Source organism: Mesorhizobium sp. M7A.F.Ca.US.008.03.1.1 (genome assembly GCF_003997495.1).
Taxonomy (GTDB): domain Bacteria; phylum Pseudomonadota; class Alphaproteobacteria; order Rhizobiales; family Rhizobiaceae; genus Mesorhizobium.
In genome coordinates, this window is the sequence record NZ_RZRU01000016.1 from 57,672 (window position 1) to 151,125 (window position 93,454).

At 63.7% G+C, this 93,454-nt stretch carries 105 protein-coding genes (1 of these 105 running past the window's edge); 41 read left to right on the forward strand and 64 right to left on the reverse strand.

Translation table 11 applies throughout. The annotated features are described in order from the left end of the window. The 8 genes from EOA16_RS21375 to EOA16_RS21410 all read right to left on the reverse strand — a co-directional run. Positions 1-216 carry the 5' portion of an ABC transporter permease gene (locus tag EOA16_RS21375; protein WP_127260041.1) on the reverse strand. The gene continues 732 nt to the left of window position 1, outside the view, so the window shows 216 of its 948 coding nt (coding positions 1-216); the start codon lies at positions 214-216; its stop codon lies beyond the left edge, outside the window. A gap of 3 nt (positions 217-219) precedes the next feature. Continuing rightward, a complete protein-coding gene (locus EOA16_RS21380; RefSeq protein ID WP_164754347.1) occupies positions 220-1,200 on the reverse strand; it encodes an ABC transporter permease in 981 nt (326 codons plus the stop codon). A 1-nt stretch (position 1,201) separates the two neighbouring features. Further along, the gene (locus EOA16_RS21385; protein WP_127260043.1) at positions 1,202-2,671 is read right to left on the reverse strand and encodes a sugar ABC transporter ATP-binding protein; all 1,470 of its coding nucleotides are present in this window, start codon (positions 2,669-2,671) and stop codon (positions 1,202-1,204) included. A gap of 49 nt (positions 2,672-2,720) precedes the next feature. After that, complete coding sequence (locus EOA16_RS21390) at positions 2,721-3,734, reverse strand: ABC transporter substrate-binding protein (protein ID WP_127260044.1); 1,014 nt, start codon at positions 3,732-3,734, stop codon at positions 2,721-2,723. 95 nt (positions 3,735-3,829) lie between these two features. After that, the gene (locus EOA16_RS21395; protein ID WP_127260045.1) at positions 3,830-4,723 is read right to left on the reverse strand and encodes an SMP-30/gluconolactonase/LRE family protein; all 894 of its coding nucleotides are present in this window, start codon (positions 4,721-4,723) and stop codon (positions 3,830-3,832) included. Positions 4,724-4,909: 186 nt separating this feature from the next. Then, complete coding sequence (locus tag EOA16_RS21400) at positions 4,910-5,911, reverse strand: YihY/virulence factor BrkB family protein (protein ID WP_127260046.1); 1,002 nt, start codon at positions 5,909-5,911, stop codon at positions 4,910-4,912. 78 nt (positions 5,912-5,989) lie between these two features. Further along, positions 5,990-6,712: a response regulator transcription factor gene (locus EOA16_RS21405; RefSeq protein WP_127260047.1), complete on the reverse strand. Its 723-nt coding sequence runs from the start codon at positions 6,710-6,712 to the stop codon at positions 5,990-5,992. Further along, entirely contained in the window at positions 6,712-7,992 is a 1,281-nt protein-coding gene (locus tag EOA16_RS21410; RefSeq protein ID WP_127260048.1) for a histidine kinase, read from the reverse strand. The genes EOA16_RS21405 and EOA16_RS21410 overlap by 1 nt, the downstream gene beginning before the upstream one ends. Positions 7,993-8,386: 394 nt before the next feature. Between EOA16_RS21410 and EOA16_RS21415 the strand changes: the two genes are divergently transcribed. The 8 genes from EOA16_RS21415 to EOA16_RS21450 all read left to right on the forward strand — a co-directional run bounded on the left by EOA16_RS21415 (position 8,387) and on the right by EOA16_RS21450 (position 17,658). Then, positions 8,387-10,801, forward strand: coding sequence for a glucan 1,4-alpha-glucosidase (locus tag EOA16_RS21415; protein ID WP_127260049.1), 2,415 nt, complete (start codon positions 8,387-8,389; stop codon positions 10,799-10,801). A gap of 53 nt (positions 10,802-10,854) precedes the next feature. Then, a complete protein-coding gene (gene gnd / locus EOA16_RS21420; RefSeq protein ID WP_127260050.1) occupies positions 10,855-11,868 on the forward strand; it encodes a phosphogluconate dehydrogenase (NAD(+)-dependent, decarboxylating) in 1,014 nt (337 codons plus the stop codon). A gap of 22 nt (positions 11,869-11,890) precedes the next feature. Then, entirely contained in the window at positions 11,891-13,267 is a 1,377-nt protein-coding gene (gene zwf / locus EOA16_RS21425) for a glucose-6-phosphate dehydrogenase (protein ID WP_127260051.1), read from the forward strand. Between the two features lie 12 nt (positions 13,268-13,279). Then, a complete protein-coding gene (locus EOA16_RS21430; RefSeq protein WP_127260052.1) occupies positions 13,280-13,999 on the forward strand; it encodes an ROK family protein in 720 nt (239 codons plus the stop codon). 215 nt (positions 14,000-14,214) lie between these two features. Beyond that, a complete protein-coding gene (locus EOA16_RS21435) occupies positions 14,215-14,676 on the forward strand; it encodes a MucR family transcriptional regulator (RefSeq protein WP_027037383.1) in 462 nt (153 codons plus the stop codon). Positions 14,677-14,798: 122 nt separating this feature from the next. Continuing rightward, positions 14,799-15,899 carry a pyridoxal phosphate-dependent aminotransferase gene (locus tag EOA16_RS21440; RefSeq protein ID WP_127260053.1) on the forward strand — a complete coding sequence of 367 codons (1,101 nt, stop codon included), beginning with the start codon at positions 14,799-14,801 and terminating at the stop codon, positions 15,897-15,899. Between the two features lie 160 nt (positions 15,900-16,059). Next, positions 16,060-17,298 (forward strand): MFS transporter, encoded by a 1,239-nt coding sequence (locus tag EOA16_RS21445; RefSeq protein WP_127260054.1) that lies wholly within the window; start codon positions 16,060-16,062, stop codon positions 17,296-17,298. Positions 17,299-17,349: 51 nt separating this feature from the next. Beyond that, a complete protein-coding gene (locus EOA16_RS21450; protein ID WP_127260055.1) occupies positions 17,350-17,658 on the forward strand; it encodes an NIPSNAP family protein in 309 nt (102 codons plus the stop codon). Here the strand turns inward: EOA16_RS21450 and EOA16_RS21455 are convergent. The 6 genes from EOA16_RS21455 to hemC all read right to left on the reverse strand — a co-directional run bounded on the left by EOA16_RS21455 (position 17,655) and on the right by hemC (position 23,817). Beyond that, positions 17,655-18,371 carry a glutamine amidotransferase gene (locus EOA16_RS21455; RefSeq protein WP_127260056.1) on the reverse strand — a complete coding sequence of 239 codons (717 nt, stop codon included), beginning with the start codon at positions 18,369-18,371 and terminating at the stop codon, positions 17,655-17,657. The genes EOA16_RS21450 and EOA16_RS21455 overlap by 4 nt on opposite strands. A gap of 15 nt (positions 18,372-18,386) precedes the next feature. Continuing rightward, a complete protein-coding gene (locus EOA16_RS21460) occupies positions 18,387-18,866 on the reverse strand; it encodes a TerB family tellurite resistance protein (protein WP_127260057.1) in 480 nt (159 codons plus the stop codon). Positions 18,867-18,902: 36 nt separating this feature from the next. Then, the gene (locus EOA16_RS21465; protein WP_127260058.1) at positions 18,903-20,504 is read right to left on the reverse strand and encodes a heme biosynthesis protein HemY; all 1,602 of its coding nucleotides are present in this window, start codon (positions 20,502-20,504) and stop codon (positions 18,903-18,905) included. A 10-nt stretch (positions 20,505-20,514) separates the two neighbouring features. Next, entirely contained in the window at positions 20,515-22,065 is a 1,551-nt protein-coding gene (locus tag EOA16_RS21470) for a COG4223 family protein (RefSeq protein ID WP_127260059.1), read from the reverse strand. 110 nt (positions 22,066-22,175) lie between these two features. Beyond that, complete coding sequence (locus EOA16_RS21475; RefSeq protein WP_127260060.1) at positions 22,176-22,889, reverse strand: uroporphyrinogen-III synthase; 714 nt, start codon at positions 22,887-22,889, stop codon at positions 22,176-22,178. Between the two features lies 1 nt (position 22,890). After that, on the reverse strand, positions 22,891-23,817 hold the full coding sequence (hemC, locus tag EOA16_RS21480; protein ID WP_127260061.1) for a hydroxymethylbilane synthase: 927 nt from the start codon (positions 23,815-23,817) through the stop codon (positions 22,891-22,893). Between the two features lie 101 nt (positions 23,818-23,918). Here hemC and tsaD point away from each other — a divergent pair, with 101 nt between their 5' ends. The 6 genes from tsaD to EOA16_RS21510 all read left to right on the forward strand — a co-directional run bounded on the left by tsaD (position 23,919) and on the right by EOA16_RS21510 (position 28,131). Beyond that, a complete protein-coding gene (tsaD, locus tag EOA16_RS21485) occupies positions 23,919-25,004 on the forward strand; it encodes a tRNA (adenosine(37)-N6)-threonylcarbamoyltransferase complex transferase subunit TsaD (RefSeq protein WP_206517359.1) in 1,086 nt (361 codons plus the stop codon). Further along, positions 25,001-26,023, forward strand: a complete 1,023-nt coding sequence (locus EOA16_RS21490; RefSeq protein ID WP_127260063.1) for an NAD(P)H-dependent glycerol-3-phosphate dehydrogenase — start codon at positions 25,001-25,003, stop codon at positions 26,021-26,023. The genes tsaD and EOA16_RS21490 overlap by 4 nt, the downstream gene beginning before the upstream one ends. A gap of 37 nt (positions 26,024-26,060) precedes the next feature. Continuing rightward, a complete protein-coding gene (locus EOA16_RS21495; RefSeq protein WP_127260064.1) occupies positions 26,061-26,357 on the forward strand; it encodes a YciI-like protein in 297 nt (98 codons plus the stop codon). 104 nt (positions 26,358-26,461) lie between these two features. After that, complete coding sequence (locus EOA16_RS21500) at positions 26,462-26,887, forward strand: EVE domain-containing protein (RefSeq protein ID WP_127260065.1); 426 nt, start codon at positions 26,462-26,464, stop codon at positions 26,885-26,887. Next, positions 26,842-27,540 carry a methyltransferase gene (locus tag EOA16_RS21505; protein ID WP_206517357.1) on the forward strand — a complete coding sequence of 233 codons (699 nt, stop codon included), beginning with the start codon at positions 26,842-26,844 and terminating at the stop codon, positions 27,538-27,540. The genes EOA16_RS21500 and EOA16_RS21505 overlap by 46 nt, the downstream gene beginning before the upstream one ends. A 174-nt stretch (positions 27,541-27,714) precedes the next feature. After that, positions 27,715-28,131, forward strand: a complete 417-nt coding sequence (locus EOA16_RS21510) for a DUF1761 domain-containing protein (protein ID WP_127260066.1) — start codon at positions 27,715-27,717, stop codon at positions 28,129-28,131. A gap of 121 nt (positions 28,132-28,252) precedes the next feature. On the opposite strand, the gene gcvA is transcribed toward EOA16_RS21510, so the two are convergent. Beyond that, the gene (gene gcvA / locus EOA16_RS21515; protein WP_127260067.1) at positions 28,253-29,188 is read right to left on the reverse strand and encodes a transcriptional regulator GcvA; all 936 of its coding nucleotides are present in this window, start codon (positions 29,186-29,188) and stop codon (positions 28,253-28,255) included. A gap of 130 nt (positions 29,189-29,318) precedes the next feature. On the opposite strand from gcvA, the gene EOA16_RS21520 reads away from it, so the two are divergent. Beyond that, the gene (locus tag EOA16_RS21520) at positions 29,319-29,564 is read left to right on the forward strand and encodes a hypothetical protein (protein ID WP_127260068.1); all 246 of its coding nucleotides are present in this window, start codon (positions 29,319-29,321) and stop codon (positions 29,562-29,564) included. 60 nt (positions 29,565-29,624) lie between these two features. Here EOA16_RS21520 and EOA16_RS21525 read toward each other — a convergent pair whose 3' ends face one another. Beyond that, positions 29,625-30,161, reverse strand: a complete 537-nt coding sequence (locus EOA16_RS21525; protein WP_206517360.1) for a L,D-transpeptidase — start codon at positions 30,159-30,161, stop codon at positions 29,625-29,627. A gap of 144 nt (positions 30,162-30,305) precedes the next feature. Here EOA16_RS21525 and EOA16_RS21530 point away from each other — a divergent pair, with 144 nt between their 5' ends. The 4 genes from EOA16_RS21530 (at position 30,306) to EOA16_RS21545 (ending at position 33,811) form a co-directional block, all read left to right on the forward strand. Next, a complete protein-coding gene (locus EOA16_RS21530; protein WP_127260070.1) occupies positions 30,306-30,989 on the forward strand; it encodes a response regulator transcription factor in 684 nt (227 codons plus the stop codon). A 119-nt stretch (positions 30,990-31,108) separates the two neighbouring features. Beyond that, positions 31,109-31,564 (forward strand): Crp/Fnr family transcriptional regulator, encoded by a 456-nt coding sequence (locus EOA16_RS21535; protein WP_013528897.1) that lies wholly within the window; start codon positions 31,109-31,111, stop codon positions 31,562-31,564. A gap of 256 nt (positions 31,565-31,820) precedes the next feature. Then, on the forward strand, positions 31,821-32,888 hold the full coding sequence (locus EOA16_RS21540; protein WP_164754348.1) for a glycosyltransferase family 9 protein: 1,068 nt from the start codon (positions 31,821-31,823) through the stop codon (positions 32,886-32,888). A gap of 248 nt (positions 32,889-33,136) precedes the next feature. Continuing rightward, entirely contained in the window at positions 33,137-33,811 is a 675-nt protein-coding gene (locus tag EOA16_RS21545; RefSeq protein WP_127260071.1) for a hypothetical protein, read from the forward strand. A 29-nt stretch (positions 33,812-33,840) separates the two neighbouring features. On the opposite strand, the gene EOA16_RS21550 is transcribed toward EOA16_RS21545, so the two are convergent. The 3 genes from EOA16_RS21550 to EOA16_RS21560 form a co-directional block, all read right to left on the reverse strand. Beyond that, positions 33,841-34,647, reverse strand: a complete 807-nt coding sequence (locus EOA16_RS21550; RefSeq protein ID WP_127260072.1) for an exodeoxyribonuclease III — start codon at positions 34,645-34,647, stop codon at positions 33,841-33,843. Positions 34,648-34,815: 168 nt separating this feature from the next. After that, a complete protein-coding gene (locus EOA16_RS21555; RefSeq protein WP_127260135.1) occupies positions 34,816-35,499 on the reverse strand; it encodes an outer membrane lipoprotein carrier protein LolA in 684 nt (227 codons plus the stop codon). 151 nt (positions 35,500-35,650) lie between these two features. Beyond that, the gene (locus EOA16_RS21560; protein WP_127260073.1) at positions 35,651-38,320 is read right to left on the reverse strand and encodes a DNA translocase FtsK; all 2,670 of its coding nucleotides are present in this window, start codon (positions 38,318-38,320) and stop codon (positions 35,651-35,653) included. Positions 38,321-38,520: 200 nt separating this feature from the next. On the opposite strand from EOA16_RS21560, the gene EOA16_RS21565 reads away from it, so the two are divergent. Next, positions 38,521-38,892 carry a hypothetical protein gene (locus EOA16_RS21565; protein WP_127260074.1) on the forward strand — a complete coding sequence of 124 codons (372 nt, stop codon included), beginning with the start codon at positions 38,521-38,523 and terminating at the stop codon, positions 38,890-38,892. An 88-nt stretch (positions 38,893-38,980) separates the two neighbouring features. Here EOA16_RS21565 and EOA16_RS21570 read toward each other — a convergent pair whose 3' ends face one another. From EOA16_RS21570 to tesB, 4 genes are all read right to left on the reverse strand, one after another. Next, positions 38,981-39,256 carry a hypothetical protein gene (locus EOA16_RS21570; protein WP_127260075.1) on the reverse strand — a complete coding sequence of 92 codons (276 nt, stop codon included), beginning with the start codon at positions 39,254-39,256 and terminating at the stop codon, positions 38,981-38,983. A gap of 327 nt (positions 39,257-39,583) precedes the next feature. Then, the gene (locus EOA16_RS21575; RefSeq protein ID WP_127260076.1) at positions 39,584-40,939 is read right to left on the reverse strand and encodes an ammonium transporter; all 1,356 of its coding nucleotides are present in this window, start codon (positions 40,937-40,939) and stop codon (positions 39,584-39,586) included. Between the two features lie 32 nt (positions 40,940-40,971). Further along, positions 40,972-41,310 carry a P-II family nitrogen regulator gene (locus EOA16_RS21580; RefSeq protein WP_013528889.1) on the reverse strand — a complete coding sequence of 113 codons (339 nt, stop codon included), beginning with the start codon at positions 41,308-41,310 and terminating at the stop codon, positions 40,972-40,974. Between the two features lie 217 nt (positions 41,311-41,527). After that, a complete protein-coding gene (gene tesB / locus EOA16_RS21585; protein ID WP_127260077.1) occupies positions 41,528-42,403 on the reverse strand; it encodes an acyl-CoA thioesterase II in 876 nt (291 codons plus the stop codon). A gap of 98 nt (positions 42,404-42,501) precedes the next feature. Between tesB and EOA16_RS21590 the strand changes: the two genes are divergently transcribed. Next, positions 42,502-43,779 carry a ubiquinone biosynthesis hydroxylase gene (locus tag EOA16_RS21590; RefSeq protein WP_164754349.1) on the forward strand — a complete coding sequence of 426 codons (1,278 nt, stop codon included), beginning with the start codon at positions 42,502-42,504 and terminating at the stop codon, positions 43,777-43,779. A 10-nt stretch (positions 43,780-43,789) separates the two neighbouring features. On the opposite strand, the gene EOA16_RS21595 is transcribed toward EOA16_RS21590, so the two are convergent. The 3 genes from EOA16_RS21595 to EOA16_RS21605 all read right to left on the reverse strand — a co-directional run bounded on the left by EOA16_RS21595 (position 43,790) and on the right by EOA16_RS21605 (position 45,030). Then, on the reverse strand, positions 43,790-44,317 hold the full coding sequence (locus tag EOA16_RS21595) for a hypothetical protein (RefSeq protein WP_127260079.1): 528 nt from the start codon (positions 44,315-44,317) through the stop codon (positions 43,790-43,792). Positions 44,318-44,458: 141 nt separating this feature from the next. After that, complete coding sequence (locus EOA16_RS21600; protein WP_127260080.1) at positions 44,459-44,815, reverse strand: YciI family protein; 357 nt, start codon at positions 44,813-44,815, stop codon at positions 44,459-44,461. Further along, positions 44,812-45,030, reverse strand: coding sequence for a hypothetical protein (locus EOA16_RS21605; protein ID WP_127260081.1), 219 nt, complete (start codon positions 45,028-45,030; stop codon positions 44,812-44,814). Before EOA16_RS21605 ends, EOA16_RS21600 begins: the two co-directional genes overlap by 4 nt. Before the next feature lie 220 nt (positions 45,031-45,250). Between EOA16_RS21605 and EOA16_RS21610 the strand changes: the two genes are divergently transcribed. Continuing rightward, a complete protein-coding gene (locus EOA16_RS21610) occupies positions 45,251-45,676 on the forward strand; it encodes an OsmC family protein (RefSeq protein WP_127260082.1) in 426 nt (141 codons plus the stop codon). Between the two features lie 53 nt (positions 45,677-45,729). On the opposite strand, the gene EOA16_RS21615 is transcribed toward EOA16_RS21610, so the two are convergent. After that, positions 45,730-46,695, reverse strand: coding sequence for an AraC family transcriptional regulator (locus tag EOA16_RS21615; protein WP_164754350.1), 966 nt, complete (start codon positions 46,693-46,695; stop codon positions 45,730-45,732). A gap of 175 nt (positions 46,696-46,870) precedes the next feature. Here EOA16_RS21615 and EOA16_RS21620 point away from each other — a divergent pair, with 175 nt between their 5' ends. Genes EOA16_RS21620 through EOA16_RS21630 form a run of 3 tightly spaced genes read left to right on the forward strand, consistent with a single transcriptional unit; the run spans position 46,871 to position 47,906 of the window. Then, positions 46,871-47,023, forward strand: coding sequence for a hypothetical protein (locus EOA16_RS21620; protein WP_127260084.1), 153 nt, complete (start codon positions 46,871-46,873; stop codon positions 47,021-47,023). After that, positions 47,020-47,373, forward strand: a complete 354-nt coding sequence (locus tag EOA16_RS21625; protein ID WP_127260085.1) for a hypothetical protein — start codon at positions 47,020-47,022, stop codon at positions 47,371-47,373. Before EOA16_RS21620 ends, EOA16_RS21625 begins: the two co-directional genes overlap by 4 nt. Continuing rightward, positions 47,367-47,906, forward strand: coding sequence for a hypothetical protein (locus tag EOA16_RS21630; protein ID WP_127260086.1), 540 nt, complete (start codon positions 47,367-47,369; stop codon positions 47,904-47,906). Before EOA16_RS21625 ends, EOA16_RS21630 begins: the two co-directional genes overlap by 7 nt. Positions 47,907-47,908: 2 nt before the next feature. On the opposite strand, the gene EOA16_RS21635 is transcribed toward EOA16_RS21630, so the two are convergent. The 6 genes from EOA16_RS21635 to EOA16_RS21660 all read right to left on the reverse strand — a co-directional run bounded on the left by EOA16_RS21635 (position 47,909) and on the right by EOA16_RS21660 (position 52,743). Beyond that, positions 47,909-48,550: a DUF480 domain-containing protein gene (locus tag EOA16_RS21635; RefSeq protein WP_127260087.1), complete on the reverse strand. Its 642-nt coding sequence runs from the start codon at positions 48,548-48,550 to the stop codon at positions 47,909-47,911. Between the two features lie 73 nt (positions 48,551-48,623). After that, on the reverse strand, positions 48,624-49,403 hold the full coding sequence (locus tag EOA16_RS21640) for a succinate dehydrogenase iron-sulfur subunit (protein WP_127260088.1): 780 nt from the start codon (positions 49,401-49,403) through the stop codon (positions 48,624-48,626). A 9-nt stretch (positions 49,404-49,412) separates the two neighbouring features. After that, a complete protein-coding gene (gene sdhA, locus EOA16_RS21645; RefSeq protein ID WP_127260089.1) occupies positions 49,413-51,248 on the reverse strand; it encodes a succinate dehydrogenase flavoprotein subunit in 1,836 nt (611 codons plus the stop codon). Position 51,249: 1 nt separating this feature from the next. Further along, positions 51,250-51,645 carry a succinate dehydrogenase, hydrophobic membrane anchor protein gene (gene sdhD / locus EOA16_RS21650; RefSeq protein WP_127260090.1) on the reverse strand — a complete coding sequence of 132 codons (396 nt, stop codon included), beginning with the start codon at positions 51,643-51,645 and terminating at the stop codon, positions 51,250-51,252. Between the two features lie 2 nt (positions 51,646-51,647). Further along, positions 51,648-52,067 (reverse strand): succinate dehydrogenase, cytochrome b556 subunit, encoded by a 420-nt coding sequence (gene sdhC, locus EOA16_RS21655; RefSeq protein WP_127260091.1) that lies wholly within the window; start codon positions 52,065-52,067, stop codon positions 51,648-51,650. A gap of 247 nt (positions 52,068-52,314) precedes the next feature. Further along, a complete protein-coding gene (locus EOA16_RS21660) occupies positions 52,315-52,743 on the reverse strand; it encodes a hypothetical protein (protein WP_127260092.1) in 429 nt (142 codons plus the stop codon). A gap of 252 nt (positions 52,744-52,995) precedes the next feature. On the opposite strand from EOA16_RS21660, the gene EOA16_RS21665 reads away from it, so the two are divergent. Continuing rightward, positions 52,996-53,358, forward strand: coding sequence for a hypothetical protein (locus EOA16_RS21665; RefSeq protein WP_127260093.1), 363 nt, complete (start codon positions 52,996-52,998; stop codon positions 53,356-53,358). Here EOA16_RS21665 and EOA16_RS21670 read toward each other — a convergent pair. Together EOA16_RS21670 and EOA16_RS21675 are read right to left on the reverse strand one after the other, a co-directional pair. Next, complete coding sequence (locus EOA16_RS21670) at positions 53,342-54,550, reverse strand: GGDEF domain-containing protein (protein ID WP_127260094.1); 1,209 nt, start codon at positions 54,548-54,550, stop codon at positions 53,342-53,344. The two genes, EOA16_RS21665 and EOA16_RS21670, sit on opposite strands and share 17 nt — an antisense overlap. Before the next feature lie 76 nt (positions 54,551-54,626). Then, positions 54,627-55,823: a GGDEF domain-containing protein gene (locus EOA16_RS21675; protein WP_127260095.1), complete on the reverse strand. Its 1,197-nt coding sequence runs from the start codon at positions 55,821-55,823 to the stop codon at positions 54,627-54,629. A gap of 158 nt (positions 55,824-55,981) precedes the next feature. On the opposite strand from EOA16_RS21675, the gene EOA16_RS21680 reads away from it, so the two are divergent. Continuing rightward, a complete protein-coding gene (locus tag EOA16_RS21680; RefSeq protein WP_127260096.1) occupies positions 55,982-56,299 on the forward strand; it encodes a hypothetical protein in 318 nt (105 codons plus the stop codon). Between the two features lie 39 nt (positions 56,300-56,338). Here EOA16_RS21680 and leuC read toward each other — a convergent pair whose 3' ends face one another. From leuC to rplS, 8 genes are all read right to left on the reverse strand, one after another. Continuing rightward, positions 56,339-57,748 (reverse strand): 3-isopropylmalate dehydratase large subunit, encoded by a 1,410-nt coding sequence (gene leuC / locus EOA16_RS21685; RefSeq protein ID WP_127260097.1) that lies wholly within the window; start codon positions 57,746-57,748, stop codon positions 56,339-56,341. A 69-nt stretch (positions 57,749-57,817) separates the two neighbouring features. Further along, the gene (locus EOA16_RS32925) at positions 57,818-58,102 is read right to left on the reverse strand and encodes a hypothetical protein (RefSeq protein ID WP_206517361.1); all 285 of its coding nucleotides are present in this window, start codon (positions 58,100-58,102) and stop codon (positions 57,818-57,820) included. 176 nt (positions 58,103-58,278) lie between these two features. After that, complete coding sequence (locus tag EOA16_RS21705) at positions 58,279-58,914, reverse strand: class I SAM-dependent methyltransferase (protein WP_127260098.1); 636 nt, start codon at positions 58,912-58,914, stop codon at positions 58,279-58,281. Between the two features lie 54 nt (positions 58,915-58,968). Then, positions 58,969-59,778: an amino acid ABC transporter permease gene (locus tag EOA16_RS21710; RefSeq protein WP_127260099.1), complete on the reverse strand. Its 810-nt coding sequence runs from the start codon at positions 59,776-59,778 to the stop codon at positions 58,969-58,971. A gap of 260 nt (positions 59,779-60,038) precedes the next feature. Next, positions 60,039-60,836, reverse strand: a complete 798-nt coding sequence (locus EOA16_RS21715; RefSeq protein WP_027037423.1) for a transporter substrate-binding domain-containing protein — start codon at positions 60,834-60,836, stop codon at positions 60,039-60,041. A gap of 179 nt (positions 60,837-61,015) precedes the next feature. Then, entirely contained in the window at positions 61,016-61,516 is a 501-nt protein-coding gene (locus EOA16_RS21720) for a MarR family transcriptional regulator (RefSeq protein ID WP_127260100.1), read from the reverse strand. Beyond that, positions 61,513-61,947 carry an organic hydroperoxide resistance protein gene (locus EOA16_RS21725; protein ID WP_127260101.1) on the reverse strand — a complete coding sequence of 145 codons (435 nt, stop codon included), beginning with the start codon at positions 61,945-61,947 and terminating at the stop codon, positions 61,513-61,515. Before EOA16_RS21725 ends, EOA16_RS21720 begins: the two co-directional genes overlap by 4 nt. A 138-nt stretch (positions 61,948-62,085) precedes the next feature. After that, a complete protein-coding gene (gene rplS, locus EOA16_RS21730) occupies positions 62,086-62,634 on the reverse strand; it encodes a 50S ribosomal protein L19 (RefSeq protein WP_127260102.1) in 549 nt (182 codons plus the stop codon). Between the two features lie 329 nt (positions 62,635-62,963). On the opposite strand from rplS, the gene EOA16_RS21740 reads away from it, so the two are divergent. Then, on the forward strand, positions 62,964-63,716 hold the full coding sequence (locus EOA16_RS21740; protein WP_127260103.1) for a sulfite exporter TauE/SafE family protein: 753 nt from the start codon (positions 62,964-62,966) through the stop codon (positions 63,714-63,716). On the opposite strand, the gene trmD is transcribed toward EOA16_RS21740, so the two are convergent. After that, positions 63,698-64,399 carry a tRNA (guanosine(37)-N1)-methyltransferase TrmD gene (gene trmD, locus EOA16_RS21745; RefSeq protein ID WP_127260104.1) on the reverse strand — a complete coding sequence of 234 codons (702 nt, stop codon included), beginning with the start codon at positions 64,397-64,399 and terminating at the stop codon, positions 63,698-63,700. The genes EOA16_RS21740 and trmD overlap by 19 nt on opposite strands. Continuing rightward, positions 64,396-64,995: a ribosome maturation factor RimM gene (gene rimM, locus EOA16_RS21750; protein ID WP_127260105.1), complete on the reverse strand. Its 600-nt coding sequence runs from the start codon at positions 64,993-64,995 to the stop codon at positions 64,396-64,398. The genes trmD and rimM overlap by 4 nt, the downstream gene beginning before the upstream one ends. A gap of 97 nt (positions 64,996-65,092) precedes the next feature. Between rimM and EOA16_RS21755 the strand changes: the two genes are divergently transcribed. Further along, positions 65,093-66,031 (forward strand): tyrosine recombinase XerC, encoded by a 939-nt coding sequence (locus EOA16_RS21755; RefSeq protein ID WP_127260106.1) that lies wholly within the window; start codon positions 65,093-65,095, stop codon positions 66,029-66,031. Between the two features lie 61 nt (positions 66,032-66,092). Next, on the forward strand, positions 66,093-67,163 hold the full coding sequence (locus EOA16_RS21760; RefSeq protein WP_127260107.1) for a TraB/GumN family protein: 1,071 nt from the start codon (positions 66,093-66,095) through the stop codon (positions 67,161-67,163). Positions 67,164-67,175: 12 nt separating this feature from the next. Here EOA16_RS21760 and EOA16_RS21765 read toward each other — a convergent pair whose 3' ends face one another. Then, positions 67,176-67,655 carry a DUF2867 domain-containing protein gene (locus EOA16_RS21765; protein ID WP_164754351.1) on the reverse strand — a complete coding sequence of 160 codons (480 nt, stop codon included), beginning with the start codon at positions 67,653-67,655 and terminating at the stop codon, positions 67,176-67,178. Between the two features lie 192 nt (positions 67,656-67,847). Between EOA16_RS21765 and EOA16_RS32930 the strand changes: the two genes are divergently transcribed. Continuing rightward, entirely contained in the window at positions 67,848-68,201 is a 354-nt protein-coding gene (locus tag EOA16_RS32930; RefSeq protein WP_206517358.1) for a hypothetical protein, read from the forward strand. Positions 68,202-68,301: 100 nt separating this feature from the next. Here the strand turns inward: EOA16_RS32930 and lpdA are convergent, their stop codons facing one another. The 12 genes from lpdA to mdh all read right to left on the reverse strand — a co-directional run bounded on the left by lpdA (position 68,302) and on the right by mdh (position 80,460). Next, positions 68,302-69,741, reverse strand: a complete 1,440-nt coding sequence (gene lpdA, locus EOA16_RS21775) for a dihydrolipoyl dehydrogenase (RefSeq protein WP_281035914.1) — start codon at positions 69,739-69,741, stop codon at positions 68,302-68,304. A 52-nt stretch (positions 69,742-69,793) separates the two neighbouring features. Then, positions 69,794-70,549 carry an SDR family oxidoreductase gene (locus EOA16_RS21780; RefSeq protein ID WP_127260110.1) on the reverse strand — a complete coding sequence of 252 codons (756 nt, stop codon included), beginning with the start codon at positions 70,547-70,549 and terminating at the stop codon, positions 69,794-69,796. Next, the gene (locus EOA16_RS21785; protein WP_127260136.1) at positions 70,546-71,022 is read right to left on the reverse strand and encodes a hypothetical protein; all 477 of its coding nucleotides are present in this window, start codon (positions 71,020-71,022) and stop codon (positions 70,546-70,548) included. The genes EOA16_RS21780 and EOA16_RS21785 overlap by 4 nt, the downstream gene beginning before the upstream one ends. 32 nt (positions 71,023-71,054) lie before the next feature. Next, positions 71,055-71,777 carry a DUF4241 domain-containing protein gene (locus EOA16_RS21790; protein ID WP_245455995.1) on the reverse strand — a complete coding sequence of 241 codons (723 nt, stop codon included), beginning with the start codon at positions 71,775-71,777 and terminating at the stop codon, positions 71,055-71,057. A gap of 16 nt (positions 71,778-71,793) precedes the next feature. Next, on the reverse strand, positions 71,794-73,080 hold the full coding sequence (gene odhB / locus EOA16_RS21795; RefSeq protein WP_127260111.1) for a 2-oxoglutarate dehydrogenase complex dihydrolipoyllysine-residue succinyltransferase: 1,287 nt from the start codon (positions 73,078-73,080) through the stop codon (positions 71,794-71,796). 47 nt (positions 73,081-73,127) lie between these two features. Then, complete coding sequence (locus EOA16_RS21800) at positions 73,128-76,115, reverse strand: 2-oxoglutarate dehydrogenase E1 component (protein ID WP_127260112.1); 2,988 nt, start codon at positions 76,113-76,115, stop codon at positions 73,128-73,130. A 150-nt stretch (positions 76,116-76,265) separates the two neighbouring features. After that, the gene (gene sucD / locus EOA16_RS21805) at positions 76,266-77,168 is read right to left on the reverse strand and encodes a succinate--CoA ligase subunit alpha (RefSeq protein ID WP_127260113.1); all 903 of its coding nucleotides are present in this window, start codon (positions 77,166-77,168) and stop codon (positions 76,266-76,268) included. A gap of 13 nt (positions 77,169-77,181) precedes the next feature. Continuing rightward, the gene (locus tag EOA16_RS21810) at positions 77,182-77,601 is read right to left on the reverse strand and encodes a PIN domain-containing protein (protein ID WP_127260114.1); all 420 of its coding nucleotides are present in this window, start codon (positions 77,599-77,601) and stop codon (positions 77,182-77,184) included. Next, on the reverse strand, positions 77,591-77,821 hold the full coding sequence (locus tag EOA16_RS21815) for a hypothetical protein (protein WP_127260115.1): 231 nt from the start codon (positions 77,819-77,821) through the stop codon (positions 77,591-77,593). Before EOA16_RS21815 ends, EOA16_RS21810 begins: the two co-directional genes overlap by 11 nt. A gap of 57 nt (positions 77,822-77,878) precedes the next feature. Beyond that, positions 77,879-78,250, reverse strand: coding sequence for a cupin domain-containing protein (locus EOA16_RS21820; RefSeq protein ID WP_127260116.1), 372 nt, complete (start codon positions 78,248-78,250; stop codon positions 77,879-77,881). Positions 78,251-78,254: 4 nt separating this feature from the next. Further along, complete coding sequence (gene sucC, locus EOA16_RS21825; RefSeq protein ID WP_127260117.1) at positions 78,255-79,448, reverse strand: ADP-forming succinate--CoA ligase subunit beta; 1,194 nt, start codon at positions 79,446-79,448, stop codon at positions 78,255-78,257. 43 nt (positions 79,449-79,491) lie between these two features. Beyond that, positions 79,492-80,460, reverse strand: coding sequence for a malate dehydrogenase (gene mdh / locus EOA16_RS21830; protein WP_013528846.1), 969 nt, complete (start codon positions 80,458-80,460; stop codon positions 79,492-79,494). Between the two features lie 235 nt (positions 80,461-80,695). On the opposite strand from mdh, the gene EOA16_RS21835 reads away from it, so the two are divergent. Then, on the forward strand, positions 80,696-81,124 hold the full coding sequence (locus tag EOA16_RS21835; RefSeq protein WP_127260118.1) for a GNAT family N-acetyltransferase: 429 nt from the start codon (positions 80,696-80,698) through the stop codon (positions 81,122-81,124). Between the two features lie 21 nt (positions 81,125-81,145). Here EOA16_RS21835 and zapE read toward each other — a convergent pair whose 3' ends face one another. Then, positions 81,146-82,345, reverse strand: coding sequence for a cell division protein ZapE (gene zapE, locus EOA16_RS21840; protein WP_127260119.1), 1,200 nt, complete (start codon positions 82,343-82,345; stop codon positions 81,146-81,148). Between the two features lie 187 nt (positions 82,346-82,532). Continuing rightward, positions 82,533-83,072, reverse strand: coding sequence for a protease inhibitor Inh/omp19 family protein (locus tag EOA16_RS21845; protein ID WP_127260120.1), 540 nt, complete (start codon positions 83,070-83,072; stop codon positions 82,533-82,535). A 274-nt stretch (positions 83,073-83,346) separates the two neighbouring features. Here EOA16_RS21845 and EOA16_RS21850 point away from each other — a divergent pair, with 274 nt between their 5' ends. From EOA16_RS21850 to EOA16_RS21885, 8 genes are all read left to right on the forward strand, one after another. After that, a complete protein-coding gene (locus tag EOA16_RS21850) occupies positions 83,347-84,366 on the forward strand; it encodes an MBL fold metallo-hydrolase (protein WP_127260121.1) in 1,020 nt (339 codons plus the stop codon). Between the two features lie 81 nt (positions 84,367-84,447). Next, positions 84,448-84,609: a DUF1328 family protein gene (locus tag EOA16_RS21855; RefSeq protein ID WP_013528842.1), complete on the forward strand. Its 162-nt coding sequence runs from the start codon at positions 84,448-84,450 to the stop codon at positions 84,607-84,609. A 95-nt stretch (positions 84,610-84,704) separates the two neighbouring features. After that, positions 84,705-85,589: a diaminopimelate epimerase gene (gene dapF / locus EOA16_RS21860; RefSeq protein ID WP_127260122.1), complete on the forward strand. Its 885-nt coding sequence runs from the start codon at positions 84,705-84,707 to the stop codon at positions 85,587-85,589. Further along, a complete protein-coding gene (gene mtaB, locus EOA16_RS21865) occupies positions 85,589-86,902 on the forward strand; it encodes a tRNA (N(6)-L-threonylcarbamoyladenosine(37)-C(2))-methylthiotransferase MtaB (protein ID WP_127260123.1) in 1,314 nt (437 codons plus the stop codon). Before dapF ends, mtaB begins: the two co-directional genes overlap by 1 nt. Positions 86,903-86,914: 12 nt before the next feature. After that, a complete protein-coding gene (ftsY, locus tag EOA16_RS21870) occupies positions 86,915-88,720 on the forward strand; it encodes a signal recognition particle-docking protein FtsY (RefSeq protein WP_127260124.1) in 1,806 nt (601 codons plus the stop codon). A gap of 62 nt (positions 88,721-88,782) precedes the next feature. Further along, a complete protein-coding gene (locus tag EOA16_RS21875; protein WP_027037447.1) occupies positions 88,783-89,457 on the forward strand; it encodes a septation protein A in 675 nt (224 codons plus the stop codon). Positions 89,458-89,552: 95 nt separating this feature from the next. Further along, positions 89,553-90,173 carry a pyridoxamine 5'-phosphate oxidase family protein gene (locus EOA16_RS21880; protein ID WP_127260125.1) on the forward strand — a complete coding sequence of 207 codons (621 nt, stop codon included), beginning with the start codon at positions 89,553-89,555 and terminating at the stop codon, positions 90,171-90,173. A 39-nt stretch (positions 90,174-90,212) separates the two neighbouring features. Then, positions 90,213-90,743: an NADPH-dependent FMN reductase gene (locus tag EOA16_RS21885; protein ID WP_127260126.1), complete on the forward strand. Its 531-nt coding sequence runs from the start codon at positions 90,213-90,215 to the stop codon at positions 90,741-90,743. Between the two features lie 25 nt (positions 90,744-90,768). On the opposite strand, the gene EOA16_RS21890 is transcribed toward EOA16_RS21885, so the two are convergent. Together EOA16_RS21890 and EOA16_RS21895 are read right to left on the reverse strand one after the other, a co-directional pair. Continuing rightward, positions 90,769-90,975, reverse strand: coding sequence for a 4-oxalocrotonate tautomerase family protein (locus EOA16_RS21890; RefSeq protein ID WP_023811297.1), 207 nt, complete (start codon positions 90,973-90,975; stop codon positions 90,769-90,771). Between the two features lie 74 nt (positions 90,976-91,049). Beyond that, a complete protein-coding gene (locus tag EOA16_RS21895; RefSeq protein WP_013528834.1) occupies positions 91,050-91,970 on the reverse strand; it encodes an SMP-30/gluconolactonase/LRE family protein in 921 nt (306 codons plus the stop codon). Positions 91,971-92,240: 270 nt separating this feature from the next. On the opposite strand from EOA16_RS21895, the gene EOA16_RS21900 reads away from it, so the two are divergent. Further along, positions 92,241-92,408, forward strand: coding sequence for a hypothetical protein (locus EOA16_RS21900; protein ID WP_081738754.1), 168 nt, complete (start codon positions 92,241-92,243; stop codon positions 92,406-92,408). Positions 92,409-92,590: 182 nt separating this feature from the next. Here EOA16_RS21900 and EOA16_RS21905 read toward each other — a convergent pair whose 3' ends face one another. Continuing rightward, the gene (locus tag EOA16_RS21905; protein ID WP_127260127.1) at positions 92,591-93,169 is read right to left on the reverse strand and encodes a DsbE family thiol:disulfide interchange protein; all 579 of its coding nucleotides are present in this window, start codon (positions 93,167-93,169) and stop codon (positions 92,591-92,593) included. Then, positions 93,166-93,333: a heme exporter protein CcmD gene (gene ccmD / locus EOA16_RS21910; protein ID WP_127260128.1), complete on the reverse strand. Its 168-nt coding sequence runs from the start codon at positions 93,331-93,333 to the stop codon at positions 93,166-93,168. Before ccmD ends, EOA16_RS21905 begins: the two co-directional genes overlap by 4 nt. Positions 93,334-93,454 lie beyond the last annotated feature (121 nt).

A 93,454-nucleotide genomic window follows, 5' to 3' on the forward strand; every position in this document is an offset into this window, starting at 1 on the left:
CGGCAGCGACAGGTCGACATTGCCGGGGCCGAGCGTGATGACGAACATCTGGCCGACGCCGACAATGACCGTGAACACCGCCAGCGACAGGGCCGCGGTCACCATGCCCCCTGCGCCATAGCCGCCGGTGAAGGCGATCGTCGCCAGCCACACCAGAAGCGCGCCAATGAACGACCAGATCCAGGGTTTGGTGAGCAGCGATTTCACCGATGTCATCGCTCACCTCTCCCTGCGGCTGATCAACACCCGCGCCGCCAGCACGATGATCAGGATGGCGCCGTTGGCGGCCACCTGCCAGTCGGGCGGGATGTGCATGAAGGTGAGCAGCGGCGAGGCGGCCAGCGCCAGCGTCAGCGCGCCGATCACAGCACCTATCGGCGACACCCGTCCGCCGACGAATTCGCCGCCGCCCAGGATGACGCCGGCGATCGCCAGCAGCGTGTAGCCATTGCCGATATTGGCATCGGCCGAGGTGGTGATGCCGATCAGCGCCATGCCCGACAGCACGCCGAACAGGCCGGCGAGCGCAAACAGCACGATCTTGGTCTTGAGCAGCGACCAGCCGGCGCGGCCGAGTGCCGCCGGATTGCCGCCCGAGCCGCGCAGGATCACGCCATAGGAGGTGCGCATCAGGCCGAAATGGACAATGAGGCCGATCACCAGTGCCGCAATGATCGGGAACGGCACGAAAGGCGGCTTGAACGCCATCAGCCCGAGCAGCCAGTCCGGCGCCTTGCCGCCCGGTTTGGGCAAGACGAGAATGGCGAGCCCCTGCCAGACGAAGCTCATGCCGAGCGTCACCACGATGGAAGGCAGGTTGCGCAGATGGATCAGCGCGCCGAGCAGCGCATAGACGCCGATCGATCCGAGCAGGATGGCGGCACCGATGAGCGGCGCGTCCTTCAGCCAGGTCGCAGTGACGCAGCCGACGAAGCCGACGAAGGTGCCGATCGACAGGTCGAGCTCGTTTCCGGCAATGACGAACATCTGCGCGATCGTCGCCAACGCGATCGGGATTGCCAGATTCAGCATCAGGCTGAAGCCGAAATAGCTGATGGCGCGCGGGTTGAGCCAGGCGATGGCGAGCAGCACCAGCGCCAGCGACAGCGCCGGCAGCAGTCCGCGCAACAGGCGGGCACGGGCCAGCGCGCCACGTTCGGCGGAAGTCCTGGCGGCGGTGTCGAGGCTGGCGGTCGTCATCTCAGGCCGCATCGCCGAAGGAGGACTGGATGATCTTCTCTTCGGTCAACTCGTCGCGACCCAGATTGGCGACAATGCGGCCGTTCTTGAAGACATAGATGTGGTCGCAATTGTCGAGCTCTTCGGTTTCCGTGGTGTACCAGAGGAAGGTGCGGCCTCGGGCGGCCTCCTCGCGCACGAGGTCGTAGACCTCCAGTTTGGTGCCGATGTCGACGCCGCGCATCGGGTCGTCCATCAGCACGATCTGTGCATCCGAGCCGAGCGCACGCGCAAACAGCGCCTTCTGCTGGTTGCCGCCCGACAGCGAGAAAATGTTGTTGTTCATATCAGGCGTGCGGATGCCGATCTTCTTCTGCCAGAATGCAGCAAGCTCGGCCTCGCGCTGCGGCGAGATCAGCAGCCCGCTGCGCAGCCGCGCCAGCGAGCGGATGCCGATGTTCTCAGCAATCGACCATTGCGGAAAGATGCCGTCCGACTGGCGGTCGCCGGCGACCAACGCCACCGGCGCGGTCACCTCGATACCGGCCCGGGCGCGCGATGCAGCAGTGAAGATCGCCAGCAGCAAATCGGTCTGGCCGTGGCCAGCCAACCCGGCAAGGCCGATGATCTCACCGGCGCAGGCGACGAGGTCGGTGCCGTCCTTCTGCGCGGCGGGCCGCGCCCGGACCCGCAGCGGACTGGCGGCGGGCTTGGCGGCAGCGATTTGCGCAGCGATCTTCTGGCGCGCTTCCGCGCCGCCCATCGCCGTCACCAGCCGGTCGCGGTCGAAGGCACTGGCGGCGTCAGCGACAACCACCTTACCGTCGCGCATCACCACGATGCGGTCGGCGTTGCGCAGCACCTCGCCCAGCACATGCGAGATCAGGATGCAGCTTTTGCCGCCGGCAACGAAGCGACGCACGAAGGCCAGCAATTGGCCTGCCGTATGCGCGTCGAGCGACGATGTCGGCTCGTCGAGGATGACGAGGTCGAGACGATCCTGGGTGACCGTGAAGGCGCGCGCCACCTCCACCATCTGGCGTCGGCCGATCGACAGGTCGCCGACAATGTCCGACGCCGAGATGCTATGACCCGGAAAAATCTCGTCGAGCTTGGCGGCGATCAGCTCCGCCGCCTTGCGCCGCCAGCCAAACCCGCGCAGCGAAGCATGGTTGATGCGCGTGTTCTCGGCGACGCTGAGATTGGGACAAAGCGACAGTTCCTGGAACACGCAGCGTATGCCGAGCTGCTGCGCCCGCGACACCGAGTAATTGTCCTCGGTGTCGCCATGCACGCCGATCTGCCCGCTGTCGGGCACCAGCGTGCCCGCCACCATGTGCATCAGCGTCGACTTACCGGCGCCATTGTGGCCAACGAGGCCGACGCATTCGCCGGGTCCGACGTGAAAATCCACGCCACCCAGCGCGCGAACGGCGCCGAAATGTTTTTCGGCGCCGTTCAGTCTGATGATGTCAGCGTTCCCTTCAGGCATGCTCAACGATACTCGCTTGGCTATACGGACGGCAACGCTTGGCCGACATTCACTTGATGTTGGCTTTGATAGCTGCGATGGCATCTTCCTGCGTGTATTCGTGGCTGGCGACGCCGCCCTTGGGGATCTTCGGCAGCTCGGCCTCGAAATCGTCCTGGGTGAAGGCCAGATACGGCACCAGCAGATCGTGCGGGATGTCGGTGCGGCCATCGAGCACCTGCTGTGCCACCCAGAAGGCGAGCGACGACACGCCGGGCGCGATCGAGGCCGACCAGGTCTGGTAGCCGTCCTTTTCCTTCTGTTCCTTCCACCACTGCAGCTCGTCCTGGCGGTTGCCCATGATGATGGTCGGGCGCGGCTTGCCGGCGGCGGCGAAGGCCTGTGCCGCGCCGTAACCGTCACCGCCCTGGTCGACGACGCCGACGATGTCGGGCAGCGACGGCAGGATGGTTGCCACTGCCTTCTGCGCCGTGGTCTGGTCCCAGTCGCCGGTCACCGAACCGACGATCTTGAACTCGGGATGAGCGGCGACACCTTCGAGGATGCCGGCATGGATGGCATCGTCGATCGAGGTGCCGGCAAGGCCGCGGATTTCCAGCAGATTGCCGCCTTTGGGCTGGAACTTGGCCATCTGCTCGACTTCCTGCTTGCCCATGTCCTTGAAGTCGACGACGACGCGGTAGGCGCAAGGCTCGGTCACGGTGCCATCGAAGGAGACGACGACAATGCCGGCATCGCAGGCCTGCTTGATGGCGCCGTTGAGCGCATCCGGCGAGGCAGCGTTGATGACGATCGCGTCATAGCCCTGCAGGATCAGGTTCTGCACCTGCGCCGCTTGCGTCGGCACTTCCTTGTCGGCGGTGGTGAAGATGTCGGCCGCGCCGACGACCTTGTCGGCGACCGCCTTCTTGGTGACGATGCCATAGCTGTCGAGCATCGCCTGCCGCCAGGAATTGCCGGCATAATTGTTGGAAAAAGCAATCTTCTTGCCACTGGTGTCGGCCAGTGCCGTGCCCGAGGCGAGCATTGCCGCCAGAGCGCCCAGAACGAACAGTTTCTTCATGTCGTTATCCTCCCAGATGTGTTGACTGCTGCATTCCCACCGGCTTTGACCCCGGCCTCACTCCCAATCTGATTTGAGCACGGATTGTCGCGAGCTCAAAACAGTCTCAATCCCGGCACGCGCACCCTGAGCCGGTACAGCGACGTCGATGCGGTAATGTAGAGGCTTTGCAAATCGTCGTCGCCGAAGGTGAAATTCGCGCAATCCTCGGGCGTCCGGATGACGCCAAGAATGGCGCCCGACGCATCGAAAATGTGGATGCCGCCCGGGCCGGTGCAGTAAAGATTGCCGCGGCTGTCGATCTTCATGCCGTCGGGCGCTCCCGGCCCCTCGCCCTCGGTTACTGCTGCCCACACCGCGCCGCCATTGAGGTCGCCATTGGCTTCGACGCCGAACACCCTGATGTGCCCGCGTTCGGTGTCGTTGATGAACAGCCGCGACTCGTCCAGCGAAAAGCACAGCCCGTTCGGCTGCCCGAAATCGTCGGCCAGCAATGTCAGCCGGGCGCCGTCGCCATCGATGCGGTAGACGCCCTGGAATGGCAGGTCCTGAGAGCGTGGCACGCCATAGAATTCCCTCCGGCCATAGCCCGGATCGGTGAAGTAGATCGATCCGCCGGTGGCGACGACAATGTCGTTCGGGCTGTTGAGCTGCTTGCCCTGATGGTGTGTGGCAAGCACGGTCACGCTGCCGTTGGGCTCGGCGCGGGTCACACGGCTCGTCGCATGCTCGCAGGTGACCAGCCGCCCCTGCCGGTCCAGCGTGTTGCCATTGGCCTTGTGGCTCGGCTCGCGAAACAGTTCGATCTCGCCTTCGGCATTGCGGCGATACATCCGGCTTTCCGGAATGTCGGAGAAGACGAGCCATTTTTCGTAAGGGTGCCAGACCGGGCCCTCGAGGAAGCCGAAGCCGCTCGCCAGCGTCTCGATGGTCGCGTCGCCGACAACGTCGTCCAGGCCGGAATGGCGGGTGCGCGCCGGCACCGACATCACAGGCTCCCGGCGGCGCGAATCCGCATGGTGGCGAATGGCATGAACGCTTCCCCGATATGTCTTCTTGTTGGGGTCGAGCGTAGTTGCGGCGCCGCCGAGGCGATACGGGTCAAAGCGCACGGCCGACTGTGCGTTTGCACAGTCGGCCGTGCCTATCGAGCATAGGATAGCGGCGACGTCAGATCAGGACCGGCGAACACTCCGCAAAAGCGCGGTCAAGGTTGCGCTCGCGCACGCCACCGCCACGAGCACGACCACGCCGGCAGAGTTGGACTTTTGCCCTGCGCGAAATGAGTCGTGCTGCGTGGGCAGAGGGCTATGAACCACGGTTTTCAGATCGGACCGGCTGCCGTGCCGAACGGAATAGGCGCGCGTGAACTCGGCACCGAGAAGGAAAATTTCCGACGAGTAGTAAACCCAGAGCAATATGACGAGCAGGCCGCCGGCGGCGCCATACGAAGACGCAATCGCGCTAGTGCCGATATACCAGCCGATAAGCGATTTTCCCAATGTGAACAGGGCCGCGGTCCCGACAGCGCCAATCCCCACATCGCGCCATTCCAGGGTTCGATCGGGCAAAATTTTGTAAATGGCGGCAAACATCACGGAGATAAGCGCAAACGAAACGACGCCATTGATCCCGCTGAGTATGATCGTTCCGAACGGCAGATGGGCGTTGATGAAAGCGCCCAGTGCCGAAATCGCAGCGCTTGCGATGAGAGAGACCAGCAACAGGAACCCGAGTGCGGCCACCAATCCCAGACTGGCGGCCCGTGCCCGCACCAGACGCGACAGGGAATTGCCTTGCGGTTCGATCTTCCAGATTGTGTTCAACGACTGCTGCATCTCGCCGAAGACGCCAGACGCGGCCACCAGCAAGGTGATCAGCCCTATGATTGCGGCCCAGGTGCCGTACAGCCTGCCGGATGCACTTTCCAGGGCCGTCTTGAGGAGATCGGCGCTTTCCGGTCCCATCAGCCCTGATAACTGCGCGGACAAGGCCAATTGTGCGGCATCGTGGCCGAAGACGAGGCCAGCAATCGCAACCACGATCAGCAGGATCGGCGCCAGCGAGGTGGCGGCATAAAAGGCCATCGCCGCACCATGACTAAGAGCATTGTCGTCGATGAAGCCGACGACGCTTTCACGCACCAGGTGCCATGAATCTGCAAATGAGGGTCGCACTTCGAGTCCGCAGGCATTGAGTTGGCGTTCACTAGCAATGCGCCGGACCTTCCGATGTTCCGGGTTGTGGCCGCTGTTTCAGTGCTCGGCCAGCCAGGCGTCGAGCCGGTCCTGTTCGCGGCGCAGTGCGTCGATGTTGATCAGGCCACGCGCCATGGCGAGATAGATCGCCCGCGTCCGTGAGTTGAACACCGAAGCATCGCTGGCGCCGTCCTCCGCCGGCACGATGCCGAGCTTGTCGTAGCAATGCTTGATGCGGCTCTGCGCGCCACGGATCGACAGGCCGCGCCGCGCCGCGATCGCCCGGTCGGTCAGGCCGAGCGCGATGTCGATCAGGCTCTCATATTCGCCGTCGGTGATGCCCTCGAACTTGTCCTGCACGCGGTGCTGGATGCCGCGGATCTCGCGGTCGATGATGCAGTGACCTTCGCGGAAAACGCCGCGCAGGGCGGACCGCATGCCTTCCTCCGTCGCCGATTTGAGCACGTAGCCGTAGACAGAGCCGGGCGGCACGATGCGCGCCACGCCGCGCACATAGGCTTCGTCGGCGAAATTCGACCAGAACAGGATGTGCGTGCCGGCGCGACGGTTCCAGATCGCCTTGGCAACTTCGATTCCCGTCGCCTTCGGCATCTGCAAATCGAGCACGACATGCAGTGGCTCGCGTTCGGCCGCCAGGTGGATGGCGTCCTCGCCGTCGCTCGCTTCGATCACCTCGACGTCGCCGGGCCACAACTGCTCCACCGTTCGCCGCGCGAAGCTACGGTGCAGCCCGTCATTCTCGGCGATCATCACAAGCATCACATGGCCTCCGATACGGCGAGTTCGCCAGGCACCGCTGCAGCCGCCGCCAATTCTCGCGACGGCTGGCGGTCGATCTCGACGACGACACGGGTGCCGCCGTTCTTGCGGCCGGCCTGGCCGATACGCAGCCGAGCCCCGATAAGAGCTGCCCGCGTGTGCATATGGCCGATGCCGCCATACGCGGCCGGGTCGACGGCGCCGCAGCCCTGGCCGTCATCCGTCACGATCACCCGCAGCACGCTCGCGGTCGACGCCAGCAGCACATCGATGCGGTGCGGCGCGGCATGGCGAACGGCATTGTTGATCGCTTCCTGCACGATCCGGTAGAGTGCGGTGCGGACAGGCTCGGACAGGCTGTCGGCGCCGCCGTCGCTGGTGTCGGCGATGCGCACGGCGATCGGCGGCTTGGCCCTGGCGACGCTGCGGTTGAGATGCGCCTCGACCGCGTCGCGCAGCCCGAACAGTTCGAGCACGCTCGGCCGCATGTCGTCGACGATGTGGCGCAGTTCCGTCAGGCAGGCGGCGACCTCCTTTTCGAGATCGGCAAGCTGCGCCGCCCGCGCCACGCCCTGGCCGCGAAGGGCCGAAAGCTGGCGGGCTATGCGGGCGAGATCGGCAAGCGTCTGGTCGTGCAGGTCCATGGCCATGCGCCGGCGTTCGCGCTCCATGCCTTCCGTCAGTTGCGAGGCGCCGACGCGCAGCAGCTCGACGCGGTTGCGCGCCTCGCTCTCGGCCAGCATGGCGCGGCGCGCCTCCTCGGTCTGGATCAGCGCGAAGATGTAGGGCGCGATCAGGTCGGCGCATTGCTGGGCGACCGCGACATCGGCAAGCGTGTAGCAGTCGACCTCGTGCCGGCTGATGTTGAGCGCGCCGATGATGCCGCCGCGCGCCCTGAGCGCCACGACGATGCGGCTGCGCAACCTGGCGGCGAAGATCGGCCCGTCGATGGCGGTGGCGAAATGGAACCGCTCGTCGCTCAACGCATCGTCGGCGAGCAGATAGGGGACTTCGCCCCACAGCACCGAGCGGATCGGGCTGACTTCGGTCGGCAGCGGATGCTGGGCAAGCTCGCTCCAGCTGGTGTGGAAGCCGGCTTCGTAACAGGCGTGCCGGCGGCCATCATGCGACAGTACCGCCAGATCCATGTGGTCGTGCGGAATGAGCGAGCCGATCTCGATGGCTGTCGCGCGGAACGCCGTGCCGGGATCGATATGGCCGGCAAGCGCCCGCGATATCGCCAGCAGCCGGTCGATCAGGACCAGGGACACTTCCGCCATTGCTTTCACGATCCTCCCGTGCCGGGAAATAGTGGACGCATGCCGCCGCCGCTGTCAACGACGGCGCCGTTGGCCATAGGGCTGCGCGCCCAGCTTGACAAAAGACCTGACGACAGCCCGGCGATGTCGGCAGCTTTTGTGCAGCAATAGGAATTTTTTCTTGACTCCGTGCCCTCAGCTATGGTACATATTCCTCCATGGTGCTGATTTGCGCCGGTGACCCGCCGCACAGGCGGGTTTTTCGTTTGATGCTCCGTCAGCGCAGGCGGAGGCTCCGAAGGAACCCGTCAGGCCGAATTCGTTGCCCTGCCGCCCCGCCCGATCAACTTGCGGTGCAATGATTGTAAAGGGTTCGTGTCCTGGTCTAGGGAGGAGGCCAGGAGACCGAAACAGAATGGCAGTGACGCAAAACGTTGCTCCGGGCGCCCCGGGAATCCCGGCGCGCTGGACATCAAGCGCCAAGAGTGGCGTCGGAACGTCGCTTTCGCCGGCCGGCCGGATCTGGTTCACGATCAGCCACGGCATCCTCAACGAAATCTACTATCCGCGCGTCGACAGCGCCTGCACCCGCGACCTCGGCTTGATCGTCACCGGCCCCGGCGGCTATTTCTCGGAAGAGAAACGCGATGCCGTGCATACGATCGAACCGTTCGAGGACGGCGTGCCCGCCTACCGGCTGGTCAACACGGCGAGCGACGGCGCCTGGCGGATAGAAAAGCGCATCCTCGCCGACCCGGCGCGCCCGGCGCTGCTGCAGGAAATCACCTTCACGGCGCTGAAAGGGGTGCCCGGTGACTACCGCGTCTACGCGCTTCTGGCGCCGCATCTGGTCAATGCCGGCATGGGCAACACCGCCTGGGTCGGCGAGCACGAGGGAAAGCCCGTGCTGTTCGCCTCGGGGCGCGGCTCTTGCCTGGCGCTGGCCTCGTCGCTGCCCTGGCGAACCGGTTCGGCCGGCTATGTCGGCTTTTCCGACGGCTGGCAGCAACTCCACAACACAGGCGAGCTCGATGCTGCATACCAGCGGGCCGAGGACGGCAATGTCGCGCTGACGGGCGAGATCGGCTTTTCCGCGACCGAGACCAAGGCTTTGCTGGCGCTGGGATTTGGCTCAACGCCCGACGAGGCCGCGGAACACGCTTTCGCCAGCCTGAAGCAGGGTTTTGAACCCGCGGCGAAATCCTACCTCCAGAACTGGCGCAATTGGCAAAAAGGCTTGCTGCCGCTGGACCGGCACGCGGTGCCCGGAATCAACTTCTATCGCGTCTCGACGGCGGTACTGGCGACGCACCGGTCGATCGCCACACCGGGCGCCGTGGTCGCCAGCCTGTCGATCCCGTGGGGGTTCAACAAGGGTGACGACGACCTCGGCGGCTACCATCTGGTCTGGCCGCGCGATCTGGCCGAGACGGCCGGCGGCTTTCTTGCTACCGGCGATGCTGCCTCGGCCCTGCAAATCCTCGATTACCTCAGGTCCATCCAGCAGCCGGACGGCCACTGGCCGCAGAACGCCTGGCTCGACGGATCGGCCTATTGGCCAGGCATCCAGATGGACGAATGCGCCTTTCCGCTGCTGCTGGCCGATGCTTTGCACCGCGCCGGCCATTTGCCGCGCGCCAGGCTCATGACCTTCCTGCCGATGATCGAGAACGCCGCCGGCTATGTCGTGCGCAATGGGCCGGTCACGGGCGAAGACCGCTGGGAAGAAGATGCCGGTTACAGCCCGTTCACGCTCGCGGTCGAAATCGCCGCACTGCTTGCCGCGGCAGACCTGCTCGCCGCTTGCGGCAAGCAGGACGCCGCGGCCTATCTGCGCGAGACATCAGACGTCTGGAACGACCAGGTCGAGCACTGGACCTACGTCACCGGCACGGCGATCTGCAGTCAAGTCGGCGTCGAAGGCTACTATGTCCGCATCGCGCCGCCCGACAGCGCCGAGGCCGGTTCGCCGAAGGACGGCTACGTCCCGATCAAGAACCGGCCTCCCGGCGACACCGACCGGCCGGCCGAGGAAATCGTCAGCCCGGATGCGCTGGCACTTGTCCGCTTCGGTCTGCGGGCAGCCGACGACCCGCGCATCGTCGGCACAGTCAAGGTCATCGACGCGCAATTGCGCTGCGAGTTACCGCAAGGGCCGCTCTGGTATCGCTACAACAGCGACGGCTATGGCGAGCACGAAGACGGCGCACCTTTCGATGGCACCGGCCAGGGTCGCCCCTGGCCGCTGCTGGCCGGCGAACGCGCCCACTATGAGCTGGCAGCGGGGCGCAAGGAAAGCGCGGCCAGCCTGCTGGCGACGCTTGAAAGGTCCGCAGGCCCAGGCGGCCTGTTGCCCGAGCAGGTCTGGGACGGCGCCGATCTGCCGGAACGCGAACTGCTGCAGGGCCGCCCCTCGGGCAGCGCCATGCCGCTGGTCTGGGCGCATTCGGAGCATATCAAGCTGCTGCGCTCGCTGCGCGACGGCGCGGTCTTCGACATGCCGCCGCAAGGCGTCAAGCGCTATATCGAGGACAAGACCGTATCGCCGTTCAGAACCTGGCGGTTCAACAACAAGATCCGCACCATGCCGGCGGGCAAGACGCTGCGTGTCGAATTGTTGGACCGGGCTACAGTCCATTGGAGCACCGACAACTGGGCAACCGTCCATGACAGCCAGACGGCAGAGAATGCTTTCGGCATCCATCTTGCCGATCTGCCCGCAGCAAGCCTCCCCGAGGGAAGCATGCTGACCTTCACTTTTTTCTGGCCGGGGACCGGCGATTGGGAGAATGTCGACTTCTCCGTCATATCAGGCGACCAGGACAGCTAGTAGACCTTCCCTCGATAAACCCCGCAAATCTATTAGGAAACAGGGACGAAACCATGCAGATCGGAATGATGGGACTGGGCCGGATGGGCGCCAACATGGTCCGGCGCCTGATGCGCGACGGCCATGAATGCATCGTCTATGACATCAACCCGGCCAGCGTCGCGGCCCTGGTGACCGACGGCGCGCTAGGGGCGGCTTCACTGGAGGAATTCGTCGGCAAGCTGGCCAAGCCGCGTTGTGTGTGGCTGATGCTGCCGGCGGCCATCACCGGCAGGATCATCGACCAGGTGGCGGCCCTGATGGAGCCCGGCGACATCGTCATCGACGGCGGCAATTCCTATTACCACGACGCCGTCGACCAGGCCGCGAAACTGGCTGGCAAGGGCATCCATCTTGTCGACGTCGGCACCAGTGGCGGCGTCTGGGGCCTGGAGCGTGGCTACTGCCTGATGATCGGCGGTCCCGACGTGGCGGTGCAGCACCTCGATTCGGTCTTCGCCACGCTGGCGCCGGGCGCCGATGCCGGCTCCAATCCGCCCAGGGATGCCGGGACCGCGCCCTTCGGCTATCTGCATTGCGGACCGAGCGGCGCCGGCCACTTCGTCAAGATGGTGCACAACGGCATCGAATATGGCGTCATGGCCGCCTATGCCGAAGGCATGAACATCCTGAAGTCGGCCAATGCCGGCAAGCGGCAACGGACGGCGGACGCCGAGACCAGTCCGCTGGAAAACCCGCAATACTACCAGTTCGATATCGACCTTCCCCAGGTGGCCGAGGTCTGGCGGCATGGCAGCGTCATCGGCTCCTGGCTGCTCGACCTGACTGCCGGCGCCTTGAAAAGCGATCCGGGCCTGGTGAATTTCGGCGGCCGCGTCTCGGATTCCGGCGAAGGCCGCTGGACGCTGAAGGCGGCGATCGACACCGGCGTGCCGGCCCCGGTTCTGTCCTCGGCTCTGTTCGACCGCTTCTCCTCGCAAGGCGAATCCGAATTCGCCGACAAGCTGCTGTCCGCCATGCGCTATGCCTTCGGCGGCCATGTCGAAAAGCCGAAGGCAGGCAAGTGACGGCGACAGGGGAGACACGCTGATGAGCCCGGAACGGTCCGACACGCTGGTGCTCTTCGGGGCGACCGGCGACCTCGCCCACAAGAAGATATTTCCAGCCCTTTACCAGATGGTCGCCAAGGGCACGCTCACCGAACCGGTGATCGGCGTCGCCTTCGACGCCTGGGACCTCAAGCAATTGCAGGCGCGCGCCCGCGCCGGCATCGTCAATGCGCTGGGCAGGATCGACGAAAAAGCGTTCGCCAAATTCGCCTCGCTGCTGCGCTACGTCAGCGGCGACTACCGCGATGGAGCGACGTTCGAGAAACTGAAAAGCGCGCTCGGCACCGCGCAGCGGCCGCTGCACTACATGGCGGTGCCGCCGACCATGTTCGAGACCGTCGTCCAGGGGCTGGAGCAGTCAGGCACCGCGCATGGCGCGCGGCTGATGGTGGAAAAGCCCTTCGGCCACGACCTGCAATCGGCGCGCTGGCTGAACCGGGTCCTGCATCTGGTGTTCGACGAACAGTCGATCTTCCGCATCGACCATTATCTGGGCAAGGAAGCGATCCAGAACCTGCTCTATTTCCGCTTCGCCAACTCCTTCCTCGAGCCGATCTGGAACCGCAATTTCGTCGAGAGCGTGCAGATCACCATGGCCGAGGATTTCGGCGTCGAGGGACGTGGCCGCTTCTATGACGATGTCGGCTGCATCAGGGACGTCATCGAGAACCATCTGCTCAACATCCTGTTGCTGCTTGCCATGGAGCCGCCTGTCGGCCGTTCCGCCGACGATCTGATCGATGAGAAGGTGCAGGTGCTGCGCGCGATCAGGACGCTGACCAAAGACGATGTCGTGCGCGGCCAGTTCAACGGCTATCTCGCCGAGCCGGGCGTGGCGCCGAACTCGCCGGTCGAGACCTTCGCGGCGGTGCGTTTCTTCGTCGACACCTGGCGCTGGCAGGACGTGCCGTTCTTCATCCGCGCCGGCAAGAACATGCCGGTGCATGTCACCGAAGTGGTGGTGCGGCTGAAGCGGCCGCCGCTCGATGTCTTCGATCCGATCAAGCCCGCCGACCAGAACTACGTCCGCTTCCGCATCGATCCGCAAGTGGTGATCGCGATCGGAGCCCAGCGCAAGGCGCCGGGCGACGACATGATCGGCGAGCAGGTCGAACTGACGGCGCTCGACGACTCAAAGGGCGACATGCCGCCCTATGAGCGCTTGATAGGTGACGCCATGAACGGCAACGGCCAGCTGTTCACCCGCCAGGACGCCAGCGAACTGGCCTGGCGCATCGTCGGCCCGGTGCTTGGCGACACCACGCCGCCGCACCTCTACGAGCCGCTCACATGGGGACCCGCGGAAATCATGGCCGGGTTCGGGCCGCCCAATGGCTGGATCGATCCGGTGAAGTGAGAGGAACACACGATGGCCAAGGCAGTGAAGCAGCCGGCATCGGGCACCGAGCAGCCGGATACTGAAAAGATCGTGCTCACGATCGACATTGGCGGCTCGCACGTCAAGATCCTGACCAGCGCCGGCGGCGCGGAGCGCCGCGCCGATTCCGGACCGGGTCTGACGCCGCAGCAGATGATCGATACGGTCAACAAGCTCGCCGAAGGCCTGTCCTACGACGTCGTCTCGATGGGCTATCCCGGCCCGGTCAATCATAACAGGCCGCTCGCCGACCCCGCCAATCTCGGCAAGGGCTGGGCTGGATTCGACTTCGCGGCTGCGTTCGGCAAACCGGTGAAAGTGGTCAATGACGCGCTGATGCAGGCCATCGGCAGCTACGAGGGCGGGCGCATGCTGTTCCTCGGGCTCGGCACCGGGCTCGGTGCGGCGATGATTGCCGACAACGTCCCCCAACCGATGGAACTCGCGCATCTGCCCTACAAGAAGGGCAAGAGTTTCGAGGATTATGTCGGCGAACGCGGCCTGGAAAAGCGCGGCAAGAAGAAATGGCGCAAATACGTCTTCGACGTCGTCGACCGGCTCCGTGCCGCCATGCAGCCGGACTATGTCGTGATTGGCGGCGGCAACGTCGACAAGCTCGATGAATTGCCCGCCGACTCCAGGCGCGGCGACAACACACGCGCCTTCGAAGGCGGGTTTCGTTTGTGGCGCGACAAGGCGCTGATAGTCTGATACTGTTATTGTTTAATATAGTTGTTCAAAATAACGTGTGACCTGCCATCAAGTCGTTGCAATACGCAGATTTGCCGACTAGGAATTCCGCGCTACAACAACGCCATTCGTTCCGTGGACGCACGAAGGACGCCATAGCATTTTGATTTCGCGCATGATCCTTTCCGGAAGTCGAATCCGATTTTCAGGTCATTCGCTGTAGACGGAGAAATAGAGTGACCGACGATAGCAACAGTGCCCGTAAAGACATCGATCTGCTCGAACTGACCGCCCACATCGTGTCCGCTTACGTCGAGAAGAACCGCCTGCCCGTCTCCGGTCTGGCCGACCTCATCGCCAGCGTCAGCGCCTCGATAAGCGGGCTCGGCAAGCCTGCGGTCCCGGTGGCTGCCCCTCTGGTACCGGCGGTCAACCCCAAGAAGTCGGTGACGCCCGATTTCATCATCTGCCTCGAAGACGGCAAGAAGTTCAAATCGCTGAAGCGTCACCTGGGCGTGCATTTCGGCCTGACGCCGGACGCCTATCGCGCCAAATGGGGCTTGCCGTCGGACTATCCGATGGTCGCTCCCAACTACGCGGCCTCGCGTTCGCTGCTGGCGAAGTCGATCGGCCTTGGCCGCAAGGCCGCCCCCGTGAAGGCGCCCGCCAAGGGCAGGAAGGCGAAGGCCTCGGCCTGAACATTCAGTCCTGAGCCAACAGTCAGGACGACTGGAATAGAAGCCTGCCGGCGAATTCGCCTTGGCAGGCTTCATGTTTTTATGGCTTGGATAGGCTGGACGGGTTCCTTGGGGAGTGAGCCATGAACTACACCAGGATGGTGATCGAGAAAGAGGCGCCGGAAGAATACGGCTACGACCGTATCCGCTACAATCTTTCGGAAAGTTCGATCGCCGACCAGAAGCTCTCCGACATCGGCCTGTCACTGCCTGATCTCACGCTCTTCTATGGCGAGCATCGCGGCGACAAGCAGTTGCGTGCACTGATATCGGCGCAGGATGCAGGCATTTCACCGGATGATGTCCTGGTCACCGCCGGTGCCGCCGGCGCGCTGTTCATTATCTCGACCTCGCTTTTGTCGGCCAATGACCATCTCGTCGTCATCAGGCCCAACTACGCCACCAACATCGAAACCCCAAGGGCGATCGGCTGTGCCATCAGCTTTGTCGACCTGGCCTTCGAGGAAGGCTTCGCCATCGATGTCGAACGCGTCAGGGCGGCGATGCGGCCCGACACGAAGCTGATCAGCGTCACCTGCCCGCACAACCCGACCGGCACGATGATGAGCCGAGCCGAACTCGATGCCCTGGTGGCGCTTGCCGAAAGCAGCAACTGCCATCTGCTCGTCGACGAAACCTATCGCGACCTCTCCTACGGCCGTCGCCTGCCGTCGGCGGCATCGCTGAGCCCGAAGGCGGTCAGCGTCTCGTCATTGTCCAAGGCCTTCGGCATTCCCGGCATCCGCATCGGCTGGCTGATCACCAGCGACGCGGTGCTTCAGGAGAAATTCCTCGCCGCCAAGGAACAGATCGGCATTTGCGGCAGCGTCATCGACGAAGGCATTGCGCGGGGTATGCTCGAGCGCCGGGACGCCTTCCTGGCGACGCTGCTGCCCGAAATGGCCAAGCGTCGCGACATCGTCCAGACCTGGATCGACCGCGAACCGCTGGTCGACTGGGTGCGGCCCGAAGGCGGCGTCGTCGGTTTCCCGCGCCTCAATGTCGATCCCGGCTTCGACCTCGACCGGTTCTATGCGAACCTGCTGGAAAACCATGGCACCTATGTCGGACCCGGCCACTGGTTCGAGATGGAGAAGCGCTTCTTCCGCGTCGGCTTTGGCTGGCCGACGGAAGCCGAGTTGAGCGGCGGCCTCGACGCCATCTCGGCCGCGCTGCGGCAGTAACTTCCCCGTGCGATCGATAGAGCAGGCTGAAAATTCCTTGATCCAGCACCGATTTTGACGCATATCCGCGGCGAACTTTACTAGAAGTTCCATTGGCCGGAACAGCGCCCATCCGGGAAGTGCCCCGCCGACCGATGACATTGCAACGGGGCCTCACTCCATGACATCAGCACAAACCTCGCCGGACCAGCGCTATGCCGCGTTCCGCCATCGCTCCTTCCTGAGCTATTGGGCGGCACGTTTCCTCACCACATTCGCCACCATGATCGTGTCTGTCGCGGTCGGTTGGCAGATCTATGATTTGACGCGCGATCCCTTCGATCTCGGCATTGTCGGCATCGTCCAGTTCCTGCCGTCGCTGCTCCTGGTGCTGGTCACCGGCGTCGTCGCCGATCGCTTCGGCCGCCGGCTGATCATGGCACTGGCGACGGTAGTCGAGGCCGGCTGTGCCCTTGTTCTCCTGTACTTCACGCTGCGTGGCCTCGTCAGTCCGCTGCCAATCTTCGTCGTGCTGGCGCTGTTCGGCATGGCGCGCGCCTTTTACGGGCCGGCCTCGTCGTCGCTATTCGCGAATCTGGTACCGCCGGAGGATTTCGGCAACGCGATTGCCTGGAACTCATCCGCCTGGCAGACGGCGACCATCGTCGGCCCGGTTGCCGGCGGCCTTCTCTACGGAGTCTCGGCCGAGATCGCATATGCCGTCGCCGCTGTGTTGATGCTTGTGGCCGGCCTGCTGATCTTCACCATTCCCAAGCCCGCGCAGCAGGGCACCACCGACAAGCCGACGATGGAAACGCTGTTTGCCGGCTTTCGCTACATCTGGAGCGAGAAGATCGTGCTCGGCGCCATCTCACTCGACCTCTTTGCCGTGCTTTTGTCTGGCGCCTCGGCGCTGCTGCCGGTTTACGCGCGCGACATTCTGGAACTCGGTCCCTGGGGCCTCGGCCTGCTGCGCTCGGCACCCGGCATCGGCGCCATCTGCGTCGCGGTCTGGCTTGCCGGTCACCCGCTGCGTGACAATGCCGGCAAGATCATGCTCGGTTTCGTTGCCGCGTTTGGCGCCTTCACGGTGCTGTTCGGCGTTTCGACCATCACCTGGCTGTCGATCGTAGCCCTTGCCGGTCTCGGCGCCACCGACATGTTCAGCGTCTATATCAGGGAAACGCTAATCCAGCTGTGGACACCCGACGAGGTGCGCGGCCGCGTCAACGCCGTCAACCAGGTCTTTGTCGGCGCCTCCAACGAGGTCGGCGAATTCCGCGCCGGCACGATGGCCGCGCTGATCGGCACGGTGCCGGCCGTGGTGATCGGCGGCATCGGCGCCATCGCCGTCGCGGGCCTGTGGATGGTGCTGTTCCCGCAACTGCGCAAGGTCCGCCACCTCAACGGACGCAACTGATCTTCCCACGGTTGACAGCCGACAGGCCTCGCCCATGCCACAGGAGCTCTCATGATCACTTGCTACTTGAAATATGTCATTGACCCCTACAAGCTTGCCGAGTTCGAAGACTATGGCCGCCGCTGGATAGCTCTGGTCAACCGCTTCGGCGGAAACCATCACGGCTATTTCCTTCCGAGCGAGGGGGCGAGCAATATCGCCTATGCCATGTTCAGCTTTCCGAGCCTTGCCGACTACGAGGATTATCGCAAACGGATGGCTGCCGACCCGGAATGCCAGGAAGTGTTTGAAATGGAAAAGCGCAATCGCAGCATTCTCAGCTATGAGCGCAGCTTCCTGCGGCCGGTGCTCGAACCTTAGCTATTGCTGGGCTTGCCGAAAATCATCCGCAGGAACTCGTCCAGCCAGCGCTTGAGATGCATGTCCCAGATCAGCCGGCCGCCGAGATGATCGCGGCCGGGCTGGGCACCGGGCAATTCGAAGCGATGCGCGCCGCGCACCACCCAGCGCTGCATCATCACCCTGGTCAGTTCGCCATGGAACTGGATGCCCCAGGCATTGTCGCCGTAGCGGAAGGCCTGGTTGGGATAGGTCTCGGCCGTCGCCAGCAGCGTCGCGTCCCTAGGCAGCGAAAAACCCTCGCGGTGGAACTGATAGACCATCTCCGGCCAGTGCATCAGCTGCTTGCCGGCTTCGGTCGCTTTCAGGGGATACCAGCCAACCTCGACCAGCCCTTCACCGTGACCCTCGACCTTGCCGCCCAGATAGTTGACCAGCATCTGCGCGCCGAGACAGATGCCGAGACATGGCCGGTTCTCCCTCAGCGGTATTTCCAGCCAGTTGGTCTCGCGGCGCACGAACTCGTCCTCGTCATTGGCGCTCATCGGGCCGCCGAACACCACCGTGCCGGCGTGGTCGTCAAGCGTTTCAGGCAAGGCGTCGCCAAGCGGCGGCCGGCGGATATCGAGATCGAAACCTTCTTCCAGCAACATGTGTCCGACACGTCCCGGGCTCGAACTCTCCTGATGCAGCACGATCAGGATCTTTGGCTTCGAACTCGTTTGGCGTGGCATGGGAAGGCGAAGATCCTATTCGTCGCTCGATGTTCCGGTGGCGCCGGGCGCGTGCGCCGCTGCCTTGCGGCGTGCCTCGACGCGATCATGGCGTTCGACGCCGATCAGCTCGGCGACGCGCCAGACGGTGTTGTCCTCCAGCTCGTGCAACTCGCCGTCGGCATAGACGATTTCCCACATCAGGCCGATGAAGGCCTTGCGCGCATCGGCATCGAGATGGCGCTTCAGGACGCTGGTGAAGGCATAGAGATCGATCGCCTCATTGTCGGCCCGCTCGCCGGCGGCGGCTAGCGCTTCGAGTTCGGCGCCGCTGATCGAATAGCTCTCCGCCAGCACCGCCTTGAACCGCTCCCACTCGACATCCTGGCGCACGCCATCGGCGTTCATCACATGGTAGAGCAGCGCCGAGGCAGCGATGCGCGGATCGTCGGTGCTGGCATGCGTGCTTGCACCGGCCGGCAAATCCCTGAGAAACGACAGAACGCGTTCAAACATAGATCCATACCCCAACGGCCTGACGGCCTGCCCAACTCAAAACAGCCGAAACCGGCGCGGCGACTTCTCCGCTTCCTCGTCCGGATCGACGCCCGGATCGTCCGGCAGCCGCGCAAGCTCCTCGGCCGGCTCGACGCCCTCGGCATCGCTCGGCACTGCGGCGAAGGCCGCTGCCGTGATTGGCCTGACATGATCTTCTTCGCGACTTTCAGCTTGCTTGCCCGCCGACGTCTCGCCAACGGCGTCATCGATCACCTCGACCGGCCTTTCGCTGGCCGGCTTTGCCAGCACTTCGATGGCGGGCACCGCACCCGTCGGCACGTCATCATGGCTGTCGATCAACTGGCCAAGACGCTCCACCGGCGCGCGCCACTCGAAGGCGTCGAGCCGGCCGGTGATCGGCGATACCGGCGCCCAGCGTTCCGACACCACGCCGTCTGCGACCCAGGCCGGATCACGCGGCGCCCGCACCGCCCTGGACAGCAGCTGCCGCACCTTGCCCTGATCGCCGGTCTCGGCCTCCTCGATGTCGGCGAGCAGCAGGTAGGCGCCCTCGCGGCGGTCCATCCGGATCGCCGCCTCGGCCTCGCGGCGGGCAGTCGAATAATCCTGCGCGTCGAGCGCCGCGCGCGCCACCGTCATCGACGACTCGGCGTGGTTCTTCTTCATTTCCTGCAGCTTCTTCGCCCGGTTGAGGCGGTCGAGCACGGCGTCGCCCGGCCTTGCATGGGTATAGAGCTCGGCAACTTCCGGGTGCGGCTCCGCCTTCCACGCCGCCTCGAGTATCTTCGAGCCCTTGCGCACATCGTTCTGCTTGAACAATGCGGCCGCGGCGGCAACGGCGGCGGGTGCGAAATCGGGCCTAAGCTTGTTGGCCTCGATCGCCGCCGTCCTGGCGGCAGCGGGATCGCTCTCGGCAAGCGCCTGCGCCTTGGCGGTCAGCAGCACGGCGCGGCGGCGGTTGGCGGCATCGCGTTCGATCTGCCGTGTCGATTTCTGCGCATCGACCAGTTTCAGGGCGCCGTCCCAGTCGCCGCGCGCGGTCAGCTCTTCCAGCGTCGATTCCGCCGCCCAGGCCAGCTGCGGCGCCATCACCGCGGCGCGGCCGGCATAATGCCGGGCGGCGTTGCGGTCGCCGAGCCGTTCGGCTTCCAGATAAAGCCCGCGCAAACCCAGCAGCCGCATTTCGGGATCGTCGAGCATGCTTTCGAATTTCTGCCGCGCGCCTTCATGATCGCCTTCGAGCAGCGACGCCTGCGCTTCGAGCAGATGGATCAGCGGCTCCTGGTCGGAACGGATCAGCTTGGCGGCTTCCTTGGTCTTCTTGCGGGCCAGTGCGCCATCACCGGCGCCGGCGGCAATCATGCCGGTCGACAGCGCCTGATAGCCACGATCGCGTCGGCGAACACGGAAATAGCGCGAGATGGTGTAGGGACTGTTCCACAGCGACTTGAGCAGCCACCACAGGATCATCACCGCGGCGACCACGGCAACGACAGCCACCGCCGCCACCATCAGGCTGACCTGGTATTGATAGCCGTTGAAAGTGACGACCATGTCGCCCGGCCGGTCGGCCAGCCAGGCAAAGCCCAGCCCGAGCGCGAAAACGACGATGAGGAAGGCGAGCAGGCGGATCATTGTGTTGCCCTCATGCCTTCATCGCGCCCGAGATCAGCGCATCGACCTGGGTTTCGACCTCGATGCGCGCCTTCAGCTTGCCGGCAAAGTCGGCGCCGGCAGCCTTGGCGGCCTCGGGCAGCGTTTCATACTCGCTGAGTGCCTTGGCGTAGTCGCCCTGGTTGACCGCCGCCTCCATGCGCGCGACGGTTTCCGGTGCGCCGGCGCCTTCGACGGCGCCGATCGGCCTGACCTTGACCAGCGATTCGGCGCTCGACAGAAGGCTCTGAACGAAGCCGGCATTCTCATCGACAGGCGTCGCAGCAGTGACCATGGCATTGGCGGCGGCATCAGCCTGCGACGCGATCTCGGCGCGGGTTGGAACGCCCTTTTCAGCATAGGGGCGCAGTGCCGCAAGCTGCGGCGCATCAGGCGAAATCGCGGCGAGGGTTTCGAGTTCGGCCGAAAACGGCCCGCCACGCTCCAGCGCCGCCTTCAAGGCCGACGCCGCGATGGCAAGCGCGATCTTCGGCTGCCCAGCCGCCGCCTCGACCTTGCCGGACAGCTGCGACACAGACTGCTCCAGCGCTGTCAGCCGGCCATCCTGCGCCGTCGCCGCCTCGCCGGCCGACTTCACCAGCGCGTCGAGGCCGGCCAGTTTTTCGTTGAGCGGGCCGAGATCGACCGGCGCCGAGCTGCCGGCCTTGCCGAGGGCGGCGACCGCCGTCTCGATCTGCGCGACCTTGTCGCCCAGTGCGGCGACGCCGGCGGCGTCGCCTGCTCCACCTTTCTCGACAGCCGATTTCAGCGCCGCCACATCGGCTTTGACCTGCTCCAGGCCCGAGGACAGCCCGACCGTCTTCGCCGCTGCATCGCCGTTGCCGCCGGCGTCCTTCAAGCCGGCGATTTCGGTCTTCAGCGAGGCGATGTCGCCATTGACACCATCGAGCGAGACGCTGGCACCGGAACCGGGCGCGCCGAGCAGGCCGGCAAATTGCAGCCCGCCGGCACCGACCAGCGCGATGACGCCGCCGATGATGCCGGCGGCGATGCCGTTGAGGCCGCCACGCTTTTCAGGGGCTGGCGCCATCTTCTCGTCCCGTGTCTCGGTTTTGGCCTTGCTGCTGTCGGTCTGGGCGCGCTTCGTCGATGCGTCGTCGAAATTGTAATCGTAGGCTTTGGGTTTTCCGGCCGGCGCGGCGGACGCTCCGGGCTCGCCGGACGACCCGGAACCGGCGGACGCGCCGGGATCGCCGGACGCTCCGGGACCGCGAGACGATCCGGGATAGGGGAGCTCAGCCTCGCTGCCGGTCCTTGTTGCTGCTGCCGGTGGCTGATCCGGTTCGGCCCGGGCGTCGGCATGCTCCCAGGGCTCGAGATCGGTCTGGTCGGCATGAACCGGCTCATCGGGAACCTCGGGCTGCGAAGCATTCGCTGCTTCCTCGGCCTTCGCCTCGTCTGTCTGAGCCTCCTGCCTGGCGGCGTCCTCGTCGGCGATGCGTGAGACGGCGCCCGGCTCGAGATCGATGGTCACCGGCTCACGGCGGCTTTTCGAGTGTCGCATCTTCGGCGTCTTGACCATGCCTGGGCTCCGCACAATTCGCTTCGTCTCAACGCCTGGCGGCGCATGATGGTTCAGAAAGGGTCTAGCACATCACCAAGCGGTGAAAAGGGGCGGTGTGATGACGCGGCTCAGCGCGGCGCCTGCAAAAGCGCCAGCAGTGCGTCCTCGTCAGGCTGCGCGGCGATGCGGATCCTTTCGCTGGCGACATCGTCGAAGGCTGCGGCGATGCGAGTGGAAAGCGCAAAAACCCATGTTTTATCGAAGAGACCGCGCAGAGCGGGCCGTCTTGCCAAGGTCTGCATCGCCACCGCCGCCTTGGCTGAATAAAGCAATATCGCGTCGGCAGGTCGCCCGGACAGGCGTTCGAGGATGACTTCGTCCGAATAGCCCACTGTCAGCGTGTCATAGGTCTCGACGGCGTGGACCCGAACGCCCGCCGACCCGAGCCTCTGTTCGAACGCCGGAAAACGCACGCGCCCGCAGAGGTAGACAATCGTCTTTCCAGAGAAATCGGCGGCGAGACTGTCGGCCAGCGCCTCCGCATCGCCCGGGCCTTCACTGACCGACAAAAAACCCGCTTCACGCGCCGCTTGCGCCGTCCTTTTGCCGACCGCAAGACAAGGCAAGGCGGCAAGCGTCGCGATGATTTCTTCCGGCGCATGGCGCATGGCATTGGCGCTTGTGACGGCCACCGCGACGGCATCGTCCGGGATCAGTCCGGCGGCGGGCAACGCCTTTGTTTCGGTCAGGGGCAAAAGAACCGGCTGAAAGCCCGTCTCCTCAAGCCGATGCGCGGTGCGCGACGCACCCGGTTCCGGCCTGGTCACCAGGACGCGAAGCATTTCAGAGCCAGCCGTCGAAGAACTTTTCGCCGGCCCTGGCCCGCACTGTCCTGGCTGCTTCGGTGCCGATACGGGCGGCGTCTTGTGCCGGTCCCTGCAGCTCGACCGTGTGCGACTGCGTGCCGTCGGGCGAGATGATCAGCCCGGCGAAAGACAGTTTTCCGGCCTCGATCGCCGCATAGCCGGCAATCGGCGTGCGGCAGGAGCCATCGAGCGCCGCCAGGAAGGCACGCTCGCAGGCGAGCGCCTGGCCGGTCGGCACATCATGGACGGCTGTCAGCATCTTTTCGGCATCGCGGTCGCCGATACGGGTTTCGATGCCGATCGCGCCTTGCCCCGGCGCCGGCGGGAAAACATCGAGCGGTATCAGGTCGGTGACGACATGCTCGAGCCCAAGCCGCTTCAGCCCGGCATAGGCCAGGATCGTGCCCGCGGCGACGCCTTCTTCAAGCTTGCGCAGCCGCGTCTGCACATTGCCGCGGAACATCACCACTTCGAGATCCGGCCGCATCCGGCGGATCAGCGCTTGCCGCCGCAGCGACGACGAGCCGACTTTCGCCCCGCGCGGCAGTTCGGCGATCGTCTTCGCCGCCTTGCCGACAAAGGCGTCGCGTGCATCCTCGCGTGGCAGGAAGGCCGAGAGTTCGAGACCGTCGGGCAGTTGCGTCGGCATGTCCTTCGACGAATGCACGGCGATGTCGATCCGGCCCGCCAGCAGCGCCTCCTCGATCTCCTTGGTGAACAGGCCTTTGCCGCCGGCTTCCGACAGCGGCCGGTCCTGGATGCGGTCGCCGCTGGTCGAGATGACGACGACCTCGAACGCCTCCGCCGGCATCCCATGCGCGGCCATCAGCCGCGCCTGTGTTTCATGCGCCTGCGCCAACGCCAACGGGCTGCCGCGTGTTCCGATTCTCAAGATTGTTTGCATGGCGCGCAGTCCGTGATAACCCCCCGGCAAGCGAGGCTTTTCCGGGGTTCTCCTAGCGGGGAAAGCCCCATGATACAATCTTTAGGGACAGCGACGAATTGATCCGCGTGCTGGGCATAGAGACGAGTTGTGACGAGACCGCCGCCAGCGTGGTGGCCATCGACGGCGACGCCGCGCCGAAAATCCTGTCCAACATCGTGCTCAGCCAGATCGAGGAGCATGCCGCATTCGGCGGTGTCGTGCCGGAAATCGCCGCGCGCGCCCATGTCGAGGCGCTGGACGGCATCATCGAGGCGGCGCTTGCCGATTCGGGCACAGCGCTCGCCGATATCGACGCGATTGCCGCCACCGCCGGCCCCGGCCTGGTCGGCGGGCTGATCGTCGGGCTGATGACCGCCAAGGCAATCGCCGCGGCGGCGAACAAGCCGCTGATCGCCATCAATCACCTCGAAGGCCATGCGCTGACCGCAAGGCTGACCGATGGGCTCGATTTTCCCTATCTCTTGCTGCTGGTCTCCGGAGGCCATACGCAAATCGTCGCCGTGCGGGGCGTCGGCGACTACCAGCGCTGGGCAACGACCATCGACGACGCGCTCGGCGAAGCCTTCGACAAGACGGCCAAGATGCTCGGCCTGCCCTATCCCGGCGGACCGAATGTCGAAAAGGCGGCACAGGCCGGCAGTGCCTCGCGCTTTGCCTTTCCGCGTCCGATGAAGGGCTCGGCGCAGCCCGACTTCTCCTTCTCCGGCCTCAAGACCGCCGTACGCCAGGCGGCGAGCGCCATTGCGCCGCTGAGCGACCAGGACGTCGCCGACATCTGCGCTTCGTTCCAGGCAGCGGTAGCCGATGCTCTGGCCGACCGCGTTTCTCGCGCGCTGACGCGCTTTCGCGAGACATTTCCCGGCACGAAAAACCCGGCTCTCGTCGTTGCCGGTGGTGTCGCCGCCAACCGCACGATCAAGATCATGCTGGAGCGGCTCTGTGCCGAGACCGGCTTCGCCTTCATTGCGCCGCCGCTGGAGCTTTGCACCGACAATGCGGCGATGATCGCCTGGGCAGGCATCGAGCGGCTGCGCGAAGGCATGGCGCAGGAGAACGGCTTCGATTTCGTGCCGCGCTCGCGCTGGCCGCTGGACAGCATCTCGGCGCCGATGGTCGGCTCCGGCCGGCGCGGAGCCAAGGCATGAACGAGCGGGCAATGAGCGGCAACGAAACCGCGCCAAGCGGCTGGCGCGTTGCCGTGCTCGGTGGCGGGGCCTGGGGCACTGCCTTGGCCTTGGCAATGCTGCGCGCCGGGCATTTCGTCCGTCTTTACGCGCGCGACCCGGAGACCGTCGCCGCGATCGACCGCGGCGAAAACCCACGCTATCTGCCGGGCATTACGCTCGAGGCCGGCATCGTGGCGACGAGCAACATCCAAGCCGCGCTCGACGGTGCCGATTGCGTGCTGGCGGTGACGCCGGCGCAGTCGCTGCGGGCTACGTTGGCGGCAGCGAAGGATCATATGCCGGCCGGTATCCCGCTGGTTCTGTGTGCCAAAGGCATCGAAAGCGAGACCGGCGCCTTGCTGTCGGCGATTGTCGAAGAAATCCTGCCGCTAAATCCGGTGGCCGCTTTGTCGGGTCCGAGCTTCGCCGCCGACGTCGCCCGCGGCCTGCCGACGGCCGTTGTGGTCGCCGCCCGCGACGAGGCATTGGCCGCCGATCTCGCCGCCCGCTTTTCCGCCGAAAACCTGCGCTGCTATTCGAATGACGACCTGATCGGCGTCGAGATCGGCGGCGCCTTGAAGAACGTTTTCGCCATTGCCGCGGGTGCTGTCGCTGGCGCGGGTCTCGGCGCCAGCGCCCAGGCCGCCATGGTGACGCGCGGCTTTGTCGAACTGCGCCGCATCGGCGCCGCCTTCGGCGCCAGGCCCGAAACGCTGATGGGGCTTTCCGGTCTTGGCGACCTGCTGCTGACCTGCTCGTCCACCCAGTCGCGCAATTTCGCCTATGGCCTGGCGCTCGGGCAAGGCAAGCCACTTGCCGGATTGCTGCTGGCCGAAGGTGTGCCGACGGCGGCGATCGCTGCCCGCATCGCCACCGAGCGCAACATCGACGCGCCGATCATTGCCGCCGTCGCCGCCATACTGGACGGTGCCATCACCGTCCGGCAGGCTGTGACCGCCTTGATGACCCGGCCGCTGAAGACCGAAACCAACGATTGATCCCCCGACCTTGAACCCGAGACCAGGAGAAAGAACCATGCTGTTTGCTGTGATTTGCAAGGACAAGCCCGGAAGCCTGCAGGTGCGCCTCGACACGCGGCCCGAGCATATTGTCTTTCTCGAGGGGTTGAACGGCGACAAGAAGCTGGCATTCGCCGGTCCGTTCCTTGACACCGAAGGCAAGCCCAATGGCAGCCTCGTGGTCGTCGAGGCACCCGACATGGCAGGGGCGCAGGCTCTGTCGGCCGCCGACCCCTACGCCAAGGCCGGGCTGTTCGAAAGCGTCGAAATCCGCCCGTGGAACTGGACGTTCAACAAGCCGGCGGCTAGTTAATCCCGGTCGCCCGCGAGCGCACGCAAGAAGCAATTCCAGGAAAAGTGTGAAACGGTTTTCCCTCCGGAATTGCGTCAAAACAATGAGTCTAGAAGGAGAAAGACATGAACTACTGGCTGTTCAAATCGGAGCCATTCAAGTTCTCCTTCGAGATGCTGAAGGCCAAGGGCAAGGCCGGCACGCAATGGGACGGCGTGCGCAACTACGCCGCGCGCAACAACATGAAGGCAATGCAGGTCGGCGATCTCGGCTTCTTCTACCATTCCAACGAGGGGCTGAACGTCGTCGGCATCGCTGAAGTCTGCGCGCTTGCCCATCCCGACACCACCTCGGACGATCCGCGCTGGGAATGCGTCGACATCCGCGCCGTAAGGGACGTGCCGAACCCGCCGACGCTGGAACAAGTGAAGGCCAATCCGAAGCTTGCCGACATGGCGCTGGTGCGGCTCGGACGGCTTTCCGTGCAGCCGGTGACGCCGGCCGAATGGAAGGAAGTCTGCCGCATGGGCGGCTTGACGCCGGCTCCGTGACGGCGCTCACGCCCAACAGCGCCAAACAATTCATTCTCGACAACACGGCGCTGATGGCGCCGCCGCACGTGCCGGAAATCCTGCTTCATCTTGCCGACGAAGCGCATGATCTGTGGCAGCGGACCGAGGATGAGCTGGTCGAGATCGGCCTGCCGCCGCCCTTCTGGGCTTTCGCCTGGGCCGGCGGCCAGGGCCTTGCCCGCTATGTCCTGGACAATCCCGGCACGGTGCGGGGCAAGCGCGTGCTCGACTTCGCTTCCGGCTCCGGCCTTGTCGCCATCGCTGCCGCCAAGGCAGGTGCCGCCAAGGTGATCGCCACCGACATCGATCCGTTTTGTGCCATCGCGATCCGGCTCAACAGCGAAATCAACGGTGTCGGGACCGAATTCCTCGGCACGGATTGCATCGGCACCGATGCAGGTTGGGACGTGGTCCTGGCCGGTGATGTTTTCTACGACAAATCTTTCGCTGACCGGCTGATGCCATGGTTCGCAACCCTGAAGGCGCGCGGCGCCGAAATCCTCGTCGGCGATCCCGGCAGGTCATATATGCCGAAGGCAGGGCTGGAGCCGCTTGCCGTCTATGAAGTGGCCGTTACGCGGGCGCTGGAGGATGCGCTGGTCAAACGCACGACCGTCTGGCGGTTCGCTTGACGCGATCACCGAACAGGCGTTCCATCACATCCGGACCAAAGCAAGTCCAGGAAAAGTGTGACACGGTTTTCCCGGGAAAAGCGCATAGCGCTTTCCCTTGGGAATTGCGTCGAAACAAGAGAGAGGGCGGTTCTGCGTTTCCGTGAAGCGATGAACCGCACTGAGGGGGATCTCATGGATTTTTCAGCAGTGAACTGGCTGGCGGTGGCTGTCGCCGCAATCGTCGCATGGCTGTTCGGCGCCGCCTGGTACATGGGCCTGAGCAAGCCTTGGCTGAAGGCCGCCAAGCTCGATCCGGCGACGATAAAGAAGTCACCGCTGCCCTTCGTCATCAGCTTCATCGCCGAACTGGTCATGGCCACCATAATGGCCCTGGTCGTCGGCGCGATGACCGGCGGCGAGCCGACATTGCTCGCCGGACTTGTCTTCGGCTTCGTGCTCTGGCTGGGTTTCGTCGCCACGACGCTCTCGGTCAACCATCGCTACGAGAATTTCGGCTGGGACCTGACCCTCATCGACGGCGGCCACTGGCTCGGCGTGCTGCTGATCATCGGCGCCGTGATCGGCTGGTTCGGCGCGGCGGCAAGCTGATCAAGAAGGCAGTAGGGGAACAGGGGCACCGACGCCTATCCCTACTGCCCTACTGCCCTACTGCCCTACTGCCCTACTGCCCTACTGCCCTACTGCCCTACTGCCCTACTGCCCTACTGCCCTACTGCCCTTTCTCCGTGGTCCGCGTCTTGGCGACTTCCTCGAGCATCCATTCGCGAAAGGCGACGATGCGCGGATCGTCGGCGGTATTTTCGGGATAGACCAGGAAATAGGCGAATTCGGGCGCCACCCGCAGGCCGAGTTCGAAAGGCTGCACCAGCCTGCCCTGGGAAAGGTCGTTCGCCACCATGGCGAAATCGGCGAGCGCGACGGCATTGCCGTCGAGCGCTGCCTGGACGGCATCCGTGGAATTTCCGAACACGACGGTCCGGCTGTCGTCGAAATCATTGATGCCGGCCGCCGCCATCCACATCCGCCAGTTCGGCCACGTCACGCCTTGCCGCGACCATTCGATATGCGCAAGCGTGTGATTGAAGAGGTCGCGCGGCTCGCGCAGCGGCGGACCGGACGTCAAGAGGCTTGGGCTGCACACCGGAATGAGGATGTTGTCGAACAGCCGGTGGGTGCGAAGGCCCGGATATTTGCCGGCGCCAAAACGGATGCCGACATCGATGTCATCGAGTTCGAAATCCCGCACTTCATAGGCAATGTCGAATCGCAATTCGATATCGGGGTGATGCTTGCGAAAATCGTCGACGCGCCGCATTAGCCATTTTGATGCGAACTGCGCGTCGAGCGTTACCTTCAAAAGAGCGGTGCCACGCGTCAGCTTTTGCGCCCGCGAAACGGCCCGGCCAAGCAAGTCGAGCGCGTCCGCCGAGGCGTCGAACAGCACCGTTCCCGCCTCGGTGAGCCGGATGGTGCGGCTGGTGCGCGTGAACAGCACCAGCCCGAGCTGATCCTCGATTTCCTTGATCTGATGGCTGACGGCGGCCGGTGTCAGGCCAAGCTCGTCGGCGGCACGGGTGAAATTGAGGTGCCGCGCCGCTGCTTCCAGTGTCCTCAAGGCCCGAGTCCCGGGTAGAAGGCGAGCCATCCTATCCTCAAATAAAACTTGATGATCCAGAGAAAACTACTCGTTTCTCGCAGAGATTTCAATCTGGCATGATCCAATCATCGAAACATCATCAAGCCGGATTTGCTATCCGGAGAGAACGGATCACACCATGTCCATCATCGTTTTGAATTCATCGACACCCCGTCCGAACTGGCTGGCCGAGACCCTCGAATGGTTGCGTCACGCCCGGGTCGCGATCAATCTCCCGCACCAGAACGTCGAAGACCTGTCGGAACGGCAACTGCGCGACGTTGGCGCCAAGCGCAAGGACATCGCACGCGCCATGGACCGCGAAATGGGCCGCCTCGGCCTTCTCGACATCGGCTGGCAGAGGAATAAGGGAAATAGGCAGTAGTGGAACAGGGGAGTAAAGCCGCGCCGACGCGCATCCCTACTCCCTACTCCCTACTCCCTACTATCTCACCACCCTCACCACCGTCCGGTCCGACAACAACGGCAGCAGCCGCGCCATGGTTTGCGCCGTCACAGCCACACAGCCTTGCGTCGGCGTGAAGCCGGGGCGCGCCAGATGGAAGAAGATGGCGCTGCCGCGCCCGCGCCGGCGCGGCGACAGGTTCCAGTCGAGCACAAGACAGGCGTCGTAGAGCCGGTCGTCGCGCCGCATGCGTTCGTGGCTGGCGCCATAGGGAATCCTGACCGGCCTGTTGTAGTTGCGGTCGTCAGGCACTTCGCACCAGCCGAGATCGGGCCCGATCGGCGTCATCGCCAGACGGGTCCTGCGGCCGCTGGAGAACTGATCCCCCCGGAAATATCCCGACAGGATCCGCATCGCGGCCAGCGGTGTGGCGCCATCGCCTTCGCGCTTGCCGGCGGAGATACCGCCGCGCCCCAGCGCACAGGCAAACACCGTTTTCCCGGCCTGCAGCAGGCCCTGGCTTGGATGGCCGGGCCTGGCCCGCACGGTCAGCACACGCAGCCCTTTTCGCAAAATTGCGCCGGCTGCATTGCGATCGTGTTTTTTCTTGTATGATCGTGCCACGGAACAAATCACTGTGAACGGCTGTTGCGCCGGTCAGCTTCCGCATAAACAGGCAGCGGTCAACTGAATTTTCTTTTCAAAACAACGGATTGATCCATGACTTCACGCACCATACTGATCGTCGACGACGATGACGACCTGCGCGGCACGCTGGTCGAGCAATTATCCCTTTACGAGGAATTCGACGTGCAGCAGGAATCGACTGCGGCAAAAGGTGTCGCCGCAGCGCGCGGCGGCCTCGTCGATCTGCTCATCATGGATGTCGGGCTGCCCGACATGGATGGCCGCGAAGCGGTGAAGATCCTGCGCAAGGGCGGCTACAAGGCGCCCATCATCATGCTGACCGGCCACGACACCGATTCGGATACGATTCTTGGTCTCGAGGCCGGCGCCAACGACTATGTGACGAAGCCGTTCCGCTTCGCCGTGCTGTTGGCGCGCATTCGGGCGCAGCTGCGCCAGCATGAGCAGAGCGAGGACGCCACCTTCTCGGTCGGGCCCTATACTTTCAAGCCCAGCCAGAAACTGCTGCTCGACCCGCGCGGCGGCAAGGTGCGGCTGACGGAGAAAGAGGCCTCGATCATCAAATATCTCTATCGCGCCGACCAGAAGGTGGTGACGCGCGACGTGCTGCTCGAGGAGGTGTGGGGCTACAATTCCGGCGTCACCACGCACACGCTGGAAACCCATGTCTACCGGCTGCGCCAGAAGATCGAGCGCGATCCTTCCAATGCGGAAATTCTTGTGACAGAAAGCGGCGGCTACAAGCTGGTTCCTTAAACATTTCATTATCCATGAGCGGTCGGGCGGGGCCGCTTTCGGGTACGATCCAGTTGGAGGGTGGTTTGGATCGAACTCGCAGAGGAGGAGGCGGACTGTCGGTTCGGGGACATAGCTAGATGGCGCTGGATGACGACATCCGCGTCCTGTCCGCCGTGAGGCTCTTCGAGGGCTTCACGCAGGAACAACTGCGCCTGCTCGCCTTTGGCGCCGAGAACACCAGGCTGATTGCCAACCACAAGCTTTATCGCGAGGACGACGAGGCCGATTCCGCCTATATCGTTGTCAGTGGGCGCATCGTGCTCTACCGGGAGCAGAATGGTGAACGCATCCCGATTGGCACGGCAGACCCCGGCACGATCCTGAGCGAACTGGCATTGATCGCCGACACCAACCGGTTGACCAGCGCCTCGGCCGAGATCGATTCGGAAGTGATGCGGCTCAGCCGCAAGATGTTCCGCCGCATCCTGGAGGAATATCCCGAGATCGCGGTCAAGCTCCACCAGCGCATCTCGGAGGAATTTCAGGCGATGATCCGCCGCATCGAGGAACTGGCGCCGCGCTTCTCCGGCTGAGGCAGCCCGCCTACGAAGCTGTTGGCTTCGCGACCGAAGGCAAAAGCGCGGCGGCGTTTTTCAACGACATTCGCCGCGATAACCTGATCGTGGCGCACTGCGGCCGGAGTGGGGAATCGCCAATGGGTCGTTCATCCGGATGCCCGGATCCAGGGGCAAGGTTCCGTTGACAGGCAAGAGGTGAAATCCTAAAGCACCTCGAAGGCGGCCGGCGCAGCAGGCGCCACCACCACCAGGCTCCTGGGGGGAGCGAGCCATGCCATCAGGGCGGTACGAGACGATTATCTTGTATTCCCGCAATGACGCGTTCGGCGACGGACTGATCCGGCTTCCAGCTTTGCGCGCCGCCAGAACGGCATTCCCCGATAGTTTCATCGTCTACGGAACCACCCGGTCGTCGTCCCTTGAACACAGCCTCAATCGCCATGCCGGCCATTTGGTCGATGCGATCAACGTGCGGACGCCGCTCGCGCGGCTGATCGCCGGTCACCGCAAGGGCAAGGAGCGATTGGCCGTTGTCGATTTCCGCATCTCGGCGCGCTGGCTGCTTCAAGCCTCGGCATCACTGCTCGGCCGCGGCATCGCCTATGAGGCAAACTTTCCGGCTTTCGCCCTTTCCTGGCGCCTGGGCCAAAGGCCTGAAGCACGACCCGAGCACAATGCCTGGCGCTATCACCGCCTCATCGAACGCCTTGCCGGCAAGCGGCTGCCTTTCGATCATCGGCTGGAGCCTGGCCCGGCCGCACGAGCGGCGGCCAGGAGCCTTGCGGACGGCAAGCATGCTCCGTTGATCATTATCGCGGCGCATGGCAGCGCCAGCAAGCGCATGTCGGCGGATCAGGTTGCCGCGATCGCCGACAGCCTGATCGCCAACGGGGCGGACCTGCTCTATGTGAAAACCCCCGGCGATGGTCCCGATATGGCTGAGCTGGCTCAGCGCGTGCCGAAGGTGCGGCTTGTCGATTCCGCCGCGATCGAGGGGGTCGATATCGGTGACATTTTGCTGGCGCTCGGCGAGTTTGCCGATCTTTACATCGGCGCCGAAGGCGGTACCGCACATCTCATGGCAACCGTGATGACGCCGATGGTTATCGTCAATGGCGGCGCCAACATGGCCCGTTGGAGGCCGCTTTCGAACTGCGTGGACGTGATCGATGCCCGCCATGCCAGCCCGACCGGCCTGGTCGCCGATGTCCCTGCGTCGACAATCATCGAAGCGGTGCAACGGATGCTGGCGACGCGCCGCCGCGACCATCCCCATCTGCCGGATCTCGCGGCCTGTCAGCGCAGCAATTTCGCGACAACGATATGCATGAAGACTTGAAGCGCGCCATTTGAATTTGAGTTAATCTGGTCGCGCTTCGAAACGTGTTGGGGTTCAGGTCGGCGATTTGCAGGCCGGCCTCACCTGAACATCGACGCCATGGTACAATGGGTTCGGTGGGGCGAAGCGCTGCAACCGTTCCGTGGTGACCACCGGCACAATGCAGGCGGAGTTCTCGGCGGCAGATCTGGCGCATATCGTACTTTGGTTCCAATGGAGTTCCTCTCAGTCCTCAATGAGAATAGAAAATGCCAGAGAACAACGCGCTGAACACAAAGCATGGCGGCGAATGGAAAATAGCCTGGCGCCTGGTCATACTGGCGGCGGCGGCGATTAACGTTGCGATGCTCTTAGCCGCGCTGTTCGTCGCGCAAATTCGTGGTCTTGACGCCTGGATCTTTTATCGAGATCCATCTGCAGCCGCCGAAGTCGGCTTCTATACGGGGTGGATTTCGTCCCTGGGTGCTTCGCTATGGATCGGCTCCGGCGCCGCGACCCTGTTTGCTGGCCTGCTCACGCGCCGATGGGATTGCACGTTTCTCGGCGGCCTGACCCTGGTCTTGGGCCTCGACGACCTCTTGTTGATCCATGAGGACGTGCTGCCCATTGTAGGGATACCGGAGATCGTTCCGATGATTGCCTACGCCGCCGCCGGGTTGTTCTGGTTCTTTCGGCTGCGACGAAAGACATTCGACGGCACGATCGTCTTTGTGGCCGCAGGCTTCCTGCTCGCGATGTCAGCATCGATCGACCAACTCGGAGAGCTGTTTCCCACCCCTGGTTCTGCGGCCGCCATCGCCGAGGACGTCGTCAAAGAGCTTGGCATCTTCCTTTGGGCGGCAGGTGCCGTGGGGTACGCGGCGATGGTGACTCGATTGGGCCGTCCGTGGGTGGATCCAGCCGATCCCAATTCTGCCGACTGAACGCCGCACGCGCCGCATCTTCGACCAGATTAGTCCAGATCGAACCGCGCGATGACAGGCACATGGTCCGACGGGCGCTCCCAGCCGCGCGCCAGGCGCAGGATCTCGTAGCCGGAAAAGCTGGGCACCAGGTTTGGCGACGACCAGACGTGGTCGAGGCGGCGGCCGCGATTGGACAGCTCCCAATCCTGCGCGCGATAGCTCCACCAGGTGTAGAGCTTCTGCTCATCCGGAACGTTGAGCCGCATCAGGTCGACCCAGTTGCCGGCGCGACGCATCGCCTCGAAATTTTCCGTCTCGACCGGTGTGTGGCTGACCACGTTGAGCAATTGCTTGTGCGACCAGACGTCATGTTCGAGCGGGGCGATGTTGAGGTCGCCGACCAGCACCGAGCCGGACACCTCGTCATGTTCTGCCCGGATGGCATTCATCTCGGCAACGAAATCAAGCTTGTGCTTGAACTTCCTGTTGATGAGGGGATCCGGTTCGTCGCCGCCCGCCGGGACGTAGAAATTGTGCAGCAGGATCGCCTTGCCGCCGGCCCGCACCGTCACCGAGAGGTGCCGGCTGTCCTCGATCTCGCAAAAGCGTCGCTTTTCGACCACCTCGATCGGCCGCCGGGCCACCGTCGCGACGCCGTGGTAGCCCTTCTGGCCATGGAAGGCGATGTGCTCGTAGCCGAGCTTGCGGAAAGCCTTTTCGGGAAACAGTTCGTCGGGAACCTTGGTTTCCTGCAGGCACAGCACGTCGGGCGCATGCTCCACCAGCAGGCGCTCGACGATCGGCATGCGCAGGCGAACGGAATTGATGTTCCAGGTGGCGATGGAGAAGGGCATTTGGCAATCCAGGACAGCGTGCAACCGGCCAGAACCGATGGGTCCCGGCGGGGAAGACGCCTTTTGACGGAGTCGGTCCGGGAAACTGCCAGCCGCAAGCCGCAAAGACAAGCCGGGCAACGCCCGACGAGGCGCGGCCAGGTGCTTTCCACAGCTATAACGACAGGGTTAGCGCGCCTTGTTGGTGTTGAGCTCGCGATTCGCCGTGTAATCGATGGCGAAAGTATCCGGCGCGAAGCTGACGCCTTCCTTGGTGTTGAAGATCATCACCGTCGTATCCTTGCCCTGCGCGTCGGTGATCGTCCACTGCCGCAAATCGAAGGTTTTCGGATCGAACATCATGGTGATCTTCGAATTGCCGAACACCGATTTGTCGGCGAGCTGGATGGTGGTGAGGTCATCCTCCTGCTTGACGCTTTTGACGCGGTCGCCGGAGAGGTCGATCCTGGTGTCGAGCAGCAGCTTCAGAGGCGTCTTCGACAGCGGATAGAGATCGGACGTATTGAGCCTCTTGTTCAGGATGACCACCGACTTGCCGTCTGAAATCACCCGGAAATTCGAAGAGCCGTCATAGTTGAAGCGGATCTTGCCCGGCCGTTCAAGGAAGAACTTGCCGCCCGTCTGCTCGCCCTTGGGGCCGAACTGCACGAATTCGCCGCTCATCGATTTGACCGAGGAAAAGTGGTCGGCGATCTTCTGTGCGGCGGCGGGCACAGCCGCCTGCGCCGAGGCCAGCACCTGGAAGCCGGGCACCGCGTTGAAGGCTGCCGCCCCTGCAAACGCCAGGCCGAGGCCCAGCAACTGACGCCGGGAGGGAGCAAATGTGCTGAGCGCTGAAAGATCGTTTTTCATGTCGGTCACTCTCATCCAATTCCTGAGTTGTTCTGTGCTTGGACCCCCAGTTAGGCTGAAATTTGGCGGGTCGGGCGTCCCTCCGTCGCTTCAACGCCTTGAAAGGTTCAAGGTTGCCGGACCGGAATGTCACAAGGGTCAGGCTTTCTGGTCAGAACTTGTCGTCTTCGGTCGGCACCAGGATCTCGCGCTTGCCGGCATGGTTGGCCGGGCCGACGATACCTTCCTTCTCCATCTTCTCGATGATCGAGGCGGCGCGGTTGTAGCCGATGCCCAGCCGGCGCTGGATATAGCTGGTCGAGGCCTTGCCGTCGCGCAGCACCACGGAAACCGCCTGGTCGTAAGGATCGTCGGAATCCTCGAAATTGCTGTTGCCGCCACCGGACCCACCCTTGCCCGACGGCTCGTCGTCGTCCTCGCCGTCGTCCTCGGTGATGGCGTCGAGATATTCCGGCACGCCCTGCAGCTTCAGATGCGCGACGATCTTCTCGACCTCTTCATCGGCGACGAACGGGCCGTGCACGCGCTGGATGCGGCCGCCGCCGGCCATGTAGAGCATGTCGCCCATGCCGAGCAGCTGCTCGGCGCCCTGCTCGCCCAGAATGGTGCGGCTGTCGATCTTGGACGTCACCTGGAAGGAGATGCGGGTCGGGAAATTGGCCTTGATGGTGCCGGTGATGACGTCGACCGACGGCCGCTGCGTTGCCATGATGACATGGATGCCGGCGGCGCGCGCCATCTGCGCCAGGCGCTGCACGGCACCTTCGATGTCCTTGCCGGCGACCATCATCAGGTCGGCCATCTCGTCGATGATGACGACAATATAGGGCATCGGCTCGAGATCGAGGTTCTCGGTCTCGTAGATCGCCTCGCCGGTCTGGCGGTCGAAGCCGGTCTGCACGGTGCGCGAGATCTTCTCGCCCTTCTTGTCCGCCTGGCTGACGCGGGCGTTGAAGCCGTCGATGTTGCGCACGCCGACCTTGGACATCTTGCGGTAGCGGTCCTCCATCTCGCGCACGGTCCATTTCAGCGCTACCACAGCCTTCTTCGGATCGGTGACGACGGGCGTGAGCAGATGCGGGATGCCGTCATAGACCGAGAGTTCCAGCATTTTCGGATCGATCATGATCAGCCGGCAGTCCTGCGGCGTCAGCCGGTAGAGCAGCGACAGGATCATGGTGTTGATGGCGACCGACTTGCCCGAGCCGGTGGTGCCGGCGACCAGCACGTGCGGCATCTTGGCGATGTCGACGATGACCGCCTCGCCATTGATGGTCTTGCCCAGCGCCAGCGCCAGCTTGGCCTTCGTCGTCTCGAAATCGCGGCTGGCCAGGATCTCCCTGAGATAGACGGTTTCGCGCTTGGCGTTCGGCAGTTCGATGCCGATGGCGTTGCGGCCTGGCACCACCGCGACGCGGCAGGCGATGGCACTCATCGAGCGGGCGATGTCGTCGGACAGGCCGATGACCCTTGACGATTTGATGCCGGGCGCCGGCTCGAGCTCATAGAGCGTGACCACCGGACCGGGACGGACGGCGATGATCTCGCCCTTGACGCCGAAATCCTCCAGCACGCCTTCGAGCAGGCGGGCGTTCTGTTCCAGCGCATCCTTGGACAGGCTGGCGTCGCGCACCACGTTCTTCGGTTCGGAGAGGAAGTGCAGCGACGGCATTTCGAATTTTTCGGAACCGATCAGCGATGTCTGGGCCTCGCGCTGCACGCGGGCGCCGGGCACGGGGCGCGCCGCCGGCGCCTCGACGCGGGTGGCTGCGTCGGAACGGAACGGCTGCACCTTGGCGGTCGGCGCGCCGCGGCGTTGCACGACAGGTTCATCGTCGAAATCGGCATCCTCGCCCGCATTGTCGAAGCGATCGTCGAAGATGTCGGCATCGTCGGGGTCGAGCGAGGCGCTGCGGTCATTGACCATGGCGGCGAAGAATTCGGGCTCGACGCGGGCGCGGCCATCCTGGCTCATCCGCTGCTCGGCGAATTCGGCCGATTCGACCCGTTCAACGGCGCGGCGCCAAGCGGTGGAGCGCTGCTCCATCTCCGGCTCGTATTCGTCCCGCTCCTGCCTGCGGCGCGCGGCGCGGCGGTGCATCCACGCGCGCAGCGACAGCCACCAATGGGTGATGGCGCCGAGCGCCAGGATGCCCTCGTCGCCTTCGTCCTCGTCATTGTCGAACAACAGGTCGTCCTCGCGCGGATCGGCGGCGGGCTCGTCCTCCATCACGGCGAAGCCGTTCTTGCGTCCGATCAGCGCCGAGCCATGGGCGAAGAGCCACAGTGCGGGCGCCGACAGCAGGATGGCGATGATGCTGGCGATCAGCCCGGTCGGATAGCCGCCGATGACGACGCCGGGGATCTTCAGCACCATGTCGCCGAACACGCCGCCGAGGCCGGTGGGCAGCGGCCAGGTCTTGGGCGGCACCACGCAGCCGACCATCGCCGCGGCCAGCAGCGCGAAGCCGAACCAGGACAGCCCGCGTTTGGGCAGCCTGTCGACGCCGCGCGCGGAAAACAGCAGGAATCCCCAGATGACCGTCGGAACCAGGGCGGCGACGGCGGCGAGGCCGAAGAACTGCATGGCCAGGTCGGAGAACACGGCACCCGCATAGCCCATGGCGTTGGTGACGGTGTTGTTCGTCGCGTGGGAAAAACTCGGATCGGCGACATTCCAGGTGGCAAGGCTGGCAACGCCAAAGGCGGCCAGCGCGAACAGGCCGACGCCAACCAGCCGCCCGACCTGACGCCGCGCGAACGCCTGGATGCCGTGCCCCGTATCGGCCAGCGCGAGCGGTGCTGAAGCCCCTGAACGCATGCTCTTCCCCGTCTGTCATGGTCTCGCCGGGTGCGTGGCGCACTCCGGCAGATTCGGGTCTCAGACTATCGGTGGGAAGGTTAAGGGCGCATTAACTATAAGAGGTTGAGATGATCAAACCTCGTTACCGCCGGTTGAGCCGCTTGCTGCCCGAGGGATAGCCCGAGTGGGCAGCAGGGATCACCGATTTGGGTCGATGCATGCAATCCGTCTTCCTTCGCGTGGCGGCTCTGGCCTGGGCAGGGCTCAGTCTCCTGCTCGCTTTGCACTGGTTTGTCGAACTCGGCATGGTGGGCTTCCCGGACGGCTACGTGACGCCCTTTGCCAGGGCGACCGGCCCGCTGCTGCACATCCTCGCCACAGCCTGCCTGGGACAAGGCCTGTATTTTCTATTCAGAGGTCTTTTCGGCGAGGGATTTGGAGTGCCGGGTCTCGGCCTCCGGATTCTGATCGCGGCCGTCGTGACGGTGGCGCCCGTGCTGATTGTCCGGAATTGCCCCCAGTCCCGGACGTGCAGCAGCGCGTATGAGGCGCTGACAGGCACCATGATGGACGACGGCACCGGCGGATAGAGCTGCCGCCTGCCGAAACGATGGCGGGCCTGCAGCCCGCCATCGGTCGTCTGGAACAAAGATCGGGCCTCGGCCCGATCGCGGCAAATCAGTTGGCGCCGCCGAGCGCCTGCACATTGGTGCAAAATTCCGCATGCGGCTTGCTCATCGCCGCATCCTGGCATTCCTTCTTCATCGCTTCCTGCTTTTCCATCGGCATGGCCATGAAAGCTGCCTTGAAGTCAGCCATCGGCTTCATGGTTTTCATGCCGGAATCCGTGAAGAACGGCGCCATGTTGTCGGGCTCATCCAGAGCACCGGCAAATGCCACGCCGCCGAGCATGGAAAGAGCAAGCGCTCCGAGACAGATGTTCTTGAGGTTCATGAGATGGTTTCCTTCCCTGTTGTTTGGTACGAGCGTCAGAACGACGGTCGTCTCCACGGTTCGGAACCAGAGCGGTTGTTGTTTCCTCAAAAAGCTTGATCACACGAACGTGATTGCGCGAAGACGGGCATTGCCGGAACGGCTTGCCAAAAAAAGAGGCCCAGATGCGATCCGGGCCTCAATGCGTGAACTCCTTTCGGGAGCGTCACGACGGGATCTTTTCAAAGCAATTCCAGGAAAACTGTGCAGCGCTTTCCGTTCGGAATTGCGTGGCAGATAAGGGGCCGGCGGGAGGAGGGTTCCGCCGGCCCCTTGGCCAAGCTGGCCTTACGGCACCACTTCGCCATGCTGGGAGATGTCGAGGCCTTCGACCTCTTCCTGGGTCGTCGGACGCAGGCCGACCAGCGCCTTGACGATGTAGAGGAGCACGAAGGTGGCAATGCCCGTCCACACGATGGTGACGGCAACGCCGTAGATCTGCTTGCCGAGCGAAGCACCTGCGCCGAGGCTGTTGATCGCCGGGTCGGCGAGCACACCGGTGAGCAGAGCGCCGATGATGCCGCCGACGCCATGCACGCCGAAGGCATCGAGCGAGTCGTCATAGCCGAACATGTGCTTGACCTTGACCGCCGAGAGGTAGCAGACGACGCCGGCAACGATGCCGACGATGAAGGCGCCGGTCGGGTTGACGAAGCCGGAAGCCGGCGTCACCGCGACCAGGCCGGCAACCGCACCCGAGATGATGCCGAGCACGGAAGGCTTCTTGGCGACGATCCATTCGGCGAACATCCAGGCCAGTGCCGCCGCGGCGGTGGCAACTTGGGTGTTGAGCATGGCAGCGCCCGCAAGACCGTCGGCTGCCAGTTCCGAACCGGCGTTGAAGCCGAACCAGCCAACCCACAGCAGCGAAGCGCCTATTACCGAATAGACCAGGTTGTGCGGCGCCATATTGGTGGTGCCGTAGCCTTCGCGCTTGCCGAGAACCAGCGCGCAGACCAGACCGGCGACACCGGCGTTGATGTGAACGACCGTACCGCCGGCGAAGTCGAGCACGCCCGCCGACCCGAGGAAGCCGCCACCCCAGACCCAATGCGCGACCGGCACGTAGACGACCAGCAGCCACAATGCCGTGAAGATCAGCAGCGCCGAGAACTTCATGCGTTCGGCGAAGGCGCCGGCAATAAGCGCCGGCGTGATGATGGCGAATGTCATCTGGAACATCGAGAACACGAATTCAGGAATGTTGGCGACGCCCGGCAGCCACAGCGAGGCCGTGGTGATGCCGTGATGGAAGAACTTGGAGGTGCCGCCGAGATAGGCGTTCATGCCGCCGCCATCGGAGAAGGCCAGCGAATAGCCGAACATGAACCACAGCACCGTCACCAGACAGGTGATGGCGAAGCTCTGCATGACGGTGGCGAGCACGTTCTTCTTGCGCACCATGCCGCCGTAGAACAGCGCCAGGCCCGGAATGGTCATCATCAGGACCAGGGCCGTCGAGGTCAACATCCAGGCGGTGTTGCCGGTGTCGAGCACCGGGGTCGGGGCAGCAGCCGGCGCCGCGGCGGCCGCAGCAGGAGCCGCTTCCTGCGCAAAGGCGGCGACCGTGCCCAATGCTGCGAGAACAAGCGAACCCAAAAGGGCGGCTCGTCCCGTCGTCTTCAAGGTGGAAGGAATATTCATTGAACTCTCCATTGGGAATACGTGATCGCCGCTCAGAGCGCGTCGGTGTCTGTTTCGCCGGTGCGGATGCGCACCGCCTGATCGATGCCGAAAACGAAGATTTTGCCGTCGCCGATCTGGCCGGTCTTGGCGGCGGCGGTGATGGCTTCGACGGCCTTGTCGACCATGTCGGCACTGACCGCGACTTCGATCTTGATCTTCGGCAGGAAGCTGACCGCGTATTCCGCCCCGCGATAGATCTCTGTATGCCCTTTCTGACGCCCGTAGCCTTTGACTTCGGTGACGGTCAGGCCCTGGATGCCGACGGCGGTAAGCGCTTCGCGTACCTCGTCGAGCTTGAACGGCTTGATGATTGCCATCACGATTTTCATAAGGTTTCACCCTTTGCTGTTGCGGTCCCCCGCGTTTGCACACCTTCACCGATCCCAAAGAGCCGGAGAGTGCCCGCAAGGATTCAAGCTCCGTGCCAAGTGCCGAAGCAGGGTGTTAACCCGTTGTAAACAAAGAGGTTAGAGAGCTCACCGACGCAACCTGCCCACAGCTGCGGCGATGCATCTGCTTAAAATTTGGGCAAATTTTGAAAAATGCCTACTCTGCAGGCGATCGCTTGAGCCGGATCAGCCCTTCCTGCGCAACCGAGGCGATCAGCGTGCCGTCGCGGGCAAACAGCGAGCCGCGCGTGAAGCCGCGCGATCCCTGTGTCGACGGGCTGTCCTGCGTGTAGAGCATCCAGTCGTCGAGCGCATGGCTGCGATGGAACCACATGGCGTGGTCGAGGCTCGCCGCCTGGATATCGCGGTCGAAAATGGCGCGGCCATGCGCGAAGGTCGATGTGTCGAGCAGCGTCATGTCGGAGAGATAGGCGAGCACCGCCGCCTGAATGGCGCGGTCCGCCGGCACCGGACCGGTGGTGCGGATCCAGATATTCTGCTTTGGCTCCAGCTTTTCGCGGCTGGTGTAATGCTTCAGCATCACCGGCTTCATCTCAATCGGCCGGTCGCGCTCCCAGTAGCGTTTGATGCCATCGGGCACCGCCTCGCCGAATTTGCCCAGCAACTCGCGTTGCGACAGCAATGTGTCCGGCCCCGGAACGTCCTGCGGCATCGGCACCTGGTGCTCCAGTCCGACCTCGTCCTGCTGGAACGAGGCTTCGAGCGAAAAGATCGCCTGGCCGTGCTGGATCGCCACCACGCGCCGCGTGGTGAAGGAGCCGCCGTCGCGAATACGGTCGACCTCGTAGACGATCGGCACCTTGGTGTCGCCGGGCCGCATGAAATAGCCGTGCAGCGAATGCACGTACCGATCGGGATCCACTGTCCGCTGCGCCGCCACCAGCGCCTGGGCGATGGTCTGGCCGCCGAACACGCGTTGCCAGTCGAGCAAGGGGCTGCGACCACGATACAGATTGTGTTCCAGCTTCTCGAGGTCGAGAATGCCGAGAAGCTCGTCCATGGCTGCCGTCATATTTCGCGCCCTCGCCGCAGAAGTGTTATGGCGGTTTCCGACAGGACGGACAGGCAGTCAAGGGCGCAAGACCCGGCCGGCGCGCAGGAGCGAAGATGATGGAACGCAAGGCGGACACGAAAACCGGGGCTGACGCGAAAACAAGATCCGGGCTCGATGTCCTGGTCGCCGGCGCCGGCTATGTCGGCCTGGCCGCCGCCGTGTCGCTGAAGCAGGCGCGACCGGGCCTCGCCATCGCTCTCGTCGATGCCGCGCCTGCCGGCGCCTGGCAAAGGGATGGCCGCGCCTCGGCCATTGCCGCCGCCGCCTGCCGCATGCTCGAACAGCTCGGCGTGTGGGCCGAGATCGCACCCCAGGCGCAGGCGATCACCGAGATGATCATCACCGATTCGCGCACCGCCGATCCGGTGCGTCCGGTCTTCCTCACCTTCGACGGCGAAGTGGCCCCGGGTGAGCCTTTTGCGCATATGGTCGCCAACAAGGTGCTGAACGGCGCCTTGCGGGCCAGCACCGAAAAGCTCGGCATCGACATCATCGAAGGCGTCGCCGTGCAGGGGTTCGAGACCAATGGCGCCGGCATCACAGTGCATCTCGCCGACGGCGCGACGCTGAAGGCCCGGCTGCTGGTCGCCGCCGACGGCGTCAACTCGAAGCTGCGCGACATGGCCGGCATCAAGACGGTGAAGTGGGAATATGGCCAGTCCGGCATCGTCTGCACCGTGGCGCATGAACGCCCGCACAACGGTCGCGCCGAAGAGCATTTCCTGCCGGCCGGGCCTTTCGCCACACTGCCGCTCAAACCCGGCGAAGACGGCACCAACCGCTCGTCGATCGTCTGGGTCGAGCGTACGCCCGATGCCGAGAAGCTGGTGGCCGGTGACGATCTCCTCTTCGAACACGAACTCGAACAGCGTTTTGGCCTGAAGCTTGGCGAGATCCGCGTCACTGATGCGCCGCGCGCCTGGCCACTCGGCCTGACCATTGCGCGCGCCTTCGTCGCACCCCGCATCGCGCTCGCCGGCGATGCCGCCCATGGCATCCACCCGATCGCCGGCCAGGGCCTCAATCTCGGCTTCAAGGATGTCGCAGCCCTTGCCGAGGTGATCGTCGAGGCCGACCGGCTCGGCCAGGACATCGGCGCGCTCGACGTGCTCGAGCGCTACCAGCAGTGGCGCCGCTTCGACACGGTGCAGATGGGCATCACCACGGACGCGCTGAACCGGCTGTTTTCCAACGATCTCGGACCGCTGCGCACCGTCCGCGACATCGGCCTCGGCCTCGTCGAACGCATGCCGCGCCTGAAGGAATTTTTTATCCGGCAGGCATCAGGACTGTCCGCAGGAACACCAAGGCTGCTGAAAGGCGAGGCGATCTGAGCGCTATCGCTCAGTTCACTTCGAAGCCCAGCTTCTGCCGCAGCCGCAGCATGCGCTGGTCGGCTATATCAAGACGTTTCTCCCCGCCTTGGGCGGCGCGGTTGACCATCTGCAGCAGATCGTTTCGCTCGGCGACATCGAGACGTTCGCGCAGAAACGGCGCCAGCTTGTCGATGACGACGGTGGTGTCGTCGACCTGCGCCGCCGCCCATTTGGCATAGATCACCGCCTCGTCGGTCTTCTTCTTGTCGGCGATCTCGGAAATCACCGCGCGGATGACAGCCTCGCGCTGCGGCAGGATGGGCCCATCCTCGGAGACGATTGATGTGATCAGCGTAGCCGCCGCTACGACCGGATCATCGATCGCCGTCAGCGGTGACAGCGCCGCCTGCTTGCGCAGCTTCTTGCGGCGGATGTTGCCCTGCACGCGCCCGACAACGTCCGCAACCTCGCGAGCCGCGTCGTTCATCGCCTTCATCCGGTACCACCAGAACGCCGCCGCGCCCATCACGCCAAGGATAGCAATCAGGAAAGGCATGTCGAAATCCCCAAGAACCCCGGCAACGATAGGAGAACTCTCGCCTTGCTTCAACACGCAAAAGTTGCGCACGTAATGAACCAGGACGATCGTTCAGTTCGAATGTCTTGGTTTCCGCGGGGCTGCAGCACATGGTGGGGGCTATGATCCCGGCACATCGTAGATCGCCCGCACCTCGATGGTGCCGATTTCGGCCAGCGGGATCTCGCCGGCGATCTCCAGCGCCTGGTCGAGATCGTCGGCCTCGATCATGACGAAGCCGAGCAACTGCTCCTTGGTTTCGGCGAACGGGCCGTCGGTGATCAGCCGCTTGCCCTGGCGTCGCCGCACCGTCTTCGACGTCTTCACCGATTGCAGCGCCTGTGCGACGATCAGCATCCCACGCTGATCCAATGACCGGTCATGAGCCATCGAATCGGCATCGAGCTTGGCCAGACGCTCCGGCGTCATGGCATGGAGGTCTTTCTCCTCGCCATAGACCAGGCAGACATATCTCATTTCCAGCTCCCTTGCTGTGAGGAACCATAGATCACGGTATCGGTTGAGTCCTTGCCGGCGGCGACATGGTCGAGAAGGCTGATCGCAATGCCGATGATGGCAATTGCCGCAAGCAGCCGGCCGAAGCCGGACGGCGGCACATGCAGCGGGTCGCTCTCCCCCGGATCAGCCCTTCGGCCGGTGCTTGTCCAATGGGCAGAAAATAGATTGTTCATCCGAACCTCCATCCGCCACGAGAATCCGTGGTCGCCCGCAGGACGGTCGGGGCCGATGCAAGTCGACATTTCTGCACGCACATTCTTTCAAAAAAGATTCGGTGCGGCTCGCCGGCGGTGCATGCGCGCGCAAACAGCGCGGTGGCCTTCCCTCGCGCCCGCGCTATAGTTGGGAGGAACGCCGCCTGGCCGGCGCCACCGCTGTAATAAGGAGGAATTCATGGACCGCACCGCAAACGCCGTCTGGAAAGGCAATCTGAAGGAGGGCACGGGCACGCTCGACACCCAGAGCGGAACCCTGAAGGGCACGCCCTATTCGTTCAAGGCGCGCTTCGAGGACGAGAGCGGCAAATCCGGCACCAACCCGGAAGAGCTGATCGCCGCCGCGCATGCCGGCTGCTTTGCCATGCAGTTCTCGCATTTCCTGGCCGAGAACGGCACGCCTGCCACCGAACTCGATGCCAAAGCGGTGGTGACGCTGGTTCCCGGCACCGGCATCACCGGCAGCGCCCTCACCGTGGTCGGCAAGGTGCCGGGCATCGATGCCGCGAAATTTGGGGAACTGGCCGAAAAGGCCAAGGCTGGATGTCCGGTCTCGAAGGCGCTCGGCGCCATAAACGTGTCGCTCGACGCCCGGCTCGGCTGACAGAACCGCTCGATGGCAAGCGCCGGCCTCGGGGCCGGCGTTTCCGGTACGGATCAGGTCTTCAAAGCGGCCGCCCGCACATCGGACGGCGTCGCATCATAACGCCGGCGGAACGCCCGGTTGAAGTAGGACAGGTCATTGAAGCCGGCCTCGAAGGCGATCGCCGTGATGCTGCGGCCGGCTTGGCGCGGATCGCCAAGCATGCGGTGCGCGCGCAGCAGGCGCTGGCACAGCATGAAGTCCGACAGCGACGTGCCTTCGCGCTCGAACAGCTTCCTGATGTAGCGGGCGGAAAGGCGGTGACGGCGGGTGATGTCTTCGGCCGATAGGTCGCCGCCATGGGCTGCTATATCGGCCTTGATGGCCCGCAGCCGCGCCACGCGCACGCCTCGGCCCCGGGCGATTTCCGCCGCGTCTCGGGTGGCACCCATGGCAAGGGCGACGAGATCGAAAATATGCGTCGTCGCCAGATGCCAGGCCTCCGGCGTCAGCACGTCGCCGGCATCCTGGATCGATTGCACATAGTCGAGCAGCAGCCGCATCGCCCCGCCGCTGGTCGGCAGCGGCTGCATCAGCGTCGGGGCCGGGTCGCCGATCAGCGGTGAAAGCGCTCTGAGCGAGAAGCTCATATTGACGAAGCGAAGACCGCCGGGCTGGATGACATTGAGGCCGACCTCTTCGCCGCTCATCATCAATGCCTGGCCATTGCCGACCTGCTCCTCGCGGCCGCGGTGCTTCATCACGCTGGCGCCATCGAGGGCGGCCAGAAGGACGAGATCGTCGCTGTCGATCAGCGGCGTCGAATGATGGACGCGGAATTCGGAGCAGGTGCCCGTGGCTATGCCGAGGCCGGGCAAGGCGCGCACCCGCATATCGACCTGCGTCGGCCCAAGCGGATCGAGGTCGACCTTGAGCACCGTGCGGCCATAGACCTCACGCATGACCTCGACGCGATCCCGTTCCGGAAGCGCATCCGTCATCAGCCTGAACGAGGCGGTTGGCCCCATCGTCGCAGTCATTGGCACCCCTGCCTAGAGAGCGCGCTGATATGCGCCGAGGTTCTCAAAACGTCAATACAGGGCCGTTTGGGCCGTTTTTAGGGCCGCTCCGTCCAAGCTGCCCCCTTTCGTCGGACCTAGTTTGCGGCGCGCTTCCGATTGGAAGGCGCATCGCAAACAACCACAAGGGGGTTCGATGTATCATCTGCAATTGTTCAAGACGCTGTCGGGTCTGTCCTCGGCGGGCTTCAATCCGCGCGTCTGTCTGCTGTCCATCGCTCTGGGCGGAACGGTCGCCGACCATCGCGACCTGAAGCAGCCGCTGCGTGCCGGGGAGCGTCGCCCATGAGCACGAGATGCACATTGCTGGCAGCTCCGCTGCTGTGCCTTGGCCTGTCCGGCTGCGTCGGCCTCAACCCGGTATCCGCGGTCGTCAGCATGGCCGGCATGGCCGCGGCCAACTCCATCGGCATGGCGCAATCGGGCACCATCAGCCCACAGGAACAGGCGAAATATGCCTCGATGTCCTGCACCGAATTGCGGCAAACGATGGCCAACTACGAGGAGGCCAAGAATCACGGACCGACGCCGAAGAAATATGGCGGCATGGCGCCTCCCGGAAAGATGGCGATCGTCAACAACGTCATCGCCACGCGGCTTGTCTATCTCCGGCAGCTTGTCGCGAGCAAGGGATGTTGAGGGCCTCTTCACACCACGCCTGCCGGGCAGCACTTGTCGGCCTCGCCGGCTGGCTGGCCTTCAGCGCCGGCGGCGCCTATGGCCAGGGCAAGGGGCCGACGACACGCTCCCGCCTCGGCGCGATGCCGGCGGCACTTATCGGCAAATGGGGTTTTGCTGTCGCCAGTGGCAATTACTGCGACACGTTCAGCCATTGCGACCCAGGCAGTGGCGGCAGCATCTCCTTCACCTTCGGCGCTGACGGGCGCACCTACTACGCGCTGTTTCAGTCGTCGCTGGTCGACGGCTGCGGCCAGGTCCGGTCCCTGACGCTGAAAACCGGCAAGGCCGCGGTGCGCGGCTCGACCCTGATCTTCACACCGACGGCTGGAACCTACAAATCCGTCAATGGCTGCCGGCCCGACCTGACGGGCCTGTGGAAATTCAAACCCGGCGACCTGAAGCCGATCTCCTTGCGCTGGCAACTGGACGGCAGTCAGTTGCGGCTGATCGACCCCGCCGGCGAAGCGAGCGGTGTTTACAGCAGAAGATAAGCCTAGCGCTCTTCGCCGGTCAGCGCCTCTATGCGGGCGCGCAGCCTCGCAACCTCCTCCTCGAGGGCGCTGATGCGCTCTTCGAGGCCGGAGGTCGATGAGGCGGCCGACGGGGCCTGATGCATGGCGATGGACGTGGCCTGCGGTGTCCCGCTCAGCAGATGGACGTAGCGCTCCTCGCGCTGGCCGGGTCCGCGCTCGATCAGCATGACCAGCGGCGGCCTGCGGCCGATCAGCAGGTCCAGATCGGTGCGCAGCGCGTCGATCGACGGAAACCGCGCCATGCGTTCGGCGCGCGCCAGCAATTCATGCGCCGTCTGCGCGCCGCGCAGAAGCATCAGACCGACCAGCGCGATCTGCGCCGAGGTGAGCGAGAAACGCTGCGCCGCCAGATGTTCGTAGCGCTCGACGCGCGAAGCAAAGACCTGCCGGACCAGGCCCTTCTGCTCCAGCTGGCTCAGCGCCCGCCTGACCTCGACAAGCTCGACCGCCATCACCGGCTCGCGCGCCGTCTTCTGGTTGGCCGCGGCATGCGCGCCATTGAGCGTCAGCGGATAGACATCCGGCGTCAGCTCCTTCTTCTCGATCAGGCAGCCGAGTATGCGCGCTTCGATAGGAGAGAGGATGGGAAGGTCATCGCTCATTGATGGCTATCCTTCTGAGGCTGGTGGGGAGGATTGCTACAGACGACAATCTCGCCGGTAACCAACCTGCCGCCTAAACCCTTCTCTCCACCATCATCTTCTTGATCTCGGCGATCGCCTTGGCCGGGTTGAGGCCCTTGGGGCAGGTCTGGGCGCAGTTCATGATGGTGTGACAGCGATAGAGCCGGAACGGGTCTTCGAGATTGTCGAGCCGCTCACCGGTGGCCTCGTCGCGGCTGTCGATCAGCCAGCGATAGGCCTGCAGAAGCGTTGCCGGGCCGAGATAGCGGTCGCCGTTCCACCAATAGCTCGGGCACGAGGTCGAGCAGCAGGCGCACAATATGCATTCGTAGAGCCCGTCGAGCTTCTCGCGGTCCTCATGGCTCTGCAGCCACTCCTTGGCCGGCTCCGGCGACACCGTCTTCAGCCAGGGTTGGATCGACGCATGCTGGGCGTAGAAATTGGTGAGGTCGGGCACCAGGTCCTTGACCACCTGCATGTGCGGCAGCGGGTAGACTTTTACCGCGCCGGAAATGTCGTCGCAGCCCTTGGTGCAGGCGAGCGTGTTGGAACCGTCGATGTTCATGGCGCAGGAGCCGCAAATGCCTTCGCGGCAGGAACGCCGCAAGGCCAGCGTCGGGTCGATCTTGTTCTTGATCCACAGCAGCGCGTCGAGCACCATCGGCCCGCAATCGTCCATGTCGACGAAATAGGTGTCGATGCGCGGGTTCTCGTCATCGTCCGGCGACCAGCGGTAGATGCGGTATTCCCGCAGATTGGTGGAGCCCTCCGGCTTCGGCCAGGTCTTCCCCGGCTTGATCTGCGAATTCTTGGGGAGCGTGAGTTCAACCATGTTCGATCCTCAATACACTCTGGCCTTGGGCGCGATCTTGGCGAGGCTGATGCCGCCGTCCTTTTCAGCCAGCTGCGGCTCGGTGTGCACCGGCCGGTAGGAGAGGGCCACCTTGCCGTCTTCGCTCAGCCTGGCCAGCGTATGCTTGCGCCAGACCGCGTCGTCGCGCGCCGAAAAGTCCTCGCGTGCGTGCGCGCCACGGCTCTCCTTGCGCGCCTCGGCGCTGTAGACCGTGGTGATGGCGTTGGCCATCAGGTTTTCCAGTTCCAGCGTCTCGACCAGATCGGAGTTCCAGATCATCGAGCGGTCGGACACTTTGATGTCCTTCAACTCGCCCCAGATCTGCGAAATGCGCTTGCAGCCGTTTTCGAGGGACTCCTGCGTGCGGAATACGGCTGCGTCTTCCTGCATCGCCTTCTGCATCTTTTCACGCAGCACCGCCGTCGGCGTCGAGCCATTGGCGTGGCGCAGCCGGTCGAAGCGGTCCATGATCTTTTCGACCGAGGCTTCGTTGGGCGAAGGGATCGCCGACTTGCGGTCGATGACCTGGCCGGCGCGGATCGCGGCCGCGCGGCCGAACACCACAAGATCGATCAGCGAATTCGAACCGAGCCTATTGGCGCCATGCACGGAGGCGCAGCCGGCTTCGCCGACAGCCATCAATCCGGGCGACACCTGATCTGGATTGAGCGCCGTCGGATTGAGCACCTCGCCCCAGTAATTGGTCGGCACGCCGCCCATATTGTAGTGGACCGTGGGCAGCACCGGGATCGGCTCCTTGGTCAGGTCGACACCGGCAAAGATCTTGGCCGATTCCGAAATGCCCGGCAGCCGCTCATGCAGGACGGCGGGATCAAGATGGTCGAGATGCAGGAAGATGTGGTCTTTGTTCTTGCCAACGCCGCGACCCTCGCGGATTTCCAGCGTCATGCAGCGCGAGACGACGTCGCGCGAGGCAAGGTCCTTGGCTGACGGCGCATAGCGCTCCATGAAGCGCTCGCCCTCGGAGTTGACGAGATAGCCGCCCTCGCCGCGCGCACCCTCGGTGATCAGGCAGCCGGCGCCATAGATGCCGGTCGGGTGGAACTGCACGAATTCCATATCCTGCAGCGGGAACCCCGCCCGCGCGGCCATGCCGCCGCCGTCGCCGGTACAGGTGTGCGCGGAGGTGGCCGAGAAATAGGTGCGGCCATAGCCGCCGGTCGCCAGCACCACCATCTTGGCCGAGAAGCGGTGGATGGTGCCGTCATCGAGGTTCCAGGCGACGACGCCGGTACAGGTGCCGTCCGGCTCCATGATCAGGTCGAGCGCGAAATACTCGATGAAGAACTGCGCGTTGTTCTTCAGCGACTGGCCATAGAGCGTGTGCAGGATGGCGTGCCCGGTGCGGTCGGCGGCGGCACAGGTGCGCTGCACCGGCGGGCCTTCGCCGTAATTCATCATGTGGCCGCCGAACGGCCGCTGGTAGATCTTGCCCTCTTCGGTGCGCGAGAACGGCACGCCGTAATGTTCGAGCTCGTAGACCGCGGCCGGCGCTTCGCGCACCAGATATTCCATGGCATCGACATCGCCCAGCCAGTCCGAGCCCTTGACGGTGTCGTACATGTGCCACTGCCAGGAATCGGGACCCATGTTGGACAGCGAGGCGGCAATGCCGCCTTGCGCCGCCACCGTGTGCGAGCGGGTCGGGAACACCTTGCTGATGCAGGCGGTGCGCAGGCCCTGTTCGGCCATGCCGAGCGTGGCGCGCAGGCCGGCGCCGCCGGCGCCGACGACCACAACGTCGAACTTGTGGTCGACAAAGGTATAGCCTGCCGTGTTGGCTTGTTTTGCGTCCTTGGCCAACTCAGCCTCCGAATGCCAGCTTGAGCAGGGCGAAGATCGAGGCGACGCCGACCGCTATGGTGAAAAATGTATTGAGCGCGATCAGCGCCAGCTTCATGCCTTCGCCATGCACGTAATCCTCGATGATCACTTGCATGCCGAGCCGCATATGGATGAGCCCGGAGATGAGCACCAGGGCCATCACCAGCGCCACGAACGGGTTGGCGAGGGCTGCCCGCACATGCGCGTGGTCGGCGCCGTTGAGCGCGATCAGGAAACCGACGAAGAACAGGATCAGCGGGATGTTGGCGATCGCGGTCAGGCGCTGGCGCCAGAAATGCCCGGTTCCCTCGCGGGCGGAGCCGAGGCCGCGGACCTTCGCCAGCGGCGTGCGCATATCGGTGTTTTTGCCGCTCATGATCAGGCTCCCCGCGCCATGTAGCCGGCGATCCAGATCAGCAGCGTGAGCAGGATTGAGCCGGCCAGCGTCGCCCAGGCGATCTTCGAGGCGGTATGCTTCTCCAGGCCCGCGCCGGTGTCCCAGACCAGATGGCGCACGCCACCCAGCATATGGTGCATCAGCGCCCAGGTGTAGCCTAACAGGATGAGCCGGCCGAGCCAGGTGCCGAAGGCCCAATTGGCCCAATCGAAGGTCGCCTGCGAGCTTGCCGTCGCCATCAGCCACAGGGCGACCAGCAGCGTGCCGAAATACAGCGCGCCACCGGTGATGCGATGAATGATCGACATCGTCATGGTGATCGGCGGCCGGTACACGGTGAGGTGCGGCGAAATCGGCCGTTCACGTCTGGCAAATTCGCGGGTGGCTGGTGATTTGCTCATGGCTCCCCCAGTTCGGCGTCTCTCTGGAGCCTCAGGTGGAAATGCGGCATTGCCGCTTCCGGTTGCGACTTCGGACAGCCGGTTTCTAATGCTCTTTTTGCACCGCGTCAAAGCCAGAAAACCGTTTCATGAACGTCATTTAGTCTGACTAAAAGGCAGGCTTGGGCTTCAATCGATTAGGCCGTGAGGCCCGAGGCCGGCTCATTATCGCTGCAGTGCAACATGTCTGGCCCGGGACCCAGCGGCATTAGCGTTTGCAGGTCTGCGGCGTCGACCCCTTCTTCATCACCAGCGCTTCGCGTCCGTCGATCACGATTGCGTCATGTGTGGCCGCCTGGTAGCGGCTGCTCTGGTTGGCGGGCGACGCCGCAAACTCTTCGGTTGCGCCGTCGGACCCGACCACATGCAACGACGTGCCGAGATTTTGGATCGTAATCATACCGTTGTTGCCGCATCTGTAGGTGACGGTGCCTATTCCGGATCGCGGCGCAGTAAGGTCGGTGATGATCTTGGTTGCAGCTGCCGGAGGCGCCGCGGCTGCGACGGACTGCTGAGCCGGTGCAGGTGAGACGACGACGGTGTTGGCCGCCTTCGGCGCGCTGTCCTGTGGCACACAGGCAGCGACGGCACCGAGCAACGGGAAAACGGACACCCAAATCGGCCGGCGTAGCGCCATATGCTGTCCTCCCGCGGGGCAAACCAGCCGCGATGCTTTTTCAAGATCAAGGTCATCCCGACGCCGAGACGGACACCAGCCCGATGGTGCGGCCAAGCATGGCCGAATGATGGCCACCGCGTTTTCCATCCAGTCGGATATTAACCATGTTTACCGAGACATCGCCGCCAAACACGCCGGCCTCTTAACAAAGGTTAAGAAAACGTTAATTTCTGATTCGAGGAGGCTTTCCCTCAAGACACGGAGGACGCCATGCGTTCAAATTCGGGCAGATCGCGCCTTGCGGCGCTCATCGTGGCGGCCTCGGTCGTCGGCCTTGCAGCGCCAGCGCTTGCCGGCGCGCGGCATCAGGATCGCGTCTACGCCGATTCCTTCGGCAACCTCGTCGTCGACAGCGCCGCCGGCTACAAGCGCATCATCGTCGGCCAAGGCAGGCTGGCCAAGCAGCTCTCCGACTACACCAGCGCCGGCCAGCCCAAGGTGATCTACGAGAACGAAGCCGACGAAATCAGCGGTTATGGCGATTGCTACCGGCCGCCGGTGCTGGTGAAGGGCCGCTCCTATATGTACGGTCTCTCCGACGGCGAGATGCCCGAGCTCAGCCCCTGCCGCTAGCTTCCATTCCGGCCGACGACCAGTTGCCGGCAGGCCCGGCCGAAACGCGCACGCAATCGCGCCCGGCATTCTTCGCCTGATAGAGCGCCTGGTCGGCGCGCCGCATCAGATCGGCAAAGTCTTCGCTCGGATGAAGTTCGGCGACGCCGAAGCTTGCGGTGCAGCGGTTGTCAGCCGGCAGTCCGTCGATGGGCAGCGCGCCGAAGGCGCTGCGCGTGCCCTCGGCGAACAGGCGGGCCGCGGCAAGGTTGGTTCCCGGCAGGATGATGGCGAACTCCTCGCCGCCAATGCGCCCGGCAACGTGATGCGCGGCGGCGGCCTCGCGCAGGAAGCCCGCAAAAGTCTCGATCACCCGGTCGCCTGACGCATGGCCGAAACTGTCGTTGACGCTCTTGAAATGGTCGAGATCGGCGATGACCAGCGCGACCGGCACGCCTTGCCGCATCGCGCCAAGCACCGCCAACTCGGCATGGCGGGTGAAGCCGCCGCGGTTGAGCAGGCGCGAAAGCGTGTCCGTCTCCGACTTCGACGTCACTTCGGCAAGCACGTCGCGAACCAGGATGGCCAGCATCAGCAGCGCCAGCGCCAGCGCAAACACAGTGCCGAGCGATTGCGACACCAGCGCGTAGTTGCTTTGCAGATAGGCCTGCGGCTTGGCGCCCCAGCCGCCAAGCCCGTGCGCGATGAACGGCTTCGAGGCAAACTGCAGGCCGCTCGCCGCCAGCACGGCCATCAGGATGCGATCGAGACGGGCAAGCTTTTGCCTCGACGACCAGACGATGGCCAGCCCGATGAACTGCATGACCGCATAGGGAAGCTGGTAGGCCATCATGCGGACCAGCGACTGGCGCGGCAGGTCCTGCACGAAATACACAGCTATGGTGGTGGCGACCAGGAACAACAGCATCGGCTTCCAGGGCGGCGCCACGCCGTATTTGCGGGCAAGCCCGCCATTGAACGCAATGGTGGCGGCAAGGAAGACCGCGAAGGCGGCAACGACCGGGAGCCGCGCGTCGGCAAAAGCGGGAATGGAGAATTCGATGGCCGAATAGGCCATGCCCAGCAGATAGCCAGATGCCAGCCAGCGCGCCGGCGCACGGCCGACATCATGGAAGGCGACCGCCATGAAGGATGCCGCCAGCAGGCCGGCAACCGACAAATTGATCAACAGGATGAAGTTGGCGCCGCTCATGTTCTCCCGCACCCGCGCCGACAGCTAAGCATCGACGGGCGAAGAAGACGTTAACGCCATCCCGCCCGGGCAGGATTCAGCCGGTCTTGAGCGGCTCCGGCAGGAACGCCGTTTCCGGCCGCTCATAGGACAGGCGTACACTGTCGCGGCCGTTCTTCTTGGCTTTGTAGAGCGCATCGTCGGCACGGCGCATCAGCGGCTCCAGCGCCTCGCCACCGCTGCGGGCCGCCACGCCGAAGCTTGCGGTCACCTTCGTTCCAACGGGAAGCCCATCGACATGGCCGGCCGAATAGACGGTGCGCACCGCCTCGGCGAACAGCCGCGCCGCGGCAAGATCGCTGAGTGGCAGCAGCACCGCGAATTCCTCGCCGCCGATACGCCCGGCAACACCGCGCGCGCCGGCCGCCGACCGAAGCTTGGCGGCGAAGTCGGCGATCACGCGATCCCCCGCCCCATGCCCATGCACATCGTTGAGCGCCTTGAAATGATCGAGGTCGGCCAGCACCAGCGCGACCGGAAACCGGGCCGAGGCACAGTGCTGCAAGAGCAGCATGCCTCGCTCCTCAAAGCCACGCCGGTTGAGCAGGCCCGACAGGGGGTCGGTATAGGTTTCGGTCTTCAACGCCTTCAACACGTCGAGTGCCGCGGCGGAAAACAGGCACAGCGCGATGAGCAGCGAGAGCAGCGCGTGCGACAGCAGTGCCGTCGTCCAATAGGACGAGCCGTAGAACCCGTCATAGCTGGCGAAGGGCCCATGCGCGATGACGACGGCAAGGGTGCGCACAACGAAATTGGCGCCCGACAGCAGCGACAGCACGAACAGGATTTTTTCGGTCGGGCCGTTGTTGCGCACCGGGCGCAGTTCGGCGGCAACCAGAAGGCTGATACCGCCGAAAGCGAAATTCATCGCCAGGATGCGCCAGGTGAGATCCGGCGCGACGAACAGGAACCAGCAGAACGACGCCAGGCCGCCGCCGGTCAGCACGCCGATCCCCACAGAGGGCACCTTGCGGCCATAGCGGTGGATGACGGCGCCGGCCAGGCAGCAGCCGGCGATACTGAAGCAGACGTTCGACACCAGCTTGGTCAGCGGCATGCCGATCGGCAAGGTGAAATACTGGAGCAGGAAGCCGACCGCAGAGAGGCTGTAGCTGACCGCCAGCACGGCCAGATAGGGCCGGTGGCGCTGATAGGACCACAGCACGAGGAATGCGGCGCCGAGCGCCAGCGCGATCGTCGGGTTGAGCAGCGCTATGAGCAGACCCGTGTCCAAACGACTGGTATTTCCCCGCTTACGTCAGGGAAGAGCTTAGAGGGCAAGCGCAAACAAGCGGTTAAGCGAAAGCGGCAAGCAGGACCGCCGTCTCAAAATAATGCCAGGGAACCGCAGTCTCCGGTCAGCGTTCCTCCGTTCACAATCTGGAGCTACCCATGGCCGACACGATCACACTGACCGACCACGATGCGATCCGCTCCTGGGCTGCCGGGCGCGCCGGCTTTCCCGCAATCGTCGACATATCGCCCGAGGCGGGGACGCAGCCCATGTTGAGGCTGGTTTTCGGCCAGCACGCCTATCAGGATCAGGACCAGCCTGAACGGCCGCTCAACGCGGGAGGCTATGAGCTCGTCGAATGGGACGAATGGTTCAAGCTCTTCGAGGAACAACAGCTTGCGCTTGTGGTCGCGGCCGAACAGCCGGGGCGCCGCGAGGAGTTCCACGAACTCATCCGCCGCGACGGAAAGCGTTGACCCGAGCCGGGCTCGGCTCGGGTTCTGTTCAAGTCCGGGTTACTTCCACTCGCGGATGTCGACGAAGTGGCCGGCGATCGCCGCCGCCGCCGCCATCGCCGGCGACACCAGATGGGTGCGGCCCTTGAAACCCTGCCGGCCCTCGAAATTACGGTTCGAGGTGGAGGCGCAGCGTTCATGCGGCTTCAGCCGGTCGTCGTTCATGGCCAGGCACATCGAACAGCCCGGCTCGCGCCAGTCGAAGCCGGCGGCGATAAAGATCTTGTCGAGCCCTTCGGCTTCCGCCTGTTCCTTGACCAGGCCGGAGCCCGGCACAATCATCGCATCGACATGCGCGCTGACCGTCTTGCCTTCGACCACCTTGGCGACGGCGCGCAGATCCTCGATCCGGCCATTGGTGCAGGAACCGATGAAGACGCGGTCGAGCGTGATGTCGGTGATCTTGGTGCCCGGGGTCAGCCCCATATAGTCAAGCGCGCGCTGCTTGGAGGTGCGCTTGTTCTCATCGGTGATGTCTTCCGGGTTCGGCACGATGCCTTGCACCGACACGACATCCTCGGGCGAGGAGCCCCAGGAGACGATCGGCGGCAGCTTGGCCGCGTCGAGCACGATCACCTTGTCGAAATGCGCGCCCTCGTCGGACTGCAGCGTCTTCCAGTATTCGAGTGCCGCATCCCAGGACGCGCCCTTCGGGGCGCGCGGCTTGTCCTTGACATAGGCGAAGGTCGTCTCGTCGGCGGCGATCAGGCCGGCGCGCGCGCCGCCTTCGATCGACATGTTGCAGATCGTCATGCGGCCTTCCATCGACAGCGCACGGATCGCTTCGCCGGCATATTCGATGACATAGCCGGTGCCGCCGGCAGTGCCGATCTCGCCGATGATGGCCAGGATGATGTCCTTGGCGGTGACGCCTTGCGGCAATTGGCCGTCGACGCGCACCAGCATGTTCTTGGCCTTGCGCTGGATCAGCGTCTGGGTCGCCAGCACATGCTCGACCTCGGATGTGCCGATGCCATGCGCCAGCGCGCCGAAGGCGCCGTGCGTCGAGGTGTGGCTGTCGCCGCAGACGATGGTCATGCCGGGCAGTGTAAAGCCCTGCTCAGGACCGATGATGTGGACGATGCCCTGGCGAATATCGTTCTCGGAATAATATTCGACGCCGAAATCCCTGGCGTTCTTGGCCAGCGCCTCGACCTGAATACGGCTTTCCTCGTTCTTGATGCCGAACTTGCGCTCGGGCGAGGTCGAGACATTGTGATCGACCACGGCCAGCGTCTTTTCCGGATGCCGGACTTTACGGCCGGTCATGCGCAGGCCTTCGAAGGCCTGCGGGCTGGTCACTTCATGGACCAGGTGGCGGTCGATGTAGAGCAGGCAGGTGCCGTCGTCCTGGCGATCGACGACATGGTCGTCGAAAATCTTGTCGTAGAGTGTGCGCGGTGCGCTCATGTGCGTAAATCCGTCGATTTTGAATGGGGAAGGAGCAGATGCCGCAGGCCTGCGGCCGACCGGCAGGGATCAGCGAAGTCGGCTGGTCAGTGCGCCGCTGACGCGCGCGGAGAAGCGCGACGGCAGGCGTTTTCTGTCCTGCAGCACGAACCCCTTGTAGGCCGGATCGCCAAAAAGCTCTTCCATGGGGTGGCTCATACCAATGTTTTGGGTTTTCGGCAATTGCGGCGTGTCTTCGCAGAACTTGGGTTCGTTAGGGGCACCAAGGTCGGCGAACTCGCGCCTTTCCTCTCCCCCGTCGATCGGGGGAGAGGTGTCGAGCGAAGCTCGACGGAGTGGGGGTCGACCTTTCATCGAAGCAATGCTTCCCCTGATTACCGCTTGCCTGAGTTTTCTTGCCCGCCTGGTTGTGCTTGTCATACGGCGCTGCGTTTGGCGGACGCCTTCCCCCACTCCGTCGCTGCTTCGCAGCGCCACCTCTCCCCCCTCCGGAGGGAGAGGAAAGGTGCCAAGGCCGGCGAACTCGCCGCTCAGAGCACCTCAAACACAAAGGTCTTCACCAGCGCATCGGGCTCGGCGATCGCATAGCAGCGGAACCACGGGCTTTCCTCGACATGCCGCCATTTGCCGGCCTGCTCCAGCTCGTCGAACACGGCCTGAAAGCTGCCGCTTTCGAACACCTGGTCGCGCACGGTGAAGATGGCGTGGCCGCCTTTGCGGGTGATGCGCACCAGCTCGTGCAGGCCTGACGCCGGCGCATGGCTGATGGTGAACACGCCGGTCGAGAAGAAGGCGCGGAAATACCCGTCCGGCCACGGTAGCGTCGCGCCCAGCATCGCCTGTTTCAGCTCGCTGTAGGCATTGCGGCCACCGGCGATCTTCAGCATATCGTCCGAGAGGTCGAGCCCGGCAATGTCGCTGTAGCCGACCGCCTTCAGCGACGGTCCCGACAGGCCGGTGCCGCAGCCAGCGTCGAGCAAGGGGCCCTCGCCCGCCGGCACATGGCGCGCCACCCAGGCGGTGATCAGGAAAGGCAGGAGGTAGCCGAGCGAGGCGGTCTCGCTGTCATAGGTCGCAGCCCATGCGGCATAGGCCCCTTCAAGCGCTTCCGGCGTGTCGGCCGTATAGACGGAATCCAGTGCCGCATTGGCTTTGTCGACGATCATGGGACCTCCTCAACGGGAATGCTCGGGGATCGTAGCGCTGCCTTGGCCGAAAGACTATTCCTCGTGCTGGCGGCGCAGCCGCCGCTCCAGCGCCCTGAGCGCCAGCGACAGGCCGACGGTCAGGATGAGATAGATATAGGCTGTTATCGAATAGGTCTCGAAGAAGCGAAAGGAGCCGGCGGCGTAGACCTTGCCCATCTGCGTGATGTCGGCCACGCCGAGCACCGAGACCAGCGAGGAATCCTTGACCAGCGCGACGAAATCATTGCCGAGCGGCGGCAGGATGGTGCGGATCGCCTGTGGGAACACGATCAGCCGGAAACGCTGCGCGCGGGTCAGCCCAAGCGCCTTCGCTGCCTCGATCTGGCCTTTCTCCACCGACTGGATGCCGGCCCGGAAAACCTCCGAGATGAAAGCCGAATAGCCGATGGTCAGCGCCATGATGGCGCGCCAGAGCAGCGACACGTCGCGCACCAAAAGCTCGCCGAACAGGCCGGCGCTTTGCAGCGGCGCGGTCAGTGCGTTCCAGGCCGCGACGAAGGCCGGCGCGCCGGCAAAGGCGATCCAGAACAGAAGCACCAGGATCGGCACGCCGCGGATGATCTCGACGTAGAAGCGCGCGATCTGGCGCAGCCAGCGCGAACCGGACATTCCCATCAACGCGATGCCGAGACCAATGGCTGAGGCCAGCACGAAGGCGATCACGGTGACGAAGATGGTGACGCCGATGCCCTTGGCGACCGTGGCGAAGACCTGGGCGTAGAGGTTGCTGGTGGCAATGTAGAGCGCGGCGACGATGGCAAGCACGATCGCAACGGCCAACCACCAGGGGAAATCGGATTTGGGCGAGGCGGGCGCGGCCATCAGGGAACGTCAACGAGACTGACATCTGTCTGGCACGGCGCCAAGGCACCCCCCTCTGCCTTGCCAGGCATCTCCCCCTCAAGGGGGGAGATTGGATGTCGCTTCGGCTTTCGCCAATCACCAACGTTCAATGAAGGACGCTGTCGGCCTAGCTGCCAATCTCGCCCCTTGAGGGGGAGATGTCCGGCAGGACAGAGGGGGGCACCCTGGCGCAAGGTCGGAACGAATTCGTGCGAACGCACCCCTCTGAACAAGATGGCCTACTGCCCCATCTTGTAATCAAGAAACCACTTCTTGTTCAGCGCATCGAGCGTCCCATCCGCCTTCAACGCGGCGATTGCCGCGTTGACCGGCTTCACCAGGTCTGAACCCTTCGGGAAAATGAAACCGAAATCCTCGGTGCCGAGCGGCCCGCCGATCAGTTTCAGCTTGCCTTCGGAGGCGTCGACATAGCCTTTGCCGGCGGTGCCATCGGTCAAAACAACATCGACATCGCCTGATTTCAGCGCCTGCACCGTCGCGCCGAACGTCTCGAACAGCTTGATGCGCGGGTTCTGCTCGTTGCCGTCGAGCACGCTGTAGACGGCGGTGTAGAAGGGCGTGGTGCCGGCCTGCGCGCCGATCAGCCCGTCCTTGAAGGCGCCGAAGGTCTTGGCGTCGGTGAAGCGGCTCTCATCGCCGCGCACCAGCATGAACTGTTCCGAGCGCATATAGGGGTCGGAGAAATCCACCTTTTCCTTGCGGTCATCCTTGATGGTGATGCCGGTCATGCCGATGTTGTACTGGTTGTCGGAAACCGCCTGGATCATCGCGTCCCAGGACGTGTTCTGGTATTCGACGGCGAAATTCAGCCGCTTGGCGATCTCGTTCATAGCGTCATATTCCCAGCCGATCTGCTTGCCGGTCTTGGCATCGATGAACTGCAGCGGCGGATAGGCGTTTTCGGTCACAACCACCACCTTTTTGCCGCCGAGATCGGGCAGCGCCTGCGCAAAGGCGGCAACGGGCACCAGGACGAGGGCAAGCAGGCCTGCCAGCAGCAGTTTCGATTTGGTCATGACACACTCCCCGGAAATTGAAAGCGCCCGGGCATGGCCGGGCTTGCAGGAAAATCCGACGCCGACTTTAGCTTTCCGCAAGCGCCATGCAAGACGGTCCGCTGTGTCGCCGGGAGCGAAATCGGATTCCAATGCTCTCAATCAGAAGATTCCGGGAACGATCCGTGCCTTGACCGTGGTCAGTCCGCCGGTGCCTCTACGTCCGTCTCGCGCAGCCCGGCGATGAGCTTGGCCAGGATGTGGTGCAGGCCATCCAACTCGGCCGCGCTGAGGCGGGGAAATTGGCAGAGTATCTGGACAGCAACGCCTTTGGCGGGCTCGCGCAGCGCCTGTCCCTTGGCTGTCAGTTCCAGAAGCACCCGGCGCTCGTCGGCCGCGTCGCGCCGGCGGGTAAGGAAGCCGCCCGCCTCCAGCCGTTTGAGCAGCGGCGTCAGTGTCGCCGAATCGAGACCCAGCGCTTCGCCGAGCCCCCCCACCGTACGCGGCGCTTGCTCCCACAGCGCCATCATCGCCAGATATTGCGGATAGGTGAGGCCGAGCGGTTCGAGCAAGGGCCGGTAGAGCTTTGTCATCAGCCCGCTTGCCGAATAGAGCGCGAAGCAGATCTGGTCGTCGAGCTTCGGTATCCCGGCGAAATCCGCCGGGACGTCGATGACATCGCTTGTCTGCTTCGTCGTCATGCTGCCTTTGCCGGAAGCGCCTTGGCCGAAAGTGCCACCTCGATGTTGCCCTTGATGGCGTTGGAATAGGGGCAAACCTGGTGCGCTGCCGATACAAGCGCTTCTGCCGCCGCCTGATCAAGACCTTTTGTTTCCGCCGCGAGCGAAACGTCGAGCACAAATCCGCCCTGTGCATTGCTGTGCAGGCTGACATTGGCCGTCACCGAGGCATCCTGCAGCGACAGTTTCTGCTTGCCGGCGATGAAGCGCATGGCGCTTTCGAAGCAGGCGGCATAGCCGGCGGCGAAAAGCTGCTCGGGATTGGTGGCGCCACCCTTGCCGCCAAGCTCCTTGGGCATGGCAAGGTCGAGGCTGAGCAAGCCATCGTCGCTCTGGACATGGCCGGCGCGGCCGCCGACGGCGCGGGCTTGGGTAGAATACAATGCAGGCATTTCATTTCTCCATTTAAATCGTGCACGATTATTTAGTACACGATATAAATCGAGTCAACCGCCGACTTTCCGCCAGCCAGCTTCCGGAAACGAAAAAAGGCGGCCGAAGCCGCCTTTTCAAACTTGCTCGCCGAAAATTTATTCGGCGGTGGCTGCTTCGGTTGCCTTTGCGGCTTCAGCTGCCTCGGCAGCGGCCTTCTTCTCGGCGGCGTCCTGAGCGGCCTTCTCGACGGCCAGGGCCTCGGCTGCTGCCACCTTCTCGGCCTCGATGCGGGCCTTCTCGGCGTTCAGCGCATCGCGCTCCTCATCGTTCAGCTTGCGGGCGCGCACGCCGGTGTTTTCCGAAATACGGGCCGATTTGCCGCGACGATCGCGCAGGTAGTAGAGCTTGGCGCGACGCACCTTGCCGCGGCGAACGATTTCGACGCCTTCAACCATCGGTGAGTAGACCGGGAACACGCGCTCGACGCCTTCACCGTAGGAAATCTTGCGAACCGTGAAGTTCTCCTGGAAGCCGGCGCCGGCGCGGGCGATAACGACGCCCTCATAGGCCTGAACGCGGGTGCGGGTGCCCTCGGTCACGCGGACCTGGACGCGCACGGTGTCGCCGGGCTGGAATTCGGGAAGCTTGCGCTTGGCTTCGATCTTGGCGGCCTGTTCGGCCTCGAGCTGACGGAGAATATCCATCTCAAAAGTCCACTTCTTGTTCTTCCGACAGTCAGAGCGTCCGACACTCGCCTTGCAGTTCCATTGACCGCTTGGCTATGCCTTTTGTCTCCAAGACATTTGTCTTCGAAACATCAGGCAGGGGCGACTACACCGTCATTGTTGACGGGTCCGGCAGATTCTTTCTGGCCGGTACGGGCGGGCACATACAGCTATTTCGCTCACTTGTCACGCCTTGGCAGCGCAATTTCTGCTCGCATGGCACCATCGTAATCCTGCCGTGCCGGGTTGCGCCGGTCGTTCAGGCTTTCTAAGCCTGGAAATAACACAGTTTTGAGCGGCCGCATTCCATGTCTGTCTTCGATGCCATCCTGCTGTTTCTGGCAGGCTTTCTGTCAGGCGCCGCCAATGCGGTCGCCGGTGGCGGCACCTTCATCACCTTCGGCGCCATGACCCTTGTCGGCCTGCCGCCGATCGTCGCCAACGCCACCTCCTCGGTGACGCAGTTTCCAGGCTACATCACTTCGACCCTCGCCTACTCGGCCGATATCAGGCATTTCTGGCGCGGCGCGCTGCTGCTGTGCCTGATCTCGGCGGTCGGCGCGCTGGCCGGTGCGCTGATCCTGCTGGCGCTCGACAATCCGTCGTTTCGCGCCCTGGTGCCGTGGCTGTTGCTGGCCGCGACGGCCCTGTTTGCCGCCGGCCCCTGGCTGAAGCCGGCGCCAAAGCCGGGACGGGAAGTGGCGGTGGGCTCGCTGGCCGGTTCCCTGGCGCAGTTCGTCACCGCCATCTATGGCGGCTTCTTTGGTGCCGGCATGGGCGTGATGATGCTGGCGACGCTCGGCCTGACCCAGGCCGGCGACTATCACCGGCTGAACGCGCTGAAGAACATGCTTGCCATGGTCATCGCCGCTGTCGCGATCGTCGTCTTCGTCTCGGGCGGCGTCGTCGCCTGGCCGCAGGCGATCATCATGATCCCGGGCGGCGCGCTGGGCGGCTATGCCGGCGTCTGGATCGCCAAGCGCGTGCCACAGAACGCGGTGCGCGGCTTTGTCGTCGCCGTCGGCCTGTTTTTGGCCTTCTACTATTTCGCCAAGGGCTGAGCAGCGGCAAGCAGGTCCGGACGCCTCTCGGCTGTCAGCTTCTCTGACTCCGCGCGCCGCCAGGCGGCAATCTTCCTGTGATTGCCCGAAATCAGCACCTCGGGAATCTCGCGGCCCTCGAATTCCTGCGGCCGCGTATAGTGCGGATGTTCGAGCAAGCCGTTTTCAAAGCTCTCTTCCTCGCCCGATACCGCGTTGCCCATCACGCCGGGCAACAGCCGCACCACGGCGTCGAGCAGCACGAGCGCCGCCGGCTCGCCACCCGACAGGATGAAATCGCCGATGGAGACTTCCTCCAATCTCCGCGCGTCGATCACCCGCTGGTCGACGCCTTCGAAGCGGCCGCACAGGATGATGGCGCCCGGCCCTGCGGCCAGTTCGCGCACGCGGACCTGGGTTAGCGGCTTGCCGCGCGGGCTCATCAGCAGGCGTGGCCGCAGATCGCCTTCGGGCGAAGCATGGTCGATGGCTTTCGCCAACACGTCGGCGCGCATCACCATGCCGGCGCCGCCGCCGGCGGGCGTGTCGTCGACGGTGCGATGGCGGTCGGTGGCGAAGTCGCGGATCTGGATCGCTTCCAGCGACCACGTCCCGGCCTCGAGCGCCCGCCCGGCCAGCGAGACGCCAAGCGCACCCGGGAACATTTCGGGGTAAAGCGTCAGCACCGAAGCGGAAAAACTCACCGGTTGCCCCCGGCATCGCTCGGTCCGCGCGGCCTGCCCTTCGGGTCGAAGTCTTCCTCACGCGGGCCATCGCCATCCTCGTCCTCGACCAGCCCGGCTGCCGCCGGATCGACGCGGACGAAGCCATCGGCGATGGACACTTGTGGCACCGCGGCCTGCGTGAACGGGATCAGCACGCCCTTGCGCCCGCCCAGCGTCACATCGAGAATGTCGCCGCCGCCGAAATTGTGCACCGCGACCACCTTGCCAAGCACGGCAGCCGTGTCGTCGCGGACTTCGAGGCCGACGAGGTCGGCATGATAGAATTCATCTTCCTCGCCATCGTCCGGCAGCATCGAACGGTCGACGAACAGCTCCGTGCCGGCCAGCGCCTCGGCCGCGTTGCGGTCGGAAACGCCCTTGAAGCGGACCACGACGACGGTGTTGGCGGGCCTGATGTCGACGATCTGGAAGGCGCGGCCGTCCCGGGCGTAGAGTGGCCCGTAATCGGCCAGCGCCAGCGGCTCACCGGTGAAGGTCTTCACCCGCAATTCGCCCTTGATGCCATGGGCTGCGCCGATCACGGCCATCTGGACAGGGTTCTGGAGCTTGCTCATGGCGAAATATCCTTTGGCCTGCTCTAACCCCACGCGGCTGTCATTTCAATGACGGGCTCTTCACCGCTTCCTAACCCGAATACTCGAAAATGCCGCCATGCAGGAATTCCTCATCCCGGCCAAACGCGATCTCCAGGCGGCGCGCGAAAGCTGGCTGAAGATGCTCGCGCGAGAACGTCGGCTGTCGCCGGCGACAGTCGAAGCCTATGAGCGCGACACGCGCCAATTCCTGCATTTCCTCACCGGCCATTGCGGCGGTCCGCCCGGTATTTCGGACATTGCCAATCTGCGCCCGGCCGATCTGCGCGGCTTCCTCGCGGCGCGGCGCAACGCCGGCGCCGGTGCTCGCACACTTGGCCGCGGGCTGGCCGGCATCCGATCGCTGCTGCGTTTCCTCGAGCGGCGCGGCCTCGCCAATGCGGCGGGTGCGGCAGCACTGCGCGCACCGCGCCAACCCAAATCGCTGCCCAAGCCGCTGACGGCGAGTGACGCCAAGCATGTCGTGTCAATCGAAGGCCAATTGGCGGAAGAACCCTGGATCGCGGCCCGCAACGCCGCCGTGCTGACACTGCTCTACGGCTCCGGCCTGCGCATTTCCGAGGCGCTCGGCCTGGCCGGCACCGATCTGGCGTCGGCGACCGACACGGTGCTGCGCGTTACCGGCAAGGGCGGCAAGACGCGCCTGGTGCCGGTGCTGCCGGTGGCGCTGCGCGCAATCGCCGAATATCGCCGGCTCTGCCCCTATCATCTCGACCCCAAGGGCCTGCTGTTTCGCGGCGCCCGCGGCGGCCCGCTAAACCCGGCCATCGTCCAGCGCGACATGGCCAAACTGCGCTCGGCGCTCAACCTGCCCGATACCGCGACGCCGCATGCGCTGCGCCATTCCTTCGCCACGCATCTGCTCGGGCGCGGCGGCGACCTGCGCACCATCCAGGAACTACTCGGCCACGCCAGCCTGTCGACGACGCAGATCTACACCGGCGTCGACACCTCAAGACTGCTCGAAATTTACGAATCGGCGCATCCGCGGGCATGAACCCTTTAATTTCGCAGTACCGATTAACCGTTTTGCCGCTTTTCGGTCCTAGAAGAGGCTCATGAAACGCGTCATAGCCATCGCCGACCGCGCAGCGTCCATATCGCTGAAGCTGCTTGTTGCGCTCAACGTCCTGTTTTTCCTGTCTTTCCTTGCCGTCTTGCTGTTCGCGGCCGGCAGGGCGCATGCCGAAATTCCGACCTGCACCGGAGCCGACATGCTGTCGGCTTTGCAGAAGAACGATCCGGCGACCTACCGCAAGATCGAAGCGGAAGCCGCCGCGACGCCGAACGGCAAAGGCCTGTTGTGGAAGCTGGAAAAGCCGGGCGAAAAGCCGTCCTTCCTGTTCGGCACCATGCATATGACGGACCCGCGCGTGACCACGCTGCCACCGGATGCGCAGAAGGCCTATGACGCCGCCGGCACCATCGTCATCGAAACCACCGACGTGCTCGACAAGCAGAAGATGATGGTCGCGATGCTCAAGGAGCCGGACCTGATGATGTTCACCGATTCGACGACGCTGGCGTCGTTGCTGTCGCCGGACGATGCGGCGGCCATGAACACCGCGCTCGACGCGCGCGGCATCCCGCCAGCGACCGTTGCCAAGATGAAGCCGTGGATGCTTTCGGCGATGATGGCACTGCCGGCCTGCGAACTCGCCCGCCAATCCGGCGGCGCCCCGGTGCTCGATGTCAGGCTGGCGGAGGGTGCAAAGGCTTCCGGCAAGCCGGTGGAAGGATTGGAGACGGCTGAAAGCCAGTTGCGCGCCATGGCCTCGCTGCCGCTGGCATTTCACATGAAGGGCCTCGTCGACACGCTGAAGCTCGGCGACAAGGTCAACGACATCAACGAAACCATGATCGTGCTCTACCAGCGCGGCGACACCGGCATGTTCTGGCCGCTGTTTCGCGTGGCCATGCCGGAAGGCACGGACGACCCCGCGGGCTATGCGGCGTTCGAGGAAACCATGATCACCAGCCGCAACAAGGTGATGGTCGAGCGTGCCGAACCGATCCTTGCCAGGGGCAACGTCTTCATGGCGGTCGGCGCCCTCCACCTTCCCGGCCCCGAAGGCCTGGTCGAGGATTTCCGCAAGGCAGGTTACACCGTCACGCCTGTTGGACTTTAGCTTTACTGACCTTCACTTGGCCAGGATCTGAGCCAGCATCGCCGGAACGATGATCCGGTGGAATGGCATGATGATCGCCAGATAGGTCCGCCCGAGCCAATTGTGCGTCTTGACGATCGTCGATACAGCCACTTCCTGCCGGCCCATGCCAAGATCCCTGACGTCGACCACGACACGGAAATCGAGATGCCGGTCGTCCATGCCAAGCACGACCTTGCCGGGAATCTGGCTGATGAGCGGAAATATCCCGATCCGGCCGTGCGGCAACACGGCAGGTTCCAAGCCGGTCTTCAGCCGGAATGGCCTGACGGCAAGGTTGCGCAGCGCCATGAGCCTGCCGATCCAGGGCGGTGTTCGCCCCAGGGCGCGTTCCGCCGCGCCGAGTGCGGTTAAAGAAAGACCTTCAGTGACCAGCACATATCGGTCGGCGAACTGGGCTCCGGCGAGAGCATCCCAGTGATTCGAAACGACCTGTGCTGCGGGATTTGTCATGGCAAAATCCTCTGAATCGACCATAGCAGGCACAAACCTGGCGCGCTGCGTGGCGAAACGACGCCGTTCAGGCTGCGGAAAGGCAGGATTGTCCTTGTTTTTGGCGTTTTCCAACCCTAGCGTGAAACCAGTTCAATGATTGCGCGTTGAATGGTGTTGATTGATATTTTTTCATCCACGGAGGACACTTTTATGGCGAACGCACCGAATCCAAACGATCCGTTCAACCCCAACACCACCAACACCACCATCAAACAGAGCGGTGGCGGCGGTAGTGGCTGGCTGATTGCGCTGGTCGTCGTTATTCTGGCGGTTGTCGCGTATTATGTTTTCGGAAGAAGTGGTGAGCACCCGGCACCAGCCGAGCCGCCGGCGGCCAGCACGCCGGCCCCCGCGCCCGCACCGGCAGAACCGATGAAGCCAGCCGAACCGGCTCCCGCAGCACCTGCTCCGGCCGCGCCTGCCCCAGCCGCGCCTGCACCCGCAGAACCTGCTCCTGCTCCGGCCCCGGCACCCGCGCCGGCTCCTGCCGCACCGGCCAACTGATCGGCTCGATATCAAATACAAACGGCCCGCTGAGAAGCGGGCCGTTTTGTTTTAGCCGTTGGAGGCTTGGCGCCAAGCCACCCGGCGCATCGGGAGCGCCTCAGATGTGGATCGGCTTGAAGAACGTCGCCAGCGCCGCCTCCTTGATCGCCTCCGACATCGTCGGATGCGCGTGGCAGGTGCGGGCGAGATCCTCGGACGAGCCTCCGAACTCCATCAGCACCGCCGCCTCGTGGATCATCTCGCCGGCGCCGAAGCCGACGATATGCACGCCGAGCACACGGTCGCTCGTCTTGTCGGCGAGGATCTTCACAAAACCGTCCGTGTGCAGCATGGCGCGCGCCCGGCCATTGGCGCTGAACGGGAACTTTCCGACCTTGTAGTCGATGCCGGCCTTCTTCAGCTCTTCCTCGGTCTTGCCGACCGAGGCGATTTCCGGGCTGGTGTAGACGACGCTCGGAATGACGTCATAATTCACGTGGCCGGCCTGGCCGGCAATGGTTTCCGCTACCGCCACGCCCTCGTCCTCGGCCTTGTGCGCCAGCATCGGCCCGGCGATGACATCGCCGATGGCATAGATGCCAGGGACATTGGTCTTGAGATGACCGTCGGTCTTGACCCGGCCGCGCTCGTCGACCTCGACGCCGGCTTCCTTCAGCCCGAGACTGTCGGCATAGGCGCGGCGGCCGGTGGCGATCAGCACGGCATCGGCCTCGATGGTCTCAGCGGCGCCGCCCTTGACCGGCTCGAAGGTGACCGTGGCACCCTTCTTGGCCTTGGCGACGCCGGTGACCTTGGCGCCGAGCTTGAACTCAAAGCCCTGCTTTGAAAGCAAGCGCTGAAACTGCTTGGAGACCTCGCCGTCCATGCCGCCCAGGATGGTGTCGAGGAATTCGACCACGGTGACCTTGGCGCCGAGCCGCGCCCACACCGAGCCGAGCTCGAGCCCGATGACACCGCCGCCGACCACCACCAGATGGCCCGGCACCTTGTCCAGCGACAATGCGCCGGTCGACGACACGATCACCTTCTCGTCGATGTCGACCTTGACGCCGGGAATGCCCGCAACGTCCGAGCCGGTGGCGATGACGATGTTCTTCGTCTCGATCTCCTCGACTCTACCGTCCTCGGAGGTGACCGAGACCTTGCCGGCCGCGACCACCTTGCCGGTGCCGCGAAAGCTGTCGATCTTGTTCTTCTTGAACAGGAAGGCGACGCCGTTGACGTTCGACGACACCGTCGCATCCTTGTGCGCCATCATCTTCGTCAAGTTCAATTTCGGCGCCGATATCTCGACGCCGAGCGTGTCAAAGGAATGGCCGGCCTCGGCGAACATCTCGGAAGCATGGAGCAGCGCCTTGGATGGTATGCAGCCGATGTTGAGGCAGGTGCCGCCGAAGGTTGCGTTCTTCTCGATCACCGCAACCCTGAGCCCGAGCTGCGCCGCTTTGATGGCGCAGACATAGCCGCCCGGTCCCGATCCGATGATAACGACGTCATAAGCCATGATACTGTCCTTCCGTTTTGAGCATGATGCCAAAAAGTGTGACGCGGTTTTCGGATAACATCATGCTCGATCTGCCTGAGAGCGCTCAGCGGCCGCCGCTTACATTCAGGATCGCGCCTGTCGTATAGGACGCGACGTCGGAGAGAAGATAGAGAACCGCGCCCGCGACTTCATCCACTGTACCGGCTCTTTTCATCGGCAGCAGGTCGCGAAACCGCTCCACCCGGTCCGGCTGCCCGCCGGAGGCGTGGATTTCGGTGTCGATGATACCCGGCCGCACCGCATTGACGCGGATGCCTTCCAGCGCCACCTCGCGGGCGAGCCCGATGGTGAAAGTGTCGATGGCGCCCTTGGAGGCGGCATAGTCGACATACTCGCCCGGCGAGCCCAGCACCGCCGCCGCCGACGAGATGTTGACGATCGATCCGCCCTCGCCACCGTGGCGGGTTGACATGCGTTTCACCGCCTCACGGGCGCACAGAAACGAGCCAACGACATTGATGCGCATCATGCGCTCCAGCCGCGAAACATCCATCTCGTCGACGCGCGCCTTGACATCGACGATGCCGGCATTGTTGACGAAGGCATCGAGCCGGCCATAGGCGCGGTCGACGGCGCCGAACATGGCCACGATATCGGCCTCGCTGCCGACGTCGCCCTTGACGGCAAAAGCCTCGCCACCGGCAGCCTTGATCTCGGCGACCAGCGCCTCGGCGGCATCCTGGTTCGAAGCGTAGTTGACCGCGACCCGGTAGCCGGCCTTCGATCCAAGCCGGCAGATCGCGGCGCCGATGCCTCGGCTGCCGCCGGTGACCAACAGCACCTTGTGCGTCCCGCTCATTCCTGGCATCCCTTCAAGGCAAACACATCCCACGGCACTTTCGAAAATCCGCTGCCGCCATAGGCTGAGGACTGGCGCAGCGACGGCCCGAGATCCGGCAGGATCAGCGTCTTCGGCGCCTCGACGCCTTCGGCCGGCAGCAGTCCGATGTTGCCCTTGTCATCCGTCGTGTAGATGACGCCATGCCAAGGCGTGCAGGCGGCAAGCTCCTCGCCGGTAACGTCGCCCTCGGGACATTTGTGCATCAGCGCGCCGTTCGGCCGCGACACGCCCTCGTTCCACATGACGATGCCGTTCAGCACCACATCGTTGTCGAGGATCATGCGGAACGTGTTGGTGACGGTCGCCGAGGTGCCGGTCGGGCTAAAGTCGATCTCGCTCCCGCTCTGGGTGTCACCATAGACGGCAAGCTCGATGGGGCAGGCTGCGATCGCCGCCGAACTCCCCGCAAGAAAAGCCAGCAATCCCGCCATAAATCCGATCATGGGCGAAGCGATGTCTGTCATTAATTGCTCTGGTTGCTCTCGCGGCCGTCGGCGTTTTCGAGCACCTCGAAATCGGTCATCAAGACCAACGGCTCGCCAGCCGCGTCCAGTCCCCAGAAGGAATAATAGTTCCCATCACCCCAGCCAGTGTCGAACATCGCTATATTAAGCGGATTTCCATCAACCGGATTGTCCATGCGGAACCTGTCGAACGAGCATGCAACGTCAGCAAGATAACCGTCGAGTTCCTCCGGGTCAGACATCAGCGTCAGAATTGATTTGTCCATGAACGAAGCAACATTGTCATCGACAATAAATCCGGACTTCCAGGACGACGTGCCGACATCGCGAACGAAGGCAGCCAATTCCCACCGCACTGGCAAGCCAGTGTCAAACCGCAGCACCGCTGCGGCAACACGGCCTTGCGCCTCAAGCAACGTAATTGGATAGCATCCCGGTCTGACCTTGCGGCTAAACACAGGCCGTTCCAGCCCGGTAATCAGTGGATCGCAAGCGATGATTTCGCCAGTCGGCAGCTCAAGATCACCGATCGCGGTGACGATGATCTTCCGTTTCGCCATCTCGGCTTCGCTGAGAGCGAAGACACCGAGATTGCTGTTCTCCGACGGCGGACCCCATTCAATTGATTTCTCCGGCGAGGGAGCAGCGACCGAGTCTGTTGGCCGAAAAATCCGAAGCCCGCGACCCAGCGCGAACCCGAACCGTTCCAGCCAACCGCTCACGGCGAGACCAGCCCGATCACAAATCGAGCACCAGCCGTTCCGGATCCTCCAGGCTTTCCTTGACGCGAACCAGGAAGGTCACCGCTTCCTTGCCGTCGACGATGCGGTGATCGTAGCTCAGCGCCAGGTACATCATCGGCCGGATCACGATCTGGCCGCCGACCACCACGGGCCGATCCTGGATCTTGTGCATGCCGAGAATGCCCGACTGCGGCGCGTTGAGGATCGGCGTCGACATCAGCGACCCATAAACGCCGCCGTTGGAAATCGTGAACGTACCGCCTTGCATGTCGGCGACCGACAGCTTGCCGTCGCGCGCGGCGATGCCCAGGCGGCCGATGTCCTTCTCGATCTCGGCGATCGACATCTGGTCGGCATTACGCACCACCGGCACGACAAGACCCTTCTCGGTGCCGACGGCGACGCCGATATGGGCATAGTTCTTGAAGATGATGTCGGTGCCGTCGATCTCGGCATTGACCGAAGGGATTTCCTTCAGCGCGTGGGTTACCGCCTTGGTGAAGAAGCCCATGAAGCCGAGCTTCACACCATGCTTCTTCTCGAACACATCCTTGTACTTGGTCCTCAGCGCCATCACCGCTGACATGTCGACCTCGTTAAAGGTGGTCAGCATGGCGGCGGTCGACTGCGCTTCCTTGAGGCGGCGCGCGATGGTCTGGCGCAATTTGGTCATGCGCACGCGCTCTTCACGCGACGCATCGTCGCCCGAGGACGGTGCGCGGACGGCAACCGGTGCAGGTGCCGGTGCGGCTTTTGGCATCTCGGCCGGCTGCGACGGCGCGCCCTTGGAGATGGCATCGAGCACGTCGCCCTTCAGCACCTGGCCGCGCTTGCCCGAACCGGAGATCTGGTCGACCGAGAGATTGCTTTCGGCGATCAGCTTTGCCGCCGCCGGCGCCGGCGGCATGCTGCGCGGCTCGACCGAACCGGCGTCGCCGGCGATCTTGGCGGTCTCGGCCGCAGCCTGCTTGCCGGTCGATGCCGCATCCGGCGACGAGGCCTGCGACACCGCCTGCGGCTTGGTCGCCGGAGCAGCGGCCGCGCCACCTGCCGAAATCGAACCCAGCAGCGCGCCGACACCGACTGTCTCACCTTCCTTGACGGTGATCTCACCCAGCGTGCCGGCGGCGGCGGCAGGCACCTCCACCGTCACCTTGTCGGTCTCGAGCTCGACCAGCGGTTCATCGGCGGCGATTGTGTCGCCAACCTTCTTGAACCATTTGCCGACGGTCGCTTCAGTGACGGATTCGCCGAGAGTGGGAACGCGGATTTCGGTAGCCATTGTGCCTGTCCGTTTTCTTTCGGTTCTGTTGTTCGCCCAGATCTTCTCTATTCACCAAGCGCGTCTTCGAGCAAGGCGGCGAGCTGGGCTAGATGCTTCGACATCAACCCGGTCGCCGGCGAGGCGGCGGCCGGACGGCCGGTGTAGCGCACCCGCTGATGCTTGGCGTCGATATGCGCCAGCACCCATTCCAGATACGGGTCGATGAACGACCAGGCGCCCATGTTCTTGGGCTCCTCCTGGCACCACACCATCTCGGCATTGCGGAACCGCGACAGTTCGGTGATCAGCGCCTTGGCCGGGAACGGATAAAGCTGCTCGACGCGCAGCAGATAGATGTCGTTGATGCCGCGCTTCTCGCGCTCCTCATAAAGGTCGTAATAGACCTTGCCCGAACAAAGCACGACGCGGCGGATCTTTGAATCCTTGACCAGCTTGATCGCCTGTCCGGAAAGCAGCTGCGCATCGTCCCACAGCAGCCGGTGGAATGAGCTTTCGCCCGAGATTTCCGGCAGCGTCGACACTGCCCGTTTATGGCGCAGCAGCGACTTCGGCGTCATCAGGATCAGCGGCTTGCGGAAGTCGCGCTTCAACTGCCGGCGCAGGATGTGGAAGTAGTTGGCCGGCGTCGTGCAATTGGCCACTTGCATGTTGTCTTCGGCGCAAAGCTGAAGGAAGCGTTCGAGCCGGGCCGAGGAATGTTCCGGACCCTGGCCTTCATAGCCATGCGGCAACAGGCACACGAGGCCCGACATTCTGAGCCACTTGCGTTCGCCCGACGAGATGAACTGGTCGAACACCACCTGGGCACCGTTGGCGAAGTCGCCGAACTGCGCTTCCCAGAGCGTCAGCGCCTTCGGCTCGGCCAGGCTGTAGCCATATTCGAAGCCGAGCACCGCCTCTTCCGACAGCATCGAGTTGATGACTTCGTAGCCGGCCTGCGCGGCCGACAGATTGTTGAGCGGGATGTAGCGGGTTTCGTCGCGCTGGTCGTAGAGCACGGAATGGCGCTGCGAGAAGGTGCCGCGTTCGGAATCCTGCCCCGACAGGCGGATCGGATTGCCGTCGAGCAGGATGGCGCCGAAAGCCAGCGCCTCGGCTGTCGACCAGTCGATGCCTTCGCCGGACTCGATCGCCTGGCGGCGGTTTTCGAGGAAGCGGATGATCGTCTTGTGCGCCTCGAAATCCTTCGGTACCTCGGTCAGCTTCTTACCGATTTCCTTCAGCGTCTTCACCGGCACGGCGGTCTTGCCGCGCCGCTGTTCATCCTGGTTGTCGGCGGTGCGCAGGCCCGACCAGGCGCCGTCCAGCCAATCGGCCTTGTTGGGCTTGTAGTGCTGGCCGACTTCCCATTCGGATTCCAGGTGCGCCCGCCAGTCGGCCTTGAGCTGGTCGAGCTCAGCCTGGCTGATGTGACCCTCGGCGATGAGGCGCTCGCCGTAGATCTGCACGGTCGTCTTATGGGTGCGGATGTTGCGGTACATGATCGGCTGGGTGAAGGCCGGCTCGTCGCCTTCATTGTGGCCGAAGCGGCGATAGCAGAACATGTCGACCACAACAGGCTTGAAGAACTTCATGCGGAATTCGATCGCCACCTTGGTGGCGTGCACCACAGCTTCCGGGTCGTCGCCATTGACGTGGAAGATCGGCGCCTCGATCATCTTGGCCACATCGGACGGATAGGGCGAGGAGCGCGAGAAGCGCGGGTTGGTGGTGAAGCCGATCTGGTTGTTGATGATGAAATGCAGCGTGCCGGCGACGCGGTGGCCGCGCAGGCCCGACAGGCCGAGGATTTCGGCAATCACGCCCTGGCCGGCAAAGGCGGCGTCGCCGTGCAAGAGCAGCGGCAGCACCTTGGCGCGCTCTTCCAGCGGCACGATCTCCTCGCGGCTGCGGCCGAACAGATAATCCTGCTTGGCGCGCGCCTTGCCCATCACCACCGGATCGACGATCTCCAGATGCGAGGGATTGGCGGTGAGCGACAGATGCACCTTGTTGCCGTCGAACTCGCGGTCCGACGAAGCGCCGAGATGGTACTTGACGTCGCCCGAGCCCTCGACCTCGTCGGGTGCGGCCGAGCCGCCCTTGAACTCGTGGAAGATGGCGCGGTGCGGCTTGGCCATCACCTGGGAGAGCACGTTCAACCGGCCGCGATGCGCCATGCCGAGCACGATCTCCTTCATGCCGAGCTGGCCGCCCCGCTTGACGATCTGCTCCAGCGCCGGGATCAGCGCTTCGCTGCCATCGAGGCCGAAGCGCTTGGTGCCCTTGTACTTGACGTCGATGAACTGCTCGAAGCCTTCGGCCTCGACCAGCTTCTGCAGGATCGCCTTCTTGCCGGTGGCGGTGAAGGTGATCTCCTTGTCGGCGCCTTCAATGCGGGCCTGGATCCAGGCCTTTTCCTCGGGGTCGGAAATATGCATGAACTCGACGCCGAGCGTCGAGCAATAGGTGCGCGTCAGGATTTCCAGCATCTGCCGGATGGTGCCGAATTCGAGCCCGAGCACATTGTCGAGGAAGATCGGCCGGTCGTAATCGGCTTCGGTGAAGCCGTAATTCTCCGGCGACAGCTCGTTGTAATCCTCGAGCGGCTTGGCGATGCCGAGCGGGTCCAGATTGGCGTGCAGATGGCCGCGCATGCGGTAGGCGCGGATCATCATGATGGCGCGCACCGAATCGCGCGTCGCCTGGTGCACGTCGGCATCGGACAGGACGACGCCGTTGGTGACCGCCTTGTCCTTGACCTTCTTTTCGATCGTCTTCTCGACAATGCCCCAATTGCCGTCGAGCGCCGACACCAGTTCGCCATTGGCCTGTAGCGGCCAGGAGGGCTTGGCCCATGAAGCGCCCTTGGCATTCCTGCGCACATCGCCGGCATCGTCCTTCAGCCCGGCGAAGAACTCCTGCCATTCGGGATTGACCGAGGCTGGATCGTCCTCATAGGCGGCATAGAGCGCGTCGATATAGTCGGCGTTGCCGCCGTAAAGGAAAGAGGTGAGCGAAAATTGGTCGTTGGCCTGATCTTGTCTTGCCATTTTTGTCCGCGGAGCCTGGCTCCGTCTCCTTTTCAAAAGCGAATAGTGAGTGGTTATTAGTAAGTAGGGAAATGGGGATTTCCCCCACTCGTTCACCACTCATCCGTTCTTCCCTACTCACTACTCCCTATTCGCTACTTACTTACTCACTTAACCCTTGATCGCCTCGACCAAGGTCGTGCCCAGCCTTGCCGGCGACGGTGAAACTTTTATCCCGGCCGATTCCATCGCCGCGATCTTGTCTTCGGCGCCGCCCTTGCCGCCGGAGATGACCGCGCCGGCGTGACCCATGGTGCGGCCGGCCGGCGCCGTGCGCCCGGCGATGAAGCCGGCCATCGGCTTGCTTCGGCCACGCTTGGCTTCGTCCTTGAGGAACTGCGCGGCGTCTTCCTCGGCCGAACCGCCGATCTCGCCGATCATGATGATCGACTTGGTCTCGTCGTCGGCGAGGAACATCTCGAGCACATCGATGAACTCGGTGCCTTTGACGGGGTCGCCGCCGATACCGACGGCGGTGGTCTGGCCGAGACCGACATTGGTGGTCTGGAACACTGCCTCATAGGTAAGCGTTCCCGAGCGCGAGACAACGCCGACCGAGCCCTTGCGGAAGATGTTTCCGGGCATGATCCCGATCTTGCATTCATTGGGGGTGAGCACGCCCGGGCAGTTCGGGCCGATCAGCCGCGACGTCGAGCGGTCGAGCCTGGCCTTGACCTTGATCATGTCCATCACCGGAATGCCTTCGGTGATGCAGATGATCAACGGGATCTCGGCCTCAATCGCTTCGAGGATAGCTTCGGCGGCACCCGCCGGCGGCACATAGACGACGGACGCGTTGGCACCGGTCTTTTCCTTGCCTTCGGCGACGGTGGCGAAGATCGGCAGGCTTTCGCCCTTGGTCCCGGTCCACGTCTCGCCACCCTTCTTGGGATGGATGCCCCCGACCATTTTCGTGCCGTGATAAGCCAGCGCCTGCTCAGTGTGGAACGTGCCGGTCTTGCCGGTCAGGCCCTGCACCAGCACCTTGGTGTTCTTGTCGACGAGGATGGACATTTTTGCGACCCGATCAATGAGTACGGAAGGGATTGATGGCAACCACGGAACCGTAAGTCTGTCCGTGGTTGAGATCTTCGGTGTAAAGTACCTTGACGCCAAGGCGCTCGGCCGCGGCGATGATTGCGCCATCCCAATAAGAGATCTCGTATCGCTGCGCGTTCTCGATGCCTCGCATGACAACCGCGCTGTCCAGATCCTGGCAGGGCTTCATGGAGATCGCGGCGACCCACTCGGCCGCTTTCGCCGGCGCCAGTACCGCATCCGCTCGCTTGGTCACATTCACATAAAACTCTTGCAGCACCTGCGCGGAGGTCGAATAGTCTTCCTTGGCAATCAATTCCACGGCGCGCTCATATTTCGCACGCTCGGATTTGTGTCCGATGGCGGCATAGACGAGAATGTTCGTGTCAAGGAAGCACTCAGCGATCATAGAGTTCTTCCCGGTTCCACTTCTTGCTGCCCATATCTCCCGCCGCTTCGCGGGCGAGCCTCAAAAGGGCTTGCCGTGCGTCGTCCTTGGCATGCCGCTTCGCGGCCACTGTTGCAAAAAACTCCCGCACCATGCCGTTGACTGTCGTTCGCTGTTCGGCGGCCGTCAGTTTGACCTGCTCCAGAATCTCGTCTTCGACGGCCAGGGTGATGTTCTTCATGTCTCTTTCTCCTGCAAATTCCACACAGCATATGTGTAACTGTGTGGCCATCGCAAGTTACAGCTGCTTCAGATCGGCGACGGTGAGGTCGCTCTTGGCGTTGCCGGTGTTGAGCGTCGTCGCCGGCTCGAACATCAGCACGACAGGCTCTTCGCTGAGCGAGCGCGGGCGATGCTCGACGGCACGCGGCACGACGATGAACTCGCCGCTGGAGAGCTCCACCGTGCCGTCGCGAAAGTCGATGGCGATGCGGCCGCGCAGCACGAGGAAGGCCTCGTCCTCATTGTCATGTGCGTGCCAGTCGAAGACGTCGCCGAACTTGGCGATCTTGACCTGGGACTCGTTGACGTCGCCGGCGATATGCGGATCGAAGACCTTTTTGATCTTTTGATCCGCCGCCTCGACCAGGTTTATCTTGCGCGGAGGCACCAGATCAGCCCTTCACCGCCGCCACGATCTTCTTGGCCGCGTCGTCGAGATCATCGGCCGACACGACGTTCAGGCCGCTGTCGTTGATGATCTTCTTGCCAAGCTCGGCATTGGTGCCTTCCAGGCGCACCACCAGCGGCACTTCCAGCCCGACTTCCTTGACAGCGGCGATGACGCCCTCGGCAATGATGTCGCACTTCATGATGCCGCCGAAGATGTTGATCAGGATGCCTTTGACCGCCGGATCCCTGGTGATGATCTTGAACGCCGCCGTCACCTTCTCCTTCGACGCGCCGCCGCCGACATCGAGGAAGTTGGCGGGCTCGGCGCCATAGAGCTTGATGATGTCCATCGTCGCCATGGCAAGGCCGGCGCCATTGACCATGCAGCCGATATTGCCGTCGAGCGCGACATAGGCGAGGTCGTATTTCGACGCCTCGATCTCCTTCTCGTCCTCTTCCGTGGTGTCGCGCAGTTCGAGCACGTCGGGGTGGCGGAACAGCGCATTGTTGTCGAACGACACTTTGGCGTCGAGCACGCGCAGCCGGCCGTTCTTCATGACGATCAGCGGATTGACCTCGAGCAGGCTCATGTCCTTCTCGACGAAGGCCTTGTAGAGGATCGGGAACAGCGTATCGCCGTCCTTGGCCGCATCGCCGTCGAGCTTGAGCGCGCCGTTGAGCGCTTTCAGATCGGCCGACGTGACGCCTTTTTCAGGATCGATGGCGACGGTGATGATCTTTTCGGGCGTGTCATGGGCGACCGCTTCGATGTCCATGCCGCCCTCGGTCGAGACGACGAAGGCGATACGGCCGACCGAACGGTCGACCAGGATCGACAGATAGAGCTCGCGTTCGATGTCGGCGCCGTCCTCGATATAGAGGCGGTTGACCTGCTTGCCGGCCGGACCGGTCTGCTTGGTCACCAGCGTGTTGCCCAGCATCTCATTGGCGTTGGCGACGACGTCGGCCACCGATTTCGCCAGCCGCACGCCGCCCTTGGCGTCGGGGCCGAGCTCGCTGAATTTGCCCTTGCCGCGGCCGCCGGCATGGATCTGGCTCTTCACCACATAGAGCGGGCCCGGCAGCGCCTTGGCGGCGGCTTCCGCTTCGCTCGCCTTGAACACCGGCACGCCTTCGGCCACCGGCGCGCCAAAGCTCTTCAGCAGCGCCTTGCCCTGATACTCATGGATGTTCATCTGGATGGTCTCCGGATCGACTGGGGGTTCACTTACTGGAGATTCATTTGGAGGCGAGTTGCGGCGCGATCTTGACGCAGGCCTCTGTCAGGCCCTGCACCGTCGCCACAGAGGAGTCGAACATCTTCTGCTCGCTCTTGTTGAGCTCGATCTCGATGATGCGCTCGACGCCGCCGGCGCCGATCACCACGGGAACGCCGACATAGGTGTTCTTGACCCCATACTGGCCGGAGAGATACGCCGCGCAGGGCAGCACCCGCTTCTTGTCCTTGAGATAGGCTTCGGCCATCGAGATCGCCGAAGCGGCCGGCGCGTAATAAGCCGAGCCGGTCTTCAGCAGGCCGACGATCTCGGCGCCGCCGTCGCGGGTGCGCTGCACGATCTGGTCGAGCTTCTCCTTCGAGGTCCAGCCCATCTTGATGAGGTCGGGCAGCGGAATGCCCGATACCGTCGAGTAGCGGATCATCGGCACCATGGAATCGCCGTGGCCGCCGAGCACGAAGGCGGTGACGTCCTCGACCGAGACCTTGAATTCCTCGGCCAGGAAATAGCGGAAGCGCGCGCTGTCGAGCACGCCGGCCATGCCGACGACATGGCTGTTGGGCAGGCCTGAGAACTTCTGCAGCGCCCAGACCATGGCATCGAGCGGGTTTGTGATGCAGATGACGAAGGCCTTCGGCGCATACTTCTTCAGCCCGGCGCCAACCTGCTCCATGACCTTGAGGTTGATGCCCAAGAGGTCGTCGCGGCTCATGCCGGGCTTGCGCGGCACGCCGGCGGTGACGATGCAGACGTCGGCGCCTTCGATGCCGGCATAGTCGTTGATGCCGGTGAGCCTGGAGTCGAAGCCATCGACAGGCGACGACTGCGCGATATCGAGCCCCTTGCCCTGCGGGATACCTTCGGCAATATCGAACAGCACCACGTCGCCGAGGTCCTTGAGGCCGATCATGTGAGCGAGCGTGCCGCCGATCATGCCAGAGCCGATAAGCGCTATCTTGTTGCGTGCCATGTGAGGATGTTTTCCCTTTGTCGGTGACGACGTCTCAAATCTCTGGTGACTTGATGGCGGCGTCGAAGAAGAGGCCGGAATGCTGCGGGGGACCGCGAATTTTCGCCGCACCCAATAGCCCCGGCGCGATATAAATTCAAACGATTATTTCGGAGTGAGCATTTTCAATCGGTTAGAGTGATTGGGATTTACGTAAACGTCCAAGTTTGTAAGCCGACTTGCGGGAATTTACACAATGAAAATGGAAATCGTAAGGCTATACCCGGGTGATGACGCCCTTGTGATGCGGGTCGCCGATGACGTGTTCGACGAGCCGGTCAGGCCGGATCGGCTGGCAGCTTATCTCAGGGAATCCGGCCATTTCATGATCGTGGCGCTGGCCGATGGCGTGGTCGTCGGGCAATGCGCCGCTGTCATCCATCGCCATCCCGACAAGGTCAGCGAGCTTTACATTGATGAGGTCGGCGTCTCGCCCGCCTTCCAGCGCCATGGCATCGCTCGAAAAATGCTCGACGCCATGTTCGCAATCGGCAGAGAGAATGGCTGCGAGGAAGCCTGGGTCGGCACCGAGCCTGACAACGGTGCTGCTCGCGCGCTTTATGAGTCACGCAAGGAGCCGCATGGGCCGGCGGAGAGCTTCGTCATGTATGTGTATGAGCTTTAACGATTGGCCTCAGGGCGGCGGCTAAGCCTGCGCCTGCTGGGCTTCGGGCGCCGCCTTCATCTTTTGCCGCTCGGCCCAATCCTCCAGCCAGTCGCGGCTCTGCATCTCGATCAGCCGCGATGCCGTGCGCTCGAACTCGAACACCTCGACGCCGCGCTTGGCCATATAAAGCTGCTGCGGCAGCGCTTCGGCACTCACCACCAGCCGCACATGATGGTCGTAGAGTGTGTCGATCAAAAGGATGAAGCGCTTGGCCTCGTTGCGCTTGCCTTCGCCGAGCACCGGGACATGGTCGATGAAAATGGTTGAGAAGCGCCCGGCGATCGCCAGGAAATCGCGCGCGCCAAGCGGCTTTTCGCAGAGATCGACGAAGGAGAACCGCGCCGCATCGCCCGCCGCACGCGGCACGATCACCTGCCGCCCTTTTAGGGCAATCGATGTCTCGGCGGTCGTCGCGCTCCGCGTCATGGCTTGCCAGGCCTCGTCGAGTAGCTGGTCCGCCGCCGCATCGGCCGGCGTGACATAGACCGGTGTCCGGGCGAGCTTTTCCAGCCGGTAGTCCTTGTCGGCATCGAGCGCCAGCACCTGCGTGTGCCGCTCCAGTATGCCGATGAAGGGCAGGAAAAGCTGGCGGTTCAGCCCCTCGCTGTAGAGGTTTTCCGGCGCCACATTCGAGGTGGCGACCAGGACCACGCCGCTGGCAAACAGCGCCGAAAACAACCTGGACAGGATCATCGCGTCGGCAATGTCGGTAACCGAGAACTCATCGAAGCACAGCACCCAGGCTTGCTCGCCAAGGGCCTTGGCCACCGGCGGGATCGGATCGTCTTCCCTGACGTCGCCATTCTTGCGCGCCTGCCGGTGCTTCTGGATACGGTCCTGCACGTCGGCCATGAAGTCGTTGAAGTGGACACGGCGCTTGCGCCGTACCGGCACAAGCTCGAAGAACATGTCCATCAGCATGGTCTTGCCGCGACCGACGCCGCCATGGATGTAAAGGCCTTTGACGGCCTCGTGGACCTCGCGCTTGCGGGCAAACAGCCAGCCCAGCGCGCTCGACTTATGCGCCAGCCGCTTGGCCGAGATCTCATCGGTCAGCCGGTCGAGCGCCGCAACGATCCGTTCCTGCGCCGGATCGCGGTCGATCGTACCGGTTTCCACCAGATGGTCGTAGCGCTGCCTGACGGTCGCATGGGTCTGGAGGCCGTCACGCAGATGCATCGGTCACGTCGTTTGTTCAGAGCAGGAATGCTCCAAGGGACTAGGTGTGTTGAGATTCAGGTTAGGCCGAGCCGAGAATGGTGGCTTTCGAGAACCGGAGCGGAGCGTACTTAAAGTACGTGAGCACCGGAAGCGCAGAAACCCGCCGTTCGCAGGCCGGCATCACCTGAATATCGGCATACCTAGCCTATCTTGTAAGCGAAATCGGTTGGCCGTTGGAAGTTTGGCCGTCGAATTTCGAGCCGCCCGAGGAATAGAGCCGCGCCAGCGCACCGCCACTCTCGTCATAGAGCGTCAGCTGTTTGCCGGCGACGTTCCACGACTTGACGCCGTCCATCGGCGCCGGGCAATGCAGCGGCCCGGCGCGGAAGCCGGCGCCGAATTTGGTCTGCGGTGTCGCCACCTTGCAGCTCTGGCCCGCAACGCTGGCGTTCCAGACACCGGCGACGCTGGCGGCGGTCACGTCCGAAGCGCCGGCTGGCGCCGAACCGTCCGAAGGCAGCGCGGCGACCTGCGCGTTCGCAGGAGCGGTCGGGAATTGCGACGGGTCGGTGGTGCCGGGCGATGCCGGCGGCGGCAGTTGGTTCGCCGTCACCTTGCCGGCGGGCGCGGCCTCCAGCGGTGCCGGCTGCTGGTCCTCCATCGAGGAAAAACGTGAGGTCGAACAGCCGCTCGCAACGAGCGCCGCCAGCGATACGGCCACCAGACCGGTTTTCGAAAAAGTCATGCCAACCTCCGTCGGATCCGGCTGGGGGGAAGCCGTCCGCGCAATCTCACCCCCACCAAGATGGAGAAGGTGGCGAAATTTCAACCCGATATGGTTAAAATACAGTTTGCAGCAAGAATTGTTGCAAATTTATCGCAATCGCGACGGCTGACCGCTTGTCGCGCCTGGGGATCCGGTCAACGCGGTGCAGCGCTGACATTCGGTGGTTGGGACGCTTGCGCGAGCCGCCTTAGCGCCTATGTCTGGAAAACGAAACCCTGCCGGAGCCGCAAAATTGGCCGCGAGAAAGACAGCCGCCAATCGCTATTACAGCGGCCCGCCCAGCGACCATTTCGACGGCGCATTGTTCTTCAATCCCCACGGCCAGCCACCCGGCCGTTTCGCCGATTTGCTGAAATGGCAGTTGAATGGCCAGCGCTCGAAATGGCCGGCGAGCGATCCAAGCCCCTTTCCGCAGGCAAAGCCGGCGACAAGGGTCGAGGGCGCTGCGCTGGAAGTGACGATGGTTGGTCATTCCACCTTGCTGGTCCAGACGGCCGGTCTGAACATCCTCACCGATCCGGTGTGGTCGCTGCGCGCGTCGCCGCTTTCCTTCGCCGGACCAAAACGCATCAATGCGCCAGGCATCGCCTTTGCCGATCTGCCACCGATCGACCTCGTGCTGGTCAGCCACAACCATTACGACCATCTCGACCTCGCCACGTTGAAGCGGCTGAAGGCCGGCCACGATCCGCTGGTGCTCACCCCGCTCGGCAACGACGCCATCATCGAAGCCGCCATGCCCGGCATGCGGCTATCGGCGCATGACTGGGGCGACAGGGTCGAGATCGGCAATGGCGCCGCCGTCCATGTCGAGCCGGTGCATCACTGGTCGGCGCGCGGTGCCCGAGACCGGCGCATGGCGCTCTGGGCCGGCTTCGTCGTCGAAACGCCCGACAGCAAGCTCTATTTCGCCGGCGACACCGGCTTCCACGATGGCATCAACTACCGGCTGATGGCCGACAAACATGGCGGTTTCCGCTTCGCCATCCTGCCGATCGGCGCGTATGAGCCGCGCTGGTTCATGGCGCCGCAGCACCAGAATCCTGGTGAAGCCGTGCAAGGCATGAGACTGTGCAATGCCGCCCATGCCGCCGGCTGTCACTGGGGCACCTTCCAACTCACCGACGAGCCGATCGACGAGCCGGCGCGCAGATTGACCGAGGCGCTTGACGATGAAGGCATCCCGCGCGAGCGCTTCCGCGCCTTGCGGCCAGGCGAGGTCTGGAACGTGCCGGAGCACATAGCGCCCTGATCCGCATCGGTTTCGACGGAACCCCAGCGCCGCAAGCGCGTTTTCAAGTGTGAAAAATCTGTCGGTCTGCGGGGCATTGCCATGCTCAAATGGATCATCATTCTGCTGATCGTCGCTGCGGCGGCGAGCCTGCTCGGCATGCCGGCACTGGCAGGTGCCGCCGCCACCGGTGCGCGCATCCTTATCGGCATCGTTCTGATCATCTTCCTGCTGGTGGTGCTGGGCATTTTCGCCGTGACGTAAGTCCGGCGCTTTCGCCGTGACTAAGCGGCTGCGCACTGGTAATTCCTGCCCGTTTCCGCCATATAGCGCCAAACGGACACGGAATTTTTGGAGCAATGGCCAGCACTGCCCCTTTCGCCAAGATGAACGGCATCGGCAACGAGATCATCGTTGCCGATATGCGTGGCCGTGCCGACAGGGTGACGGCGGCGGCGGCGATTGCGCTGAACGCCGATGCCGCGACCAGCTTCGACCAGATCATGGCGATCCATGACGCCAGGACGCCGGGCACCGCCTTTTTCATCGACATAGTGAACTCCGACGGAACCGGTGCGCAGGCCTGCGGCAATGGCATGCGCTGCGTCGTCCAGGCGCTCGCCGCCGAGACCGGCCAGAAAATCTTCACCTTCGAAACCGTGGCGGGCATCCTCAATGCGCGCGAACACGCCGACGGTTCGATCTCGGTCGACATGGGCACGCCGCGCTTCGGCTGGCAGGATATCCCGCTGGCCGAGGAATTCCGTGACACCCGCATGATCGAGTTGCAGATCGGCCCGATCGACGCACCGGTGCTGCATTCGCCCTCGGTCGTTTCGATGGGCAACCCGCACGCGATCTTCTGGGTCGACCGCGACGTCTGGTCCTATGAGCTCGATCGCTTCGGTCCGCTGCTCGAGAATCACCCGATGTTCCCCGAGCGAGCCAACATCACCATCGCTCAGGTTACTTCGCCCGAAACCATGATCATCCGCACCTGGGAGCGCGGCGCCGGCCTGACCAAGGCCTGTGGCTCGGCCTCCTGCGCCGCTGTCGTGGCCGCGGCCCGCACCAACCGGACCAGCCGCAGCGTCAGTCTGTTGACGCCAGGCGGCGGTACGCTGCATGTCGAATGGCGCGACGATGACCACGTGGTCCTGACCGGCGCCGCCGAATGGGAATTTTCCGGCAGCTTCGACCCGTCGGTCGGGACATGGGCCCGCGACACCGAAAGCGCGGCCTGATGTCCGCTCTGCCCAAGAGCCCGATGTCCCAGGGGATCGATGTCGTCACCTTCGGTTGCCGGCTCAACACCTATGAATCGCAGGTGATGCGGCGCGAGGCTGAAAGTGCCGGCCTGGGCGCGCTGGAAGGTGGCGCCGTGATCTTCAACACCTGCGCCGTGACAGGCGAAGCAGTGCGCCAGGCCAAGCAGGCGATCCGCAAGGCGCGCCGCGACAACCCGCGAGCCCGCATCATCGTCACCGGCTGCGCCGCGCAGACCGAGCCTGAAAAATTTGCCGCCATGGACGAGGTCGATCTCGTGCTTGGCAATGAAGAGAAGCTGAACGCGAATTCCTATCGCGCGCTGCCGGATTTCGGCGTTAACGACACCGAGAAGGCGCGCGTCAACGACATTTTTTCCGTGCGCGAGACCGCGGGTCACATGGTCGACGCCATCGAGGGCCGCGCGCGCGCCTTTGTCCAGGTGCAGAATGGCTGCGACCACCGCTGCACCTTCTGCATCATTCCCTACGGCCGCGGCAATTCGCGCTCGGTGCCGATGGGAGCCGTGGTCGAGCAGGTCAAGCGGCTCGCCGGGAACGGCTATGCCGAGATCGTGCTGACCGGCGTCGACATGACGTCATTCGGCGCCGACCTGCCGGGCGCGCCGAAGCTTGGCAAACTGGTGAAGACGATCCTGAAACAGGTGCCCGACGTGAAGCGGCTGCGGCTGTCGTCGATCGATTCGATCGAAGCTGACGAGGATTTGCTCGACGCCATCGCCACCGAGCCCAGGCTGATGCCGCATCTGCATCTGTCGCTGCAATCGGGCGACGACATGATCCTGAAGCGGATGAAGCGCCGCCATCTGCGCGATCAGTCGATCCGCTTCTGCGAGGATGTGCGCAAGCTGCGCCCCGGTATCGTCTTTGGCGCCGACATCATCGCCGGCTTCCCGACCGAGACCGATGAAATGTTCGAGAACTCGGAGAAAATTGTCGAGGAGTGTGGCCTGACCCATCTCCACGTCTTCCCCTTCAGCCCACGCGAAGGCACGCCCGCCGCGCGCATGCCGCAGCTCCGCCGCGAGGTGGTCAAACAGCGCGCCGCCCGGCTGCGCGCCGCCGGTGAAGTTTCGTATATCAGGCATCTGTCGTCGCTCACTGGTACGCGTCAGTCGATCCTGATCGAGCGCGACGGCCTTGGCCGCACCGAGGGTTTTACGCTTGCCGCACTCGGCACCGGCGCACCGGGTGAGATCGTCGAGGCCGATATTTCAGGCCACGATGGTGTCAGGCTGATCGCGGCGCCCCTTGCCTCCCGCGCTGCCTGAGAAACGCAAAGCATGGCTGGTTTTTTCAAGAAGATATTTTCGTTCGGCAAGAAGGAGGTGGTCGAGGAGCGCATCGACGAGACCACCCCGCTGCCGCCGATCAAATGGGAAGCCCTCGATGCGCTGAAGCCGGCGGCCGAGCAGGTCGTTCCGGAGTTCTTGAAGCGCGACGAGCCGCTGCCCGAGGTGGAAACGACGCCGGCGGTCGAGCCGGAGATAGCTCCTGCGCCGGAACCGGCGCCTGTCGAGGAACCGGTGCCCGAGCCGGAGCCAACCATCCCGCCAGTACCGGAGCCGACTGTTCCAGCCGAGCCGGAACCGCTGCCGGAGCCCGCGCCGAAAGAAGAACCCGCGCCCGCGCCAGAGACTCCAGAGCCGCCGGTGCCCGAGGAAGTTCCGGTCACCCCCGCGACTCCGGAACCCACGCCCGAACCGCAGCCGCAAGAAGTCCCAGCTCCGGCGCCGGCCGAGCCGGAGATCGTCCCGTCACGCCCGGAAAAGCAGCCGGAGCCGGCCCCGGTCGAAGTGCCGACGCCTGCCGAGGTTCCGGCAGAAACACCAGCGCCGATCGAGGTGCCGACACCGGCGCCGTCCCCTCTTCAGCCGTCTTCAGAGGTCGGCGCCGCCCCTCATCCGCCTGCCGGCACCTTCTCCCCGTATAATGACGGGGAGAAGAGCGAAGTTTCAGCCCCGACGCCCGAAGCACCCGCCGCGGAAATCGCACCTCCCATTCGCCAGCCGGCGCCGATCGAATCGCAGCCGGTTATTGCGGAAATTGCGCCCGAGCCGCAGCCTCTTCCACCACTCGCGCCGGAGCCGAAACCCTTGCCAGGCAAGGTGACCGTCACCAAGAAGGTCGAGCAGAAGGCCGAGCCGGTCAAAGCGCCGGAACCGGCGCCGCGGCGCTCCTGGTTCCAGCGAATGCGCGACGGGCTCGCCCGCTCCTCGAAAGAACTCACCGGCAACATTGCCGGCGTCTTCACCAAGCGCAAGCTGGACGAGGAGACGCTGCAGGACCTTGAGGATGTGCTGATCCGCGCCGATCTCGGCATGGAGACGGCCTTGCGCGTCACCGATGCGCTGGCCGCCAGCCGCTACGGCAAGGACGTCTCCGACACCGAGGTCCGCGCCATCATGGCGGCCGAGGTGGAAAAGGTGCTGACCCATGTCGCCATGCCGTTGGAACTCGACCTTTCACACAAGCCGCATGTCATCCTGGTGGTCGGTGTCAACGGCACCGGCAAGACCACAACCATCGGCAAGCTGGCCGCCAAGCTGACCGATGGCGGCCTGTCGGTGATGCTCGCCGCCGGCGACACGTTCCGCGCCGCCGCGATCGAGCAGCTGAAGATCTGGGGCGAGCGGACGAAATCGCCTGTGATCGCCTCCAAGATCGGCGCCGATGCCGCGGGGCTGGCCTATGACGCCTTCGAGAAGGCCAGGGAAGCCGGTTCCGACGTGCTGATCATCGATACCGCCGGCCGCCTGCAGAACAAGACCGAACTGATGGCGGAGCTCGAAAAGATCGTCCGTGTGCTCGGCAAGCTCGATCCGGAAGCACCGCACACCGTGCTGCAGACGGTCGACGCCACCACCGGCCAGAACGCGCTCAACCAGGTCGAGATCTTCCGCAATATCGCCGGCGTCAACGGCCTGGTGATGACCAAGCTGGACGGGACGGCGCGTGGCGGTATTCTGGTGGCGATCGCGGCGAAGCACAAATTGCCGGTCTATTTCATCGGCGTCGGCGAACAGGTCGACGACCTCGAACCTTTCTCGGCAAGCGAATTCGCCAGGGCGATCGCAGGAGTGGCCTAACAAGCATGTCCCGAAAAGGTGCAGCCTTTTTGGATTCGGATCATGCACAAGAAAGAGATTCCATGAACCCACCCATTCTCGAACGCGATCCGTCGGACCCGCAGAAGCAGAAGAAGGAAGGCGTCAATCCGCTGCTCAAGCTGGTGCTGGAGCTGGGTCCGTTGATGGTGTTCTTCTTCGCCAATGCGCGCGGCGGATGGCTGGTGCAGAAATTCCCTGTTCTGGCCGAGTTCGGCGGGCCGATCTTCGTCGCCACCGGCCTGTTCATGGCCGCCACGGCAATCGCCCTGATCGCCTCGTGGCTGCTCACCCGCACCTTGCCGATCATGCCGATGGTGTCGGGCGTCGTCGTCTTCATCTTCGGCGCGCTGACGCTCTATCTGCAGGACGACATCTTCATCAAGATGAAGCCGACCATCGTCAACACGCTGTTCGGCGGCGTGCTGCTCGGCGGCCTCTACTTCGGCAAGTCGCTGCTTGGCTATGTCTTCGATTCGGCCTTCAGCCTCGACGCCGAAGGCTGGCGGAAACTGACCTTCCGCTGGGGCCTGTTCTTCCTGTTCCTGGCCATCGTCAATGAGGTGGTGTGGCGCAATTTTTCCACCGACGCCTGGGTTACCTTCAAGGTCTGGGGCATCATGCCGATCACGCTTCTGTTCACCTTCAGCCAGATGCCGCTGATCCTGCGTCATTCACTCGAGGACAAGGCCGGCAAAGAAGAGAAGGCCGGGAAATAGAGTGTGAAACGGTCTTCTGTCCGGAGTGGCGTCAAAACAAAGGAAAACAGCGGTTCTGCGTTCATGAAACAATGAGCCGTTCTGGGGAGAGGGACATGGAATTCATCACCACGCGCGACCAGTTGAGGACGATCTACAAGACGCCACGGCCGACCGACGGTTCTATCCGCAAGGAGCTGAAAAAACTTGACGGCCATTGCCGCTCCTTCATCGGCAAGAGCCCGTTCGTGCTGATCGGATCGTCCGACGGTGCCGGCAATGCCGACGTGACGCCGAAGGGCGACAAACCGGGCTTTGCCACCGTTCTCGACGACACCACCATCGCCATTCCCGACCGGCCCGGAAACAACCGGCTCGACACGCTGGAAAACATCCTCGTCAATCCCTCGGTCGGGCTGCTCTTCCTCATCCCCGGCATGAACGAGACGCTGCGCGTCAACGGCGATGCCCGCATCACCGTCGACGCAAATTTGCGCGAACGGCTGGCCGTCGACGGCAGGGAGCCGCAAAGCGTCGTCGTGGTCAGCGTCAAGGCCGCCTACATGCACTGCGCAAAAGCCTTCATGCGCTCGGACCTGTGGAAGCCGGAAACCTGGTACGACCGCGCGACGCTGCCGACGCTCGGCCAGATCATGCGCGATCAGTTGGCGGTTGCCGATTCCGCCGAGGCGACCGACCGCTGGCTCGACGAGGAATACAAGAAGACGATGTGGTAGGTTTTCGGACGCGATTCGCGTCTGGACCGATTCCATACCTTGCTGAACATCCTTGCCATTTCCGGCAGCCTGCGCGCGGCCTCTACAAATTCGGCGCTGATCGCCGCACTGGCGCGCGAAGCGCCGTCCGGCTGCCGCGTCACCGTCCATGACGGGCTTGGCCGTCTGCCGATCTTCAATCCTGACGATGAAGACCAGCGGACACCGCTCGAAGCCTGCAAGCTGATCGATGCCGTCAGCCGAGCCGACGGCTTGATCGTTTCCTGTCCGGAATATGCCCATGGCGTGCCGGGCGGGCTGAAGAACGCGCTCGACTGGCTGGTCTCGCGCGATGCCGCTGTCGCCAAGCCCGCCATGCTGGTACACGCTTCGCCGCGCTCGCTGTTCGCCCGCGCCGCACTGGCCGAGATCATGCGCACCATGTCGTTCGCGCTTTGCGACGATGTGCTGGAGATAGCGCTGCTCGGCAAGAAGCCGCCGGAGGTGGCGGGCATCCTCGACGAGCCGGCGAACCGGCAGGCGATGCATGATGCGCTGGATGCCTTCGCGGAGTTTATCCGCTCGCGTTGAGCGGCGGCCACCCCACACCTTCGGGCTAGCCCTTTCGCAGCGTCTCCACATCGGTCTTCCCAACATACCAGTCGCGGGCGTTGACCTCCTCGAAGACCACCCAGACATCGTCGTTGCTCAGCCCGGTGGCGTCCATGATGGCCGCCGTGACCTTTTTGGCGATATCCGCCTTCTTGCCCGCCGGATCGGCTGATATCACTTCCTTGACAATGCGGATGTTGACGAATGGCATTTTTGTCCTCCCGGGATGTTCGTGCTCGCGACCCGCTTCGATGAAACCGTCGAACGGCCGCCAGTGCTCCAGTCTCAGTATGTCTTGGCGCCGTTGACCATGAGCCGCACCATGTAGAGCGACGTGGTGCCGGCTATGTAGAGGCAATTCAGCTTGTTGCCGCCGAACACGCAATTGGCGGTGACTTCCGGCACCTTGACCTTGCCGATCAGCGTGCCGTCCGGATCGTAGCAATGGATGCCGTCGGCCGCACTGGTCCAGATGCGGCCGTCCTCGTCGAGCCGGAAGCCGTCGAACAGGCCCGCCGTGCAGTCGGCGAAGACTTTTTCGCCCGAAACCTTCTTGCCGCCCTTGCCGACATTGAACACCCGCATATGCGCCGGATTCTGCGCGCCATGCGTGCGGCCGGTATCGACGACGTAAAGCTTGCTCTCGTCCAGCGAGAAGGCGAGGCCGTTGGGCCGGACCATGTCGGTGATGACGGCTTCGACCTCGCCGGTGCCGGGATCGACCCGGTAGACATGACAGGCGCCGATTTCGCTCTCGGCCCTGTCGCCCTCATAATCCGTATCGATGCCGTAGCTCGGATCGGTGAACCAGATGGAACCGTCGGATTTCACCACCGCGTCGTTGGGCGAATTCAACCGCTTGCCCTTCCATTTGGCCGCGATCGTGGTGACCGAGCCGTCGAACTCGGTGCGGCTGACGCGGCGGCCGGAATGCTCGCAGGTGATCAGCCGGCCTTGCCGGTCGACGGTGTTGCCGTTCGAGTTGCCGGACGGCTGACGGAAGACGCTGACATTTCCGTCGGTCTCGTCGTAGCGCAGCATGCGGTTGTTGGGGATGTCGGACCAGACGACATAGCGCCCGGCGGCGAACCAGGCCGGGCCCTCCGCCCACTGGCATCCGGTGAACAGCTTCTCGACCTGCGCGTTGCCATTGAACAGGCGCGCGAAGCGCGGATCGAGAATTTCATAATAGTCTGCGGCCGCCATGCTTTCCTCCCGGCATCAATGACACCGGATCAAGCCAGCCTAAGGGACAGAAGGCAATGTGGGTACGCACAGTGTCATGCAAAAAGCGCGGCCAAGACAGATGGCTTGCTCTGCGCATGATGTTAGCGCCGCATTAACCGGCTATGCGTCCAGCGCAATGGTGCATTGCAACATCTTCTTTTTGCAATGCACCATTACTATGTCATGCTTCGTATCGATCAAGGGAGGAAGAAACCGCCGCCGAAATGCGGCGCCAAAAGGAACCTTGCTATGATCCTAGACAGTCTCATGACCCGCGCTCGCAACAGCATTGCCAAGCGCAAGCACTACAACCGCCTTGTCGCCGAAATCGACAGCTTTTCCAGCCGCGATCTGGCCGACATGCGCGCCGACCGCTCGGAAATGCTCTACCAGGTCCACAAGCAGATCTACGGCTGATCTCAAGTCCGATAAGACGCGCCGCCAAGGTGCGTTGAGATTCAGGTCAGGCCGAGTCGAAAATGAGGGTTTCCGAGAACCGGAGCGGAGCGTACTTTTGGGTACGTGAGCACAGTTCTACTGCGACGCAGTAGAGGGGGGGCGCAGGAAACCGTCATTTGCAGGCCGGCACCACCTGAATATCAATGCGCCGCCAGTGCCTTGTCGATCTGCGGCAAGAGCAACGCCTGCACCGTCTCGGGCGTCAGCGGGCCGACATGTTTGTAGGCGATCTTGCCGTCCTTGCCGATGACGAAGGTTTCCGGCACGCCGTAGACGCCCCAGTCGATCGCCGAGCGCCCCGCTTCGTCGACCCCTATTGCCTGGAACGGATTGCCGAGATCGCCGAGGAACCGGCGTGCGTTTTCTGGCCGGTCCTTGTAGTTCAGCGCCGCCATGGTGAAACGCTTGTCCTGCGACAGCGCCAGAAGCACCGGGTGCTCTTCGCGGCACGGCGCGCACCACGACGCGAAGACGTTGACCAATGTGACCTTGCCGGCGAAGGTTTTCGAATCGAGCCCCGGCAGGTTTGAGCCCTCCAGCGCCGCCAGGCTGGTTTGAGGCGCGGGCAGGCCGATCAGGGCCGACGGCACTTCCGAAACATCGCGCCCCGACAGCAGCTGCGACAGGAACAGTCCGGCCAGGCCAAGGAAGATCAGCAGCGGCAACAGCACGAACAGGCGACGAGCGCGTGGCGGCGGCGTTTCCGTTTCTGTGCTCATGGCTTTGCCGCCTTGTCGGAGCGACGCCTCACGCCGGACGCCTCCAGTTCGGCTAGCTCACGCCTGCGCGCCCGCTGGTCGAGCAGGATCCAGCCGATCAATCCGGCCAGCACCACGGCAGTGATGCCATAGGCGGCGGTCACGTAGAGTGCATGCGCGCTCATCAGGCAACCTCACGATTGCGTTGAATCAGTTTAAGAGCTGATTGGGCGTTGGTCCCGCGCCACCGTGACGACCGCCTGTGGTGCTCGCCCTTCGAGGGCCCGCATGAGACCTGCGGCGTTG

Coding starts and splice junctions, on each gene's coding strand:
- EOA16_RS21380 (WP_164754347.1), bottom strand. CDS start 1,200: ATGACGACCGCCAGCCTCGACACCGCCGCCAGGACTTCCGCCGAACGT.
- EOA16_RS21385 (WP_127260043.1), bottom strand. CDS start 2,671: ATGCCTGAAGGGAACGCTGACATCATCAGACTGAACGGCGCCGAAAAA.
- EOA16_RS21390 (WP_127260044.1), bottom strand. CDS start 3,734: ATGAAGAAACTGTTCGTTCTGGGCGCTCTGGCGGCAATGCTCGCCTCG.
- EOA16_RS21395 (WP_127260045.1), bottom strand. CDS start 4,723: ATGTCGGTGCCGGCGCGCACCCGCCATTCCGGCCTGGACGACGTTGTC.
- EOA16_RS21405 (WP_127260047.1), bottom strand. CDS start 6,712: ATGCTTGTGATGATCGCCGAGAATGACGGGCTGCACCGTAGCTTCGCG.
- EOA16_RS21410 (WP_127260048.1), bottom strand. CDS start 7,992: ATGGCGGAAGTGTCCCTGGTCCTGATCGACCGGCTGCTGGCGATATCG.
- EOA16_RS21415 (WP_127260049.1), top strand. CDS start 8,387: ATGGCAGTGACGCAAAACGTTGCTCCGGGCGCCCCGGGAATCCCGGCG.
- gnd (WP_127260050.1), top strand. CDS start 10,855: ATGCAGATCGGAATGATGGGACTGGGCCGGATGGGCGCCAACATGGTC.
- zwf (WP_127260051.1), top strand. CDS start 11,891: ATGAGCCCGGAACGGTCCGACACGCTGGTGCTCTTCGGGGCGACCGGC.
- EOA16_RS21430 (WP_127260052.1), top strand. CDS start 13,280: ATGGCCAAGGCAGTGAAGCAGCCGGCATCGGGCACCGAGCAGCCGGAT.
- EOA16_RS21440 (WP_127260053.1), top strand. CDS start 14,799: ATGAACTACACCAGGATGGTGATCGAGAAAGAGGCGCCGGAAGAATAC.
- EOA16_RS21445 (WP_127260054.1), top strand. CDS start 16,060: ATGACATCAGCACAAACCTCGCCGGACCAGCGCTATGCCGCGTTCCGC.
- EOA16_RS21450 (WP_127260055.1), top strand. CDS start 17,350: ATGATCACTTGCTACTTGAAATATGTCATTGACCCCTACAAGCTTGCC.
- EOA16_RS21455 (WP_127260056.1), bottom strand. CDS start 18,371: ATGCCACGCCAAACGAGTTCGAAGCCAAAGATCCTGATCGTGCTGCAT.
- EOA16_RS21460 (WP_127260057.1), bottom strand. CDS start 18,866: ATGTTTGAACGCGTTCTGTCGTTTCTCAGGGATTTGCCGGCCGGTGCA.
- EOA16_RS21465 (WP_127260058.1), bottom strand. CDS start 20,504: ATGATCCGCCTGCTCGCCTTCCTCATCGTCGTTTTCGCGCTCGGGCTG.
- EOA16_RS21470 (WP_127260059.1), bottom strand. CDS start 22,065: ATGGTCAAGACGCCGAAGATGCGACACTCGAAAAGCCGCCGTGAGCCG.
- EOA16_RS21475 (WP_127260060.1), bottom strand. CDS start 22,889: ATGCTTCGCGTCCTGGTGACCAGGCCGGAACCGGGTGCGTCGCGCACC.
- hemC (WP_127260061.1), bottom strand. CDS start 23,817: ATGCAAACAATCTTGAGAATCGGAACACGCGGCAGCCCGTTGGCGTTG.
- EOA16_RS21490 (WP_127260063.1), top strand. CDS start 25,001: ATGAACGAGCGGGCAATGAGCGGCAACGAAACCGCGCCAAGCGGCTGG.
- EOA16_RS21495 (WP_127260064.1), top strand. CDS start 26,061: ATGCTGTTTGCTGTGATTTGCAAGGACAAGCCCGGAAGCCTGCAGGTG.
- EOA16_RS21500 (WP_127260065.1), top strand. CDS start 26,462: ATGAACTACTGGCTGTTCAAATCGGAGCCATTCAAGTTCTCCTTCGAG.
- EOA16_RS21505 (WP_206517357.1), top strand. CDS start 26,842: ATGGAAGGAAGTCTGCCGCATGGGCGGCTTGACGCCGGCTCCGTGACG.
- EOA16_RS21510 (WP_127260066.1), top strand. CDS start 27,715: ATGGATTTTTCAGCAGTGAACTGGCTGGCGGTGGCTGTCGCCGCAATC.
- gcvA (WP_127260067.1), bottom strand. CDS start 29,188: ATGGCTCGCCTTCTACCCGGGACTCGGGCCTTGAGGACACTGGAAGCA.
- EOA16_RS21520 (WP_127260068.1), top strand. CDS start 29,319: ATGTCCATCATCGTTTTGAATTCATCGACACCCCGTCCGAACTGGCTG.
- EOA16_RS21530 (WP_127260070.1), top strand. CDS start 30,306: ATGACTTCACGCACCATACTGATCGTCGACGACGATGACGACCTGCGC.
- EOA16_RS21535 (WP_013528897.1), top strand. CDS start 31,109: ATGGCGCTGGATGACGACATCCGCGTCCTGTCCGCCGTGAGGCTCTTC.
- EOA16_RS21540 (WP_164754348.1), top strand. CDS start 31,821: ATGCCATCAGGGCGGTACGAGACGATTATCTTGTATTCCCGCAATGAC.
- EOA16_RS21545 (WP_127260071.1), top strand. CDS start 33,137: ATGCCAGAGAACAACGCGCTGAACACAAAGCATGGCGGCGAATGGAAA.
- EOA16_RS21550 (WP_127260072.1), bottom strand. CDS start 34,647: ATGCCCTTCTCCATCGCCACCTGGAACATCAATTCCGTTCGCCTGCGC.
- EOA16_RS21555 (WP_127260135.1), bottom strand. CDS start 35,499: ATGAAAAACGATCTTTCAGCGCTCAGCACATTTGCTCCCTCCCGGCGT.
- EOA16_RS21560 (WP_127260073.1), bottom strand. CDS start 38,320: ATGCGTTCAGGGGCTTCAGCACCGCTCGCGCTGGCCGATACGGGGCAC.
- EOA16_RS21565 (WP_127260074.1), top strand. CDS start 38,521: ATGCAATCCGTCTTCCTTCGCGTGGCGGCTCTGGCCTGGGCAGGGCTC.
- EOA16_RS21570 (WP_127260075.1), bottom strand. CDS start 39,256: ATGAACCTCAAGAACATCTGTCTCGGAGCGCTTGCTCTTTCCATGCTC.
- EOA16_RS21575 (WP_127260076.1), bottom strand. CDS start 40,939: ATGAATATTCCTTCCACCTTGAAGACGACGGGACGAGCCGCCCTTTTG.
- EOA16_RS21580 (WP_013528889.1), bottom strand. CDS start 41,310: ATGAAAATCGTGATGGCAATCATCAAGCCGTTCAAGCTCGACGAGGTA.
- tesB (WP_127260077.1), bottom strand. CDS start 42,403: ATGACGGCAGCCATGGACGAGCTTCTCGGCATTCTCGACCTCGAGAAG.
- EOA16_RS21590 (WP_164754349.1), top strand. CDS start 42,502: ATGGAACGCAAGGCGGACACGAAAACCGGGGCTGACGCGAAAACAAGA.
- EOA16_RS21595 (WP_127260079.1), bottom strand. CDS start 44,317: ATGCCTTTCCTGATTGCTATCCTTGGCGTGATGGGCGCGGCGGCGTTC.
- EOA16_RS21600 (WP_127260080.1), bottom strand. CDS start 44,815: ATGAGATATGTCTGCCTGGTCTATGGCGAGGAGAAAGACCTCCATGCC.
- EOA16_RS21605 (WP_127260081.1), bottom strand. CDS start 45,030: ATGAACAATCTATTTTCTGCCCATTGGACAAGCACCGGCCGAAGGGCT.
- EOA16_RS21610 (WP_127260082.1), top strand. CDS start 45,251: ATGGACCGCACCGCAAACGCCGTCTGGAAAGGCAATCTGAAGGAGGGC.
- EOA16_RS21615 (WP_164754350.1), bottom strand. CDS start 46,695: ATGACTGCGACGATGGGGCCAACCGCCTCGTTCAGGCTGATGACGGAT.
- EOA16_RS21620 (WP_127260084.1), top strand. CDS start 46,871: ATGTATCATCTGCAATTGTTCAAGACGCTGTCGGGTCTGTCCTCGGCG.
- EOA16_RS21625 (WP_127260085.1), top strand. CDS start 47,020: ATGAGCACGAGATGCACATTGCTGGCAGCTCCGCTGCTGTGCCTTGGC.
- EOA16_RS21630 (WP_127260086.1), top strand. CDS start 47,367: ATGTTGAGGGCCTCTTCACACCACGCCTGCCGGGCAGCACTTGTCGGC.
- EOA16_RS21635 (WP_127260087.1), bottom strand. CDS start 48,550: ATGAGCGATGACCTTCCCATCCTCTCTCCTATCGAAGCGCGCATACTC.
- EOA16_RS21640 (WP_127260088.1), bottom strand. CDS start 49,403: ATGGTTGAACTCACGCTCCCCAAGAATTCGCAGATCAAGCCGGGGAAG.
- sdhD (WP_127260090.1), bottom strand. CDS start 51,645: ATGAGCGGCAAAAACACCGATATGCGCACGCCGCTGGCGAAGGTCCGC.
- sdhC (WP_127260091.1), bottom strand. CDS start 52,067: ATGAGCAAATCACCAGCCACCCGCGAATTTGCCAGACGTGAACGGCCG.
- EOA16_RS21660 (WP_127260092.1), bottom strand. CDS start 52,743: ATGGCGCTACGCCGGCCGATTTGGGTGTCCGTTTTCCCGTTGCTCGGT.
- EOA16_RS21665 (WP_127260093.1), top strand. CDS start 52,996: ATGCGTTCAAATTCGGGCAGATCGCGCCTTGCGGCGCTCATCGTGGCG.
- EOA16_RS21670 (WP_127260094.1), bottom strand. CDS start 54,550: ATGAGCGGCGCCAACTTCATCCTGTTGATCAATTTGTCGGTTGCCGGC.
- EOA16_RS21680 (WP_127260096.1), top strand. CDS start 55,982: ATGGCCGACACGATCACACTGACCGACCACGATGCGATCCGCTCCTGG.
- leuC (WP_127260097.1), bottom strand. CDS start 57,748: ATGAGCGCACCGCGCACACTCTACGACAAGATTTTCGACGACCATGTC.
- EOA16_RS32925 (WP_206517361.1), bottom strand. CDS start 58,102: ATGAAAGGTCGACCCCCACTCCGTCGAGCTTCGCTCGACACCTCTCCC.
- EOA16_RS21705 (WP_127260098.1), bottom strand. CDS start 58,914: ATGATCGTCGACAAAGCCAATGCGGCACTGGATTCCGTCTATACGGCC.
- EOA16_RS21710 (WP_127260099.1), bottom strand. CDS start 59,778: ATGGCCGCGCCCGCCTCGCCCAAATCCGATTTCCCCTGGTGGTTGGCC.
- EOA16_RS21715 (WP_027037423.1), bottom strand. CDS start 60,836: ATGACCAAATCGAAACTGCTGCTGGCAGGCCTGCTTGCCCTCGTCCTG.
- EOA16_RS21720 (WP_127260100.1), bottom strand. CDS start 61,516: ATGACGACGAAGCAGACAAGCGATGTCATCGACGTCCCGGCGGATTTC.
- EOA16_RS21725 (WP_127260101.1), bottom strand. CDS start 61,947: ATGCCTGCATTGTATTCTACCCAAGCCCGCGCCGTCGGCGGCCGCGCC.
- rplS (WP_127260102.1), bottom strand. CDS start 62,634: ATGGATATTCTCCGTCAGCTCGAGGCCGAACAGGCCGCCAAGATCGAA.
- EOA16_RS21740 (WP_127260103.1), top strand. CDS start 62,964: ATGTCTGTCTTCGATGCCATCCTGCTGTTTCTGGCAGGCTTTCTGTCA.
- rimM (WP_127260105.1), bottom strand. CDS start 64,995: ATGAGCAAGCTCCAGAACCCTGTCCAGATGGCCGTGATCGGCGCAGCC.
- EOA16_RS21755 (WP_127260106.1), top strand. CDS start 65,093: ATGCAGGAATTCCTCATCCCGGCCAAACGCGATCTCCAGGCGGCGCGC.
- EOA16_RS21760 (WP_127260107.1), top strand. CDS start 66,093: ATGAAACGCGTCATAGCCATCGCCGACCGCGCAGCGTCCATATCGCTG.
- EOA16_RS21765 (WP_164754351.1), bottom strand. CDS start 67,655: ATGACAAATCCCGCAGCACAGGTCGTTTCGAATCACTGGGATGCTCTC.
- EOA16_RS32930 (WP_206517358.1), top strand. CDS start 67,848: ATGGCGAACGCACCGAATCCAAACGATCCGTTCAACCCCAACACCACC.
- EOA16_RS21780 (WP_127260110.1), bottom strand. CDS start 70,549: ATGAGCGGGACGCACAAGGTGCTGTTGGTCACCGGCGGCAGCCGAGGC.
- EOA16_RS21785 (WP_127260136.1), bottom strand. CDS start 71,022: ATGGCGGGATTGCTGGCTTTTCTTGCGGGGAGTTCGGCGGCGATCGCA.
- odhB (WP_127260111.1), bottom strand. CDS start 73,080: ATGGCTACCGAAATCCGCGTTCCCACTCTCGGCGAATCCGTCACTGAA.
- EOA16_RS21800 (WP_127260112.1), bottom strand. CDS start 76,115: ATGGCAAGACAAGATCAGGCCAACGACCAATTTTCGCTCACCTCTTTC.
- sucD (WP_127260113.1), bottom strand. CDS start 77,168: ATGTCCATCCTCGTCGACAAGAACACCAAGGTGCTGGTGCAGGGCCTG.
- EOA16_RS21810 (WP_127260114.1), bottom strand. CDS start 77,601: ATGATCGCTGAGTGCTTCCTTGACACGAACATTCTCGTCTATGCCGCC.
- EOA16_RS21815 (WP_127260115.1), bottom strand. CDS start 77,821: ATGAAGAACATCACCCTGGCCGTCGAAGACGAGATTCTGGAGCAGGTC.
- sucC (WP_127260117.1), bottom strand. CDS start 79,448: ATGAACATCCATGAGTATCAGGGCAAGGCGCTGCTGAAGAGCTTTGGC.
- mdh (WP_013528846.1), bottom strand. CDS start 80,460: ATGGCACGCAACAAGATAGCGCTTATCGGCTCTGGCATGATCGGCGGC.
- EOA16_RS21835 (WP_127260118.1), top strand. CDS start 80,696: ATGAAAATGGAAATCGTAAGGCTATACCCGGGTGATGACGCCCTTGTG.
- zapE (WP_127260119.1), bottom strand. CDS start 82,345: ATGCATCTGCGTGACGGCCTCCAGACCCATGCGACCGTCAGGCAGCGC.
- EOA16_RS21845 (WP_127260120.1), bottom strand. CDS start 83,072: ATGACTTTTTCGAAAACCGGTCTGGTGGCCGTATCGCTGGCGGCGCTC.
- EOA16_RS21855 (WP_013528842.1), top strand. CDS start 84,448: ATGCTCAAATGGATCATCATTCTGCTGATCGTCGCTGCGGCGGCGAGC.
- dapF (WP_127260122.1), top strand. CDS start 84,705: ATGGCCAGCACTGCCCCTTTCGCCAAGATGAACGGCATCGGCAACGAG.
- mtaB (WP_127260123.1), top strand. CDS start 85,589: ATGTCCGCTCTGCCCAAGAGCCCGATGTCCCAGGGGATCGATGTCGTC.
- ftsY (WP_127260124.1), top strand. CDS start 86,915: ATGGCTGGTTTTTTCAAGAAGATATTTTCGTTCGGCAAGAAGGAGGTG.
- EOA16_RS21875 (WP_027037447.1), top strand. CDS start 88,783: ATGAACCCACCCATTCTCGAACGCGATCCGTCGGACCCGCAGAAGCAG.
- EOA16_RS21880 (WP_127260125.1), top strand. CDS start 89,553: ATGGAATTCATCACCACGCGCGACCAGTTGAGGACGATCTACAAGACG.
- EOA16_RS21890 (WP_023811297.1), bottom strand. CDS start 90,975: ATGCCATTCGTCAACATCCGCATTGTCAAGGAAGTGATATCAGCCGAT.
- EOA16_RS21895 (WP_013528834.1), bottom strand. CDS start 91,970: ATGGCGGCCGCAGACTATTATGAAATTCTCGATCCGCGCTTCGCGCGC.
- EOA16_RS21900 (WP_081738754.1), top strand. CDS start 92,241: ATGATCCTAGACAGTCTCATGACCCGCGCTCGCAACAGCATTGCCAAG.
- EOA16_RS21905 (WP_127260127.1), bottom strand. CDS start 93,169: ATGAGCACAGAAACGGAAACGCCGCCGCCACGCGCTCGTCGCCTGTTC.
- ccmD (WP_127260128.1), bottom strand. CDS start 93,333: ATGAGCGCGCATGCACTCTACGTGACCGCCGCCTATGGCATCACTGCC.